Below are 109,985 nucleotides of genomic sequence, written 5' to 3'. Positions count from 1 at the left end.
TTGAAATTTCACTTCGGCGTGCCTATTCTAGGACATCCCCAGCGCCGGGGGACTGTCGGCGCGTCTAAAGGAGGACAATGTCCTGTCAACGCTTTCAAATGCAGTTCCGACTGCTACCCCGCAGGCAGCCCTGATGACTGCTGAACAAAACACAGCCACAAGCGACGCTCTGCTGGCTTCAATCCTTTCCCAACTTGACGACGACAAAGCCGAAGAAGTTGTGCAGATCGATCTGCGCGGCAAAACGGCGATTGGCGACTATATGGTTGTGTGCTCCGGCCGGTCTTCGCGTCAGGTTTCGGCGATCGCTGAAAAACTGGCCCAGATGGTCAAGGACGACTATGGCCGTTCGCCCAAGGTCGAAGGCAAGGAAACAGGTGACTGGGTGCTGATCGACACAGGCGATGTGATCGTTCACGTGTTCCGTCCGGAAGTCCGCGAATTCTACCAGCTGGAGAAGATGTGGATGACCACAGAAGCCCCAGCCGTGATGCCGCATTAAGCTGCCTTTCAGGCAGGGATCATGCGTGTTCACATCTGTGCGGTCGGGCGTTTGCGCGCCGGACCGGAAAAAGACCTCATTGATGATTATCTGAATCGGTTCGATCGAACCGGTCGCGCGCTGGGCCTAGGGCCCGCGCGCGTGATCGAGGTTGAGGATAAGAAAAATGGCGGTATGCCCGCCGAAGCCGCGTTGCTGCGCCGTGCCATTCCTGCGGGGTCGTTGATCTGCGTGATGGACGAACGAGGAAAGGTCGAAACCTCACCGGATTTTGCCAACCGTCTAGGGGGCTGGCGCGATCAGGGGCGGGGGGATCTGTGCTTTGTCATCGGCGGCGCGGATGGCATCGACAAAGAGCTACGCCGCGAGGCGGATCATGCGCTGTCATTCGGCAAGATGGTCTGGCCGCACATGCTGGTGCGCGTCATGCTGGCAGAACAGCTGTATCGCGCCGCCTCGATCCTGTCGGGCGGCCCATACCACCGCGTATAAATCCGCCAGCTCTGGGGTCCGGCAGGGCCCAAATCTTACTTGATCTGGACCTTCTTGATCTCTTTCCCCCAACCGGCCTGCGTATCGCGGGCCTGAATGCCGACCTCTGTCGTGCCTGCGGGCAGCTCAACGCCGGACAGGGAACGGGTTAGCGGTTGTTCGTCCACGTGGGGGTGGATCAATTCGCGGATTGCCAGCTGGTTGCCATCGGCATCCAGAATGCGCCACGCGTCCGAAAAGTGGTCCCAGCCGGTATCATTGTGGCTGATCGTCACGTCGAACTTATAAAGGCCGCCCTCTTTCGACACGCGCACCGAGTTGATGGAGGTCGGGTCCGCCGCAGCGACCTGTGCTGCAACCAGCAGCGGAATGGAAAGGATCAATTTGTACATGAATACACCAATGTCTGAAAACAGACATATAGACTAGCCTTGCTCATTTTCCAATAGAATGCGCCGTGACAGTGACGTGAACTCGCGCCGCCAGATGATGATGACGGTGACCATGGCCGCTACGGTGAGGGGGATCGGGCCGACGATCCAGCCCAGACTGGCCAGCGCAAAATAAAGCGACCGCAACCCCCGATTGAAACTGCGTGCGGCGGTGATGTTGATCTCTGCCGCCTTGGACGCCAGCGGGGGTGCGCGGCGGTCCTCGGGGTCATTTGGGACGGCGGCCATGAGCACCGAACAATAGCCAAACAGCCGGTTTGACCAGACGAATTTCAGAAAGCCGTTGGTCAGAAAGAACAGTGGCAGCAGCATTTTGAATTCCCACACCACGGTGGGCAGCTCGGTCAGGGCAAGGTCTTCGACCACCGTCGACAGACGCTCGCTGTTGCCCAAAAGCGCCAGTGTCCCGCCCAAAGCGATCATGCTGGTAGAGGCGAAGAAAGCCGTGCTTTGCCGCAGGGTGCTGATCATCTGCGAATCAAAGATACGCGGCTGGCGGGTGATCATCTGGGTCATCCATTCGCGCCGGTATTGCGCCATGATCAGCGACACAGAGGGCTTAGCGGGGTTCGGGTGTTCGATGCGCCAGCCAATGGCCAGCCAGGCGCAAAAGATTATCGCCAAAGCGGCATAATCCAGCGGTTGAAACAGGGCGATGCGATCCATCCAAGTCATGCTAAGCTGCATACGCCGACGGGTTCTATGTTGCCAATGTCTTTAATTGGTCATATTATTTTACCAAACTGGAGGTTCGCCATGGAAATGCCCATTCCCAGCCAAGCCGTGATCGCGCGCAAGACGCGCGTGGTTGATCGGCTGCGTCAGGTTTTGCCGGCTGATGCTGTCATCTCGGATGAACGCGAGACGCGGGCCTATGAATGTGATGCGCTGACCGCCTATAAATGTGCGCCGATGGTGGCGGTGTTGCCCTATACCACACAGCAGGTGTCGGATGTGTTGCGCATCTGCCACGAAGAGGGCGTGCCCGTCGTGCCGCGCGGGTCCGGTACGTCGCTGGCGGGGGGCGCGCTGCCCACGGCGGACTGCGTGATCCTTGGCGTGGCGCGTATGAACGAGGTGATCGAAACCGATTACCCCAACCGCATCATCAAGGTGCAAACCGGGCGTACCAACCTGAGCGTCACAGGCGCGGTCGAGGAAGACGGTTTCTTTTACGCGCCCGACCCTTCAAGCCAGCTGGCCTGTGCCATCGCGGGCAATATCGCGATGAATTCGGGCGGGGCGCATTGTCTGAAATACGGGGTGACGACCAACAACCTCATGGGCGTTACGATGGTCTTGATGGATGGCGAGGTGATCGAGGTCGGCGGCGCGCATCTGGATGCGGGCGGGCTGGACCTGCTGGGGCTGATCTGCGGCTCTGAAGGGCAGCTGGGGGTCGTCACCGAAGCCACGCTGCGCATCTTGCACAAACCCGAAGGCGCGCGGCCCGTGTTGATCGGGTTCGACGATAACGAGGTCGCGGGGGAATGTGTCTCTGACATCATCAAGGCGGGTGTCTTGCCCGTCGCCATCGAATTCATGGACCGCCCCTGTATCGAAGCGACGGAGGCCTTCGCCAAGGCTGGTTATCCCATGTGCGAGGCGTTGCTGATCATCGAGGTCGAAGGCTCCGACGCGGAGATTGACCACCAGTTGGGTCTGATTTCCGACATCGCGCGGCGGCACAATCCGGTGGAGCTGCGGCAATCCAAATCCGCAGAGGAAAGCGCCAAGATCTGGCTGGGTCGGAAATCGGCCTTTGGCGCGATGGGGCAGATCAACGACTACATGTGTCTGGATGGCACCATCCCGGTGTCCTCGCTGCCCTTCGTGCTCAAACGCATCAAGGAACTCAGCGATCAGTTCGGGCTGAAGGTCGGCAATGTGTTCCATGCGGGCGACGGAAATATGCACCCGTTGATCCTGTTTGATGCCAACAAACCGGGCGATCTTGAGCTTTGCGAGGAATTCGGGGCCGAGATCCTCAAGCTCTGCGTCGAAGTGGGCGGCTGTCTGACCGGCGAACATGGCGTCGGGATCGAGAAACGCGATCTGATGCATGTGCAATACGCCCCCGACGATCTGGAGGCGCAGATGGCGGTGAAGGATGTGTTCGACCCCGCATGGCTGCTGAACCCCGCCAAGGTCTTTCCGCTGGATGCGTCAGAGACACGCCGCGCCGTGGCGCTCGCGGCGGAATAACCCGCGCCTGATTAACTGCTGATCTTCAACAGATCACACGCACGACGAAGGAGCCGAGACATGGCCATCACATCCGAAGAGGCGCTGGTCGATGCGGTCAAAGGTGCCGCTGGCCCGATCTCGGTTCAGGGGGGCGGCACGCGCGGCCTGCCCGCGACAGGTCAGATCATGCGCGTTGCGGGGCTGCAGGGGATCACGCTGTATGAACCCGGTGCGCTGACGCTGGTCGCGAAACCCGGCACCCCCGTGACCGAAATCGAAGAGGCGCTGGCCGCCGAAAACCAGCGTCTCGCGTTCGAACCGATGGACCATCGCGGGTTGTTGGGCACCAGCGGCACGCCGACGATCGGTGGGGTGATGGCAGGCAATATCAGCGGACCGCGGCGGATCTCGGTCGGGGCGGCGCGGGACTTTCTGCTGGGGGTGCGCTTTGTCGACGGGCGCGGTGCCGTGGTCAAGAACGGCGGGCGCGTGATGAAGAATGTCACCGGCTATGATCTGGTCAAGCTGATGGCGGGGTCTTACGGCACTTTGGGTGTGCTGAGCGAGGTATCGATGAAGGTGCTGCCACGCCCTGAAACGCAGGCGACCTTGGTGCTGCACGGGCTGGACGATGCGGCCGCTGTGGCCGCGATGGCCCGCGCCCTTGGCAGCCCGTTCGAGGTGACAGGTGCCGCCCATGACCCTGCCACCCGCGAAACCGCACTGCGCATCGAAGGGTTCGAGGCATCGGTCAGCTACCGTCTGAGCCAGCTTCAATCGTTGCTCGCCGGCGCGGGGGCAGAGGTCGAGCAACGCGATGCAGCGGCGACGCAGGCGCTTTGGTCCGGCATCCGTGATGTGGCGGCGTTTCACGACGGGCAGGGTGATGTGTGGCGCGTGTCGTGCAACCCCTCTGACGCGCCGGGGATCGCGGCGCGGTCGGGGGCAGAGCGCTGGACCTACGACTGGGCGGGCGGGCTGATCTGGCTGCGCAGCGCCGCGGGCCATGATCTGCGCGCAGCCATCGGGCCGATGGATGGGCATGCAACGCTGGTGCGGGCCGATGTGCAGACCAAGGCGCGCTTGGGCGTGTTCCACCCCGAACCCGCCGGTGTGGCGCGGCTGACAGCGGCCCTGCGGGCGCAATTCGATCCCAAGGGCATCTTCAACGCGGGCCAGCTGGACTGCGCGGCATGAGCTTGCTTGCGGTCTTCCTTGTTGTCTTTATCGGCGGGCCGTTGGTGTTCCGCCTCTTGACCCGTGGCAAGCCTGACCGGCGCAGCCTGCGTGCGCTGGTGCTCCTGGCTTTTCTCTGTGCCGTGGCGGGGATGGCGATACGCTATGGCGTTGCGCAGTATTGGGGCGAAAACCTGCTCGCGTCGATGGGGGCGATTGCCTGTATCTGGCTGGGCTGGATCGCCGTTCTTGCCTTTGTCGCGCAGGTGTTGCGCCGCGCCTATCCCGGCCCCGTCACGCAGCGCTGGACCAATGTGCTGGGGATCTTGGCCACCACGCTGCCCTGGTTCGGCCTGATCTGGGCCAGCACCGTCGCCGCTTAACTCTTTACCTCGTCAGGGTCTCGTGCCCGCAATGCCGGAGCTTTCATGCAAACCACATTCACCGCAGAACAGTTGAAAAACCCCGCGACGGCGCGCAGCAACGAGATTCTGCGCGCCTGTGTGCATTGCGGCTTTTGCACCGCCACATGCCCCACGTATCAGGTGTTGGGTGACGAATTGGATAGCCCGCGCGGACGTATCTATCTGATCAAGGACATGCTCGAGAACGACCGCGATCCGGATGAAAAGACGGTCAAACATATCGACCGCTGCCTGTCCTGTCTGGCGTGTATGACGACCTGCCCCTCGGGCGTGCACTATATGCATCTGGTGGATCACGCCCGCGATTACATCGAAAAACGCTACAAACGGCCCTTCAGCGACCGTGCCCTGCGGTGGATTCTGGCGCGTATCCTGCCCTATCCGGCGCGGTTCCGGCTGGCGCTTCTGGGGGCGAAGATCGGGCGGCCCTTCGCGCGGTTGATGCCCGACGCGCGGTTGCGTGCGATGATCGAGATGGCCCCCAAGACGATCCCGCCGGTCAGCCGCAACGATGACCCGCAGAGCTTCCCGGCGCAGGGGGCACCGCGCAAACGGGTGGCGCTGATGACGGGCTGTGCGCAAAAGGCGCTGAACACCGACATCAACGACGCCACCATCCGCCTGCTGACACGGCAGGGCTGCGAGGTGGTCGTCGCCGAAGGCGCGGGCTGCTGCGGGGCGCTGACCCATCACATGGGCAAAACCAGCGAAAGCCACGCCACCGCGGCGCGCAACATCAAGGCATGGTGCGCCGAGATGGACGGGCAGGGGCTGGACGCCATCGTCATCAACACCTCGGGCTGTGGCACCACGGTGAAAGACTACGGCCATATGTTCCGCAACGGCCCGCTGGCGGCGGATGCGGCGCGGGTGTCGGCGATCGCCAAGGATGTGTCCGAGGTGCTGCACGATCTTGCGGGAGACGCAGACCCAGACGCCATGCCCAACCCCGCCAAGGGGGATATCGCGGGCATCGACGCGCCAAAGGCCCCCACGCCCGCCCATCACGGCCTGACGGTGGCCTATCATGCCGCTTGTTCCCTGCAACACGGCCAGCAGATCAAAAGCTACCCCAAGGATTTGCTGAAACGCGCAGGCTTTACCGTGGTCGAGCCTGCGGATTCACACCTGTGCTGCGGGTCGGCGGGGACGTATAACCTGATGCAGCCCGAAATCTCTAAGCAGTTGAAAGACCGCAAGGTCAGAACCCTGCAGGCCAAGAACCCCGACGTGATCGCGGCAGGCAATATCGGCTGCATGATGCAGATCGGATCGGCGGCGGGCGTGCCCGTGGTGCACACGGTAGAGTTGCTGGATTGGGCGTCGGGTGGGCCGAAGCCTCCGGCGTTGTCGCAAGAAAAAGGCACAAACTTGCAGATTCCTCGCCTCCGCTAAGGGTTTCGCCGCATTTTCGCCTTATCTCGCGGCTAGGAGAGGCTAAAGACCAGACCTCACCGAAGTAGGAGCGATATCCGTGCGCCGTTGGGTAGCCATCTCTATCATGTGCCTGACCGTCGCGACGGCCGGGCTTGCTCAGGATGCGCGGTTGCGCAGGCTGGACACGGGGGTGGATGCCGGCGCGTGGGAGGCCGTGGGCCGTCTGGATATCGGCGGTAAGGGGTTTTGCACCGGCGCGTTGATCGCGCCTCGTCTGGTGCTGACGGCGGCGCATTGTCTGTACGACAGGGAAAGCAAGCAGCGCATTGATCATGGCGAGGTAGAATTCCTTGCCGGTTGGCGCAACGGGCGGGCGGGGGCCTATCGCAATGTGCGCCGTGCGGTGGTGCATCCTGACTATGTCTACGACGGCGTCGTGTCCTCGGACCGTGTGCGCAACGATCTGGCCCTGCTCGAACTTGACCGGCCGATCCGCAATACCACGATCAAACCCTTCGACACCGCCCGCCGTCCGCGCCGTGGCGACCAGTTAGGGGTGGTGAGCTATGCCAAAGACCGGTCAGAGGCACCGTCCCTGCAAGAGGTCTGCAGCGTGCTGGCCCGCCAAGAAGGCGTGCTGGTGACCACATGCTCCGTCGATTTCGGGGCCAGTGGTGCGCCGATCTTTACCTTTGAAAACGGGGTGCCGCAGATTGTGTCTGTCGTATCCGCCAAGGCCCATGTCGAGGACAAGGAAGTGTCCCTTGGTACCGCGCTTGGTGCACCGCTGGCGCGGCTTCAGGCGGATCTGGTGGCAGGCAAGGGGGTGTTCCAAGGCGGAGGTGTTGTCAGCAAGCGCATCACGTCAGAGGATCGCCGCCGCACCACCGGCGCGAAATTCGTCAAACCCTGACCTTGTCATCAGGGGTGATTTTGTCCCCTTGAAACGCGATTTATCCATCCCCACATGCATGTCACCGGAACGCCTGTTGAGGGTTCCGGTAGACAACCCAGGGTCTGTCCATGGTGGAAGGCCTGAATGATTATCGCTCAAACGAGGATGAATACCTATGCGTAGTTTTGATTTTGCACCGCTGCACCGTTCGACTGTCGGCTTTGACCAGATTGCCAATCTGATGGATCGCGTGATGGCCAACGACGCACCGCAGCCAAGCTATCCCCCTTACAACATCGAAAAACTGGACGATGATTCCTATCGTATCAGCATCGCCGTCGCCGGCTTTACCGAAGGCGACCTGAGCGTTGAAGTCCGTGAAAAATCGCTGATCGTCTCGGCGCGCAAAGCTGATGAAGATACGGACAAGACCTATCTGCATCGTGGCATCGCGACCCGCGCGTTCGAACGCCGCTTCCATCTGGCGGATCACGTGCAAGTGACCGGCGCGGCCCATGCCGACGGTATGCTGCACATCGATCTGGAACGTCAGGTGCCCGAAGCGCTTAAACCGCGCCAGATCCAGATCGCACGTGCGCCAAAGGCGATTGAAAAGGATGTGGTTGACGCGAATACCGTCAACTAAGCGACACCTCTGTGACAGACGAAGCCCGGTGCATTTGCGCCGGGCTTTTTTATGCGCGCATGGGGGGCTAGGTCACAGTTGTTGACTTAAAATAGCGCAATGGGCACAGTGCCCCGATCCAGTCGGGGGAGGAACGCCGGATGTCACTGCAGGAAATATTTGCCACACGCGCCAATCGCATGAAGGCGTCGGAAATTCGCGAGCTGCTCAAGCTGTTGGACCAGCCGGATATCATCTCTTTCGCCGGTGGTATTCCTGACCCTGATCTGTTTCCAAAAGCGGCGTTTCAGGACGCTTTTGCCGAGGCGCTGAACGGGCCGATGGCGGCGCAGGGGTTGCAGTATTCCACCAGCGAGGGGCACAAACCTTTGCGCGTCTGGATTGCCGCGCAGATGCAGGCGATCGGTATTCCGGCGACGCCGGACAACATCCTGATCACCTCGGGCTCGCAGCAGGCGCTGGATTATCTGGGCAAGCTGTTCCTGTCGCCGGGGGATACCGCGCTGGTGGGCTGGCCGACCTACCTGGGGGCCTTGGGCGCCTTTAACGCCTACGAGCCGCGCTACGACAAGCTGGACCCGCTGAGCAACCGCAGTGGTGCGGATTATACCGCCGCCGCGAAAGAGGCAGGCGGCGCGGCCAAGTTCGCCTATCTTTCCGTTGATTTTGCCAATCCGACAGGGGCCACCGTCAGCCGCGCCGCGCGCGAGCGGGTGATTGATCTGGCCGAGGAAATGGACATTGCCGTGATCGAAGACGCGGCCTATCAGTCGCTGCGCTTTGACGGCGACGCGATCCCGCCGATCCTCGCGCTTGAGGCCGAACGCCGGAACGGCGATCTGGAAGCCTGCCGGACGATCTATTGCGGCAGCTTTTCGAAAACACTGTCGCCCGGGCTGCGTGTAGGCTGGGTCTGCGCCGCGATGCCGGTGATCTCGCAACTGGTGTTGATGAAACAGGCGGCGGATCTGCACAGTGCCACATTGAACCAGATCGCCGTGGCCTCGGTCGCGGAGCAGCATTTCGACAGCCACATCGACACGATCCGCAACGCCTACCGTGCACGTCGAGACGCTATGCTGGCAGCGCTGCAGGCGCATATGCCCGATGGGGTGAGCTGGACCAAACCCGAAGGCGGCATGTTCATCTGGGTGACACTGCCCGACACGCTGGACGGGGCCGATCTGCTGAAACAATCGCTGGAAAGCGAACGGGTCGCCTTTGTACCGGGGCACGCGTTTTTCGCGGACGGGTCGGGGCGCAATACCTTGCGGCTTAGCTATTCCACCTCGACCGAAGGCAAGATCGCGGAAGGGATCGAACGCTTGGGCCAGTTGATCACCCGCGCGCTGAACGGCTGAAACGAAAACGGGCGGCAGGATGATCCCGCCGCCCGTTTCTAATGCCAGATGATCCGCAGGTCAGACCGACATGCAGATGTACTTCATTTCCAGATAATCCTCGATCCCGTGGTGGCTGCCTTCGCGGCCCAGACCGGACTGCTTGACGCCGCCAAACGGCGCGACCTCGGTCGAGATGATGCCGGTGTTCACACCCACGATGCCATATTCCAGCGCCTCTGCGACCTTGTACACGCGGCTCAGGTCTTTGGCGTAGAAGTAGGACGCAAGACCAAAGATCGTGTCATTGGCCATCTCGATCACGTCGTCTTCGTTGTCGAACTTGAACAGCGGGGCGAGCGGGCCGAAGGTTTCCTCTTTCGAGACTTTCATATCCTGCGTCACACCGGTGATGATGGTCGGCGCGAGGAAGTTGCCCTCCATCTGCTCTTCTTTGCTGCCCAGCAGGATTTCGGCACCTTTCGACACCGCGTCCTCGACATGTTCTTTCACCTTCTCGGAGGCATCGCCGTTGATCAGCGGCCCCAGCTCTACGCCGTCTTCAAAGCCGTCGCCGACCTTCATCTTTTCAACGCGTGCTTTCAGCTTTTCAGCGAAGGCGTCATAAACACCGGCCTGCACATAGATGCGGTTCGCGCAAACACAGGTCTGGCCGTTGTTGCGGAACTTGCACAGGATCGCGCCTTCGACAGCGGCGTCCAGATCGGCGTCGTCAAAGACGATGAACGGCGCGTTGCCCCCCAGCTCCATCGAGCATTTCATGACCTGATCGGCAGCCTGTTTCAGCAAGATGCGGCCCACTTCGGTTGATCCGGTAAAGGTCAGTTTGCGCACGGCGGGGTTTTCGCAGAACTCCTTGCCCACGGCAGAGGAAGACGACGACGGCAGCACGTTGAACACGCCTGCGGGGATGCCCGCGCGTTCGGCCAGCACACCCATCACGATTGCCGACAGCGGTGTTTCCGCAGCGGGGCGCGCCACAAAGGCGCAGCCGGCGGCCAGCGCGGGCGCGGCCTTGCGGGTGATCATCGCGTTGGGGAAGTTCCAGGGCGTGATCGACGCGGCCACGCCGATGGGCTGCTTGATCACGGTGATCCGCTTGTCGCGCTGGTGGCCGGGGATGGTCTCGCCGTAGACGCGCTTGGCCTCTTCGCCGAAGAATTCGATAAAGGACGCGCCATAGGCGATTTCGCCTTTGGCCTCGCCCAGAGGCTTGCCCTGTTCAGCGGTCAGGATGGCCCCCAGATCGTCTTGGTTTTCCATCATCAGGTCGAACCATTTGCGCATGACGCCGGCCCGTTCCTTGCCAGTCCAGCTGGCCCATTCCTTCTGTGCCTTTTCCGCCTGGGCGATGGCACCGGCCACCTGCGCACGGCTGAGGTTGGCGACCTTGGCAATCACATCGCCGCGGGCGGGGTTCACTACATCAAAGGTGCCATCGTCGCCATCCACCCATTCGCCACCGATATAGGCGCGGGTCTCAAGCAGGCTTGGATCCTTGAGCATTGATTTCAGGTCAGTCTTTGCGTCAGTCATTTTGATCTCTCCGCTTTTGTCTGTGGTTACCCAAAGCAACAAACGCTATGATTGTCTAGTTCCAGTTCGTATCGGGACGCTGACGGAGGACCACATGCAGCTAGACGACGCCTATGCCAACGCCGCTTATATCGATAACGCAGAGGCATATCCGCCCCGCTGGAAAGACGCCGCAGCGGCATTCCGCAAGAAGCTGGGGTTTCGTGCGCAAAAGAATATCTCTTACGGGCCGACCGACCGCGAAATCTATGATCTGTTTGAACCCGAAGGCGTGTCGCGGGGCACGGTGATCTTTGTCCACGGTGGCTATTGGAAAGCGTTTGCTCCTGCCGATTGGTCCCATCTGGCGGCTGGCCCCCTGGCGCGCGGCTATGCGGTCGCGATGGTCGGCTATGACCTGTGCCCCGATGTGCGGATCAGCCAGATCACCGGACAGGTCGCCCGCGCCATTTCCGAGATCGCCAAACGCACCCAAGGTGCGCTGGCGCTTGTCGGCCATTCCGCGGGTGGGCAGCAGGTTGCCCGCATGACCGACCCGTTGATCCTGTCCGGCGATGTCCGCGACCGGATCGAGAATATCGTGTCCATCTCGCCCGTGGCAGATCTGATGCCGCTGTTGCAGACCTCTATGAACGACATCCTTCAGCTGGACGAAGCCGAAGCGACGGCAGAAAGCCCCGTGAACATGACGCCGCCCCATGGGGTGAACGTCACGATCTGGGTCGGGGCCGATGAGCGCCCCGCCTTTCTGGAGCAGGCCGAACAATTCTCGCGCGTGTGGGGGGCCAAGCAGTTCGTCGTCGAGGGGCGGCACCACTTTGACATTATCGACCTGCTGGAAGACCCCGACAGCGATATGGTGAAAGCGCTGCTTGGCATAAAGTGAGCCTTGATCGGGCCGCGCAAATCGGCGAGACAGGGGGCGGGTTGGGACGATGGCGTCGTCCTGCATTTCACGGCCCTTGCGTCCTGCACGCCGGGACCTTTCTGAGAAGGAGGGTCTGATATGACCAATACATCCAAAACCGCCCGTCCCGATATGTACCGTTTCCATAACGGCACGAAGTCTCCGCTGCCGTTTGACACCGCTGAATACGAAGCGCGTCTGGAAGAGCTGCGCGAACGGATGGATGCAGCCGGTGCGACGGCGGCGGTCTTCACGTCGATGCACAATATCGCCTATTATTCGGGCTTTCTGTATTGCGCCTTTGGTCGCCCCTATGGGCTGGTGGTGACTGAGACAGACTGTGTGACGATTTCCGCAGGCATCGACGCCGGTCAGCCGTGGCGCCGTAGCTTCTGCGACAACATCACCTATACCGACTGGCAGCGCGACAATTACTGGCGCGCCGTGGCCTCGGTTACGGGCAAGGGCGCGGTGATCGGCTATGAGGGGGATCACCTGACGCTAATGCAGCGCGACAAGCTGGAAGATTTCCTTGAGCCGGTGGTGATGATCGACCTTTTCGAGACGACCATGCGCCAGCGGATGCACAAGTCTCCGGCAGAGATTGCGTTGATCCGTCAGGCCGCTCAGGTTGCTGACGTGGGCGGCTATGCGATCCGCGATGCGGTCAAGGTCGGCGCGCGCGAGATCGACATCGCAATGGCAGGCCGCGATGCGATGGAGCTTGAGATTGCCAAGCGGTTCCCCGACGCCGAATACCGCGACACCTGGGTGTGGTTCCAGTCCGGCATCAACACCGATGGTGCGCATAATCCGGTTACCGCACGGCAGCTGGAGCGCGGCGATATCCTGTCGCTGAACACCTTCCCGATGATCTCGGCCTATTACGTGGCGCTGGAACGCACCATGTTCGCCGGAGAGGTGGACCCCGCAAGCCTGAAAATCTGGGAGGCAAATGTCGCTGCCCATGAATACGGGATGAGCCTGCTGAAGCCCGGTGTCAGCTGCGCCGATGTCACCCACAAGATCAACGCCTTCCTCGAAGAGCGTGACCTGCTGCAATACCGCACCTTCGGCTATGGTCATTCGTTCGGCGTGCTGTCGCATTTCTATGGCCGCGAGGCAGGGCTGGAGCTGCGCGAGGACATCGACACGGTGCTTGAACCCGGCATGGTCATCTCGATGGAGCCGATGCTGACCCTTCCCGAAGGTCAACCCGGCGCGGGCGGCTACCGCGAACACGATATTCTGGTGATCACAGAAGACGGCAACGACAATATCACCGGCTATCCTTATGGCCCTGATTTCAACGTCGTAGGCTGATTGCGCTGCCCCCCTTTACGGGGGGCAAACGCCCTTTTAGCGGTTGGGGGTAACCGCGAGTACAAACAGGGAATATGGCTTGACGTACTCTGTCACGTCGATATCTTGACGCATCGCTGTCGCGGGATGGGGGTGTCAGGCCATATCCGTGCCTATCGCCTGCATCCTTAGTCTTGTTAAAAGTGCTTTCCGCACGCTGTTTCGTGAGTGTTCCCGATGAAAGCATCTTTGATAGAACAAGAAGAAATGCGCCTCGCGTTGCTGCGGGGATATAATATTCTGGATAGCGCCCCCGAAGAAGGGTTCGACGACATCACGCGCCTCGCGGCAGAGATTTGCGAGGTGCCGATCGCGCTGATCTCTTTGGTGGATGAAGACCGCCAGTGGTTCAAATCCAAGGTCGGGCTTGAAATTGACGGTAGCGACATCACCGACAGTATTTGCGCCCATGCCATCGCGGGCGATGACTACCTGGAGGTGACCGACACCACCGCCGATCCGCGCACCGCTGACAATAATTTCGTCACCGGCGAGGATTCGATCCGGTTCTATGCCGGTGCCTTGCTGGAGGATGACAAGAATCTGCCGCTCGGGACGCTCTGCGTGCTGGATAAGAAACCGCATCAGCTGAATGATTTTCAGCGTCGCGCGCTCAAGGTGCTGGCGGGGCAGGCGATGCGGCAGATCGAGCTGCGCAAGGCCCTAGCCGATGCCGAGGTGCTGCGCAAAGAGGTCGACCACCGCGTGAAAAACTCGCTCCAGTCCCTAGAGGCATTGATCCGCATCCAGATCCGCAGCGAAAAATCCCCCGAAGCCCGCGCCGCGCTGGACACCATTCAGGGCCGCCTGTCGACCATCAGCAGCTTGCATGAAGCGTTGTACCTGACTGAAACCGGTGCCGCGGTGGATATCGCAGCCTTCCTGAAGAAGGTCGCCCATTCCACCAGTGAACAATTGCCCGACGGGGTGCAGGTGAACATAGAGGTCGATCAGGCGCATCTGTCGTCCCGCTCTGCGTCATCCGTGGGGATGATCGTGAACGAGGCGATGACCAACGCTGCGAAATACGCCTATGAGGGCCGCAAACGCGGGACACTCGACCTGCGCGGCGAACGCAAGGGCGGCTTCTACCACCTCAGCTGCATTGACGACGGCCCCGGTATTCCCAAAGATCGGACCACGGGCACGGGGCTCGGCATGCGCATCCTGCTTGCCGCCGCGCAGCAATTGGGCGGAGAGCTGGAAACCCCAGAGCGTGAAAGCGGCGGCGAGATCAAGATCGTCTGGCCCGTCACCGACTGACACCCGGCCCGGGACACAAGAGAGGCGCTGGGATTATGCTGGCTTTGTTAAGGTTGATCGTCATCGGGTTCGTCGTTCTAACGATCATCTATATCGCCCTGTCGATCTATTCGCGTCGGGTACGGCGCGGCAAGCTCTACCAGAAGTGGGCGCACGGGCCGCGTCTTGTGGATCGCGACATTTTCGTGCAACGAGGGCTCAAACGATATGACGGGTCGATCCGTCGCAAGCTGATCCTTGGGGTCTATATTGTCCCGGTGGGGCTGGTCATCCTGACCGTCTACCTCACCAACTTTAACTAAGGGGTAACGCCGATGGCGATCATCAAATGGACCTTCTGGGGTGTGATCTGGCTGATCATTGCCGCGTTCTTTCACTATACGCTGCCCCAGGTCGATATCGTGCGGATCACCGACACCTATGAAAAGCGCATCGACTTTGGCGAGAACTCGATCTTCTGGTCGCATGCGGATGTGGGCAACAGCACCGCTTTGGGTAACCGCGATGTTTTCTTCATCCAGACGCGTCGGGCCAAAGGCGACGTCATGGTTTACCGCAACGAGGATACCGGCTGGGGCTGGCCGCCGTATTTCAAATTCGACACGACCAACCTGCAGGCCGAGGCATCTGATCTGAAATCCGCCGCCGGTACGCCGCAGTATGTCGCGGTCAAGCATTACGGCTGGCGCAACGAGTTCCTGTCGATCTTCCCCAACGCGGTGTCCGTGCGCGTGGTGGACGGGCCGGATGCGAGCAAGGGAATCCCGTTCCTGAATATCATCATCCTGATCCTGTTTGCCGCGGTGGTCTATGCGATCTGGGTCCGCTGGCGTCGGTTCAAACGCGCGCGCATCGATCCGACGTTAGAGCGGCTGGAAGATGACATCGCCGAAAAGCAGGGCCGTTTCGCGCGCTGGCGGGCGGGTCGTAAAAACAAATAAGCGCGGCGCAAGATCACGCCGCGCCTTTTGCGCACTGATTGATGTCGTGACGGGTTAGCTGGGGCGCGCCACCATGCGCCCCATGGGCCGACCGCCCAGAATATGCACATGCAGATGCGGGACTTCCTGAACCCCATGCGCGCCGGCATTGGCGATCATACGAAACCCTTCGCCCGCGTCCAATGTAACCCCTTCGGCTTTGCAGACTTCCGAGATGGCGCGCACATAGCCCACGATTTCGGCATCGCTTGCCTCTGCCGCGAAGTGGTCAAAGCTGATGTAGGGGCCCTTGGGGATCACCAGCACATGCGTCGGCGCTTGGGGTTCGATATCGCGAAAGGCAAGCGCGTGGTCGGATTCATAAACGGTGTTGTTCGGGATTTCGCCGCGCAGGATTTTGGCAAAGATGTTCTGGTCGTCGTAGCTGTAAGCCATGGAATGTCCTTAATCGGTGAAAAGATAATGTGTGTCGGCAATGGGCTGCGCCTGTTCCGGAGAGATGCGCAGGAAAGCGGCCAGCGCCTCGGCATTGTCCTGCGCCGAGGCTGTTTCGCGCATCCGGGCGTAGTTTTCAAACTGCGCGTCGCGGATGCGGTCGGATTCAAGGGTCAGGTCGTTCCGGATGGTGGGCAGCAGCCGTTCCAGCGTGTCAGCCGAGGTGCGTTCGCCCGCCAGCCCTACGCGCATGGCGTGGCCGATCAGGTAGTCATCCGAGAACTGGCATTCGATCTCGAGGACCCGTGTCATCGACCGGTCAGAGGCAAAGTCGTTCAGCAGGTCGATATCGCCGGGGTCCATGCAGACGATCAGCCGGTCGGCCTCGTAATAGTCAAACAGCATCCGCATCAGGGACCGCCGGTGGCGGGTGCGCTTGCCCAAACTGTTCTGGATGCCGCCAAGATCGGGCAGGGGGGTGTCCTGTTCGCTGAAAAGATATTCGATCGCGGGCAGGTTGGTGACCTGACGCATCTGCTCTAGCACGCGTTTGGCGACATGCCACTTTTTGCACACGACAATCAGCAGCTCGCGCTCGCGCCCCAGCGTGCTCTCCGTCTCCCAGAAACGGGTAGAGAACCGCCGCCCGATCCGGCCCCGACCGGTCAGGAACTTGAACAGGTTGCGCCCTTCGTTGCTGATCTGCAGTTCGACATCCTTGGCCGAATAGAGCAACCCCAACCGGCGCTTGAGGTCCGTCGCCTCGCTGCTGATCTTGCGTGCGAACAGATAGTCTTGGGCCAGCAGCAGATCGTAGTGGTCGTTATAGAAGGTCACCGGCATGCCGTAGTCGGTAAACATCAGGAACGTCAGCGTGCGCGCACGAATTTCATTGTCGGGCACGATATGGCGCACGATGGTCTGAAAAAACGTCTCGTCCGGAATCCAGGTGGTCTTGAAAAACCGCATCACGTCTTTGCGCTTGCGGGTGAAGGCCATCACCGCCTCTATGGTCTGGCGGCGCAGGCACCACCACTGGCTGCCGATCTGGATTTGCAGGTCCGCAGGAATGTCGCGCGTCAGGCCAAGGCGTTTCTGCAGCTCGAACATGCCGTAGAACCGCTTTTTCTGGGTGCGCTCGTTGAACCAGTGACGGTAGATCAGCCGCTCTTCCTTCCAGCCGGTCTTGATCCAGTCGCTTTCGAAGTAATCAAAACTTTCGATAAAATCGACGTCGTTATCATCAAGGTAGTCGTGGATGTATTCGGCGGATTTGATTGCCATGCAATCGCCCGACAGCATGTAGAAGTGTGTGGCACGCGGAAAGGCATCAATCGCGCTTTCGACGGCGTTCAGCGTCGCCTGTACCAGCGACCATTCTCCCCAACCGCAGCGGATGCGTTTGCTTGCGAAGGTCACATTGGGGTTCTTGCCAAGCGCTTGGGTGATCTGTGCGAAATCGGTCGGGCTGGCCGAGGCGTCAAAATGGATCGACATGTAATCGCCAGACGCCGTCAATCTCTCCGCCTGCTTGATGATTGCAACGGGGTCTTTGTGACACAAAAGGATATAGGCAATTCTGGCCATCGCGAAACACGCATCCCCTCTGCTCTGGACGAGTTTGTTAGATAAAGGCGAACAGCGATTGAATAAACCGCGAATATTTGCTTTTTCTATATTTCAGGCCATTCTGTCGCCATAAATGGCAGCATAAGTGCGAAAAAATTTAGGAGGCAGAGCCGATTATGGGTTTCCCAGGGACATGGATGACAGAAAGCGAAAGCGTGGTCTACCGCGTGGTGCCCAAATGCGCCTGTTCGACGATCGGGCAGATCATGTTCTATTCGGACCATGGAGAATTCTTTGACGGCGACATCCATGACGCGAAATCGGGCATGCACAAATGGGCGCATGACGACTCTCAGCCGTTGATCACGCGCAATGTGGAAAACCACAAATCCTACGCCTTCACCTGCGTGCGCAATCCATATACCCGCATCCTCAGCTCTTTCTTCGACAAGATCTGCGGCATCCAGCGCAATGGCCGGCGGTATCGCGGCAATCTGGTGCCGCTGCTCGTGCAGAAATACGGGATCGAGGTCGGCGGCGATGACGGCAAGCAAGAGTTTGACCAGATCGCCAGCTTCCGCCGTTTCCTGCTGTTTGCCCGCGACACCATCCGCTGGCGTCGCCCGATGGACCCGGACATCCACTGGTCCGCGCAATCGGGGCATGTCAGCACGTTCATCGTGAACGGCGGCACCTATGACAAGATCATCTGGACAGAGAAGTTCAACGACGGCATGCAAAGCGTGCTGGATGCCATCGACACGCCCCATGCGGTGAACCTGTCCGACATTCCGCGGTTTAACGAATCCGAAGGCCACGGCCCCAAGCGCGCCCACCCGGTAGAGGATTACTTCGACGATCTGTCGATGCATCTGATGCGTGAGATCTTCAAAAAGGATTTCGAGCTGTTCAAATACGATTTCGACAATCCGGCAAACAAGATGCCCACGGGCGAGATCGACCTTGCCGAGGTGCACGCCAAGCTGGGCGACTAAGCGGGCAGGGCCGGCGCGCCCCGCCTGACGGTCCATGCGGTTATGCCCGCTGCGGCATCTTGCGCGCAGGGCCGCAACGCCCTACATCCTTGGCATGTCACAGGTTAAATCATCTTCCAAATCCGACCCGAACTACAAGGTCATCGCCGAAAACCGCCGCGCGCGGTTCGATTACGCGATCGACGATGATGTCGAATGCGGCATCATTCTTGAAGGGTCCGAGGTCAAATCCCTGCGCAACGGCGGTGCCAATATCGCCGAAAGCTACGCCGCCGTGGAAGATGGCGAGCTGTGGTTGGTGAACTCCTACGTCGCGCCTTACACGCAGGCCAAGACCTTCACCCACGAGGAACGCCGCCGCCGCAAGCTCTTGGTGTCCAAGAAGGAACTGTCGAACCTGTGGAATGAAACCCAACGCAAAGGCATGACGCTGGTCCCGATGGTGATGTATTTCAATCACCGTGGCATGGCCAAGATCAAGATCGGCATCGCCAAGGGTAAAAAGCTGCACGATAAACGGGAAACCGCCGCCAAGCGCGACTGGTCCCGCCAAAAGCAGCGTCTGCTGAAAGACCACGGCTGACGCCCCGTCCCGCTCTCGGGGTCTGAACGGAACACAATATGCCCAATTCCGGCCTGTGCTGCATGTGCACAGTCGCGGGCTCTTGCTTGCGGGGGCCGTCGCGGGTAGGCATTGAAAAACCTGTTCTAAAAGGGGGTGGACCCATGGCTGACAACCCGAAAACGCTTGTTTCAACCGATTGGCTGGCGCAGCACCTCAAGGATCCCGACCTGCGTCTGCTGGACGCGTCATGGTATCTGCCCGATGCAGGACGCGACCCCAAAGCCGAATATAATCAGGCGCATATCCCCGGTGCCCGCTTTTTCGACATCGACGAAATCTCGGATGGGCGGTCGGATATGCCGCATATGGCCCCGCCTGCTGAAAAGTTCATGTCGCGGATGCGCGCTATGGGTGTGGGCGACGGGCATCAGGTGGTGGTCTATGACGGGGCCGGCTTGCTGTCGGCTGCGCGTGTGTGGTGGCTGTTCCGTCTGATGGGGCAGGAAAATGTCGCCGTGCTGGATGGGGGCCTGCCCAAATGGGTCGCCGAAGGTCGCCCCACCGAAGACATGCCCCCGATCCCCCGCGACCGCCACATGACCGTGCGGTTCCAGAACCAACTGGTGCGTGATGTGACGCAGGTCGCTCAGGCGTCCAAGCTCAAGGCACCGCAGATCGTGGATGCCCGCGCAGCGGCCCGCTTTCGCGGCGACGCGCCCGAACCCCGCGAAGGCCTGCGCGCTGGCCACATCCCCGGGTCGCGCAACCTGCCCTACACAGAGCTGTTGAACGACGACAAAACACTGAAATCCGTAGCCGAGACCAAAGCGGCTTTTGAAGCGGCGGGCATTGACCTGTCGCACCCTGTGATCACGACCTGCGGGTCCGGCATCACCGCGGCGATACTCGCGCTGGCACTGGAACGGATGGGCCATACCGATTGGTCCCTTTACGATGGATCTTGGGCAGAATGGGGGATGTTCCCCACCGTGCCCGTTGCGACCGGAGACGCATAATGTTCGAAACCCTACAGGCGCAGCCCGCCGATAAAATCCTTGCCTTGATGCAGATGTACAAGGATGACCCCCGCGAGACCAAGATCGACCTTGGCGTGGGCGTGTACAAGGATGCCACGGGGCTGACGCCCGTCATGCGCGCGGTCAAGGCGGCTGAACACCAACTGTGGGAAGCCCAGACCAGCAAGGCCTATACCGGTCTGGCGGGCGACCCTGCCTTTGGCGATGCGATGGTGCAGATGGTGCTTGGCGATGCGGTCCCCCGCGCACAGGTCGCCGCCGCCGCGACCCCGGGCGGGACCGGCGCAATCCGTCAGGCGTTCGAGCTGATCCAGATGGCCCGTCCTCAGGCGCGGGTGTTTGTGTCGAACCCGACATGGCCGAACCATCTGTCGATCCTGAAATATCTGGGGATGGAGATGGTCCCCTACCGCTATTTCGACGATGAAACCCGTGGCGTTGATTTTGACGGCATGATCGCCGACCTCAAGACCGCGCAAAAAGGCGATGTGGTCCTGCTGCACGGCTGCTGCCACAACCCGACAGGGGCCAACCTGAACGCCGCCGAATGGGACGCGGTGATCAAAGTGTTGCAAGACACCGGTGCCACCCCGATGATCGATATCGCCTACCAGGGCTTTGGCGACGGGCTTGACGCGGATGCGGCGGCCACGCGCAAGGTCGCGGCGGCGGTGCCGGAATGTCTGATCGCGGCAAGCTGCTCCAAGAACTTCGGGATTTACCGCGAACGCACCGGGATCCTGATGGCGCTGTCGGCAGACACTTCGGCGCAAAAGCTGAACCAGGGCACGCTGGCCTTTCTCAACCGCCAGAACTTCAGCTTCCCGCCCGATCACGGGGCGCGCATCGTCACCACCATCCTGAACGACGACGCCTTGCGCAGCGACTGGATGGCCGAGCTCGAAGACATCCGCAACACCATGCTGGGTCTGCGCAGCCAGCTCGCGGGCGAACTTCAGCGTCTCTCCGGCTCTGACCGCTTCGGTTTCCTTGCCGAACACCGCGGCATGTTCTCGCGCCTCGGAACCTCGTCTGACATGGTCGAGAAGCTGCGCGAAGACCACGGCATCTATATGGTGGGTGACAGCCGCATGAACATCGCGGGGCTGAACGCCGAAACCGTGCCGATCCTCGCCAAGGCGATCATCGAGGTCGGCATCTAACCCGCCGCTTCACCCTTTCAAAAATACTCAAACCGCCGCGCTGGCATCTGGCGCGGCGGTTTTTGTTTGGGCGCATTCTCAGCTCTGCCCAGCATAACACGCGCGCAGCAAAAAGCCCGGGCGCGAACGCCCGGGCCTCTGCCTGCCTGCAGGAGTTTAGACCTTAGCTCTTGGAGAACTCAGGGTAGGCTTCCATGCCCAGTTCGGATACGTCCAGACCAGCGATCTCGGCTTCTTCGCTGACGCGGATGCCGGTGGTGGCTTTCAGGATCATCCACACGATCAGCGACACGATGAAGACAAAGGCACCGATTGAGGCAAAGCCGATGATCTGTGTCACAAAGGATGTGCCGTCGGTGTAGACGGGAACAACCAGCGTGCCCCAGAAGCCTGCGATCAGGTGAACCGGGATCGCACCGACCACGTCATCGATCTTGAGCTTGTCGAGGAAGGGCACCGCGAAGACCACGATCGCACCGCCCACAGCACCGATCCAGAGCGCACCGAAGAGCGTCGGGTCAAGCGGGCCAGCTGTGATAGAGACCAGACCAGCCAGCGCGCCGTTCAGCACCATTGTCAGGTCGGGCTTTTTGTACAGCATCTGGGTCAGGACCAGCGCGGCGATGGCACCGGCAGCAGCAGCCATGTTGGTATTGGCAAAGATCTGCGCAACAGCATCGGCATCGATCATCGACCCCATCGCCAATTGCGAGCCGCCGTTGAAGCCGAACCAACCCAGCCACAGGATGAACGTGCCCAAAGTGGCGAGCGGCAGGTTCGAACCCTGCATCGGGATCACACGACCGTCTTTGTATTTGCCGATACGGGGGCCAAGCACCAGCGCACCTGCCAGAGCCGCAAAGCCGCCCGCGGCGTGGACCAGAGTGGAGCCCGCAAAGTCGCTGAAGCCCGCGTCAGACAACCAGCCTGCGCCCCACTGCCAGCTTGCTTCGATCGGATAGATAAAGCCGGTCAGCACGATGGTGAAGATCAGGAAGGGCCACAGTTTGATACGCTCGGCCAATGTGCCCGAAACGATGGATGCGGTGGTTGCGCAGAACATCAGCTGGAAGAAGAAATCCGACGCGTTGGAATAGCCGCCTGCGTCAATCGCCGTCTTGATGTCCTTGGTTGCAAAAGTGCCGAACACGCCGGGGATGATCCACGCGTCGCCGGGGTACATGATGTTATAGCCGACCAGCCAGTAGAGAATGGCTGCCAGTGCGAAAAGCGCGATGTTCTTGGTCAGCTGGGTGGTCACGTTCTTGGACCGCACCAGACCGGCTTCGAGCATGGCAAAACCCGCGGCCATCCAGAACACCAGAAAGCCGCCGATCAGGAACAGGATCGTGTTGAAAATGAAAGCAGTGTCAGCCGCGGTTGCATACTCGGCCTCCTGCGCGAAACCCAAGGACGGCAGCAGCGTCGCTGCGGCGGCAAGGGGAATAAGAAGTCGTGATGTCATGTCGTCAATTCCTCGGACGTGGGGGTCAGATGGCGTCTTCGCCGGTTTCGCCGGTGCGCACGCGCACGGCTTGTTCAACGTCGAGGACAAAGATTTTGCCGTCGCCGATCTTGCCGGTATGTGCGGTGCGGGTGATCGTCTCGACCATCTGGTCGGCCAGCGCATCTGCGACCACCAGTTCAAGCTTCACCTTGGGTACGAAGTTCACGACATATTCAGCGCCGCGGTAGATTTCGGTATGGCCGGATTGGGCACCGAAGCCCTTGATCTCGGTCACCATCAGGCCACGCACGCCCGCTTCGGTCAGTGCTTCGCGCACCTCCTCGAGCTTGAATGGCTTGATTGTTGCGATAATGAGTTTCACCTATAATCCCTCTTCCAGATGGCAGGTACTTCCTGCGTTATGCCTTGGATAAAAGAGCGGCCGGTGCCCCTTGAAGGAAGAGTGCATCGCGCTTAGTGCCTCTCTGGGTGGGCGCGTTTGCCTGATTATTGGGCGCTGTGGGGAATGTGCCTAGTTATTGGGCGTTAATTAGACGGCGCAGCGGGGCGTCTGCGCTAAACAAACCGCGCTGTGCAGGATAGAGTGCGAAAAAAAAGAATGGTTCAGCGAGCAGCATATGAGTGATTCATCCAAACGGAAGCGGCCCTTGGTTGCCGATAAACGCACCGCGGGCAAAGGCGGCAAACCGCCCCGCAAGCCGGTCGCGAAAAAGGCTCCGGCCAAGCGCAAGCCGGCACGTCGTGCGCCTGCGCGCCCCAAGGGGCCTATTGGCTGGCTGGCCGCGCTGGTGCGGTGGGTCTTCCGTTTGATCTGGACGATCGTCTGGCGGGTGACTGCCGTGGCGGTGCTGATGGTTGCGTTGGCCGTCGGCTATTTCTACACCACGCTGCCGCCGCTCGAGGCGCTGCTGGATGGGCGTGCGCGAGGGTCTGTCACGCTCAAGGATCGCTATGGTGATGTCTTTGCATGGCGCGGGGATCAGTTCGGCGGCGTCGTCACCGCAGACAGCGTATCCCCCGCGCTTAAGAACGCGGTGATCGCGACAGAGGACAAACGCTTCTATCGTCACTTTGGTGTCAGCCCGCGCGGCATCGCTTCGGCGGTCAAGATCAACCTGAGCGAAGGCCGCGGACCCTTGTCCGGTCACGGGGGGTCGACGATCACGCAGCAGGTGGCCAAGCTGCTGTGTTTGGGTGAACCCTATGATGCGTCGTCGGGGCAGACGGAAAAGGAATACGAAGCCGAATGTCGCCGGTCCTCGCTGTCGCGCAAGGGCAAGGAAGCCCTGTTCTCCATGGCGATGGAAGCGAAGTATTCCAAGGATGATATCCTGTCGATCTACCTCAACCGCGCCTATATGGGCGGCGGTGCCTTTGGGGCCGAAGCCGCGGCGCAGCGTTTCTTTGGCAAACCAGCCGCCGCGTTGAAGCCTGCCGAGGGCGCGATGCTGGCGGGTCTGTTGACCGCACCGACCACCCTGTCACCGACCAATAATCTTGATCGGTCGCAAAGCCGTGCGGCAACCGTGATCCGCCTGATGGAGGATCAGGGCTATCTGTCAAAGGCCGAAGCGGATAACGCCATTGCCAACCCCGCAGAGCTGTCAGAAGCCGCAGAGGCCGAGGCGGGCGGCTATTTCGCGGATTGGGTGATGTCGTCGGGGCCGGAGTTCTTTACCCGCAACACGACCGAGGATGTGGTGATCAAGACCACCCTTGACCAAAAGATCCAGCGCGCCGCCGAGGAAGGTCTGAGCTGGGTGTTCGAAAACAAGGTCCGCGAAGGCTCCAAAGCGCAGGCGGCTGTGGTGATCATGTCTGCTGACGGGGCCGTGCGTGGCATGGTCGGTGGGCGCAAGACCAAGGTCGCGGGGGCCTTTAACCGCGCGACACAAGCGATGCGCCAGACCGGCTCTGCCTTCAAACCGTTTATCTATGCAGCGGCGCTGGATCTGGGGTATTCGCCGAACGATCTGATCGAAGACGCGCCCTATTGTCTGAACGTGCCCGGGTCGGGCCAATGGTGCCCGAAGAACTATACCAACAGCTTCAAGGGTAACGTGACGCTCACCACCGCGCTCAAGGATTCGCTGAATATTCCGGCGGTCAAAGTCTCGGAGAGTGTCGGGCGCGATGTGGTCAGCCAGGTGGCAGAGCAGTTCGGCATCAAAAGCGATCTGGCCGTTGGTCCGGCGCTGGCGCTCGGGGCGTCCGAAAGTACGTTGCTTGAAATGACAGGTGCCTATGCCGGCATCCTGAACGGCGGGTCATCCGTTAAACCCTATGGGCTGATTGATCTGACGTTGCAGGGCGACACTGATCCGGTAATGGGCACCGGCGGCGGTATCGGCGAACGGGTCATTCAGGAAGATGCCGCGCTGCAACTGGTCTATATGATGGAAAAGGTCGTGTCCGAAGGCACGGGGCAGCGGGCGCAATTTGGTGGTCGTGAACTGGCCGGTAAAACGGGCACGACACAGGCCAACCGCGACGCGTGGTTCATCGGTTTCTCCGCCGACTACGTGGCCGGTGTCTGGATGGGCTATGACGACAACACGCCGTTGACCGGTGTATCGGGGGGCGGGTTGCCCACCGAGATCTGGCAGCAGGTCATGATGCGCGTTCACGAAGGGCTGCCGAATACGCCGCTGCCGATGATCGTGCCGGAACCGCCAGTGGTGCAAGCCCCGCCGCAGCCTCAGCAACCGGCACAGCCGCAGCGGGTGCCACGTCAGGACAACCCACTGGGCGTCATCGACAGGGTGCTGCGCGATATCTTTGGCGGGTAAACACCCTGCCTCTGCCGCAGCACAATGCTTTGAAAACGAAAGAAGGGAGGCCGGATTATTCCGGCCTCCCTTCCTTTTGTCGCATCCCCGAAGGCGGTACGAGGAGACCCGCCCCCGGGGTTTGACGGTCTGGCTTAGAAGCCCAGAACCAGCGACACACCCAGGGTGTTGTCAGTGGATTTCAGGCCCGCAACCGGATCGGTGTTGTAGTCGGTACGGTAGCTTACGCGTGTCGACAGGTTGTCGGACATCTTGTAGTTGATGCCAGCGTCGTTCGACACGATGGTGTTCACGTCAGAGCCGACAATGTCGGTGTCCATGGTGAAGGATACGATGTCGTTGAACGCGTAGAAGTAGCGCGACGAGGCGATGAAGCCGACTTCGGTTTCGGAGGTGCCGGTTGCGTCTTTAAAGTAGCGTACACCGGGGCCCGCTTGAACGCGCCATGTGTTGTCTTCTTTATTGATCGCGCGGTAACCCGGACCAAAGCCCAAGAATGCGTCTGTTTCGGAACCGTCAACGGCTGCACCGGATGTGTCGGTCAGGTAACCGTCATATTGATAACGGGCCAGGCCGAACGCATAGAACTCGGGTGTGAAGTAGCGGCTGCCTTCATAGGTACCAAAGAACTTCTCTTCGCTCTTGGTGCCGTTTGCTTCGCCGTATTCTACCGCAAAACCAACCAGGTGGTTCCAGTCGCCGACACCGTATGTCAGGCGGCCAGCGCCCGATACTTCGCCGTTGTCTGTGTTGCCGCTGGTGCCCGATGCGGACAGGGCGAAAGACCCGCGCCAGCCTTGGGCAACGCCATTGGCGCCATAACGTTCTGCGTCGGTGCCGCGGGCCAGGTCGGTGTTCACATCATCGGTGATGTCGTCGATCTGGTCGTTCAGCGTTTCAATGCCAAGCGCACGTTGCTGCGCGAAAACGGGAGCAGCAGCCAAGAGTGCGATTACGGAAACCGCGGACGCTTTAAGTACTGTATTCATTGGGGAATCCTTTCCCTTAGAAGTGACCCGCCTCGTTGACTGAGGCGAGAGCATCTCTGCTGAGAATGGATTTAAGACAGGGGGTCAGATAAGTGAAATTCGAATAAATCGTGCATGAAGCAAGTATTACTCGTGTTAACTGCCCTTGAAGCGGAATTAAGGCGTGTTTTGCCCGTTGTCCAAGCTCTCGATCAGAATATTCTGTTGATTTTCAGCCGCTTGAGCGAGGTCCATCAAACTACGCCGTGCGATCGACAGCATCTCGGGGTCCAGATCTTCGCGCCAGACCACCCATGCGGGGTACGCAAAGCGTGGGGAATTTGCCACAACATGCAGTTTTCCAACGTCGAGATACCGTTGCACTGCCCGTGCGGGCAGGTAGGCAGCGGCGCGACGGTTGACGATATAGTCGGCCGCAAGCCCGCCAAGGGCTAATGATCGCCCCGAATTGGTCAGATGGGGCAGGGCGCTGGCGTGCATATGTGTAAACTCCGGCCCCCAGTCGACCGCGACATATTCTTTGCCAAGGTCTTTGACGTCCGTTTCAAAGGACGCGACGAGAATCAGTTCTTCCTCCAGCACGGGTTCGACACGCAAACCGGGGCGCAGCTGCGGAGTGTAAAGCAAGGCGGCCTGAATAACCCCTTCGACCAGAAACCGCGTCAGCCGGTCGGACATGCCCATTTCGGCGTGAATACTAAGTTCGGGCATCATCGCTTGCATCGCGTCGATCCAGCGAAAGCCAAGCTTGTGCCACAGCGCGTGCTGTGCGCCGAAAGAAAAGCTGCGGCTGTATCCTTCGGGGATGGCGATCTGCTGCCGGGCTTCTTCCCATATCTTAAGAAGGCTTAGCGCGTATGAGGTGAATTGTTCGCCTTCCGAGGTCAGCACCGCCCCCGCTTTCGATCGTTTGAACAGCGGGTGGCCCAGGCTGTCCTCAAGCCGTTGCACGCGCAGGCTAACAGCGGATTGCGTGACAAACAGCCGTTCGGAAGCAGCGACAAAAGAGCCGGTGTTGGCGACTTCGATAAAGGTTTTGATCAGGGTGATATCCATGCCCTGATAATGATCCTCCGCAGGCCCGTTGCCAAGCTGCCCTGACCTGAATCGCGCGCCCCTATCCGAAAGAGACCGGAAGGGAGGCGCGTGTTATTTGATGCTTAGTCAACCATGCGCGGGCCGGTGGTGGCGGCGATGCTGGTGGGGCGCGACAGATCGGCACGGCGCTTTTGCAGATAGTCCTGACGTGCCTGGGCATAGCTGTCACCCGATGCGGACATCGGCACTTGCTTGCCATTCACGATGCGGCGGTTTTTCTCGAATGCGCTATCGGCATAGCCGGTGACGGTGCCGACGTAGCTTTCGGGGCTATCAAGCGTATAGGACAGCGGGTTGGTGAACAGGTCCACCACGCGGCCGGCGGTGTCGCGGCGGGTCGATGGGCCGATCAGCGGAAGTTCGATATACGGGCCTTCGCCCACACCCCAGACATACAGCGTTTCGCCAAAGTCGGTATCATGCTCGGGCACTTTGAATTCGCTCGCGACGTCGAACAGGCCGCCCATCCCAAGCGTGCTGTTTACCAAGAAGCGGTAGGTAGACAGGCCAAAGCCCGCGACATCGGCCTGCAAGGCGCTGTTGACGGCAGCTTGCGGCATCGACAGGTTCTCGGAGACGTTATGCACGACCGTCTGGAATTCGATCGGCACCGCCCCCAGCACGCGGTTGGGTTTGCCCGATCCGCCGATCTTCTGATTGAAGGCGTGGACCTTGCGGTTACCGACCTCGTGCGGGTCATTGACCCCTGCGGGCTGGGGGCGCGATGCACCGCTACAGGCGGCAAGACCTGCAACCAAAGTGACACCCACAAGGGCGCGCAGCGATGTGGAGAGGGTCGTGGCCTTGAACATGGTATAAATCCCGAAAACGCGTGAAAAACATGGTTTGTTATGCGCAGCGTCCCCGAAATACGCAACATGAGTTTCCTTGGGCATCTCGCGTTGGTGGCAGGTGTTGCAGTTCCTCCCTCTTGGGTCTTTTCGTTTCGGCATCGCATCGCTATCGTCCCGCCAAAGCCATTCATTCCAAGGAAGTCCCCCATGAGCATCACCAGCCGTCTGAACGATCTTGGCGTCACCCTGCCTGACGCACCTGCCCCTGCGGCGAACTATGTGCCCTTCGTGAAAACCGGCAACACGGTCTATGTTTCGGGCCAGATCTCGAACGGGCCGGACGGGTTCATCACTGGAAAACTGGGCGCGGATATGGATGTCGCCGCGGGTGCCGAAGCCGCCAAGACCTGCGCGATCAGCTTGCTGGCGCAAGTCAAAGCCGCATGTGACGGCGATATCGAACGGCTCAAGCGGGTGGTAAAGCTGACGGCCTTTGTGAACTCCACCGCCGATTTCACCGACCAGCCCAAAGTGGTTAACGGGGCCTCTGACTTCCTTGTCGAAGCTTTGGGGGATGCGGGGCGTCACGCGCGCTCGGCCGTTTCTGCCGCTTCCTTGCCGCTGGGTGTCGCGGTCGAGATCGAAGGCATTTTCGAAATCGAATGACCCTACCACAGGCGTTTTATACGACCCCTATTGCGCATCGCGGTTTTCATCACCGCGATGCCGGTCGGCCCGAAAACAGCTTTGCCGCCTTTCAGGCCGCGATTGATCGGGGCTATGGCATCGAGCTTGATGTGCAACTGTCACGCGATGGTGTGGCGCTGGTGTTTCACGACTATGCGCTGGATCGCCTGACAGGCCAGACCGGTGCCATCCGGCAACGCGATGCGGATGACCTGTGCCAGATTACGCTCACCGGCGGCAACGACACTATTCCCACCCTGCCGCAGGTACTGGAACTGATCGCAGGACGCGTGCCGCTGCTGGTCGAGATCAAGGATCAGGACGGTGCAATGGGGACGGACATCGGACCGCTGGAAGATGCGGTGGCAGAAGCCCTGCGCGACTATGTGGGCGATGTGGCGGTCATGTCGTTCAACCCCAACAGCGTCGCGCGGATGGCAGAGCTGCTGCCGGATGTGCCGCGTGGATTGGTGACCAGCGCCTATCGCTATGTCGAATGGCCGCTGCCCAAAGCCACCTGCGACCGCCTGCGCGAGATCCCCGATTACGACCGCACCGGTGCGTGTTTCATCAGCCACGAGGTCGACGATCTGCCCCGCCCCCGCGTGGCAGAGCTGCGCGAGGCAGGCGCGATGATCTGCTGCTGGACCGTGCGCAGCCTTTCAGTTGAAAACGGCGCACGCGAATTTGCGCATAATATCACCTTCGAAGGCTATGACGCGCCGCTGCAAGGTTGAACCGTCCGGCTTCGGCCACAGATAAGGCCTATGACAACGGGACATCCAGTATGAACGCGCGCGACGTCGAAATCAGAATTGCCTCGCGCATCGCGCAAATCGGTCAGGCGGAATGGGATGCCTGTGCCTGTCCCGAAGCCGCCGGGGGTGCGCGCCCCGCGGACCCTTTCACCACCTTTCGTTTCCTTTCAGCGCTAGAGGAAAGCGGCAGCGTCGGCCCCGGTACGGGGTGGCAGCCGCAATACCTCAGCGCTGCCATTGACGGGCAAATCATCGCGGTCGCGCCGATGTACGCCAAGTCACACAGTCAGGGTGAATACATCTTTGACCACAGCTGGGCCCATGCGTTTGAACGGGCGGGCGGGCGCTATTACCCCAAGCTGCAGATCGCCGTGCCCCATACCCCTGCCACGGGTCGCCGTTTCCTGACCCGTCCGGGGTTTGAAAAGACAGGCACCGCGGCCCTCATTCAGGGGGCGGTTCAGCTGACCGATTCAAACGGGCTGTCGTCCCTGCACATTACCTTTTGTACCCAGGACGAGGCCAGCGCCGCAGAGCAACTGGGCCTGCTGGCCCGCAAAAGCCAGCAGTTCCACTGGCATAATGCGGGCTTTGAGGACTTCGACGGGTTTCTTGCCACGCTCAGCTCGCGCAAGCGCAAGAACATCCGCAAGGAACGCCAGCAGGCACAGGCCTTTGGCGGAGAGATAGAGGTGTTCACCGGTGACGATTTGCAGCCCGAACATTGGGATGCCTTCTGGCAATTCTATCAGGACACTGGCGCGCGCAAATGGGGCACGCCCTATCTGACACGCGCATTCTTCGACATCGCCCAGGACCAGCTACGCGACGACATGGCACTGGTGCTGGCCAAGCGGGATGGTGCATGGGTGGCGGGCGCGCTGAACTTTATCGGTGCCGATGCGCTTTATGGGCGCTATTGGGGCTGCACCGAACATCATCCGTTCTTGCACTTTGAACTGTGCTATTATCAGGCCATCGATATCGCGATCAAACTGGGCCTTTCTACCGTCGAGGCAGGTGCGCAGGGGGAACACAAGCTCGCGCGCGGTTACCTGCCACAGGCGACGTGGTCGCTGCATTGGATGCGGGACGAGGGTTTTATGCGCGCTGTTGAAGACTATCTTGTACAGGAACGGGCAGCCGTTGACGAAGAGATAGACATTTTGACAGATTACGGCCCATTCAAAAGGGTCGAGGTTGAGGAACAGGAATGAGCGAAAGATTAAGCGAAGAGACGCGCAAAACCGTATTGGCCCCCTTGTTCAGCACAGGCTGGGCTATGGTGGAGGACCGGGATGCGATCGTCAAAACCTTCAAGTTCAATGATTTCGCGGATGCGTTCGGCTGGATGACCCGCGCGGCGATCTGGGCCGAGAAATGGAACCACCATCCAGAGTGGGAGAACGTTTATAACAAGGTGACCGTCACCCTGACGACCCATGACGTGGACGGCCTAAGCTCGCTTGATGCCAAGCTGGCGCGCAAAATGGATGGATTGATGGGCGAGGTCAAAGCGGGCTAAGTCACCATTGACCGTCGCATTATCCAATGAAAAACGCAGCCCCGGTGCCCCCGCGGCTGCGTTTTTCATTTTCAGGGTCGTGCCGGATTACATGTTGTCCAGCAGCGCCTCGCCGCCCGACATGTCGCAGACGCCGGGCTGTACCTCGGCCTGGAATAGCGTGACCTTGCCGTCATCCACCAGCATCGCATAGCGTTTGGAGCGCGAGATCAGCCCCGCGGGCTCGGCCGAGAATTCCATGCCGATGGCTTTGGTAAAGGCGCTGTTGGCATCGGCGAGCATGGTGATGCCAGCCGCCGTCGCGCCTGTCGATTCACCCCAAGCGGCCATAACAAAGGGGTCATTGCAGGACACGCAGATGATCTCGTCCACGCCTTTGGCGTCGAACTGGTCCTTGGTGCGCACAAAGCTGGGCACATGGGCGGAATCGCAGGTGGGCGTATAGGCACCGGGCACGGCAAAGACGACGACCTTGCGGCCCTTTAGCTTGTCAGCCATCTGCACAGGCTGCGGGCCGTCCGGCCCCATTTGCACCAGCGTTGCATCGGGCAGCGTGTCGCCTTGGGAAATCGTCATATGCGTGACCTTTCGTGTCATTGCGTTTGTCTTCACGGAAGATATAGGCTTTGCACACAGGCAGGAACACGGTTTTTTCGAAAGGGGCAAGGATGGGTCATGTGGTGGTGATCGGGGCAGGGCAGGCGGGGTCATCCTGTGTGGCCAAGCTGCGCAACTCCGGCTTTGAGGGTAAGATCACGTTGATCGGGGCCGAAACCGTGCCCCCCTACCAGCGCCCGCCCTTGTCCAAGGCCTATCTGCTGGGCGACATGGCGCTTGAGCGGCTCTATCTGCGGCCCGAGAGTTTTTACGCCGACCACGGGATTGACCTGATGCTGGGCACCACGGTCGACAGCATCGATCCGGCGGCGCAGACCTTGCGGGTGAACGGCGGGGATATGGCCTATGACGATCTGGTGCTGACCACCGGATCGTTCCCGCGCCGTCTGCCCGCGCATATCGGTGGCGATCTGGCGGGCGTGCATGTGGTGCGCGACCTGATGGACGTCGATACGATGGGCCCACGCTTTACCAAAGGCGCGCGGGTGCTGATCGTCGGCGGTGGCTATATCGGGCTAGAGGCCGCCTCGGTCGCGGCCAAGCTGGGGTTGCAGGTGACACTGGTAGAGATGGGCGATCGCATCCTGAAACGGGTCGCGGCCCCGCAGACCTCTGACTTTTTCCGCGCGCTGCACGAGGCGCATGGCGTCACCATCCGCGAAGGCGTCGGGCTTGAGCGTTTGACAGGCGACACGCATGTCACCGGCGCTGAACTGTCGGACGGCACGACGCTGGACGTGGATTTCGTGATCGTCGGCGTTGGCATCGGGGCGGCGACGGCGCTGGCCGATGCGGCGGGGATCGTGAATGACAACGGCATTATGACCGACAGCCACGGGCGCACCTCTGCACCGCATGTTTGGGCTGCAGGCGATTGCGCGTCCTTCCCTTATCGCGGCGGGCGCATCCGGCTGGAATCTGTGCCAAACGCCATTGATCAGGCCGAGCTGGTCGCGGAAAACATCATGGGTGCGGATAAGGAATATGTCGCCAAGCCGTGGTTCTGGTCGGACCAGTATGACGTGAAACTGCAGATCGCGGGGCTGAACATGGGCTATGATCGCGTGATCACCCGACGCAGCGACGCCGATAGCGTGGCCTTCTGGTACTATCGCGGGGACGAACTGCTGGCGGTGGACGCGATGAACGATCCGCGCGGCTTTATGATCGGGCGCCGGTTGATCGAGGCGGGCAAATCCCCCGCGCCTGCGCTGATCGAAGACCCGAACACAGACCTGAAGGCGCTGCTGAAGTCATGAGGATCATCGCTGGCAAACACCGTGGCACCCAACTGGCCGACGTGGGCAAGGGCGATGCGGATGCGCATTTGCGCCCCACCTCTGACCGCGTGCGCGAGAGCCTGTTTTCGATGCTGACCCATCACAATGTGATCAACGGCGCGCGGGTGCTTGACCTGTTCGCGGGCACCGGTGCCCTTGGGCTAGAGGCGTTGTCGCGTGGTGCGCGCGAGGTGGTGTTCATCGAGAACGGGCGCGTCGGGCAAAAGCTGATCACCGAGAACATCAAGAAGCTGCGGGCCGAGGGCGCGGCCACGCTGATGCGCTCCGACGCGACGGCCCTTGGGGGTTGGATCGCGGCACCGTTCGATCTGGTCTTTCTCGATCCGCCTTATGGCAAGGGGATGGGCCAGACCGCCCTGGTCAAGGCGCGCGCGGGCGGCTGGCTGACACCCGATGCCATGATCGTCTGCGAGGAAAACGCCCCGCTTGATCCGCCCCAAGGGTTCACGCGCGAGGACAAGCGCAAGTATGGCGACACCTGGATCACCCTGCTGCGCCAAGACTAGCCCAGTGGCCATAAACAGTTGCCGCTTTGCATTCGCTGCGCTGCGGCCTATGTGCTAACAAAGACGTAAAGGAAAGTAGACCGCCATGAGCCTGAGCATGACCAGCACCTTCATCAAGCCGATGCACCCCGAGGGGCGCAAGTTCGTGGCGATCTTTGCCGCGATCACGCTGGTGCTTTTTATCATCGCTGAACCACTAGGGTGGCTCGGTGTCGGCGCAACCGTCTGGTGCTACTACTTTTTCCGTGACCCTGAGCGGGTGACACCCAAGGGCGATAACCTTGTCATCAGCCCTGCCGATGGCATCGTATCGCTGATCGAACCTGCCGTGCCCCCCGCAGAGTTGGGAATGCCCGACACGCCGCTGACACGGGTCAGCGTGTTCATGAACGTATTTAACTGCCACGTGAATCGCGCCCCCGTCGCGGGCGAGATCACCGAAATCGCTTACCGCCCCGGCAAGTTTTTCAACGCCTCGCTGGACAAGGCGAGCGAGGATAACGAACGCAACAGCCTGCGCATCAAGATGGCCGACGGTCGCGAGGTCGCCGCCGTCCAGATCGCCGGTCTGGTAGCGCGTCGTATCGTGTGTTTCACCAAGAAGGGCGCGCATACGCAGGCGGGTCAACGCTTTGGTCTGATCCGCTTTGGATCGCGCGTCGATGTCTACCTGCCCGAGGGAGTCACCCCGCGCGTCAGCATCGGCCAGACGATGGTCGCAGGCGAAACCGTGCTGGCAGAGCTTTCCTGAGATGACCGATCATCCCCCCGTCGCGCCGGATAAGACGAAAACCGAATTCTCGTTGCTACAGCTGTTGCCCAACATGCTGACGATTGCCGCGATCTGTGCCGGTATTTCCGCGATCCGTTTCGCCGCCGAGGGGAATATCGCGCTGGCTGTGGCGCTGATCACGCTGGCGAGTATCCTTGACGGGATGGACGGGCGCACCGCGCGCTATCTGGGTTTCAACAGCAAGATCGGGGCCGAGCTCGACAGTCTTGCGGATTTTGTGAACTTCGGCGTTGCCCCGCCTTTGGTGGTGTATTTCTGGGGGCTGCAGGATTCCTATCGCGCGGGCTGGCTGGCGGTTCTGGTCTTTGCGATCTGTTGCGTCATGCGGCTGGCGCGGTTCAACGTCGATTCCCGGACCAAAGACCCGCTGGACGATGGCGGCTATTTCACCGGTGTGCCGTCGCCTGCAGGTGCAATGCTGGTGATGCTGCCGATCTATCTGCCCTATGCCTTCGGCCCCGGTGCCGCGCTGCCCGACGTGGTATCCAGCCTTTATATCGTGCTGGTCGGCTGGGTCATGGTCAGCCGCATCCCCACGTGGTCGTTCAAATCGGTCAGCTTCTCGCGCGCCAACGTGACCTATTTCCTGATCTTCTTTACCGGCTTTATCGCCTGCCTGGTCAGCTTCCCCTGGGCCACATTGGTGATCTGCTGCTTTGCCTATGCAGGCAGCGTGCTGTGGGCCGTGATCGAGCTGAAGCTGGCCAAGCGCCGGGGCTGAGGATCAGCCCTGGCTATAGGTCGGGTGGAACATACCGGCGGGGGATTCGGTAAAGATCTCGTATCCGGTTTCGGTCACGCCGATAGAGTGTTCAAACTGCGCTGACAGGGATTTGTCGCGGGTGACCGCTGTCCAGTCATCGGCCAAGACCTTGGTCTCTGCGCGGCCCAGATTGACCATCGGTTCAATGGTAAAGAACATGCCGGGTTCCAGCACGGCACCGGTGCCGGGGCGGCCATAGTGCAGCACGTTTGGCGGTGCGTGGAACACGCGGCCCAACCCGTGACCGCAGAAATCTGTCACAACGCTCATCCGGTGGGATTCCGCGAAGGTCTGGATCGCGTGGCCGATGTCGCCAAAGGTATTGCCGGGCTTCACGACCTCGATCCCGCGCATCAGCGCGTCATGGGTCACGTTGATCAACCGCTCTGCCTTGCGCGACAGCTTGCCCGCGACATACATGCGCGAGTTATCTCCGTACCAGCCATCGACAATTACGGTGACGTCGATGTTCAGGATGTCGCCATCCTTCAGCTTTTTGTCACCGGGGATGCCGTGGCAGACGACATGGTTCAGCGAGATACAGCTGGCGTGTTGATAGCCCTTATACCCGATGGTGGCAGACTTCGCGCCGGCGTCTTCGATCATCTGCGTGATCACACCGTCAATGGCACCTGTGGTTTGTCCGACAAACACATGTTCGGCGATGTCATCAAGGATTTGCGCCGCCAGCTTGCCCGCCGCGTGCATCCCCGCGAAATCCGAGGGGTCGTAAATGCGAATGCCATCTTTGGTCTGGCGTCCTCGGTGTTCGTTCATCACCGCTGTCTCCGTCATATGAATTTGGTGTTGTCTAACCCGCTTGGCCCCCAAGAGCCAGTGCAGGCGGGTCGATTAGGGGGATTGCGCCCGCAACGCTGACCCCAAGGGGGCTGATATGGGTGCCGATGACATGGGTTTCCAGCCCCGCAGCACGGGCGTCGGCAAAAGCGGCGGCATAGGCAGGATCGATATCGGCCGCCACGCTAAAGGCGCTGCAATCGGTCCGCTGCACCAGATACAGCAGCACGGCGCGGTGCCCGTCCCGTGCCATCTGCGCCAGCTCACCCAGATGCTTTGCGCCGCGTTTGGTCACGCTGTCGGGGAATTCGACCAGCCCCTCGCGCCGCGACAGGGTGGCGGATTTCACCTCGACATAGGCGTCGGGCAGGCCGGGCTCGGCCAGCAGAAAGTCGATGCGCGAGTTTTCACCGTATTTCACCTCGGGTCGCACGGTCGTGTAGCCCGCGAGCGGGGCGATCTGCCGATCCATTAACGCGGCCTTGATCGCACGGTTCGGCAGCGCGGTATCGACGCCGGTGAAATGCCCGTTCTCGTGGTCAACCAGCCGCCAGCCGTAGTTCAGCTTGCGCTTGGGGTCATCATTGGGCTCAAGCCAGATTTTCATGCCCGCTGTGGCCAGTCCCATCATCGACCCGGGGTTGGCGCAATGAGCCGTCACCTCGGTGCCGTCCTCAAGCTGGCAATCGGCCAGAAACCGTTTGTAGCGGCGGATCAGGCGGGCGGGGACAAGTTCGGTTTGAAAGCGCATGGGGGGTGACCTATACCTCAATCAACGGCCCCTCAAGGAGACAGCCATGCCCAACCCCACTGCTGCGATGATCGTCATCGGCGATGAGATCCTGTCGGGGCGCACCCGCGATTCAAACATGCACCATCTGGCGGGGCAGTTGACCAGCGTCGGGATCGACCTGAAAGAAGTCCGTGTGGTGGGGGATGAAAACGGCACGATCATTGCCGCCGTGCAGGAACTGTCGCGCGTCTATGACAGCGTGTTCACCAGCGGCGGCATCGGGCCGACCCATGATGACATCACCGCCGATTGCATCGCCGCTGCGTTCAACAAGCATATCGACGTGCGCGAGGATGCCCGCAGCATTCTGGCCGACCACTACGCCAAAAGCGCGACAGAGCTGAACGCCGCCCGTCTGCGCATGGCGCGTATCCCCGATGATGCCACGCTGATCGACAATCCCGTGTCGGCGGCACCGGGGTTCAAGCTGGAAAACGTCTATGTCATGGCCGGCGTCCCCGCCGTGTTCGAGGCGATGGTCGCCAGCGTTCTGCCAACCCTGACCGGTGGGGCTCCCCTGATCAGCGCCACCCATCGCATCGAACGGGGAGAGGGCGACATCGCCGGACCGTTGGGAGAGTTGGCGCATAGCTATCCCAACCTCTCTATCGGGTCCTACCCCTTCCAGAAAGATGGCAAATACGGCGCGCATATCGTGATCCGTGGCAATGATCAGGCCGAGGTCGACGCGGCGATGGCAAAGCTCGCGCAGGTGTTCCCGTGACCGATCTGGCGCAGCTATATCAGGTCATCGACCACACATGGCCCGCCGCGAAAATCTGGACCGAAACCGGCTGGACCCTGCGGGACGGGCAGGGCGGGGGCAAACGCGTCTCTGCCGCGACGATGGCCGAACCCAATGCGGATATCGGTCAGGCCGAGGCCGCGATGCACGCCATGGACCAGCGCCCGATCTTCATGATCCGCGACGGCGACGACACGCTGGATACAGAACTGGCCGCGCGCGGGTATGACATCGTCGATCCGGTGAATGTCTATATCGCGCCGGTCGGCAAGCTGACCGATGTGCCGATGCCGCGGGTGACCGCTTTCCAGATATGGGAGCCGCTGGCCATCATGACAGAGATTTGGGCCAAGGGCGGCGTGGGCCCTGAACGGATCAACGTGATGCACCGCGCCGCGACCAAAACCGCGATCCTGACCCGCTGGAACGAGATGCCCGGTGGCGTCGCCTTTGCCGCGCTGCATGAGGGCGTGTGCATGGTCCATGCGGTCGAGGTGCTGGAACACCAGCGCGGGCAGGGTGTGGCCAAATGGCTGATGCGCAGCGCCGGTTTCTGGGCGCAGGCGCAGGGGGCGACGCAGGTGGCGGTTCTTTGCACAAAGGCGAACGCGGCCGCGAACCGCCTGTATCAAGGACTGGGCTTTGATCTGGTAGGGCACTATCATTACCGTCAATCCCCTGACTGAAGGAGCCGCCCCATGGCGCATGATGCCCCCACTGCCCTGAACCTGCCGATGGTCGATCCGCTGCCCGAGGACACGCAGAAATACTTTGATGTCTGTCAGGAAAAGCTGGGGATGGTGCCGAATGTGCTGCAAGCCTATGCCTTTGACATCGACAAGCTGAATGCCTTTACCGCGATGTACAACGACCTGATGCTGGGCGCGTCGAACCTTTCAAAGCTGGAACGCGAAATGATTGCGGTCGTCGTGTCGTCCGTGAACAAATGCTACTATTGTCTGACGGCCCATGGCGCGGCGGTGCGGCAACTGTCGGGCAATCCGATCCTTGGGGAACAGATGGTGATGAATTGGCGCGTGGCTGATCTGGATGCACGCCAAACCGGGATGCTGGCTTTTGCCGAACACCTGACCGTCGCAAGCGCTAAAACCACCGAGGCGGACCGTCAGGCGCTGCGCGATGTGGGCTTTTCCGACCGCGACATCTTTGACATCGCGTCGGTCACGGGGTTCTTCAATATGACCAACCGCGTCGCCAGCGCGACCGAAATGAAACCGAACGACGCTTACCACGCGCAATTCAGATGATCCTCTGGCGTGCCGGGCTGATCTGGCTTTTACTGGCGGGCACGGCCCATGCGCTGGACCTGTCGCTGCCCGCTGCGGCGCGGCAGACCGTGACCCGCGATACCGACCCTGACAGCTATCTTGCCCCGACCTCTGCCTTTGAGAACGGCGGCTTTGCCAGCGTCAAGGTCGAGGGCGCAGTTGCGCGCTCTGCCTGGCGGTTAGAGGCTCCGGGCCTCACGCCCCTACAGATTATGCGGCCCCTGCGCACCCAGCTAGAGGACGCAGGCTACAGGATCGTTCTGGATTGCAGCGCCGAGGTCTGCGGCGGTTTCGATTTCCGCTTTGCGATCGAAACACTGCCCGCGCCGAACATGTATGTCGATCTGCGCCAGTACCAGTTTGTCACCGCCGTCAAAGGGTCGCTGCAATCACCTGACGCCGTTGCGACCCTTCTGGTCAGCACAACCGATACCTCTGCCTATCTGCAGATCGTTGAGGCGGATGCGCAAGGCCAGGCGTCCAGCCCGTCGGTGCCAGAGGTGGCGGAAGACACCCAGACCTTGGCCCCCGATACCCCCGCGCAAAGCCAATCAGAGATGGCTGCGGCGTTGCAGAATACCGGCCATGTGGTGCTGGCGGCGCTTGATTTCGGCACCGGCACCGCGGCCTTGGGGCAGGGGGAGTTTGATGCGCTGGCCAATCTGGCGGCGGTGCTGAAAGACCAGCCCGATCTGCGGATTGTTCTGGTGGGCCACACCGATAGCGTCGGCGGGCTGCAAAATAATATTGCCCTGTCGCGAAGCCGCGCGGCGGCGGTGCGGCGACGGCTGATCACGGCGCATGGCATCTCGGGCGACAGGATCGAGGCGCAGGGCATGGGCTATCTGTCGCCAATCGCGTCCAACCAGACCAAAGCGGGGCGCGACGCCAATCGACGGGTCGAGGCCGTGCTTTTACCCGCGCCCTGACCCCGAACAGAAAAATCCCCGCATCCCTGAAAAGGGAGCGGGGGCAGCCACATGTGGGCTCAGTTCACCGAGGGCAGTTGGTGATCTCGTGTTACCAGTCCGTTGGACCTTTTTCGGCAAAGGTATGGGCTAGAAAATCAATGAAGGCGCGCACCTTGGGCTGGGTGAACCGGCCCGGAGGATAGACGGCGTAGATGCCTTGGGTCTCAAGCGGGAGATCAGGGATCGCGTCTTCGACCAGCCCTTTTTCCATCGCGTCGGCATAAAGAAAGCTCGGCAGGTAGGCGATGCCAAGGCCAGAGATGGCGGCGTTCAGCAGCGATTGCCCATCGTTCACCGACAGCCAGCCAGCGGTGCGCACCTGACGCTTTTCGCCCGACGGCGAGGTCAGCTTCCACATATTGCCGCTGGACTGGTTGGAATAATGCAACAGCTTGTGATCGTTCAGATCGTCGATCTTTTCGGGGCGGCCGTATTTCTCGAAATAGGCGGGGGAGGCGATCATGCGTTTGGTCGTCTCGGTCAGCTTGCGGGCCCGCAGGGTGCTGTCTTCCAGCTCACCGATACGGACGGCCATGTCGAAACCTTCGCTGATCAGTTCGACGTAGCGGTTGTTCAGCACCATGTTGACGGTGATATCGGGGAAATCGGCCAGAAACTCGGACAGGGCGGGTGACAGATGGTTCACGCCAAAGTCCGTTGCGACCGAGATCCGCAAAAGGCCCGAGGGCGCGGATTGCATAGAGGTCACAAGCGCATCGGCTTCGCCCGCGTCATTCAGCACGCGGCGGGCGCGGTCGTAATAGGCAAGCCCGATTTCGGTCGGGCTGACACGGCGGGTCGTGCGGTTCAGCAACCGCGCCCCAAGCCGCGCTTCAAGCGAGGATACGTGTTTGGATACGGCGGATTTGGAGATACCCATCTTCTTGGCCGCATCGGTAAAGCCACCCTGGTCCACGACCGTGGCGAATGCTTCCATCTCTGTCAGGCGGTCCATACCCGTCCCCTTTCATCATCTGCGTCTGGAAAGGGTATGGCGGCCAAATCAGGCAGGATCACGGCAGCGGTGAGACAGTGGAGAGGTATTTATAGGGATCGTTCGCGGCGGGGAAACAGGGCGCGCCGTGCAGTGGCTAAATCCAGCGGACCAGTTTCAGGACCAGAAACATAAGCAGCGCCAGCCCCGCCATGCCGAGACAGAGGATGGTAAACGCCCAAGGATGGTCCACCCCCGGCATCCCGGCGACGTTGACGCCGAACAGACCGGTCAGAAACCCCAGCGGCAGAAAGATCGCCGCGGCGACCGACAGCACATAGCCGTGGCGCGCTTGGCGCTGCGCGATATTGGCGTCGTGCTCTTCCTGAACCGACACCAGCCGGTCGCGCAGCTCGTCCAGCTCTTCTACCGCGATCAGCGCGCTGTTGGCCTGCTCGCGCAGCTCAAGCTGGCTTTCGTCGGGGATCAGCGGGATGTCAAAGGCGGCCAGCTTGGCCAGCGCCTCGCGTTGGGGGTCAAGATAGCGGCGCAGCCGGATCACGCTGCGCCGGATTTCGGGCAGCTCATGGGGCATCGGGGTGTTCTTGTCCTCCAGGTCATCCTCGAAGAACTCCGCCTGTTCATCCAGTGTTGCAACGTGTTCCTGCACCCGCAGGGTCAGGCGACCCACGAGCGCTTCGAGGAACTCGGCAGGGCTGGGAGGGGCCTTTTGCGCTTCGGCCTCGCGGCGGATGGCGTCTATGGCAAAGACCTTCTTGCGGCGCACGGTGATCAGCAGGTCGGAATCCACATACATCCGCACCGATACCATTTCATCGGCATCCTGCCCTTCGTTCATATTGATGCCGCGCAGGTTCAGGATCAGCCCGCCTTCAAAGCGGTCACAGCGCGGGCGGGTCTGTTTCTGGATCAGCGATCCGGCGGGGATTTCGTGCAAGTGTTCGCGGACCCAGGGTTCAAGCATCGGGTCGGCCAGATCAAAGTGCCACCAGCGGTAGATGCCCGGCCCCGTAAGATGCGTGTCGGTGGGCACTTGGGTCGTGCCATCGGCAAAGATATCGAAAACGCAAATCGGCATGGCCACACCCTGAAACATCTATTGATCCGGGCATTTTGACAGACCGGCGCGGAGGCGCAAGATGTGCTGCCCTTGTGGCGCGGGCGAAAGACGGGGCAGGCCACGACAGCCTGCCCCATTCTGGTCGACATACCTTACAGCGCAGCGGCCAGACGGGTGCCTTGGTCAATCGCGCGTTTCGCATCCAGTTCAGCCGCGACATCCGCGCCGCCGATAACATGGCACGGGATGCCCTTGACCTCTAGCGCGTCGGCTAGCGACCGGTCCGACAGTTGACCGGCACAAAGCACGATCGTATCCGCCGCGATCACCTGCGGCTTTTCACGCGCTTCGCCAAAGCTGATGTGCAGGCCCTCTGCGTCGATCTTCTCGTAGTTGACGCCCGCGATCATCTGCACGTTCTTCATGGTCAGGGACGCGCGGTGGATCCAGCCGGTCGTCTTGCCCAAGCCCTTGCCGACCTTGGTGGTCTTGCGCTGCAGCATGGTCACTTCGCGCGCGGGGGCGTGCGGCTGCGGACCTTCGGGCGCGAGGCCAGAGCGGTGATCGGCGGGGTCGGTGACGCCCCATTCCTTCATCCATTCGGGCAGGTTGGTGGTGGTGCTGTCCCCGTCATGCACCAGATGTTCAGACACATCGAAACCGATGCCGCCCGCGCCGATGACGGCGACACGCTGACCAGCGGTGACGGTGCCGTTCAGGATGTCGATATAGCTGACCACATTGCCCGCATCCTGACCGGGGATTTGCGGGTCGCGGGGAATAACGCCGGTGGCGATAATCACCTCGTCATAATCGCCCAGATCATTGGCCGAGACTTCGGTATTCAGCTTGACGGTGACGTCGTATTTCTTGACCATCTCCCGATACCAGTCGACGAGGCCCCAGAACTCCTCTTTGCCGGCGACCTGCTTGGCAAGGTTCAACTGGCCGCCGATCTCGGCTGCGCGGTCAAAGACGGTGACCTTATGGCCGCGCTCTGCCGCGGTGATGGCGGCAGAGAGCCCCGCAGGGCCCGCGCCCACCACGGCGATTGTCTTGGCCGCGTCAACAGGATCGACGCGCAGTTCAGTCTCGTAGCAGGCGCGCGGGTTGACCAGACAGCTCGAGATTTTGCCGCCAAAAGTATGGTCCAGACAGGCTTGGTTGCAGGCGATACAGGGCGCGATCTCGGCCGATTTTCCGGCGGCGGCCTTGGCGACGAAATCGGCATCGGCCAGCATGGGCCGCGCCATCGACACCATGTCGGCGCAGCCGTCCACCAGCACCTCTTCGGCGACCTCGGGCGTGTTGATCCGGTTGGAGGTGATCAGCGGGATGTTCACCTGACCCATCAGCTTTTTCGTGACCCATGCAAAGGCCGCGCGCGGGACCGAGGTCTGGATCGTCGGGATGCGCGCCTCGTGCCAGCCGATGCCGGTGTTGATGATCGTGGCCCCTGCCGCCTCTACCGCCTTGGCAAGCTGCACGACCTCTTCAAAGGTAGAGCCGTTGGGGATCAGGTCGATCATCGACAAACGGTAGATGAGGATGAAATCGGGGCCCACGGCCTCGCGCACGCGGCGCACGACCTCGACTGGCAGCCTCATGCGGTTCTCGTACGACCCGCCCCATTCGTCGGTCCGTTTGTTGGTGTGGGTGACGAGGAACTGGTTCAGGAAATACCCTTCGGAGCCCATCACCTCTACCCCGTCATAGCCTGCCTGTTTGGCACGCAGGGCGCAGGCGGCGATATCGCTGATCTGCTTTTCGATGCCTTCCGCATCCAGTTCTTTCGGGGCGAACATCGAAATGGGGGATTTGATCGCCGAGGGGGCCACGCAGTCGGGGCTAAAGGCATAACGACCCGCGTGCAGGATTTGCATCGCGATCTTGCCGCCTGCTTCATGCACGCGGTCGGTGACGATGCTGTGTTTGTCCACGTCCTTTTGCGACAGCATCATCGCGGCACCATGCGCGACCGACCCTTCGGGGTTCGGCCCGATGCCACCTGTCACCATCAGCCCCACATCGCCACGCGCGCGGGTAGCGTAGAATTCGGCCACGCGGTTCCAGTCCTGTGTTTCTTCAAGCCCGGTGTGCATAGACCCCATCAACACGCGGTTCTTCAACGTCGTGAACCCCAGATCAAGCGGGGCAAGCAGGTGCGGATAGTCGGACATTTGGCAAACCTTTCGAGGGCTGAATGTAGGGTACTGGACCGTTCTGTGCGGCAGTTCACCCCAAGCCTGCGGTTCTGTCACGCACAACGCTGCGTAAGCCAATATACATGGGCGCGGGATTCGTGCTAACGCCGGTATGACTTCTCTTGCCGCGAAAGGCCCCCGATATGACGCCAGAAGAAATCGCCCGACTGCCCTATCGCCCCTGTGTCGGGGTCATGCTGGTCAACGCCGACGGGCATGTGTTTGTCGGGCAACGTCGGGACCGGGATCAGGACGCATGGCAGATGCCGCAAGGTGGCGTCGAAAAGGGCGAACACGCCGAAGTCGCCGCCCTGCGCGAACTGGAGGAAGAGACAGGCATCCCGCCAAGTTCTGTCACGGTGGTGGCACAGACCGAGGGCTGGTTGCCCTATGACCTGCCGATCGAACTGGTGCCCAACATCTGGAAAGGCCGGTTCCGCGGGCAAGAGCAGAAATGGTTCCTGCTGCGCTTTCACGGGTCGGATGACGAGATCAACCTGGACACCGAACACCCCGAATTCTCGGACTGGCGCTGGTTGCCGGTGCGCGAACTGGTCGACAACATCGTCCCGTTCAAGCGTGAGGTCTATACCGCTGTGGTCAACGCCTTTGTCGAGCATTTCGCCGACGCCTGACAAAGGGGCGGGCCGCGTTCACCGTCTGCCCGATTGCGTAGCGGATATGGGCCAATGTGCATGATCGGAAACCGATTGTGCTGATTTGACCGACCGCGCGGGCGTCGCGTGTCTTTTTCGGCTGTCGCGAACTTGACGGGGCGGGGGCGGATAGGAAACAGGTGGCTATCGGCGCGCGACGTCGGACCGCTTTGCCACAGGAAAAATCCCGATGAAGACATATGCCCTGACCGTGACCTGCCCCTCTGCGCGCGGGGTTGTTGCGGCGATTGCGAATTATCTGGCCGATCAAGGCTGCAACATCTCGGACAGTGCGCAGTTCGACGATAAGGAAACCGGCGGTTTCTTCATGCGCGTCAGCTTTGAAAGCGAAGCCGAAGTTGATCTGGCGACCCTGTCAGACGGCTTTGCCGATGCGGCGCGGCCCTTTGACATGGCCTATGAGTTCCACGACGAGGCGGTGAAGATGAAGGTCGTCATCATGGTCTCGCGCTTCGGGCATTGTCTGAACGATTTGCTGTACCGCTGGCGTATCGGCGCGTTGCCGATCGATATTGTCGCGGTGGTGTCCAACCATATGGACTATCAAAAGGTCGTCGTGAACAACGACATTCCGTTCCACTGCATCAAGGTCACGCCGGAAAACAAAGCCGACGCCGAGGCGCGGATCATGGCTGTGGTCGAAGACGCGGGGGCCGAGCTGATCGTGCTGGCGCGCTACATGCAGATCCTGTCGGACGAGATGTGCCAGAAGATGTCGGGACGGATCATCAATATCCACCATTCTTTCCTGCCCAGCTTCAAGGGGGCGAACCCGTATAAGCAAGCGTTCCAGCGCGGGGTCAAGCTGATCGGGGCAACATCGCATTACGTGACCGCCGATCTGGATGAAGGGCCGATCATCGAACAGGACATCGTGCGCGTCACCCATGCGCAATCCGCCGAAGACTATGTCTCGCTCGGGCGGGATGTCGAAAGTCAGGTATTGGCGCGGGCCATTCACGCGCATATCCACCGGCGCGTGTTTGTGAATGGCAACAAGACGGTGGTCTTCCCTGCCTCGCCGGGGTCTTACGCCTCTGAACGGATGGGGTGAGCCACGGGGGCGCTAGCCGATGGTCGGCACATGCGCCCCTGCGTCCTTGTCCAGCAGATCGATCAGCCGCGGATCATCCGCGACCTCGACCTGCCGCTTGAACGGGGTAAACCCGCTGCGGATGTAAAAGGACAGCGCCTGCGGACTGTCGAGCGTGCAGGTATGTAGATGAAACCGCGAGATCGGCCGCGCCCAAGCCGCGCGGATCGCGTGGTTCATCAGGTAGCGCCCGGCACCCGACCCGATCAGCGCGGGGGTCAGTCCGAAATAGGCCAGCTCGCACGTGCCATCAGCCGTGAACTTAAGCTCGAGCAGCGCCTCGTCGCTACCGTCCTTGGTCAGCGTGAAAAACTGCGTGTCCGCATTCGACAACAGCGCCTGCAATTCGGCGTCGGTTTTTGTGAGCCGCCCGAACCACAGCCAATCCTGTCCGACCCGCCGAAAGATATCACGGTACCAGTCCAGTGTCGGGGTCAATGCGCGCAGGGTCACGCCCTCGGGGGCGGGGACATCCCGCAGGGGGGCGGCCTCGCGCATCTCAAGATGTGTGACAACCATCGCCAGTTTGCCAAGCGGTACGTCGTGATATCCGTCGGTCAGCATCAGACCAGCCCTTTTTCCTTGAACAGCTCCATCATCGAGGTCTGCGGGCGCGGGCCGATGTGGCTGATAACCTCGGCTGCACAGATGTTGCCCATCTTGCCGCATGTCTCGAGGTCGCGGCCCGTGGCCATGCCATAGAGGAACCCCGCCGCGAATTGATCGCCGGCACCTGTGGCATCCACGGGGGTCACCTTGGTCACCGGTACGTCGACACGTTCGCCCTTGCGGATCAGCGTCACGCCGTCGCCGGACCGGGTGCAGACGACCGTGTCACAGATCGCCGCCGTGCGGGTCAGCGCGTCTTCCAGATCGTCGGTTTCCCACAGGGCGCGGATCTCGGCCTCGTTGCCGATGACGTAACCCAGATCGTTTTCGATCAGCGCGAGGAAGTCATCCCGATGGCGTTCCACGCAGAAGGGGTCGGAAATCGCGATCCCCGCCATGCCGCCGCCCGCCGTCGCCGCGCGCGCCGCTTCGCGGAAGGCGGTTTTGCCGGCGTCGTGGTCAAAAAGGTAGCCTTCGAGGAACATCAGCTTGGCGCTGGAGGCCACCGCCTGCGGAACGTCGTCCGAGGTAAGCCCCGTGGAGATCCCAAGATAGGTGTTCAAAGAGCGTTCCCCGTCCGGGGTCACAAAGATCATGCAGCGCGAGGTCGGGTTCTCGCCCCCGGTCACAGGCGCGTTGACAAAATCAATGCCGATGTCTGTCATCGCCTTGGCATAGAATTGCCCCAGATCATCGTCATTCACCCGCCCGATAAAGGCCGTGGGCAAGCCAAGCGCGCCGATGCCCGCAATGGTATTGGCGACCGACCCGCCGGGGGTCTGCAGACGGTCTTGCATTGTCGCATACAGGTTTTCGGCGCGGTCACGCTCGATCAGCTGCATAATGCCTTTTTCGATGCCGTTATCTTGCAGAAACGCGTCATCCGCATGCGAGATCACATCGACAACAGCGTTGCCGATGCCAACCACTTCGTATTGGGTCATTCGGTTTTTTCCTCATAGGGGCAAAGGTCACGGATGATGCAGGTTCTGCATAGGGGTTTGCGTGCTTTGCAATGGTATCGCCCGTGCAGGATCATCCAGTGGTGGGCATGGTGTTGGAAATCGACAGGGATATTATCCTCGATCGCGCGTTCTACGGTATCGACGGTTTTGCCGGGGGCGATGCGTGTGCGATTGCCGACGCGAAAGATATGCGTGTCCACCGCCTGCGCCGGATAGTGCCACCACATGTTCAGCACAACATTCGCCGTCTTGCGGCCCACGCCGGGCAATGATTGCAGCGCCGCGCGGCTGTTGGGTACGACCCCGTCATAGTCATCCACCAGAATCTGGCTCAGCTTCATCACGTTCTTGGCCTTCTGGCGGAACAGGCCGATCGTCTTGATATGTTCGGTCAGCCCTTCCAGCCCGAGGTCCAGCATCTGCTGCGGGTGCTCGACGATCTCGAACAGGGATTTGGTAGCCTTGTTTACCCCCGCATCCGTGGCCTGCGCGCTCAGCGCGACAGCGACCAGCAACGTATAGACGTTGGTGTGATCCAGCTCGCCTTTCGGTTCCGCCTCGGCGTCCTGAAAGCGGGTGAAAATCTCGCGGATCGTGTGATAATCAAGGGTTTTGGCCATGCGCCAAGGGTATGCGTGGTTTCGCCTCTCAGGGCAAGCCGCGCGCGGCGGATTTTACGGGCGTCGCTGCGGCAGGGGCTGCGTCATTTGGCGCATGTTTCGGGTCGCGCGGGGGCGGGGCCTGCCGTAGTCTGCCCCTATGACACATGCACAGCACACGCCCGAAACCACCGCCCCCGAAGATGCCGCCACCGCAGAGGGCAGCGCCTATCACTACGGTGTGATGCGGCGGGCGATTGATCTGATTGATGCCGCCGCCGACCCGCTGGCGCTGGATCAGATCGCGGGCGAAATGGGGATGAGCCCGGCGCATTTCCAGCGGCTCTTCTCGCAGTGGGTGGGGGTGTCGCCGAAACGCTATCAGCAATATCTGATGCTGGATCACGCCAAATCGCTGCTGCGCGACCGCTTTACCACGCTCGACACGGCGCACGAGCTGGGGTTGTCCGGCTCTGGCCGGCTGCACGACATGTTCCTGCGGTGGGAGGCCATGAGCCCCGGTGATTTCGCCCGCAAGGGGGACGGGCTTGTGATCTCGTGGGGGTGGTTCGACAGCCCTTTTGGCCCGGCACTGGTTATGGGCACGCCACGGGGGATCTGCGGGCTGGCTTTCTCGGCCGAGATGGGCACCGACGCCGCGATGGAGGATTTGTGCCGTCGCTGGCCGGGGGCGACATTCCGCGAGGATCCGGCGGTGCTGCGCGACTGGGTGCAGATTGCCTTTGGCCTACAGGGAGACGGGACCGACAAGGCCCCGATGTATCTGATCGGCGCGCCCTTCCAGATCAAAGTATGGGAGGCTTTGCTGGCGATCCCGTCGGGACATGTGACCACCTATTCCGAAATCGCCCAGACCATCGGCACGCCTAAAGCGGTCCGCGCTGTGGGCACGGCGGTGGGGCGTAACCCGATCAGCTGGTTGATCCCCTGCCATCGCGCCTTGCGCAAATCCGGTGGGCTAGGGGGCTATCACTGGGGGCTGCCGGTCAAACGCGCCATGCTGGCCTTTGAATCCGCCCGCGTCGACGCGTGAGGGTATCGGCGGGTTGCTGCCTATGGGTTTGAAGCTGCCGGTTCAACGGGAACAAAGGCTGGTGTAAAGCGTTATGTGACGATTGCCTCGCCCGAACGGGGCCACAACTTAAAGGCAGAATAAGATATGACACTTTCGAAAACCTCCATTGCTGTAGCTCTGACAAGCGTTCTGGCGCTGGCTGCTTGTGAACCCGGTCCGATTGGCGGCAACCCCAACGACCCGAACGCCAACACTCGTAACGGTGCGCTGATCGGTGCAGGTACCGGTGCTGTGATCGGTGCGCTGTCCAAAGGCGACGGCAACCGTGCGCAAGGTGCCTTGGCCGGTGCGGTCGCTGGCGGTGCATTGGGTGCTGGCTATGGCTATTCGCTGGACAAGCAAGAGGCCGACCTGCGCCGTCAGCTGGATTCCGACGTGATCATCACCAACACAGGTGACCGTCTGATCGTGACCCTGCCGCAGGACATCCTGTTCGCGACAGACAGCACGCAGGTTCAGGCCGGTATGCAAAACGATCTGGCCGCACTGGCGCGGAACGTGAACGTCTACAGCAACTCCACGCTGCAAATCGTCGGTCACACCGATAGCGATGGCGAAGCGTCTTATAACCAGCAGCTGTCCGAAGGCCGTGCGCGCGCCGTTGCGAACGTACTGGTGTCGAACGGCGTTCCCGGCAGCCGCATCCAATCCGTGGGCCGTGGCGAAAGCCAGCCGGTGGCAAGCAACCTGAACGCAGCGGGCAAAGCGCAAAACCGCCGCGTTGAAATCGTGATCCTGCCAAACGCTGCCTAAGCCTTGGCGACATGAACGTGAAAGGGCCTCGGCATCTGCCGGGGCCCTTTTACGTTTAAGAGGTGCCTTAGGGGGCTGACGGGCCGCCGCGGCGCTAGAGGTTGTCTTCGACGCGGAACCCATCAGGGATGGTATCGCGCCCGTCCAGCATCAGCTCGGCCATGACCTCGGCCACTTTGGGGGCCATGCCGAACCCGATCTTGAACCCGCCATTGGCCACGAACTGCCCCGGAGCGTCGGGCAAGGGCCCCAGCATCGGGGCACGGCTGCGGCTGCGCGGGCGCACCCCGGCCCAGCGGGTGATCACCGGCGCATCTTGCAACACGGGCACCGCGGCACGTGCGGCGGCGATCACGTCATCAAGCTGCGCGTCCGTCTCGGTGGGCGAGGTATACGCGCGCTCTGTCGTTGATCCGATGGCGGTGGTGCCGTCGCTATGCGGGATGATATGCACACCGCCCGCAAAAAGCTGTGGCAAGCCGCGCGCGTCATAGTCCAGCAGCGCGGCCTGACCCTTGACGCCTGCGCCGACCAGACGGCTGTGATTGGCGGTCATATGCGTCAGCCCCGCGACGCCCGTCGCCCACAGCACCTGTCCGCGATCTTCGCCTTCCGCCTGCACCGTCACGCCTTTGGCCGCCAGTGCCCGCACCAGCGCGTCGCAGGCGTGGCGGGGGTGGATCAGACCGCTTAGCGTGTCGTGGATCAGCCAGCCGGTGGGGCTGTCGGGCTGCCACGGGGTGTCACTCGCGCGGATCACGGACCATGTGGCCTGACCCTGCCACAGCGCCTTGGCGGTTTCGGCCCGCTGCTGTGCCAGTGCCAATGCCGCATCATCGGCCACGGGTTGCAGGCGCCCCTTGCGGGCATAGCCCGCGTTCCCCCCACCCGCTTGTTCAACCGCTTGCCAGAACCCTTCGGCCATAAGCAGGCTGTCGCGTTGAAAGGCTTTCTTGGCGTTCCAGTTTTCAGGCACATGCGGGGCCAGCGCGCCGACGATGCCGCCGCTGCTGCCTGCGGCGGGCCCATTCGGATCGATCACCTGCACAACCGCGCCGCGTTGCACGCAGGCCCATGCCACGGATAGCCCGAATATCCCCGCGCCGCGTATCGTGATTTCGGCCATTGCCAATCCTTGCCCTTTTTGCGCAGTGTTCGGCATCGCCCATAGCACAAGGCCATCCCATGGAGAACCAGACAGCTGATATCGAATGGAAAGACAGCGGTGTGCCCGTGTCCTCCAAGTTCGACGACCCGTACTTCAGTCTCGACAACGGGGTAGAGGAAACGCAGCATGTCTTTATCGACGGGAATGACCTGACCAACCGCTTCCGCGACGGGTTCCGCATCGGAGAGTTGGGTTTCGGCACGGGGCTGAACTTTCTCGTGGCTTGGGACGCGTGGGCGCGGCACGGCGCGAAGGGCACGCTGCATTTCACCTCCTTCGAAGCCTTCCCGATGTCCTCCGAGGATATGGCCCAAGCGCATCGTTCCTTTCCTGACTTCGATGGCAAGCGCGACGCGCTACTGGACGCTTGGTCGCCCGAGGGTGGAGAGATGCGCTTTGGCGATGTGGTGCTGACCGTGGTGATTGGCGATGCGCGACGTGCGGTGCCCGCGTGGGACGGGCTGGCGGATGCGTGGTTTCTTGACGGGTTTTCCCCCGCCAAAAACCCCGAGCTGTGGGAGCCGGAGCTGCTGCACGATGTAGCACGGCACACGGCACCGTTTGGCACGGCCGCGACCTATACCGCCGCTGGCGCGGTCCGTCGCGCGCTGGAAAGCGCGGGCTTCGCGGTCGAGCGCACGACCGGCTATGGACGCAAGCGACACATGACGCGGGCTGTGCGCGTATGAGCATGGCCACCAACCGCGCGGCGGCTGCGGCGCAGTCGAACAATATCCCGCTTGGCATCACCTTAATGGTGATCACGACCTTTGTGTTTGCGGTGCAGGACGGGCTGTCGCGGCATCTGGCGTCTGAATACAACGTGATGATGGTGGTGATGATCCGCTACTGGTTTTTCGCGGCCTTTGTGATCGCGCTGGCCAAACGCCATGCGGGCGGGTTGCGGGCGGCGGCGCGGACGAGCCAGCCGGTGCTCCAGATATTCCGCGGGCTACTGCTGGCGGCCGAGATCTGCGTGATGATCGTCGCCTTCACGATCCTTGGCCTTGTGGAAAGCCACGCGGTCTTTACCTGTTATCCGCTGCTGGTTGCCGCCCTGTCCGGCCCCGTTCTGGGGGAGAGTGTCGGCTGGCGCAGATGGGCGGCGATCGGGGTCGGTTTTATCGGGGTGTTGATCATTCTGCAGCCGGGGATGAGCGTCTTTGACCCCGCCGCCGTGATCCCGCTGGTGGCGGCCGCGATGTTCGCGGTCTACGGGTTGCTGACCCGCTATGTCGGGCGCAAGGACAAGACCGCCACCAGCTTTTTCTGGACCGGCGTCACGGGGTCAGTGGCGATGACAGCCACGGGGCTGTGGTATTGGGAGCCGATGATCGCCAGTGACTGGCTGATCATGGGGTGCCTGTGCATCACCGGTGTCACGGGTCACTGGCTGTTGATCCGCTGCTACGAAGTGGCCGAGGCGAGCGCGGTGCAGCCCTTTGCCTATTTGCAACTGGTCTTTGCCGCGATCATCGGCATCAGCGCCTTTGGCGAAACCGTGCGCCCCAATGTCGCCATCGGGGCGGCGCTGATCGTCGCGGCGGGGCTATTCACCTTTTGGCGCGAACGGCAAAAGGGTCGTGCCCGTTAGTTCCTCGGTAAAGGGTTGGGGCAGGGGGTTTTTGCCCATGCGCGCGCGGTAAACGGGCAGGCTTTCGGTCACCCGCATCACATAGTTCTGCGTCTCGCGAAAAGGGATCATCTCTATCCAGTCGACGATATCGATGTCGCCCTCGCGCGGATCGCCATAGGTGTCCATCCAGCGCGTCGGACGCGAGGGGCCCGCGTTATACGCGGCCGAGACCATGACCACATTCCCGTTAAACCGGCCCGCCATCTGCGACAGGTATTCGGACCCCAGCAAAGCATTGTATTCCGGGTCGGCGGTCAGCCGGTCGGTGGTGTGCAGCGCGCTGATCTCCAGATCGCGCGCGACATCCTTGGCCGTGGCGGGCATCAGCTGCATCAGACCGCGTGCGCCCACATGGCTTTGGACCACGGGATCGAATTCGCTTTCGCGGCGGGCGATGGCCAACACCATCTCGGGGGCCATGTTCAGGTCCAGCTTGATCGCATCATGCAGCGCGTAATAGGGGCCGGCGATGGTGATGCCCCGTTGCGCCACACGTTTGCCGATCATCACGGCCAGATGCGGCTGGCCCACGTCAATCGCGGCCTGTCCCAGAAGGGCAGCGTCTTCGGTGATCAGCTGCTCTGCCAGATGGGTCCAGAACCGTTCGGCGGTCGACAGCTCGCCCGAGGCTTGCAGCAACAGCCCCGCCTGAAACAGCGGTGCCTGTGCCAGCGCCGATGTGCGCCAGTCCTGTTCAGGGGGCGCGCCTGCAAGGCTTGTGTCGAAGGGCAGATTGCCCCGCTCTGCCGCAAGCAGACCGTAGAAAGAGGATTGGAACTTCGCGCCTTGGGCATAGGCTTTGGCCGCGCCCTCGGCATCGCCCATGGCCTGATACGCGCGGCCCTGCCAATAGCCCGCACGCCCTTGACTGATGGGGGATTCGACCGCGCCGTCATGGGCCTGAAAGTGACCAAGCGCCAGCTTGGGGTCTTTGAGGAACCGCAGGGCGATATAGCCCGACAGCCATTCAAGGTCCGCGAAATGTGACCCTTCGGACAGGAAGTGTTTCGACGCCATCTGATAGGCCCGCGCCGGATCGCCATTGCGCATTTCATCCCGCGCCAGCGCGCGGCGGCGGTTGGCCCATGCGGCGGGCTGACCAAGGGCCGCAGCGCTGACCGATTGCGACAGCATCAGATCCTTGGCGCTGTCGCCGTAGCCTTTGCGGATACGCCATTCGAAGCGGTCGGCCTGTAGCCCCGGATCACCGGCCTTGCTGGCGGGCAGCGCGTCGATCAGGGCGTTTACGTCGCCGTCCAGATTTTGCAAGGCGATGCGGGTTTCGGCCAGCGCCTTGTCGGCATCACTGACCAGATCGAACATCTGGCGGGCTTCGGCGTGTTCCCGTTGCCATAGCATCTCGTCCAGACGGGCGGCGTGGTGCGGTTTCAGCAAAGGCCCATGGGCGTCAATGAACTTTGCCTGATCATTCCCGCTCATGGGCAGGGTACGCCACGCCAGCACCAGCCGCGCCTGCGCCTCGCCCAGACGATCCGCACGCAGCAGCGCTGCGGCATGGGCCAGCACACCCTCGGGCGTCTGCGGGCCCTGACCGGTAAAGAACTCCAGTATCGCCTTGTCACCCTCGCGGATCACGGCCTCTTCGGACTGTCTGCGCAGATAGGCCTCGCCCGGCCAATCAGGGCGGCGGCGAAGGAAATCTGTCACCTCGTCATAGGTGCCCCGTCCGGCGCGCAGACGGTGCCATTCGATCACATCTACCGCAACGGCCCCGTCACGGCGCGCGATCAGGGCGGCATTCTCCCAGCTGCCCGCGCGCATGGCGTCCATCGCCCATCCCAGCGGACGCGGCCTTTCGGCATGGGCCGGAAGGGCGAGGGCAAAAACCATCGTCAGCGTCGCCAAGGCGCGTCTCATCACTTGCATTTCCTACTGGTCAAAGGCTACAGCCTTGCAACATACGGCGCGGCGCGGGGGTTTCAACTCAACTTGCCGCTATCAGCAATTGGGCGCTTGCCCAGCAACGCAAGAATAGGAGCGTGCATATGCTACAAGGTTCACTACCTGCACTCGTCACGCCGTTCACGGACGGCGCGCTGGATTTGGCCACGCTCAAGAAGCTGGTGGAATGGCACATCGCGGAAGGATCGAACGGGCTGGTGCCTGTCGGAACCACCGGTGAATCGCCCACCCTGACCCATGCCGAGCATGAAACCGTTGTCGCAGAAGTCGTCAAAGCCGCCGCGGGTCGTATCCCCGTCGTTGCAGGTGCCGGTTCGAACAACACGACTGAAAGCATCCGTCTGGCCAAACACGCCGAAAGCGTCGGTGCCGATGCGGTTCTGGTGGTCACGCCCTATTACAACAAGCCGACCCAAGCCGGTCTGATCGCGCATTTCACCGCGATCCACGAGGCCTGCGGTCTGCCGATCATCATCTACAATATCCCCGGCCGTTCGGTCGTTGATATGCTGCCCGAAACCATGGCGGAGCTGGCCAAGCTGCCGCGCATCATCGGTGTCAAGGATGCCACCGGCGATCTGGCGCGGGTCTGTGACCAGCGGATGCTGTGCGGGCCGGATTTTGTCCAGCTCTCGGGCGAGGACGCCACAGCGCACGGGTTCAACGCCCAAGGCGGCGTTGGCTGTATCTCTGTCACCGCGAATGTCGCGCCCAAGCTGCTAAGCCAGATGCAGGCGTTCTGCCTTGCAGGGGACTATGCCGCGGCGCTGAAAATCCAGGACAAGCTGATGCCGCTGCACAACGCGATCTTCACCGAGCCGGGCCTGGTGGGTGTGAAATACGCGATGGCGCGTCTGGGGTTGTGCTCGGACGAGGTGCGCCTGCCGCTGGTGCCGCTGACCGATGCCACCAAAGCGCTCGTGGATCACGGGTTGAAGCACGCGGGTCTGCTTGACTGATCGCGCGGTAAAATCACGGTTAAGACGGGGCGGCATCTAGCCGCCCTTTTTTTTCAAAGACCCAGCCAATCGGTCAGCGCATAAAAAAGGCCCCGGCGAAACGCCGAGGCCTAATGTGAATATCTGCCTTCGGGAGCAGAAAACGCTTATGGGCAAGCAGCCGTGTAACGCTGACCTGCGGAGTTCTGGTAGACACACTGGCCGTTTTTGCCGCGGCCCAGGTATGCACCTGCAGCAGCGCCAGCCAAGCCACCCAGAACGGCGCCTTTGGTTTTGTCATCGTCGCCCGACACGACAGCACCCAGAGCCGCACCAGCAGCAGCGCCGGTTACAGAAGATTGAGTCTGCGTTTCGCAAGCGGCGAGTGCGCCAACCATAGGCAGGACCAAAAGTAGCTTTTTCATGATATACTCCATACTAGCTTCAGTACTTAACGCTATGTGACGGGTTTGGTTCCAGTAAGATTATTTTGATCGGCAACAAAGTGCCGGAGCGGCAGCCTATTTGCTGCCGAACACCCGACCCATTGCCCCATCCACAGCCGCGATGATCTGATCAATATCGTCCTTCTTCGCGATCAATGCAGGGCTGAAGCAGAGCGTGTTGTTCTTGCCCGGCACCGACCGGTTGGTCGCCCCGATGATCACGCCCTGCGCCATACAGTCTGCGACGACCGCCTGAATCTGCGCTTCGACAACGGGAACGCGGGTGCTGCGGTCTTGGACCAGCTCTGCGCCAAGGAACAGACCCTTGCCGCGCACCTGACCGATCACGTCATATTTGTCCGACAGCTCTTCAAGCTCTTCGAGCATGTATTGCCCCATGTCGCGGGTGTTTTGCAGCAGGTTTTCGCGCTCGATAATCGCCATGTTTTCAATCGCGGCGGTGGGGCCCGCGGTGCAGCCCCCGAAGGTAGAGATATCGCGGAAGTAGTTCAGCGGGTCGCTAGCGTCGTCCTTGAACAGGTTAAAGACCTCTTCTGTCGTCACAAGACAGGCAATCGCCGCATAGCCAGAGGCCACACCCTTGGCCATCGTAACCATATCGGGCTGGATGCCGAAATGCTGGTAGCCGAACCATTCGCCGGTACGCCCGATGCCGCAGACGACTTCGTCGATGTGCAGCAGCACGTCATACTTGCGACAAATCTCTTGCACCCGTTCCCAGTAGCCGTCCGGAGGCGTGATAACACCACCGCCCGCCGTGACGGGTTCAAGACACAGCCCGCCCACGGTGTCGGGCCCTTCGGCGAGGATGATCTTCTCGATCTGATCCGCGGCCCAAACGCCGTAGTTATCCTCTGGCGCGCCGTCTTGCTCGAACTTGCGATACTCCAGACAGTGGGGCACGCGGACGAACCCGTCGGTGAAGGGGCCGTATTGCGCATTGCGTTCTTCCTGACCGCCCGCAGACAGACAAGCGATGGTCGTGCCGTGGTAGTCGCGGTCGCGATACAGGATTTTGTGCTTCTTGCCGCCATAGCGTTTGTGGGCGATCTGGCGGATCATCTTGAAGGCTTTCTCGTTCGCCTCGGAGCCGGAGTTGCAATAGTATAGGCGGCTCATGCCCGGCATCTTGTCGATCAGCTTTTCCGCAAAATGCGACCCCGGAATAGACCCGGCAGACCCCGCAAAATAATTCAGCTTGATCAGCTGGTCGCGCACGGCGTTGGCAATGCTTTCACGGCCATAGCCGACGTTGACGGTCCAGACACCACCGGACACCGCGTCCAGATGCTCTTTGCCCTTTTGGTCCCAGACACGCATGCCTTTGCCTTCGACAATGATCCGTGGGTCCGTGGTTTCATAGGCTTTGTGCTGGCTGAGGTGGTGCCAGATGTGCGCGCGATCTGCCTCGACCACACGGGAGATATCGTTTTCGCTAAATGTACCATCCATGTGCGTGACCTTTCCGAGGTTGGGATTGGGGGCGGGTGGCAAAGCACCCTGTTTTCAAGGCCCCATCGCAAACGCGCCTCGCGTCTGTTTCGGCCCATGTGCAGTGATTGTTAGGAGCAACTTCCCCCTCTGAAAAGGAAAAACCTGCCACATAGGGGGGCGGGACGGGGAAGATAGACGCAAAAAGGGCCGGAATTGATTAAAATTCCGGCCCCTAAGCGATTGATTGATCTGTATTTCCCCGTTTTCAGACCGGGGGTAGGTCTTGCCGCTTATTTCGGGCGAAAGCTCGACTTGCCGCGTTTGGGGGCTGCATCGCCGCCACCGGCTTTGCCCGAGGGTTTGCCGCCCTTGGGTTTCGCGCCCAGTTTACCCGGTGGGACAAAGCGCTTCGACGGGTCAGCGGCGCGGGCCTTGAACGGTTTATCCGCTGGTTTGCCGTCGCCACGGGGGCGGTCCGCCCCACGATCCGCTGGCTTTTCCTTTTTCCAGACGGCTTTGGCTTTGGGCTTGCCGCCGGGTTTGTCAAAGCTGTCAGGCTTGCCGGCAGATTTGGGTTTAGGCGTGGCACCGGGCTTCATCGGAGACCGTTCGGTCTTGTGCGACTTGGGCGGGCGTTCGCCTTTGGGGGCTTTGGGCTTGTCAAACTTCGGCTTGTCGCCGCGCGGTTTGTCGAACCCTTTATCGGGGCGCGGGCCGCGAGGTTTGTCGTAGGTAACCGATGCTTCTTCGGTGCTGGCCGCACGTGGTTTGCGCGGTGCACGTGGTGCGTCGGGGTCATAGGGTGCGCGGTCGGGGCGTGGGCCACGATCGGGACGCGGGCCATTGTCAGAACGGGGGCCGCCACGGTTCGGTTTGGGGCCACGGCCGCCGGGCTTGGGCCCGCGCGACAGATCGGGGGCCTTGTCCAGTTTGGTCACAACCGCGCCGTCTTCGACCTTCATGTCGGGGCCAAGCGCGTTGGTGAATTTATCTGCCGAGGTCGCGAGGATCTCGACAAAGGTATGGCTGGGCTGCACGCGGATCGCGCCCACGTCATCCTTAGTCAGATCGCCCATGCGACAGATCATCGGCAGGATGGTGCGGGGTTCGGCGTCATCATTGCGCCCGATCGAGATCGAGAACCAGACCGACGGGCCAAAGTCGCCACGGGGGCGTTCGTCGGCAGGGGTGCCGGGCTCTGCCAGCTGCTCGGGCGCGGACTGGCGTGCACGGTACAGGTTCACAAAGGCCGTCGCCAGTTGCTCGGCGCTGAACTGTTCGACCAGATTGGCAACAAAGCCCGCTGCATCATCGGGGATCGGGTCAGACCATGCGGAATCAGCCAGCAAACGCTTTTCGTCTTCGGCGTTCACTTCTTCAGCAGAGGGCGGGTTGGCCCATTCGACCTTCAGCTTGGCACCGCCCAGCAGACGGTTTGCCTTGCTGCGCATCTTGGCGGGAACGATCAGCGCAGACACACCCTTGCGACCGGCACGACCGGTACGCCCCGAGCGGTGCAGCAACGTGTCAGAGTTCGACGGCAGATCGGCATGCACCACCAGTTCGAGGTTGGGCAGGTCGATCCCGCGTGCGGCAACATCTGTCGCGATACAGACGCGCGCGCGCCCGTCGCGCAGCGCTTGCAGCGCGTTGGTGCGTTCGGATTGCGTGAGCTCGCCCGACAGCGCCACGACTGAAAAGCCTCGGTTGGTGAAGCGGGTGGTCAGGCGTGCGACGGCGGCGCGGGTGTTGCAGAAGACGATGGCGTTTTTCGCCTCGTAAAAGCGCAGCACGTTGATGATCGCGTTTTCAGTGTCGCGCGGGTGCACGTTCAGCGCACGGTATTCGATGTCGGCGTGTTGTTTCTTTTCGCCCACGGTTTCGACGCGCTGCGCATCACGCTGGTAGGATTTGGCCAGCTTGGCGATCGCCGCAGGCACGGTGGCCGAGAACAACAGTGTGCGGCGCTCTTCCGGCGCTTCGGAGAGGATGAATTCCAGCTCTTCGCGGAAACCCAGATCAAGCATCTCGTCCGCTTCATCCAGCACCACGGCACGAATGTCGGACAGGTTGATGTTGTTGCGTTTGATGTGGTCGCACAGGCGGCCCGGTGTCGCGACGACGATATGCGCGCCACGGTCCAGCGCACGACGTTCGGTGCGTGTGTCCATGCCGCCAACGCAGGTGGTCACGACCGCACCGGCCTTGCCATAAAGCCACGTCAGCTCGCGGCTGACCTGCATGGCCAATTCGCGCGTCGGTGCGATGATCAGCGCCAGGGGCGCGCCAGCGTGTCCGAATTTTTCATCGTCGCCCAAAAGGGTCGGTGCGATGGCCAGACCAAAGGCCACTGTCTTGCCGGACCCCGTTTGGGCTGACACCAGAAGGTCGGCCTCGACCAGATCTGGGTTGGTAACCGCCTCTTGGACGGGGGTAAGCGAATCATAGCCTTGGGTGGCAAGCGCGTCTGCGATGGTTTGGATCAAGGGATTGTCCTGTCTGAGAAAATGTCGCGCTACAAATACGCGCGTCGCGGCAAAAGCGGATACGCCAGCCACGTGTTGCGCCCGTCCCTAGTCGGTTGTGACGCAAATGTACATCTCTTTGTCAGATGCGCAGGGCAAGGCAGCTATGCTTGCCCGTCGCACTTTCAGGCGCTGACGGCATCCCCCCAAGCGGACATCACCTCTGTCACGCCGGTGTTTTCGTCGCCTGCGCGCCCGACAGCAGAGGGGCAGGCGAAGTGATAGGGGAAGATCGTGCGCGGCGCGGTCACCACATTGTCCAGCGTGTCTTGCAGCGTCGCGATCACCTGCGGCGGCAGCGCCTGATCCACGATGGTCACATCGGCAAGGCTCATATCCGTGCGCGGCGCATGAAAGGCGGCTTCCAGATCCATCCCGTAGTCCAGCAGCAGTGAGGTCAGTTCGACCACAGCGGGCATGATCTTGCGCCCGCCAGACGCCCCAAGCGCGAATTGCGCACCGTCGGCACGCTCCAACAGGGTGGGGCACATATTCGCAAGGCAGCGTTTATCCGGCCCAAGCGAGTTCGGCTTGCCCTGTTCAGGGTCGAACCACATGATGCCATTGTTCATCAGGATGCCCGATTGCGGCAGCATCATCCGCGAGCCAAAGATCGACAGCAGCGTTTGAGTGACGGCGACCATATTGCCCGCCGCGTCAACGACGCTGAAATGTGTGGTGCAGGACGGATCGGGTTCATGTTCGATATCGCCCATCGTGTCATAGCGTTCCTGGTTGGCCTGCCGGATGGCACGGTCATAAGCGATGAACGCTTCGGCGTCGGGGGCGTCTGTGCCGGGCTGCCAAGCGGTCAGCAGATCAAGGGCACGGCGCATGGTCGGGCCGGCGGTCAGGGTCGGTGTGGCGATGACCTCGTGCCCGCGGTAGGCATAGTGCATCGCGTCGACCAATGTCGCCTGATACTGCGCCAGATCCTCGGCCGTATGGTGCCCGCCGGCGGCTTGCAGATCGGCCACGATGGACTGCGCCAAAGGCCCCTCGTAAAACGCGCGCGGTCCGTCCTTGGCGACGGTGCGCAGCGACGCGGCAAGACGGCTAAGGTCGCATTTCGTCTCGCCCAAGGCGGTCCAGCCAGAGTATTTGGGAAAGCCGTCTTCGTCCAGAAACGTCTCGGCCGAGGCGGGGAAGGGGGCGAGGTCTTTGGCCGAACCACCAAGGATCAGCTGCGTGTACCAGTCCACAGGCAGACCATCATCGGCAAGCTTGATCGCAGGGGCCAGCAGATCGGCCCAAGGTTTCGTGGCAAAGCTTTCATGCGCCAGACCCATGCCAGCGACCTGACCGGGAATGGCAATCGCCTTGGCCCCGAAAACATTGCGGTCTTCCAGCACCGAAGGCCAGGGGAACAGATCGCCCGCCTTGCCGCCCACGATGGGGTAGTCCGCAACATCCAGCCCCTTGGGGGATTTCATCCCGAATTCGATGACCTTGGCCGTCTTTTCGCCCGCCATGCGCACGACCATAAAGCCGCCGCCGCCCATACCGCTCATCCAGGGTTCAGCCGCGCCAAGCGCAAAAGAGGTGGCAATTGCCGCATCCACCGCATTGCCGCCCTGCGCCATGACATCCGCCCCGACCTGCGCGGCAACACGGCTTTGCGAGGCGACGATCCCCTTGCGGCTGCGGGTCGCGGGTTTGGTGATTTGCCAAGAGGCATTCTGCTGCTGGGTCATTGGGGGCATCCTGATGTTTAGATGTGCCTACCCAACGCCAGTGTCAGCAGATTTGCAACCTTGAGGGGCGCTGCGGCCCCATTGGTCAGTTGCTTTGTGTCGGTGCCGCTGAAAATGCGAACACGGGGGGCTGTGTCATCTCGTTCGACGGCGCGGATTTCGCGTCGGGATAGATGAAGCCGTTGATCGGATAGACGCTGCCGTAGGACCCGGCCTGGCTTTCAAGGCGCACATCGGACCAGTCGTTCAACGGAGATACGTCTTGTACGCTCATCCCAAGCGAGATCTTGTTGCGCTTCCAATTGGCGTGATCGACCTTGATCTCGCGCGGGGAAACGACTTCGGAGACGACGGCAACATGGCCCATAGGGTTCCGGCTGGTGCCTTTGAACGCCATGACCGACCCGACGACGGGTTCTTTGCCGCGCTCGTACAGGCCGTTGGCTTGCGCCCACCACGTATTGGCATTGCCGCGGATTTGAACGCCGCTGGCATTGCGTGCGAAGGGCACGCACCAGACGCGCTGACCTTTGGATTGCAAAACGCGTACCTCGCGGATTGCCATGGCGTGCAGGTCGGGGTTGATACCCGCCTGACCAATGGTCTGAATTTCAGACGGGCCGCGGGCGCAGGCTGCTGTCATCAGCAGGGCCACACACAAAAAAGGAATTCCGACTTTCGATGACCACTGGCGTTTCACGCTCATTTATCTGTCCTGCTGCCCGTTTCACTCACCTTACTGTCCCAGTAAAGTCCGGCAGACATTCCGCGATTCTCGGCCAAAAACAAAGCGTCAGGATTTTTGTGGGCAAAATTCCGCCGCTATTATTGCAAATTGTTAATTTTCGGGAACCGGGCGGAGGCCGCCGATTTCGACAATCAGGTCCAGCAGCTCTGCCACACCCTTATCGTGTTTCATCTCGGCAAAGAGATAGGGCAGATCGCCGCGCATCCGTTTGGCGTCGCGGTCCATCACCTCTAGCGACGCACCCACATGCGGGGCGAGGTCGGTTTTATTGATGATCAGGATATCCGACTTGGTGATCGCTGGCCCGCCCTTGCGCGGGATCTCTTCGCCCGCAGCAACGTCGATCACATAAAGCGTCACATCCGCCAGTTCGGGGCTGAAGGTCGCCGACAGGTTATCGCCACCGGATTCGATGAGCACGCAGTCCAGGTCGGGGTGACGGTCGCGCATTCGGGCGACGGCGGCAAGGTTGATCGAGGCATCCTCGCGGATTGCGGTATGGGGGCAGCCGCCGGTTTCGACCCCGATGATCCGGTCCTGCGGCAAGACCTGAAGCCGCATGAGCGCTTCGGCGTCCTCTTGGGTGTAGATATCATTGGTGATCACGCCGATCGACCAGCGGTCGCGCATGGCACGGCACAGGGCGGCGGTCGTTGTCGTCTTGCCCGCGCCAACGGGGCCACCAATGCCAATACGAAGCGGTCCATGGGGGGAGGTCATGTCTGGAACATCCTTGAGTAAAGCGTTTCATGTCGCATCGACGCGATATCGGCCAGAAAACAGGCGCTGCCGATGTCGTTGATGGTTTGGGTCAGGGCCAGCGTCACCGTGTCGTGGCACAGCGGGGCAAGGGCGGTGATCACCCGCTGCCCGTCCGTTTGCCCCAAGGGCACCGCGCGGATCGCGGCAGACACCAGTGCGCTGACAAAGGCGTGCAGGAACAGCTGAGCGCCTTGCTCTTGGGGCAGCCCCTGCGCCGCGCAGGCCGCGCCAAAGGCGACGGGCAGCGTCAGGTCGGGGAGGTCATGCCCCCAGACGTCATTGACCACTCGCACAAAGGCCGCGCCCTGTTGGGTCATCTCGGTCAGCCGCTCTGACGAGGGGGCCAGCGCGCGCGCCACCGCATCCACCTCGTCCATCCCCTTGCCCGCAAAGCCAGCGTTCAGCAGGATCGCATCGGTCCGGCCTGCACCGTGGGTGATGATGTCCGACAGCCACGCCTGAAGGCTGGACGCATCGTGAATGGTGCCGTCCTGCACGGCCATTTCCAGCCCGTGGCTATAGCTGAACGCGCCGATGGGAAAGCTGGGCGACAGCCATTGCGCGAGCGTGATCAGGGCTTGGGTTTGCATCGTCCGGCGGGCCTAATGTGCGTGGCTATGGGTGCGCCCGTGGCCATAGGCACCGCCTTCGGGAATGAACGGTTCGGACACATCGCGCAGTGTCGCGCCGAGCTTTGTGAGCATGTCGCGGATCACGTGGTCGTTCTGGATCAGCAGGCGGGCGGGTTCAAGCTGGCAGGGGCAGTGCCGGTTGCCGATATGCCATGCCAGCCGCACCAGATCGTCGCCGGTGATTTCCAGCAAGGCTTCCTTCGCCGCGATGACCTCGATGATCTGCCCGCCTTCAAGCTCGAACGCATCGCCGTGGTTTAGCGATTCCGTATGGGCGAGGTCCACGAGGAACCCGCGGTTGTGGCTGGTCAGCAGGCGTTTGCGGCGCAGGAAACGGTCGTCATAGGTCAGCACGCAGCTGTCATCCGCATGGTCCCACTGGCCGTGGCGCTTGATCGTATGGGCGGGGGGAAGGTCGGTCATCTAGGGGCCTCAGAACATGAAATAGCGTTGCGCCATGGGGACGGTCTCAGCGGGCGCGCAGGTCAGCAACTCGCCGTCCGCGCGGACTTCGTAGGTTTCGGGGTTCACCTCTACCTTGGGGGTGGCCGCGTTGTGGATCAGATCGGATTTGCCGATGTTGCGGGTGTTTTGCACGGCGATGGTCTGTTTGCGCAGGCCAAGGCTGTCGCGCAGCCCGTTCGATTGCGCGGCTTCCGAAATAAAGGTCACCGCGCAATGTTGAAGCGCGCTGCCATAGGCCCCGAACATCGGGCGGGTATAGACCGGCTGCGGTGTGGGGATCGACGCATTCGGATCACCCATCTGCGCCACGACGATCATGCCCGACATCAATACCATTTCGGGCTTCACACCAAAAAAGGCGGGGTTCCACAGCACCAGATCGGCTTTTTTGCCCACTTCGATCGAGCCGACCTCGCGGCTGACACCATGAGCAATGGCGGGGTTGATCGTGTATTTCGCGATATAGCGTTTGACGCGGAAGTTGTCGTTGTCGCCGGTTTCTTCCGGCAGGCGCCCGCGCTGCTTGCGCATCTTGTCAGCGGTTTGCCATGTGCGGATCAGCACCTCGCCCACACGCCCCATGGCCTGACTGTCAGAGGCGATGATAGAGAAAGCACCGATGTCATGCAGGATATCCTCGGCGGCAATCGTCTCGCGTCTGATCCGGCTTTCGGCAAAGGCGACGTCTTCGGGGATGGATTTATCAAGGTGGTGACAGACCATGAGCATGTCCAGATGCTCTTCGAGCGTGTTCACCGTGAAGGGGCGCGTCGGGTTGGTCGAGGACGGCAGCACGTGTTCTTCGCCGCAAATCTTGATGATGTCGGGGGCGTGGCCGCCGCCTGCGCCCTCGGTGTGGAAGGCGTGGATGGTCCGGCCTTTCATTGCGCCGAGCGTATGTTCGACAAAGCCGGATTCGTTCAGCGTGTCGGTGTGGATCATCACCTGCACGTCCATATCGTCGGCGACCGATAGGCAGCAATCGATAGCGGCAGGGGTGGTGCCCCAATCCTCGTGCAGCTTCAGCGCACAGGCCCCGCCGTTCACCATCTCGACCAGTGCGCCGGGTTGGCTAGAGTTGCCCTTGCCCGAGAGACCGATGTTCATCACCACACCATCCATCGCCTGCAGCATGCGCCCGATATGCCACGGGCCGGGGGTGCAGGTGGTGGCAAGCGTGCCATGCGCAGGGCCGGTGCCGCCGCCAAAGCAGGTGGTCACGCCGGAATGCAGCGCGTCCTCCATCTGCTGGGGGGCGATAAAGTGGATGTGGCTGTCGAAACCGCCCGCGGTGAGGATGCGTCCCTCGCCTGCGATCACCTCGGTCCCCGGTCCGATGATGATGTCGACGTTGGGTTGGGTGTCGGGGTTGCCCGCCTTGCCAATCGCCGCGATGCGCCCGTCTTTCAGCGCGACATCCGCCTTGTAGATGCCCGAATGATCCACGATCAGCGCGTTGGTAATGACAGTATCCACCGCACCGTTTGCACGCGTGACCTGCGACTGGCCCATCCCGTCGCGGATCACCTTGCCGCCGCCGAACTTCACCTCTTCGCCATAGGTGGTCAGATCGCGTTCCACCTCGATGATCAGATCGGTGTCGGCCAGTCGCAGCCGGTCACCCGTGGTGGGGCCATACATCGCTGCATATTCAGAGCGGGGGAGTGTGGTGGTCATAGGTCTCTCTTTCCTCGAAGCGCCTTAGAGCGCGCCCATCACTTCAGCGTTGAACCCGTACACTTTTCGGTCGCCCGCGAGCGGGATCAGCTGCACCTCGCGGCGTTGACCGGGTTCAAAGCGCACGGCGGTACCGGCGGCGATGTCCAGCCGGTGACCACGCGCGGCGGCGCGGTCAAAGTCGAGCGCGGGGTTGGTTTCGGCAAAGTGGTAGTGGCTGCCGACCTGCACGGGCCGGTCACCGGTATTGGCAACCATAAGGGTGATGGCTGTGCGATCGGCGTTCAGGGTGATGTCCCCCGCGGCGCACAGCACCTCTCCGGGGATCATTTGCGCGCCTTGCGAGGGGCCTTGACCCGCCCGCGCAGGGCGATGGCCGCGGCGGTTGCGATGACGGCGAGGCCCATGAAGACAGGCATCCATTCGGCCCCGTGAGGGGCGATATGCACACCGGGGTGGGCAAGGGCAGGGCCGGCCATCAGGGCGGCGGGCAGGATCATCAGATGTTTCATAGCAGGGGCCTTTCTTGCGAATGGGGGCTAGCGGATAGGGTTGTGCACGGTGACCAGCTTGGTCCCGTCGGGGAAGGTGGCTTCGACCTGCACGTCGTGGATCATCTCGGCGATGCCCTCCATACAGTCGTCGCGGGTGATGACTCGGGCACCGGCCTGCATCATCTCGGCCACGCTGCGGCCATCGCGCGCGCCTTCGACGACGGTGTCGGTGATCAGGGCAATCGCCTCGGGGTGGTTCAGCTTGACGCCACGGGCCAGACGCTTGCGCGCGACTTCGGCCGCCATGGCGATCAGCAGTTTGTCTTTTTCACGGGGGGTCAGCTGCATGTCAAAGCATCCATGTTTTAGGAGGGGCCGCGCCGTGCAGGCGGGCGATGATCGGCACCAGAGACTGGCGCAGGATGTAACTGTCGGGCGCGAGGAGCCGCGCATAAAGCACGCCGTCGCGGATCAGGCTGGCACCGGCGCTGGCAGGCAGCAGCGCGCGCAGGGGGGCAAGCAGCGCTTCGGCATCGGGGGCGGCGTAGATCACGCTGGCCATGGCGCAGTTGCCGCCCGCCGTGGCGGTGCCTGCAAGCTGTGCGTGGATATCGCCGGACAGACGCACGGCATCTGCAAAGATAGGCTGCCCGTCGCGGCGGATCGTGATGTTCTCGGCAAAGCGCGCGTCGCGCAGCGTTTCGCCCATGGAGACGCGGCCAAATACCAACGGCTCTACGCCGAAGAAACAGGCATCGCCCGACAGGTCCACCTCCAGATTGCGGCGCAGGGCGGAGCCGTTGAACAGGATCGTTTCCTGCGGCAGCCAATCGACCCGTGCCCCCGCTTCGGCATCCAGCCGCGTGGTCATCTGCGCCATCGGGCCGGGTTGCGCCAGATAGACGCGCTCGGCCGCTTGGCTGGTCAGGGTCAGCCGGCTGCCCGCACCCGCCGTGGCAGTGATCGACAGTTCATCGCCGCCCGTCATCCCGCCCGAGGTATTGAGGAAAACCCCCGTCAGCCCGCCCGCCGCCGCGCGCGGAAACAGCGCCTTGAAGCAGCCTTGCTGGTAGAGATCGCCAATCACGGACGCGCCGCCATACGTCTTGCTGCTGATGCGCAACGCCCCGCGGGCGCGGGGTTGCATCGGCACGGCAACGGCCTGATCGGTATGGGCGGCGATGTTGATGGGGGACCTCGTCCAGCTGAAAATAACTCCCATCTGGATAGCGTGATTCCCGTCGGGTGCGATCCGAAACGGGCATTTTTGGCGCAATTTCAGGCTGTATTTCGACGGCTGCCTATTATTTGAGCATATCCCGTCAGGGGCTTTGACCCGCAGCTGTGCCGCGGGTCAAGGCAGGTGTTTACAGGTCTACCCGTAGAAATACTTGGGCAGATAGGTCGCGATCTCGGGGATCAGAATGATCAGCAAGACCCCGATCAGCGTCACGATCACGTAAGGCGTCACAGAGGCATAGATATCGCCCATTGTGACATCCGGCGGGGCCACCCCTTTGAGGTAAAAAAGGTTAAAGCCGAAGGGCGGGGTCATATACCCGACCTCCATCATGATGATGAAGAGGATGCCGAACCAGATCGGATCAAAGCCATAGCTCTGCACAACGGGCAGGAATACAGGCAGGGTGATCAGCATGATCCCCACCGGATCCAGCACCATGCCAAGGATGAAGAGCACCGCCAGCATAAACACCAGCGACCCCCAACGCCCACCGGGCACAAGGTTCATCATGTCCTGAATGAGGCTTTGTGCTCCAAGCGCGGTATAGGCCGTGCTGAAGGCGTGGGCCGCGAAAAGGATCCACATGATCAGCGCGGTCAGTTTCAGCGTCGCGACAGAGGCGTCGCGGATCACGGCCCATGACAGTTGCCGGTTGACGCCCGTAGCGACCATTGCGCCAAAGACGCCGATGGCGGCGGCTTCGGTCGGCGTCGCGTAGCCGCCGAAGATGGCCCCCAGCACGATCACCACGATCAGGATCGGCAGGATCACCGCCTTGAGAGACCGCAGCTTCTGCCCCCAGTTCGCGCGTTCCTCTTTCGGGAGGGCGGGGCCCAGTTCCGGCTGCATCCAGCACCGCCCGCCGATATAGACGGAGACGAGGAAGAACAGCAGCAGCCCCGGTCCGATACCGGCCGCGAACAGACGCCCGACCGACACTTCGGTCAGCAGAGAATACAGCACCATCAGGATCGACGGCGGGATCAGGATGCCCCAGCCTCCGCCCGCGTTGATCGCCCCAAGCGCGAGCTTCTTGTCATAGCCGCGTTCCAGCATCTTGGGCAGCGCAATGGTCCCCATCGTGACAACCGCCGCACCCGAGATGCCCGACATGGCGGCAAAGATCACGCAGATCAGCACCGTGCCGATAGCCAGACCGCCGCGCAGCCCGCCCCACCATTCGTGCATCATATCGTAAAGATCATTCGCGACCCCCGATTTTTCAAGCAGGATCGCCATGAATACAAACAGCGGAATTGCCATCAGCGTCGGGGATTGCATCGTTTCCCACATTTTGGAGGCAAGCAGATAGAACCCCAGATCGCCCATTTCCGCATAGAGGAAGATGACCGATATCCCCCCAAGGGCAAAGGCCAGCGGCGTGCCGAGCATCACAAACAACAGCAGCGCGCCAAAGAACAGCATGGTCAAGATTTCAACGCTCATGACTGGCCTCCTGCGGCTTGGGCGGCTTGGGTGTCGCCGGTGGCCGGTTGTCCAAAGATCGCGGGATCATTGGGCAGCCCCATCAGGGTGCGCACATCGGCCCAAAGGCGTACGAAGCCCTGCAACAGCAGCAGCAAGGCGGCGACGGGGATCAGCGATTTTGTCGGCCACAGCGGGGCCTTCCAGACAGAGTTAGACCGCTCCATATCCGCGATGGCCTCGGACGCGATGTCATAGCCTTGCCACAGCAGCACGCCAACAAATATCAGGAACAGCGGCCATGTCACGATGTCCACCAAGGCTTTGCGTTTGGGGGAAAACTGGCCGTAGATGATATCGACGTTCACGTGGCCTCGTTCGGTCAGCAGATAGCCGCCCCCGATGATCGCATAGACACCAAAGATCAGCGTTGCCAGCTCGGCAGTCCAGATCGCGGGCTGCCCGATCAGATAGCGCATGACCACATCGGCCAGCAGCAGGGCAAAGATGATCAGCACGCAAAAGCTGATCCAATAGCCGATCATGCGGTTCAATTGCGTGATGAAGCGCGCAAGTTTAAACAAAACGTTTCTCCCTCAAGACATAAAAGAAGCCGCCCGAAATGCAGGGACATGTCAGGCGGCTACATTGATTTTCACTGTGGCATCACCGGGGTTTAACCCCCGGATCAGGCCCCTAGAGGTAGCCGAGGTCGGTCATCAAGGTTTTGTAGATATCCGCCGCCTTCGCCGCGCGTTCGCCTTTCTGCGCCTCTGTGTCGAGGATCTTGGCCGAGGCATCGGCAAGGATCGCCAGAACGTCGTCGGGCAGTTCGGACACCTCGATATCGTTCTCGGCGATGCCCGAAGAAATCGCGATAGCTTCGGCGTGCTGGTATTCGGCCGACCGCTGGAAGAACCGCGTTTCCATCGTGTCGAGCAGGGCAGTGCGCAGATCGTCCTCCAGCCCGTCGACGGCCTCCATATTCAGGATAAAGGCGTCGGTGGTCTGACCAAGCGCGGGTTTGTAGTGGTATTTGCAGACCTCCCAGAGGGACATGGATTTCGCCCCGACGGCAGCGCCCCAATGCGCGCCATCCACAACGCCCGAGCTGAGCGATTGATAGAGCTCGGACCCGGGGATGTATTGCGGCGCGGCACCGGCGGATTGCAGGTAATCCAGCATCGTGCCCGACGACCGCAGCTTGAGCCCTTTGAAGTCTTCGGCGGATTCGATCTTCTTCGACACGACGATTTCGACGGGCAGGACCTTTTCTGTCTTCATCATCACGCCATCGGCGTTCAGGTCTTCGTTCACCAGCGCCTCAAGGCCAAGGTTCTTGACCGCGTGCTCCATTTCCCAAGCCTGACGGAAGGTGCCGGGGATGCCGAACAGGAAGGACGCGGCCTGCGCCTGATCTTGCACATAGGACGGGCTGACCGTCCCCATGGGCACCACGCCCTTGCGCACGATATTGTAGATGTCGGGACCTTTGGCGAATTCGCCAGCACCCAGCAGATCCATTTTGAACGCGCCTTCGGTGCGCGCCTCAAGCACTTCGGCCAGTTTGCCAAGGCTGTCGGTGAAAGAGCTGGACGCTTTGGGCCAATGCGCTTGCACGCGCCAGTTGACCTTGCCCTGCGCGATCCCTTTGCCGACCAGCGCCGGTGTCGCCAGCGCGCCAAGAGCAGCGCCGCGCAGCATGGTGCGACGGTTCATATTGCCTTTTGTCATTCTATTTCCTCCCAGAAACTTCGGTTTCTCTTATTCTGCGCGGCACGGGTTGCGCAGGCTCCCTAACGTCACCTTCACGTATCATTTGGGGTAGGTCAAACGGCTGTTAGCGATAACGGTTAATAATTCTGACATTTGTCAGTTTTGTGAGCACGGATTTGCCCAGCTTTCAACCTGTGGTCCTTTGGCCGCGATCTCAGGTTACGAATTGCTGGCGGTATTGCGATGGGGTCACCCCCTGCACGGTGCGGAAACGGCGCGAGAAATAGGACGGATCGGCAAACCCCAGACGATAGCCAACCTCGGCCACCGACAGGCGTGTAAAGGCCAGCATGCGGCAGGCTTCCTCGACATGGCGGGCTTCGATGTAGGCGGTGGCGGACAGCCCCTTTGCCGCGCGACACAGGCGCGACAGATGTCCGGTGCTGATCCCGAGGGTGCTGGCAAAGTCCTTGGCCGTCCAGCCGGCACTGTCGGGATCGCCGATAAGCTGGTCGAGCCGCGACAGGCGATCATCCTGCGGTGCGTCGTTGCTGCGGTTTTGCGTGGTCCCCCATGCCGCGATGCTGGCCAGAACCGCATGCCCCAGCCCCACGGCAATCTGCGCCCGAAACGGTGCCCCCGTCTGGGCCGCCACGGTTTCCAGCTGGGTCATCAGGGCGATCAGCGGGCCCGCGGCGCGACCAACCGTCGGCTTGGTCAGCGCCTGTGCGACCTCGGCATTGACGGGCCCGATGCTGTGCAGGATCGCAATGGGAAAGGATTGCACCATGCCTTGGGTATTGGGAGCAAAGTCGAAACTATGCACCATGCGGGGCGGGATAAAGACGACCGATCCCTGCGTCAGGGCAAATCGGTCGCCATCTATATTCGCCGTGCCACCCCCCGAAAGGATGTAGAGCACCTGCGCCAGCTGCGCGTGCCGATGCGGCGCGATGTGCCACGCGTGATCCGGCGCGCGGTCCTTAATCCGTTCGCAATGGAGAACATCGGGAAAGCCTTTGGTTTCGCCAAAAAGCGCATAGCTGGGGATCGGTGAAAGCTCTGTCATGCACGGATTGTACCAGCAATTGCGCTAACGATCCATTCATCATGCACGTTCCGTACAATAGGTTAACCCGAAAATCGGGCAGGGAGCAGCTATATGAAAACGGAAGTCGTCATTATCGGCGGCGGGCCATCGGGCTTGCTGCTGTCGCAATTGCTGAACGACGCAGGCGTCAGCACTGTCGTGCTTGAAAGGACCACCCGGGAACACGTGCTGTCACGTATCCGCGCGGGCGTGCTTGAGGACGGCACAATGAACCTGCTGCGCCATGCCGGTGTCGGTGCGCGGATGGACCAGCAAGGCTTGCCGCACAAAGGCTGCTACCTGACCGACAACGACCTGATGGTGCATATCGATTTCCACAAGCTGATCGGCAAGAAGGTCATGGTCTATGGCCAGACAGAGGTCACCCGCGATCTGTACGACGCACAGGACCGGATGGGCACCACGATCATTCACGAGGTCGAGGATGTGGTGATCGATGGTGCGGACAGCAATGCGCCCACGGTATCCTTCACCAAAGACGGCCAGCGACGCGAGATCAGCTGCACTTACGTCGCGGGCTGTGATGCGTTCCATGGCGTCAGCCGCGCGACGATCCCCGCCGCCAAACGTCGGGAGTTTGAACGGGTCTACCCTTTTGGCTGGCTCGGGATTCTGTCGCGTACGAAACCGGTGAACGATGAATTAATCTATGCCAGTTCGGCGCAGGGCTTCGCCCTTGCCTCCATGCGTAGCGCAAGCCTGAGCCGCTATTACATTCAGGTGTCGTCGACCGAAAAGGTCGAGGATTGGAGCGATGACCGCTTCTGGGAGGCACTGAAGCAACGTTTGCCGCGACCTGTATCAGAGGCGCTCGTGACCGGCCCGTCGATCGAGAAATCCATCGCGCCGCTGCGCTCTTTCGTGAGCGAGCCTTTGCGGTGGGGAAACCTGTTTCTGGTGGGGGACGCCGCGCATATCGTACCGCCCACCGGTGCCAAGGGGCTGAACCTCGCGGTGTCCGATGTCTTCTATCTGCATGACGCGCTGATCGCCGCGTTGAAGCGAGGGGATCACAGCGGGGTTGACGGTTATTCCGCCCATGCGCTGTCGCGGATCTGGAAGGCGATGCGGTTCAGCTGGCAGATGACCACGATGCTGCATCAGTTCGAGGGCGAAGACAGTTTCGCCCCACAGATGCGGCGGGCGTCGCTGGCGCATCTGGCGCAAAGCGAAACAGCGCGGCGCGATCTGGCAGAGAACTATACGGGGCTGCCGTTCTAAAGATCGCGGCCGCCCAAACTAGGGTGTCGAAATGAAAGCAGGGCGGCCCTTGATCCCGGATCAAGGGCCGCCCCGTTTGGTGCTATGGTATTCGGCTGCGTTTAGCCGCGGATCATCACCTTGCCGGGGCGGCCCGGTGTCAGCGAGGCTTTCAGCGCACCCGAAAGATCATCCAGCCCGAACTGCCCACCGTCTTCCAGCACCAATTCGCCTTTGGCGACCAGCGTGACCAGTTCAGTGATCAGGCGCTTGCGCTCTTCGGGGTCCATATCGCCGCTCACGCGGGAGCCCCAGAAGCCTTTGACGGTGATGTGCTTCATGATCAGCGCGCCAGAGTTCAGCGGCATCGGCGCACCGGTCGCGGTCCCGAACACGACAAGCTCTCCGTCCAGTCCCAGCAGATCGACCAGATCAGCCGAGATATCGCCCCCTACGGAATCGATCGCGGATGCGGCCCCTTTTTCGCCGATGATCTCGCGTGCTTTATCCTGCCAGCCCTCTTCCGAGGTCGACAGCACGTTGTCGATGCCCAGATCCGTCAGCTCTTTCACAGCATCTTCGCGCCGCACGAGGTTCAGCAGGTTGATGCCGCGGCTTTTGGCGAGCGTGGTCATGATCTTGCCGACGGCCCCGTTCGCAGCGGTCTGGACGATCCAGTCGCCTTTCTGCGCCTTGAGCGTTTCCAGCAGAGAGATGGCGCTGAAGGGCATCGCGATCAACTGTGCGCCAGCAACGTCCGAGATCACGTCGGGCAGGGGCAGAACACCCGTGGCGGGGGCGACGAAGTATTCAGCCCAGGTGCCATGCACGCCCGCGATCGACACACGCTGGCCGATCATCGCGTCGTCCACGCCTTCACCGACAGCCTCGACGGTGCCAAGCGCTTCGCTGCCGGCAATCGCGCCGGGAAGCTCGGGCTTGTAGCCGTAGTTCCCGCGGATCGTCCAAAGGTCGTGGTTGTGGATTGGCGACAGGGTCATCTTGACCAGAACCTCGCCCGCCCCTGCGGTCGGGGTGTCGACATCGGTCGCTTCGATGACGTCGATGGGTTCGCCAAAGCTGTTGTGCACTGCTGCTTTCATGGGGGTCTCGCTTTCTTTGGTTTATCGTATGGTTAGAAAATCGGTGGTTTCTGACAAAGCCTGCTGCAACGGGAGCTGATCCTGCGACAGTTTCGACAGGATCGCGGCCCCCAGAAACTTGGCATAGAGCATCTGCGCTGCTGCCCGCGGATCATCGACCGGCGGGACAGAGCCTTCTTCGGCCCCGACAACCAGCAGCTGCGCAATGCGGCTGACCAACTGCGCCACGCCATCATCCAAGATGCGCCGCATGTCGTCGGACAGATCGGCAACCTCGGCCCCAAGCTTCACAACGAGGCACTGGTTGGCGATGCCTTCGGAATGGGCATGGGCAAGCCACGCCGACCAGAAGGACAACAGCTTGTCACGGGCAGAACCCGACCCGCTGCACAGCGCATCCATGCGCGCCAGATAATCGTCGACATAGTCGTGCAGCAAAGCCTGACCAAAGGCATCCTTGGACGGAAAGTAATAATAGAACGACCCCTTGGGGACATCGCTTTCCCTCAGGATGCGCGCCAGTCCGACAGCGCCAAACCCGTGCTTGCTGATCAGCGCACGTCCGGCGGTCAGGATCTTTTGCCGCGTTTGATCTGATTTCTTTTGCTCTGTCATACGGGGGAGGTAAGAAGTAATAGACCGGTCGTCTAGTGGTGCGGCCAATTTAATTTTGTGCGCGGCTGCTCCTTGCCGTACAGCTTGGGGTGGAGCGGCGTTTCAAGGGGCAGGGTGCGCAATGGGAAAGGTGACGGACCGAGCGGTCATATGGGTGTTTTGCGTCTCAGGCGTGCTTTGTCTCGGGACCATCGCATTCCTTGCGGTGCAGCACTGGGTCGAAAGCATCCCCTACACCGACACATGGGCCTATTTCCGCAACTAGCACCCGATCCGGCACAAGCTGCTCGTGGCGTTCGGATGGGTCTTCGCCGCCGTCAGTGTGACCGCGGGCTTTGTATATGTAGGTCGGCTTGCGATGCGTCGAAAACGCTGACGCGCGTCAGTCAGCCCCGCGTGGTGGGTGCCATATATGCTGGAATGTTCGGTGAAGGTTTGGTGGAGCCTAGTGGGATCGAACCGCTGACTCAGAGTGTCCGCTTCGCTGACGCGCGTCAGTCAGCCTCGCGTGGTGCGCGACGTGTATGCTGGAATGTAGGGGGGGATTTGGTGGAGCCTAGCGGGATCGAACCGCTGACTCAGAGTGTCCGCTTCGCGGACGCGCGTCAGTCAGCCTCGCGTGGTGCGCGACGTCTATGCTGGAATGTAGGGTGGTGTTTGGTGGAGCCTAGCGGGATCGAACCGCTGACTCAGAGTGCCCGCCTCGCGGGCGCGCGTCAGTCAGCCCCGCGTGGTGCGTGACGTGTATGCTGGAATGTAGGGGGGGATTTGGTGGAGCCTAGCGGGATCGAACCGCTGACCTCCTGCATGCCATGCAGGCGCTCTCCCAGCTGAGCTAAGGCCCCATCGTGGATCAGAGATCCGGGAAGTGTATCAACCATTCAAGGCCGATGCGCCGCTGAATAGGCGGTCGCGAAGGCGGGATCAAGAGGAAAATCTATCCCGCCCTCGCAAAATTCAATCAATCTTCGTCGTCGGATGCAACGTCGGCGATTTCTTCGAGTGGAACGGTATCATCATCGTCGTCGTCATCGTCCAGGATGTCGTCGTCCAGATCCACATCTACATCGTCGTCATCTACCAATGTCTCGTCATCATCCACATCGCCCTTCTTGGCTTTGGCGGTGACGGCATCTTCGGCGTCTGCTGCGATCATGCGGGATTTGGAGTTATCCACCTCGACCACTTCGCCGGAGTAAGGGCTGATGATCGGATCTTTGTTCAGGTCGTAGAACCGCTTGCCCGTTGTGGGGCACAGGCGCTTGGTTCCCCATTCTTCATTGGGCATCGAAGTCCCCTTTTTGAAAGTGTTGTTGCGTATAGATGATTCAGGCCAAGTGCCATATGAGATAGGCACTGTCAAAGGCAATCGCCACCCCATCGCGACCCGGAACCCTGAAATGCCTGATCCTGTCCTGCCCGGAAACCCGCCTATCCCGCTGATCCTGCGCCGCTCTGCGCGGGCGCGGCGGATATCATTGCGGATATCGCAGCTGGATGGGCGGGTGACGCTTACCATGCCGAAGCGCTTGAAAGAGGCAGAGGGAATCGCCTTTGCCCGCGAGAAAGAGGCGTGGATTCGCCAACATCTGGAAGCGCGTGGCGCTGATGTTCTGGTGGGCATCGGGGCAGAGTTTCCCTTGGGCGGTCGGATGCTGCGGGTTGAGGCCGGTCAGGGCAGACGGGTGGTGCTGGGGACCGATACGATTTCCGTGCCCGGTCCGGCGGCGCGTGTGCCGACCCGGCTCGCCGCGCATTTGAAAGAGCTCGCGCGGGACCGGCTGACTGGGGCCTGCGACGATTATAGTGCGCTGCTGGGGCGGCCGTACAGCAAGCTAACCTTGCGGGATACGCGGTCGCGGTGGGGGTCTTGCACCTCGGACGGGGGGCTGATGTTTTCGTGGCGCTTGATCCTGACGCCGCCCGATGTGCTGGATTACGTCGCCGCCCACGAGGTCGCGCATCTGGCGCAGATGAACCATTCGCCCGCCTTCTGGGCCGAGGTCGAACGGATTTACGGACCCTATCAAGAGGCGCGTGGCTGGCTGCGCACCCACGGCAGCGACCTGCACCGGTTCAAGTTTACTGCGCAGACATAGGTCTCGCCCGCGTTTGCGACATTGACGCAGCGGCGATTCGTGATCACAACGGCGATATGAACCTGAACCCTCGCCCCCTTGATGCGCATCCTTTGGCCCATGACCGTGTCTATCGGCAGTTGCGGACCCGCATCATGCACGGCGATCTGGCCCCGGGGCAGGCGCTGACCCTGCGGGGAATCGGCAAGGAATACGAGGTGTCGATGACCCCCGCCCGCGAGGCCGTGCGGCGGCTGGCGGCGGAAGGGGCGTTGACCATGTCGGCCTCTGGCCGGATATCGACGCCGGAGCTGAGCAACGAACGGATCGAGGAACTGGCCGCCCTGCGTGCCCTGATCGAGGTGGAGCTTGCGAGCCGCGCCCTGCCACGGGCCCACCTTGCGCTGATCGACCGGATGCAGGCGATCAACAATGCCATCTCGGATGCGGTGATCCACCGTGACGCGGTGAGCTATATTCGCACCAATCTGGAGTTTCATCGCACGCTGTACCTGCGGGCGCAGGCCCCTGCGATGCTGGCGATGGCGGAAACGGTCTGGCTGCAGATGGGCCCGACGATGCGGGCGCTTTATGGGCGGCTCAGACGGACAGAGCCGCCGCATTTTCACAAGCTGATTATCGCGGCGCTGCGCGCGGGCGACGAACCCGGTCTGCGGCTGGCAGTGCGTACCGACGTCACCCAAGGTCTGCGGATGCTGGCGACGTGATGCGCCAGCGGGCGGCGTAGATTACGCCGCCAGCCCCTTGGCCCCGAGGTCGAGGAATTTCTTGCGGCGATCTGCCACCAGCGCCTTCGGGTCTTTGCCTGACAGGTCATCCAGCATCGCGGCAATCGCCTTGCGCACCGATGCAATTGCCTCTTTCCGATCCCGGTGCGCGCCGCCACGGGGTTCGGGGATGATGCGGTCGTTGACGCCCAGCTGTTTCAGATCTTGCGCGGTCAGGCGCAGCGCTTCGGCGGCCTCGCGCATTTTCTCGGCATCTTTCCACAGGATCGATGCGCAGCCCTCGGGCGAGATCACGGAATAGACGGAATGTTCCAGCATGGCGACGCGGTTCGCCGTGGCAAAGGCAACCGCCCCGCCTGACCCACCTTCACCGATGATGACAGAAACGAGCGGCACACCGATCTGCAGGCATTTCTCGGTCGCGCGGGCGATGGCTTCGGATTGGCCACGCTCTTCCGCGCCTTTACCGGGGTAGGCACCGGGGGTGTCTACCAGCGTGATCACGGGCAGCCCGAACTTGTCGGCCAGCTCCATGAGGCGCACGGCTTTGCGGTAGCCTTCGGGACGGGCCATGCCGAAATTGCGTTCGATACGGGATTTGGTGTCGTTGCCCTTTTCGTGGCCGATCACGACGACAGGCGTGTCGTTGAACCGTGCCAGACCGCCCATGACTGCAAGATCATCGGCAAAATTCCGGTCCCCCGCCAGCGGGGTGTATTCGGTAAAAAGGGCCTCGATATAGTCTTTGCAATGGGGCCGGTCGGGGTGACGTGCCACCTGACATTTGCGCCACGGCGTCAACGACTTGTACAGATCGTCAAGCATTTGGTGGGCTTTTTCGTCCAGCGTTTTGGCTTCGGCGCTCACGTCCATCCCTTCGGAGGACCGCGCCAGAGCGCGCAGCTCTTCCGCTTTGCCTTCCACTTCGGCCAGTGGTTTTTCGAAATCCAGATACTGTGTCATCACCTGCTCCGCGCTTTGTTCAGGGCTATATGGCGTTGATTTGCGGTCTTTGCAACGTGACCTGTCAGCTGGCCGGCCAAAGGGCGGGCAGCAGCGACGCCACAAGCAGCGCGGCCATGGTCACGTTAAACACCCGCAAACGCCGGGGATTGGTTAGAAAACGGGCCATCTGCCCGCCAAGAAGGGTCCAAAGGGTGACCGACGGCAGCGCCATCACCGCCACGACAAGCGCCGTGATCACCAGCGGCAATATGCCGGCAGAGGGCACGTAGATCGTGATGATGCTCAGCCCGAAGGCCCAGGCCTTGGGGTTGACCCATTGAAACCCCGCCGCTTGCAGAAAGCTCAGCGGTTTGGCGTTCGGGTCTGCGCTTTGCACCGGGGCGGCGGTGGCGATCTTATAGGCAAGGTAGATCAGATAGATCAGGCTCAGGATCTTGAGCACCGAATAGATGACGGGAAAGGCGTCAAACACGCGGATCAGGCCAAAGCCCACCAGCAGCAACATGACCATAAAACCAAGGGTGATGCCCATCATATGCGGGACCGTGCGCGCAAAGCCGAAGTTCGCGCCCGATGCCATCAGCATCAGGTTGTTCGGCCCCGGCGTGATAGAGGTGATCAGCGCGAAAAGCGCGAGCGCAGAGAGGACATCGATGGTCATGCTGCCTTGATGCCCCAAGCCGCGGGGCATGCCAAGCCCGCTTTGCAGCGGGGGAGATGGCGCGGCGCGAGGGTCGCCTCGCGCCGCTGTTCAGTATCGCGGGGTTAGCGCGAGGCGATCATCTCGGACTGTCGCACGATGACTTCGGCCTGTTTGATGCTGGCGATATCGACCAAACGGCCCTTGTAGACGGTCGCACCCTCGCCGTTGGCCTTGGCTGTTTCCATCGCGGCCAGAATCTCGCGCGCTTCGGCGACGGCCTCGTCGGAGGGGGTGAACACCTCGTTCGCGACGGCGATCTGCTTGGGGTGGATGGCCCATTTGCCGACCATGCCCAGGGTCGCCGACCGGCGCGCCTGCGCGCGGTAGCCTTCGTCGTCCGAGAAATCACCGAATGGACCGTCGACCGGCAGCACGCCGTGGGTCCGGCAGGCGGCGACAATGGCGGTCTGCGCCCAATGCCACGGATCGGACCAATGCTTTGCCCCGTCGCGCAGCATGTAATAGTTTTCTTGCGTGCCACCGATGCCGGTCGTCTGCATCCCCATCGAGGCGGCAAAGTCGGCGGCACCAAGGCTCATCGCTTGCAGGCGCGGGCTGGCGGCGGCGATCTCTTCGACGTGGGCGATGCCTGCGGCCGATTCGATAATCACCTCGAACGAGATTTTCTTGGTGCGGCCCTTCGCGGTTTCGATCGCCGTAACCAGCGCGTCGACAGTATATACGTCAGCGGCGCAGCCGACCTTGGGGATCATGATCTGATCCAGACGCTCGCCCGCCTGCTCCAGCAGGTCGACGACATCGCGGTACCAGTAAGGTGTATCCAGCCCGTTGATCCGCACGGACAGTGTTTTGTCGCCCCAGTCTACATCGCTGATCGCCTTGATGATATTCGCGCGGGCACTGTCCTTGTCTGTGGGGGCAACGCTGTCTTCCAGATCAAGGTTGATCACATCGGCGTCAGAGCTTGCCATTTTTTCGAAGATTGCCGGGCGCGAACCGGGGCCGAACAATTGGCAGCGGTTGGGACGTGCAGGTGCTGTAGGCTGGATGCGAAAGCTCATATGCGGAATCCTTGAGTAATAAAGTTACGACTTGCTTGCCTTGGGTGGTATTAAATTGCGCTGCGCCCTGCAAGGGTGATCTCGCACCTGCAGCATCGGCGGCTGAAATTCTGTGCACAGTTCTTGCTCGCATCGGCAGATACTCGCAAAATTTCTGCGCCATCTCTTGCGCCTACCACTCATTTGCAACCTTATCGCGCCGAAAGGCTGCGAAACTGAGCCAAAGCCAAATTGCAGGAGCATGTGATCATGATCAAAACACCTTATCTTCTTTTTCTGGGCGACGCGCCGGATCACCTTGCGGTTAAAGTGGCGCAGGGCATCAAGGACTGGCGTCCTGAAAATGCCGTCGGTCAGCTGCGGCTGGACGGGTGCAAGGCGGATCTGGGTCTGACCGATATGACGCTTGCGCAAGCGAAAGAGGCAGGCGCGCAGACCTTGGTGATTGGCGTCGCCAACCGCGGGGGCACCATCAGCGCCACATGGCGCGCCGTGCTGGTCGACGCGCTGGAGGCCGGTTTCGATCTGGCATCCGGCTTGCATAACCTGCTGCGCAACGAGCCAGAGCTCGTGGCCGCCGCCGAGAAACACGGGCGCAGCTTGCATGATGTGCGTATCCCGTCGGTGCAGTACCCGATTGCGAATGGCGTCAAACGCAGCGGCAAGCGCGTGCTGGCGGTCGGCACCGATTGTTCGGTCGGCAAGATGTATACCGCGCTGGCGCTGGACGCGGCGATGAAAGAGAAGGGGCTGAAAAGCAGCTTCCGCGCGACGGGCCAGACCGGTATCCTGATCACCGGCGAAGGCGTGCCTTTGGACGCCGTGATCGCGGATTTCATGGCCGGCTCGATCGAGTATCTGACCCCCGACAATGAAGATGATCACTGGGATATCATCGAAGGGCAGGGCAGCCTGTTCCACGTGTCCTATTCCGGCGTCACCATGGCGCTGATCCACGGCGGCCAACCCGATGCGTTGATCCTGTGCCACGAGCCGACCCGCAAGACCATGCGCGGTCTGCCTGACTACACGCTGCCCACTTTGGAAGAAGTGCGCGATGTTGCACTGACGCTGGCAAAGGTTGCCAACGCAGGCTGTCAGGTGGTCGGTATCTCGATCAACACCCAGCATCTGTCGGAGGCAGAGGCAGACGCCTATCTGGCCGAGGTCGAACAACGCTTGGGCTTGCCAGCCGTGGACCCGTTCCGCCAAGGTGCCGCGAGATTGGCGGAGGCTTTGGCAGCCGTCTGATCGGCCCTTCGGGGAGAGTTTAAGTGGCAAAATGAAGGAGCGGATATGCGTATTGAGGTAAGCCGAGATGTCTTTCGGCTGGCGCAGGTCTTTACCATTTCGCGTGGATCGCGGACCGAGGCGCAGGTGCTCACGGTGCGGATCACCGATGGCGGTGTGACGGGGTGGGGCGAATGTGTGCCCTATGCCCGTTATGGCGAGACGCTGGAGTCGGTCACGGCAGAGATCGAAGCGCTGCGCGGGCCGCTGACGCGTGATGCGCTATATGACCTGCTGCCCGCCGGTGCCGCGCGCAATGCAGTGGATTGTGCCCTGTGGGATCTGCAAGCCAAGCAGGCGGGTAAACCTGTGTGGGAACTGGCGGGGCTGGTGCGACCGGGGCCCGAGATCACGGCCTTTACCCTGTCGTTGGATAAACCCGAAAAGATGCGCGAACAGGCGGCCTTGCATGCGCATCGCCCGCTGTTGAAGATCAAGCTGGGCACGCCGGATGATATGCCTCGCCTTGAGGCTGTGCGCGCCGGTGCGCCTGATGCGCAGATCATTATCGACGCGAATGAGGGCTGGTCGGCCGCGGTATACGCCGATCTTGCCCCGCATCTGGTGCGGCTGGGTGTGTCATTGGTTGAACAGCCTTTGCCCGCAGGGGATGACGATGCGCTCGTCGGGATGGAGCGGCCCGTGCCGGTCTGTGCTGATGAAAGCTGTCATGACCGTGCGAGCCTTGCTGCGCTGAAGGGCAAATACGATGTGGTCAACATCAAGCTGGACAAGACCGGTGGTCTGACAGAGGCGCTGGCGCTGCGCGATGCCGCTGTCGCGCAGGGCTATGAGGTCATGGTGGGGTGCATGGTCGGGTCGTCGCTCGCGATGGCGCCGGCGGTGCTGGTGGCGCAGGGGGCAAAGATCGTGGACCTTGACGGCCCGCTGCTTCTGGCCGAAGACCGCGACAACGCTTTGACATTTGACGCCGCCGGGGTGCATCCGCCTGCGGCCAAGCTTTGGGGATAAGACATGCGGACTGTATATGTGAACGGTGAATACCTGCCCGAGACCGAAGCCAAGGTTTCGATCTTTGATCGCGGGTTTCTGATGGCGGACGGGGTCTATGAGGTCACCAGCGTGCTGGACGGCAAGCTGATCGACTTTGACGGCCATGCCATCCGGCTCAGCCGGTCGTTGAACGAGCTACAGATGCGCAACCCGATCTCGAAGGAGGACCTGCTGGAGGTCCACCGCGAACTGGTGCGCGTGAACGAGATCGACGAGGGGCTGATCTATTTGCAGATCACCCGCGGGTCGGACGGGGACCGCGACTTTGCCTTCCCCGATCCCGAGACGACAGAGCCGACGATTGTCTTGTTTACCCAGTCCAAACCCGGTCTGGCCGACAGCCCCGCCGCCAAGAAAGGTGCCAAGATCATCAGCATCGAAGACATCCGCTGGGGCCGTCGCGATATCAAGACGGTGCAGCTGCTGTATCCGTCGATGGGCAAGATGATGGCCAAGAAAGCGGGCTGCGATGATGCCTGGATGGTCGAGGACGGCTTTGTCACCGAAGGCACCAGCAACAACGCCTATATCGTGATGGGCAACAAGATCATCACCCGCGCCCTGAGCAACGAGATTTTGCACGGCATCACCCGCGCTGCGGTTCTGCGTTTCGCCAAAGAGGCGCAGATGGTGGTGGAAGAGCGTAACTTTACCATCCACGAAGCGCAGCAGGCGGATGAGGCGTTTACCACCTCCGCCAGCGCCTTTGTCATGCCCGTGGTCGAGATCGACGGCGTGGCCTTGGGCGATGGAACACCGGGCAAGGTCGCGCCGCGTCTGCGCGAGATCTATCTGGACGAGATGCGCAAGGCGGCGGTCTAACCCGCCTTGCCAAGGGGCTGGCTGCGCGCGGTCAGCCCTTTTCGCCGACGTTCTGTTCGAAGGCGACCTTGAACGCCTCTTTCTGCGCGTCCTTGGCGTCGGTCTGATAGTTGGCTTTCCATGCGTCCATGGTCATGCCGTAGAACAGCTCGCGCGCTTCTTCCTTGCCCATGTCGATCCCGCGCTCGTTTGCGGCTTCTTGATACCAGCGCGACAGGCAGTTGCGGCAAAATCCGGCCAGGTTCATCATGTCGATGTTCTGCACGTCCGTGCGGTCTTGCATCAGGTGCTGTTGCAGCCGGCGAAACGCCGCAGCCTGAAGTTCGATTTCCTGTTGTGTGGGCATTATGCTCTCCTGCGTGTGGGGTGGGGCCAAGCTATGGGTTGGCCGGTGCGGGTTCAAGGCGGCGGGCCGTGAATGAGGCGCTGCCTTCCGCTGCCCGCTGTCATCGTGCTGTCATACTGTGGTGGGCATAGACGGGGCAGGCGATCTTCGCTAAGTGTTAACGCTAACACATGTTAACGCTAACTTATTTACTATCCACTCTGACCGCTGCGCGTGTTAGACCCGTGGCAATGAGCGCAGGGGCTGCCAAAGCCCGCAGATGAAAAGGGACGTCACCAGTATGAAACGCACGCGGAATGTCAAAGTAGTTGCCACCTTGGGTCCGGCCTCGGACACGCACGAGACGATATCGGCACTGTTTCACGCGGGCGCGGATGTGTTCCGGTTGAACATGAGCCACGGCAGCCATGACGAAATCCGGATCAAGCACCAGATCATCCGCCAGATCGAAGAGGAAACGGGATCCACGATCGGTATTCTCGCGGATCTTCAGGGGCCAAAGCTGCGTGTGGGCGTCTTTTCGGGGGACAGCGAATTGCTGGTCGAGGGCGCGTCCTTCCGGCTGGATCTGGACGAGGCAGAGGGCAATGCCCGCCGCGTGAGCCTGCCGCACCCCGAGATTTTCCAGGCGCTTGAACCGGGCGCATCGCTGTTGGTCAATGACGGCAAGATCCGTCTGAAGGTCAAGGAATGCGGCCCCGATTTCGCGGAGTGCGAAGTGATGATCGGCGGCGTGATCTCTAACCGCAAAGGCGTGAACGTGCCGGATGTGGTGCTGCCGCTGGCCGCCCTGTCGGAAAAAGACCGCGCCGATCTGGAATTCGTGTGCGAGCTGGGGGTCGACTGGCTGGCGCTGAGCTTTGTGCAGCGTCCCGAAGATGTGACCGAGGCGCGCGAACTGGCCAAGGGCCGTGCCGCATTGCTGAGCAAGATCGAAAAGCCTTCGGCCGTGGACCGGTTCGAGGACATCCTGGCGGTGAGCGACGGTATCATGGTCGCGCGTGGGGATCTGGGGGTTGAGCTGCCGGTGCAGAACGTACCGCCGATCCAGAAACGACTGGTGCGCAAATGCCGTGCGGCGGCAAAGCCGGTGATCGTGGCGACGCAGATGCTGGAATCGATGATCGAAAGCCCGATCCCCACCCGGGCCGAGGTATCAGATGTCGCGACTGCCATTTATGAAGGGGCCGATGCGGTGATGTTGTCGGCGGAATCCGCGGCCGGTGCCTATCCGGTCGAGGCGGTGCGCACGATGGATAACGTGGCCACCGAGGTAGAGCAGGATCCGACCTACACCCAGATTATCGAATCGTCGCGCAAGGTGGACCGCATGACCGTGGCGGACGGTATCGTTGCCGCCGCACGCGAGATTGCCGAAACCGCGAATATCAAGGCGATCTGTTGCTTTACCCAAAGCGGGACCACGGCGCTGTTGACCGCACGTGAACGCCCGCGGGTGCCGATCATCGCGTTGTCACCCCTGGTCAAGACCGCGCGCCGTCTGGCGCTCACCTGGGGCGTAAATTGCGTTCAGACCGGCACGCTGGAACGCTTCAAGATGGCTGTGGTCAGCGCTGCACGCGTTGCCCGTGACGAAGGCTATGCCGGGCCGGAGGATATGATCGTTGTCACCGCAGGCGTGCCTTTCAACGTCGAGGGCAGCACAAATATCCTGCGCGTCGCACCCTGCGACGAACGATTGATTTTTAATACCGATCCGGAATAACCTCTGGTCAGGTAACAAGAATATATCGAGCAAGGGCAGGAATAATGGATACTGATCTGATTTTGGTGATTGGTCTTGCCCTTGCTGTGCTTTCTATCCCCTCTGTCGTGTCGGCCTTCTCTGATGGACGTGCGCCGCGCGCGTCGGCGTTGACTGTGCTGATCGCGGGCGGGATGATCGTCTATGCCATCAACACCCATCCGGGCGGCTATGCGTTGGAAGACGTGCCAGACGCCGTTTTGCATGTGATTGCGCGCTACAAGTTCTGGTAAGCGCAGGCGTTTCGCGCTTTTGCCCTTGCTTTGGGCCCCTGTCCCTCCTATACGCCAGCTTCGTTCCGCGCGTCCGGCCTTCGTGGCATGCCGAGTCGCGCACTTACCGAACTCAAGTTAAGGAGACGGAAATGCCCAAGATGAAGACGAAATCGAGCGCCAAGAAGCGCTTTAAGATCTCGGCGACCGGCAAGGTCATCGGCGGTCAGGCTGGCAAACAGCATGGTATGATCAAACGGACGAAAAAATTCATCCGTGACGCGCGTGGGACAACAGCTTTGTCTGCACCCGACGCCAAGATCATCAAGGGCTTCATGCCCTACGACCGCTAAGATAGGAGAGCCGATATGTCCCGTACAAAAGGTGGTGTCGTTACCCACGCCCGTCACAAAAAGGTAATCAAAGCAGCCAAAGGTTACTATGGCCGCCGCAAGAACACCTTTAAGGTCGCCCGTCAGGCGGTCGACAAAGCCAACCAATACGCCACGCGCGACCGTAAGAACCGCAAGCGGAACTTCCGCGCATTGTGGATCCAGCGGATCAACGCCGCTGTGCGCAGCCACGACGAAGCACTGACATACAGCCGCTTCATCAATGGTCTGTCCCTGGCTGGTATCGAAGTGGACCGGAAGGTTCTGTCCGACCTGGCCATCAACGAGCCCGAAGCATTCGGTGCCATCGTGAAGCAAGCACAAGACGCACTGGCCGCGTAAGCGCCCTTTGCCGACCCCAAGTTTTAGAACGCCGCCCTGACATCGGGGCGGCGTTTTTCGTTTGTGCGGTGATCAGCCGGGGTCTTGTTGCGGCAGCGGTTTTTGAAACGACACCACAGCGGCCCCGGTCAGCAGGATCGCAGCGGCGGCCAAGAGGCTGGACCCGATATTGCCCGTCAGGTCGCCCAAGGCACCGGCGGCGAAGGGGCCTGCGGTCTGCGCGATGGCAAAGACCACGGTGAACAGGCTCATCGCGGCGGCCCAGCTTTCGGCAGGCAGGTTCTGGCGGATAAAGCTGGTGATCGCGCCGGGGGCCATGAAGACGCAAAGCCCGAAAACCACGGCTGAAATCACCACGGCCCCACCCGCAGGCAGGACGAGCGGCAGCGCCGATCCGATTGCGATGCCGGTCAGGATCATCGCCAGGGGCTTGCCCGAAGCGTGCCGCGCCAATACCCCGCGCCAGACGAAGGGCGAGGCGATCAGCGCCACCCCCATGATGATCCACACCGCCGAGATCAGCAGCGCCGGTGCCTGTTGATCCGTCATCCACGCCGACAGGAACGTCAGATAGACGATGTATCCCATGGCAAAACCGACGTAGCCTGCAAGCTCTCTCCAGATCAGGTGCAGCTTGATGCCGCCGGCCGCCGTGTTGCGCTGTGCAGGCACCGACAGACGCGCCGCGGCCCATAGGGACAGGGGCAGGCAGGCGACGCTGATCGCGCCGATGATATACCAGCCATAGCGCCATGATCCGGTGCCCCAGAACTCTATCATCAGGGGCAGGGACGCGCCTGCCAGCATGATCCCGATACCGCCGCCCGCGCCGAACAGGATCGCGATCGCCAGCGCATTGCGGCGCGCGTCGCCCGGAAACAGTCGCGCGGTCAGCACCCCTGCGGTGGAAAAGGACATCGCCCCGAACACCCCCGCCGCGATCCGCCAGAAGGTCTGCCAGCCCATCGTCGCCTCGTACCCCGTCGCCAGCAGCGTCAGCGTCGTGGTCACCATGCCGAACCCGAACAACCGCGCAGGCGCGATGCGCCCGATCAGCAGCAGCGTCAGCACTGCGCCGATGATATAGCCGATGGCATTCGCCGTGTTCAGCCAGCCCGCTTGCGCATAGGTCCAGTCCAGCTCGGTCTTCATCGCGGGCAGGATCAGCCCGTAGGCAAAGCGCGCGAACCCGTTGGTGACCGTCACCCCCAGCGTCAGGCCAAGCAGCGCCAGCCAGGGCCGTGTGACAGGTCGGGGCAGGGACGGGTTGCCGTCGGGTTGTAAAATCTCTGCCACGCGCGGCACCCCCTTGATGGTTTGCGCCACTATGTGCCCGCGGTTTCAGCATCACAAGACCCGCTTCAAATGGCCCTGCCGCTTGTATTCGGGGCCAATTCTGCTAGCACCAGCCCGAGCAAAAGACATGAGGCCGATATGGACGACCTGAAAGCGAAATATCTGGGCCAGATCGCTGGTGCCGCCGACGAAGCCGCGTTGGAGGACATCCGTCTGGCCGCCGTGGGTAAAAAGGGTGAAGTCGCCCTGAAGATGCGCGAGCTGGGCCGTATGACGCCCGAAGAACGCCAGACAGTCGGCCCCGCGCTGAACGCGCTCAAGGACGAGATCAACTCCGCCATTGCCGCGAAGAAAGCAGCACTTGGGGATGCGGCCCTTGATGAACGTCTGCGCAGCGAATGGCTGGATGTGACATTGCCCACGCGCGCGACGCGTCAGGGCACGATCCACCCCGTCAGCCAGGTGACCGAGGAAGTGACCGCGATCTTCGCCGAGCTGGGGTTTTCAGTCGCCGAAGGGCCGCGCATCGACACTGATTGGTATAACTTCGACGCGCTGAACATCCCCGGCCACCACCCCGCACGCGCCGAGATGGACACGTTCTATATGGCCCGTACCGAGGGCGACGACCGTCCGCCCCACGTGCTGCGCACCCACACCAGCCCCGTGCAGATCCGCACGATGGAGGCCGAAGGCGCGCCCCTGCGCATCATCTGCCCCGGCGGCGTCTACCGTGCCGACTATGACCAGACCCACACGCCGATGTTCCATCAGGTCGAAGGTCTGGCGATCGACAAAGACATCTCTATGGCGAACCTGAAATGGACGCTGGAGGAATTCTTTAGCGCGTTTTTCGAGGTCGAGGGCATCAAGACCCGCTTCCGCGCCTCGCATTTCCCCTTCACCGAGCCGTCGGCAGAGGTCGACATCCAGTGTTCCTGGGTCGACGGGCAGCTGCGCATCGGCGAAGGCGACGGCTGGATGGAGGTGCTGGGCTCCGGCATGGTCCACCCGAAGGTGCTGCAAGCGGGCGGGATCGACCCGAACGAATGGCAGGGCTTTGCCTTTGGCATGGGCATCGACCGTATCGCGATGCTGAAATACGGCATTCCTGATTTGCGGGCGTTCTTTGATTCAGACCTGCGTTGGTTGCGCCATTACGGGTTTGCAAGCTTGGACCAGCCGACGCTGCATGGTGGTTTGAGCCGGTGACCAGTTTCGAAGGGCTTTGGGCGCTGTTTTCTGAAATCCACACGAATGTCGTCGGCTTGGGGTTTACTTTGGCTGCGACCTTTATCGTCTATATGTTCAGGTCGAAGGTGAAGCTTATTTATGGGCGAGCAAACAATTCGCGAAATGTAATCTTTACCCCCCATGATCAAGATGCCGCTCAATCGAATGCGAATGAAATATATGTAGAAAAGTTCTTTCTGCAAAACGTCGGTAAGAAAACCGCGACCGGGGTTGAGTTTGTACTCAGCTCAACTCCAAATGATATTTCGATATTCCAGCCCCGGGAATCTGAGATCAGGATAGTTGAAAAAGGTAATTGTCTAATTAGAATTCCTCAAATAGCGCCAAACGAACTAGTCGTTATTGACTGCCTCTATATCAACCAACGCTCTGCCTGGATCAATTCAGTAAAGTGTGCTGAATGTCTGGCTTCAGAGGTTGAATTTTGGACTGTTAGGCGTTTCCCAAACTTGTTCAACTGGTTAGCGGTTGCGCTATTCATTCTCGGGATAGCTTTTGTCGCGCAAACTCTATTTGCTATTGTTTTTTACTAAACTTGATGTGGATTAAATCCTACATGGTCAGGCAATATCGACGACGATTTAACATAAATATCTTTTTCATATTCGCCTTTTATTGTAGTTTCCTCCTCCTCACCTCCCCCGCCGCCGCCCAAGCCCTCCCGCCCTGCGGCGGGGATACCGTCTGCCCTGTCGGCAACCGCAGCTACAACATCCTGATGCCCGACGATTGGGACGGCGTGACGCCCCTGCCTGTCATGATGCATTTTCACGCTTTTCTGCGGCGCGGGCGCACGGTGATCCATCATCCGCGTATCGGGTCCGAGACAAAGCCCCGTGGCGTGATGCTGGTGGCCCCGTCGGCGCAGCATCGGGCGTGGCGGTTCTGGCAGGATGACACTGCGGATATCGCCTTTGCCGATGCGGTGCTGGCGGATGTGGCGAAACGCTATCCGGTGGATCAAAGCCAGATCTATATCTCGGGGTTCAGTTTCGGGGCGGCGATGGCGTGGCGCTATGCCTGCGCGCGCGGCGACCGGATCGCGGGGCTGATGACCATGTCGGGCACGATCAAACAGGCCAGCACCTGCGCCAACCCGCCGCGTCAGGTCCGCCATGTGCATGGGCTCAACGACCTGTGGATGAGCCTGCCGCGCGGGCCTGAGCATGACACCACCAATGTCGTCGCCCTGTGGCGCAAGGCGTTCCGCTGCGGCAAGGGCCGGCTGGACGGCGCACTGACCCTCGCCCCGGGGGTAGAGTTCGCGCATTTCGCTTGGGACAATTGCGCCGGCGACCGCAGCGTGACGCTGGACATCCATACCGGCGGACATTTCATCCCGACCGGGTGGCTTGGCTACCAGCTGGACGGGTTGATGCCCAAAACACCGGGCTAGGCGCAAAACGCAGCCGCACCGGATTGAAACCGCGCCGATTAAACGCTACGCCCTAGCGCAAGCATTGCATGAGGATCACCGCCATGAAATTCACACTGTCCTGGCTGAAGGAACATCTCGACACCACCGCGTCGATTGATGAAATCACCTATGCGCTAACCGATCTGGGGCTCGAGGTCGAAGGCGTCGAAGACCGTGGCGCGAAGCTGGCGGATTTTACGCTGGGCTATGTGCAATCGGCAGAAAAGCACCCCGACGCAGATCGTTTGCAGATCTGTCAGGTGGATACCGACGAAGGCGTCCAGCAGATCATCTGCGGTGCCCCGAACGCGCGTCAGGGCATCACCGTGGTGGTGGCGAAACCGGGCGTCTATGTGCCGGGCATTGATACCACCATCGGCGTTGGCAAGATCCGTGGCGTCGAAAGCTTTGGCATGATGGCGTCAGAGCGCGAGCTTGAACTATCTGAGGAACATGACGGTATCATTGAGCTGCCCTCGGGCAATGTCGGCGACCGTTTCATCGACTGGCTGGCGGAAAACGACCCCGCCAAGGTCGACCCCGTGATCGAGATCGCGATCACCCCCAACCGACCCGATGCCTTGGGTGTGCGCGGGATTGCGCGTGATCTGGCGGCCCGTGGTCTGGGCACGCTGAAACAGCGCGATGTGCCCGCGGTCGAGGGGCAGTTCCCGTGCCCGATCTCTGTTTCGATCGACGAAGACACGCTGGACCAATGTCCGGTTTTCTACGGTCGTGTGATCCGCGGCGTCAAAAATGGCCCGTCGCCGGCATGGTTGCAGGACAAGCTGCGCGCCATTGGCCTGCGCCCGATCTCGTTCCTCGTCGATGTGACGAACTTCTTCACCTATGACCGCAACCGTCCTTTGCACGTGTTCGACGCGGATAAGGTCGCGGGCAACAGCCTGCGCATCCACCGCGCCAAGGGCGGCGAGACCCTGATGGGGCTGGACGACAAGGAATATACCTTCAGCGAAGGCATGACCCTGATTTCGGACGCCGAAAAGGTCGAAAGCATCGCGGGTGTGATGGGCGGCGCGGAAAGCGGCTGTTCCATGGACACGGTGAATGTCTTTGTCGAAGCGGCCTATTTCGATCCGGTGCGCACCGCCTACACGGGCCGCGCGCTCAAGATCAACTCGGACGCGCGCTATCGTTTTGAACGGGGGATTGACCCCGAATGGACGCCATATGCCATCGAACATGCGACCCAGATGATCCTGGACATCGCAGGCGGTGAGGCGTCCGAAGTTGTCGTTGCGGGCAAGGTGCCGGACTATTCTCGCGCCTACAAGCTGGACGCGGCGCGCGTGCAGTCGCTGGTGGGGATGACCATCTCGGAAAGCGAGCAGCGCAAGACGCTGACGGCGCTTGGCTTCCGTCTGGAAGGCGACATGGCGCATGTCCCAAGCTGGCGCCCCGATGTGCAGGGCGAAGCCGATCTGGTCGAGGAAGTCGCGCGGATTGCGTCACTCACCAAGCTTGAAGGGCGCCCCTTGCCGCGCCTGACGACCGGCGTGCCCAAGCCCGTCCTGTCGCCGATGCAGCGCCGCGAGGCCATCGCGCGTCGCGCCTGTGCCGCCTTGGGCTACAACGAATGCGTGTCCTACAGCTTTATCGATCAGGCGTCTGCTGCGCTGTTTGGTGGCGGCACCGACGGCACCCGTCTGGAAAACCCGATCAGCAATGACATGAGCCATATGCGTCCGTCGCTGCTGCCCGCCTTGCTGCAGGCCGCGGCCCGCAATCTGGCGCGGGGCTTCCCTGACATGGCGCTGTTCGAGGTCGGCCCCGTCTTCACCGGCGGCGAGCCCGGCGATCAGCATCTGCAGATCAGCGGCCTGCTGACCGGCAGCACCGGCCCCAAAGATGTGCATGGCGCATCGCGTCCGGTCGATGTGTTCGACGTCAAGGCGGATATCGAGGCGGTCCTGTCCGCCATCGGTGCCCCCGCCAAGGTGCAGATCAACCGCAATGGCGCTGACTGGTTCCACCCCGGGCGTCACGGACAGATCTGCCTTGGCCCGAAAAAAGTGCTTGGCGTCTTTGGTGAAATTCACCCGCGGGTTCTGGCGGCACTGGATGTCAAAGGGCCCGCGATGGGCTTCACCATCTGGCCAGCCGAGGTGCCCTTGCCGCGCAAGTCCGGTGCCACACGTCCCGCGCTGAACACCAGCGCGCTGCAAGCGGTGGAACGTGACTTTGCCTTTGTAGTGGATGCCGATGTTGACGCGCTGACCTTGGTCAATGCGGCGATGGGGGCGGACAAGGCCCTGATCGACGATGTGCGCGTCTTTGACGAATTCATCGGCGGTGCCTTGGGCGAGGGGAAAAAATCGCTCGCCCTCACGGTACGGATGCAGCCAAGCGACAAGACGCTGAAAGACGCGGATATCGAGGCGGTTGGCGCCAAGGTCATCGACAAGGTGACCAAAGCCAGCGGCGGCGTGCTGCGCGGCTAAAGCGAACGGAGGCGGTATGACACTGCATGTATATCTCTCGGGTGAAATCCACACCGACTGGCGCGATCAGATCATCGATGGCGCGGCAGGGTTGGATGTTGTGTTCACCGGCCCTGTCACCGACCACGCGGCCAGCGACGACTGCGGTGTGGCGATCCTAGGGGTCGAGGAAAACAAGTTCTGGCACGACCGCAAGGGCGCACAGCTGAACGCGATCCGCACCCGCAAGGGCATCGAAGAGGCGGATGTCGTGGTCGTGCGTTTTGGCGATCAGTACAAACAGTGGAACGCGGCTTTTGATGCAGGCTATGCGGCGGCTCTGGGGAAATCTCTGGTGATTCTGCATGGGGCCGACCACGCGCACGCGCTGAAAGAGGTCGACGCCGCAGCTTTGGCTGTCGCCCAAGAGCCCGCGCAGGTCGTGCAAATCCTGCGCTATGTGCTGACGGGCACCCTGCCAGAGTAAGCAGGCGTTGCACCGGATTGCGCGGTTTTCGCCTCTGTAAGGGGGAAAACCGTGCTTATCCGACAAAAATCCATCGTTATTTGGAAAACTTATGCTAACGCATGCACAGTATGTCGTGCGACGTAGCAGACACGGCTTTCAATCATACGAGGGACAGACATGATTCAAGAATTCAAGGATTTCATTGCCAAGGGCAATGTTATGGACCTGGCAGTCGGTATCATTATCGGCGCGGCCTTTACGGCTATTGTGACCTCGCTGGTCAGCGATCTGATCAACCCTGTGATCGGTCTGGTCCTTGGCGGCGTTGATTTCACCAGCATGTATGTGGTGCTGTCTGGGGATGTGCCTGCGGGTACCGGTCTGGACGCGGCGCGCGAAACCGGCGCGGCGATCTTTGCCTATGGCGCATTCATCACGGCCTGCATCAACTTCCTGATCATCGCTTTTGTGGTGTTCATGCTGGTGAAATCCGTCAACCGGCTGAAGTCGCTGGCTGAACGCCCCGATGATGTCGCGCCCGAAGTGGCGACTGGCCCCAGCCAGTTGGACGTGCTGCTGCAAATTCGCGATGAGCTTGCCAAGAAGTAAGCGTTTCAACCGCGTGAAACGAAAAGGCCCGCAGGTGCACTGCGGGCCTTTTGCGTGGTGCGTAGGGGGTGATTAACCGGCGATGGCCTGATCGGCGGTGATCGCCTCCATCCCGAGCGCTTCGGCCACGGCGGCGTAGGTCAGCTGACCTGCGTGCACGTTCAGACCTGCCTTGAGGTGGGGATCGTCGGCGCAGGCTTGCTTCCAGCCTTTATCCGCGAGTGCCAGCATGAATGGCATCGTGGCGTTGCCAAGCGCAATGGTCGATGTCCGCGCCACGGCACCGGGCATGTTGGCAACGCAGTAGTGCATGATGCCGTCCACGTCGTATACGGGGTCTTGGTGGGTGGTCGCTTTCGAGGTTTCAAAGCAGCCACCTTGGTCAATTGCCACGTCCACCAGCGCCGCGCCGGGCTTGAGCTCGGACAGTTGCGCGCGGCTGATCAGTTTGGGGGCGGCGGCCCCGGGGATCAGGACGGCACCGATGATCATATCAGCCTCGCGCGCCAGTTCGATCGTATTGCCCGCCGAGGCGTAAGAGGTGTTGAACACGCCGCCATAGATGTCATCCAGATAGCGCAGACGGGGCAGGGACCGGTCAAGCACGGTGACATCCGCGCCCATACCAGCGGCAATGCGTGCGGCGTGGGTGCCGACAACACCGCCGCCGATCACGACCACACGCGCCGGACCAACGCCGGGGACGCCGCCCATCAGCACGCCGCGACCGCCGTTGGCTTTTTGCAGCGTCCATGCGCCCACCTGCGGGGCCAGACGACCGGCGACTTCGGACATTGGCGCAAGCAGCGGCAAGCCACCATTGCGGTCGGTGACGGTTTCATAGGCGATACAAGTCGCACCGGAGGCGAGAAGATCCTTGGTCTGTTCGGGATCGGGGGCGAGGTGCAGATAGGTGAACAGGATCTGCCCTTCGCGCAGCATCTTGCGCTCGACCGCTTGGGGTTCCTTGACCTTGACGATCATGTCGGCGCTCTCGAAGACCTCTTGCGCGGTGGCAAGGATCGTCGCGCCTGCGTCGGTATAGGCGGCGTCATCAAAACCAGCGCCGATGCCGGCACCTGCTTCGATAACAACCTCATGTCCCTTATTCACCGCCTCGTAAGCGGCATTCGGGGTCATGCCGACGCGGAATTCCTGTGGCTTGATTTCTTTGGGGCAACCGATTTTCATGAGTTCATCCTATTGAGGGTGCATTTGAATTACGGTACGCCCCTCGATACGCAATTGGGCACGGATTATGGGCCGTTATCCCCCTTGCTCTTCGAATACTCTGCTGCATATTGGTCATTTCACGCGAAAGTATTGCGCCACATGAGTCTAGACGACATCGATCGCCGCATCCTTACTGCCCTGCAACGCAACGGGCGGATGTCGAACTCTGACCTGTCGGAAAAGGTACATCTTTCGCCGTCGGCCTGTCACCGGCGCGTGCAGCGGCTGGAAGCCGAAGGGTATATCCGCGATTACGTCGCCCTGCTGAACCCGCGCAAGATGGGTGTCCCCACGACGGTGTTTGTCGAGATCACCCTACAAGGTCAAGCGGACGAGGTGCTGGACGCCTTTGAAAAGGCGGTTGCGCGTATTCCCGATGTGCTGGAATGCCACCTGATGGCGGGGGCCGCGGATTACCTGCTTAAGGTCGTGGCCGAAAATACCGAGGATTTCGCCCGCATCCATCGCCAGCATTTGGCGCGGTTGCCCGGTGTGGGGCAGATGCAATCCAGCTTTGCGCTGCGCACGGTGTGCAACACCACAGCGCTGCCAGTCGGTTAAATCGCGGAGGGAAACAGCGCCATCCAGATGCCGGCGAACATCGCGATGCCGCCGATATTGACCCAAGCGTGCCACGTCGCATAGCGAAAGCGCATGGCGCGGCGCACATAAAAGCCGACGCCGATCACATAGGCAAATGCCCCGCCGATGATGCACCAGAGTGTTGCCAGCGGCACCCCTGTCAGGTCCGGCAGTGCACAAAGGCCAATGGCGCCCAGCCCCAGATAGGATGCGGTGGACCATTTGCCCTGAACCTGCGGGTCGGTGATTTTTTTGTACATCGCCACCAGCGCCAGCCCCCATGACACACAAAGCAGCGTGATCGTCCATGTCGTGCCGGCCTGCACGAAGAACGGCGTAAACGTGCCCGCGATACTGGGATAGATCGCCGCATGATCAATCCGCCGCATGAGTTTGCGCGCGTCATGCCATGGCGCGAAGTGGTAGGCGCAGGATGCAAGGTTTGATGCCAGCGCGCAAAGCACATAGACCACCACCGCGACCGTCACCGCCGTTTGCAGCGATGTGGCCGATTTCATCACCAACGCACCGCCAGCCCCCAGAATCAGCGCAAGCCCCACAAGGTGGACGATCAGATCAGCCCGCCGGTGGATCGGGGCAACGCTGGGGTAGGTGGGCTGGGTCATGGTCTGTCCTGTCTCTGGCCGCTTTGCGATACGCTCTGCGGTCGGGTCCTGTCTACTGTACCCATGCGTCACCACGCGCGCAGCGGCAGACAAAAGAAAACCCCCGGCACCGAAAGGTAACGGGGGTTCGTATTCTTATGCGTCGCTTGGATGATTTACATCATGCCTTCGCGCTGCAATTTCTTCCGTGCCAGTTTGCGGCTACGGCGGATCGCTTCTGCTTTCTCGCGTGCTTTTTTCTCGGAAGGTTTCTCGAAATGCTGCTTAAGCTTCATTTCACGAAACACACCCTCGCGCTGAAGTTTTTTCTTCAGGGCGCGCAGCGCTTGATCGACGTTGTTATCGCGAACACTAACCTGCATGTGGTTTTCACCACCTTTCTAGTTTGAAGTTGCAAGGATTTGCAGGAACTGGCCATATAGCAACCGAAACCTATATTGTCTAGAGCAAAGCCAATCACCCCTTCAGGAGGCCGCTATGACGAACACGTCCCAGACACCGAAAGAACAGCTGCTGGATGCCGCGCTGATGCATGTCGCGTTTGACGGCTGGTCAGAGGCGACGTTCAAGGCTGCGGTCAGCGATACCGGCATGGACCCGACCGTCGCGCGTGCTGTCTGTCCGCGCGGTGCCGTTGACCTGGCCGTCGCCTATCACAAGCGTGGCGATCAGCAGATGATCGATCGGATGAAGGCCGAAAACATGACCGAGATGAAATTCTCGGCCAAGGTTGCCGCTATGGTCCGCTTCCGTCTTGAGGCCGCCACGGACAAAGAGGCGGTACGTCGTGGGACAACCCTGTTTGCCCTGCCACAATATGCGCCCGAGGGGGCCAAACTGGTCTGGGGGACGGCGGATGCCATATGGACTGCCTTGGGGGATACGTCCGAAGACGTGAACTGGTACACCAAACGCGCCACGCTGAGCGCGGTCTATTCCTCGACCGTGCTGTTCTGGCTGGGCGATACGAGCGAGGGCCACGCAGAGACATGGGCCTTCCTTGATCGGCGGATCGAGAATGTGATGCAGATCGAAAAGGTCAAGGCGCAGGTGAACAGCAGCCCGACGCTCAGCATGTTGATGGCCGGGCCCAACTGGTTGCTTTCCCATGTGAAAGCCCCCTCGCGCCTGAACCGTAGCGATCTTCCCGGTAGCTGGGGCAGCCCGCGTCCCTAGGCTGGCTTTCCTCGCCAGACCAGACCTGCTAGGTGCTGCGGCGTCCGCATCCGGCGCGGGCGCGGCTTACTGGTACTCACGCATATGCACCCGTTTCTGATCGATCTGGACAAGGTTTCCTACACCCCCGAAGGAACCTCGGTGCTATGTGATGTGACACTGCAGGCATCCGAGCGGCGGATTGGTATTGTCGGACGTAACGGGTCCGGCAAGACATCTCTGGCACGGGTGCTGGCTGGGCTGGTGGCCCCGTCGTCGGGCAAGCTGCGGATCAACGGGGTGGATGTGGTCAAGGATCGCAAGGCGGCCTTGCGGCAGGTCGGCATCCTGTTCCAGAACCCCGATCACCAGATTATCTTCCCCACGGTGGAAGAAGAGATCAGCTTTGGCCTGACCCAGCTGAAACACACCCCAAAAGAGGCCGCAGAGAGAACGGCGGATATCCTCGCCCGCTTTAACCGCAGCCATTGGGCAAAGGCGGCGATCCATCAGCTATCTCAGGGGCAGCGGCAGCTGGTCTGTCTGATGTCGATCCTTGCCATGCAGCCGCGCCTGATCATCCTCGATGAACCTTTTGCGGGGCTTGATATCCCGACGATGATGCACCTCACGCGCGTGCTGCACGCAGTAGAGGCGCATCTGGTGCACATCACCCATGACCCCGCGCATCTGGCGACCTATAACCGGATGATCTGGATCGATCAGGGTCGGATCGTGCAGGACGGCGCGGTGCCTCAGGTGACCCAAGCCTTTGTGGCACAGATGCAAGAGATCGGGGAAAGCGATGATTTCACTCACCTCCCCGGTTGAGACCCGCGCCCACGGTTGGCCTGCGGGGGCAAAGCTGGCAGCGCTTTGCGTGGCGACGATGGGGCTATTCAGCCTGACCCACCCCGCGCTGCAGGCGGCGGCCTTGGCGGTGACCCTGCTGCTTTATGCGCTGCCGGGATGGCGGTTTTTCAAGGTGGGGCTGGCGCGCTTGCGGGTGCTGCTGCCCTTCGTTGTGCTGATCATGGTCTGGCATATCGTGACCCATGACATCATGGCGGGTGCGACCGTGACGTTGCGGATGATGACAGCGGTGGCGCTGGCGAATCTGGTGACCATGACGACCAAGCTGGCACAGATGGTGGCTGTGGTGACATGGCTGACAACGCCGCTGCGCCGCCTTGGAATCCAGACCCGCGCAATCGAACTGGGCATCGCCCTCGTCATCCGCTTTACCCCCGTTCTGGCGCAAAAGGGCCAGTTGTTGGCGCAGTCATGGCGCGCGCGATCCACCAAGCGGGTCGGCTGGCGGATGATCATCCCGTTTACCGTGCTGGCGATTGACGACGCCGAACATGTGGCCGAGGCCCTGCGTGCCCGTGGCGGGCTTTGATGTGAGGCCCTCCGCGGCCTGACGCCTGTCAGTTCGCATTGTGTGTGCCGAAAACCGTGCCTATGGTGCGGCAAATCAGATTTACGGAGGAGACGTAGTCGATGACAGAAACCATGCGTGCGATAGAGATCACCAAGGCCGGCGGACCCGAAGTGCTGCAACCCACCGACCGACCCATGCCGCAGCCGGCCCACGGGCAAGTGGTGATCAAAGTGGCCTATGCCGGTGTGAACCGCCCCGATGCGCTGCAACGCGCGGGCATGTATGCGCCGCCCCCCACTGCCAGCGATCTGCCCGGGCTTGAAGCCTCGGGCGTGGTGTCCGCCGTGGGTGAAGGCGTCAGCGGTTTGGCTGTCGGCGACAAGGTCTGCGCGCTGTTGCCCGGTGGCGGCTATGCGGAATATGTCGCGACGCCTGCGGCCCATTGTCTGCCGGTGCCCAAGGGCATGGACATGAAGGAAGCCGCCTGCTTGCCCGAAACATTCTTCACCGTCTGGTCCAACGTGTTCATGCGCGGTGGCCTGAAAGCGGGCGAACGGTTCTTGGTGCATGGCGGGTCGTCGGGCATCGGGACGACTGCGATCCAGCTGGCGCGCGAATTCGGCGCACGGGTTTTTGCCACGGCAGGGACCGATAGCAAATGCGACGCCTGCGCCAAACTCGGGGCCGAGGCCGCGATCAACTACCGTGACTCGGATTTCGTTGATGTGCTGAAAGCCGAGGGCGGGGCAGACCTGATCCTTGATATGGTCGGCGGCGACTACATCCCGCGCAACCTGCAAGCGCTGGCCGAAGACGGCCGTCTTGTGCAGATCGCCTTCCTCAGCGGGCCCAAGGTAGAGGTGAACTTTGCCACGCTGATGACACGCCGTCTGACGATGACCGGTAGCACCCTGCGTCCGCAAAGCGATCTGGCCAAGGCCAAGATCGCCGAAGAACTGCGCGAGAAGGTCTGGCCACTGCTGGACGCGGGCAAGATCGCACCGGTGATGGACAGCGAATACGCGTTCGAGGACGCGAGCGAGGCGCATGCCCGCATGGAGACAAGCGGCCATATCGGCAAGATCGTGTTGAAGGTTGACGCCAACGCCTAAGCGGCTGGCAATAATATGAGGCAAGGGGCGCTCTGATATCAGGGCGCCCTTTGTCGTTCAGGGGGCGTTACGCCGACAGGCGCGCCTCCCACGCATCTAGGGTTTCGGCCCATGCCGCGGGCACTTTGGCGACCTGATCACGGGCTTTATCCACGTCGCCCTGTTTGCAGTCCTGTTCGATGGTGGCAAGCAGCGCGTGCATACGCTCTGCGCCGAACATGCCGCACAACCCGGCAAGGTCGTGGGTCTTGCGTTGCAGATCGTCGCGGTCCTCGGCAGAGGCTAGGGGCGGCAATTGCCCCTCTACACGTTGGCGCAGATTGCCAATGCGATCGGCAAGCTTTTCAGGGCCAAGCAGTTCGAACAATTCGTTCACCTGATTGGCGTTCAGCACCGGATGCTGCGGTTCGGCGTGCGTCGCTTCAGTCGCATCAGAGGCACCTTCAGCGGCGGGCATCACAAGCTCGCTTAGCGCGGTTTTCAGACGGCGCGTGTTGATGGGTTTTTGCAGAAAGCCGGTCATCCCGCCCGCGGTAAAGGCCGCGCGTTCGTTGGGCAGGGCGTGGGCGGTCACAGCCATGATCGGGGTATCGGCATTGGGCCCGCCCCCTTGAAGGATCACCTGCGTGGCCTGTAGCCCGCTCATCCCCGGCATCGAAATATCCATCAGGATCGCGTCAAACCTCTGTTCGACCGCACGATCGATGCCTTCGGGGCCGCTGCTGGCAAGGGTGACCTCGTGACCCAGACGGCCCAGCATTGCCTTAAGCAGATCGCGGTTGATCTCGTTATCGTCGACGACCAGCAGGTTCATCGCGGGGGTGTCTTCGGTATCAAGCTGCGGTTGGGCGACGGGCTGCGGGGCTTCTGTCTGCACGAAGTCTGCTGGCAGTCGCACGATAAACCGCGCGCCTTTGCCAACCTCCGAGACGCAGGTGATCGTGCCGCCCAGACGGTGCACCAGCCGCCGCACGATACCCAGCCCCAGACCGGTGCCCCCTGTGCGCCGCTCGTAGCGGCTGTCGAGCGATACGTAATCCTCGAAAATCCGCTTGAGGTCATCGGGCGGGATACCGGGGCCATTGTCTGCCACTTCGATATGCAGCATCGGCGCATTGTCCGTTTCCATGTCATAGGTCGCGCTAAGCACAATATCGTCGTCGGGGCTGAATTTGATCGCGTTGCTGATGAGGTTGACCAGAATCTGCTGCACCGCGCGCGGGTCTGTCAGGATGGGTGTGTCGGTCAGCCCGTCCTGATCCAGATGCAGCCGCGTGTCCGATGTCTTGGCCAGTGGCGTCATGGTGTTGACCATGCCGGCGGTCAGCGCGACCATATCACTGGCTTGCAACTCGTTGTCGTTGGTTTCGGCCTCACTGCGTTCGATGGCTAGCACGTCGTCGATATGGCCCAGCAGGATGTCACCGGATTTCAGCGCGGCTTCGACGTATTTACGCTGTTCGGCGTCCAGCTTGTCGTCGTGCAGCAAGTGGATGGCAGAGAGGATGCCGTTCAGCGGCGTGCGCATCTCGTGGCTCATCATCGCGAAAAAACGCGATTTTTCCTGATAGGCATCCAGTGCCTCGTCGCGGGCGCGGATGATCTCCTGCTCTTTTTGCAGTTTGTCGGTGATGTCGCGGATATATGTGACGAAAACCGGCGCGTCGTTTGACCGCGCCAGCGACACGGAAAGTTCGACAGGGAAGATGCGGCCCGTGCCGTCGATCATCTCTGTCTCGTGACGGCCGGTTTCAGCCAGCCGCGTTTTGCCGGTCTCGTTGAAATGGGCGAGGTTATCCCGTTGGCGATGGCGCAGTTTAGGGGGGACCAGCAGTTCGATGTAGCTGCGCCCAAGCGCATGATCGCGCGAGATGCTAAAGACCTCTTCGGCAGAGCCGTTGAAATCGATAATCTCGCCATCCACCGACAGCACCATCACCGCATCAAGCGAGGCGCGTAGCATGGTTTCAAGCTGCGAGTGGTTGCGTTCGACCTCGCGCGAGGCACGATTGAGCGTGATCGTCTGGCGCGACAGCCGGAGGATCGCCCCCAGCAGCGCAATGGTCACGGTCACCACGATCACCAGCAAGATCTCGATCAGCTGCGCGATCTCTTTGCGCTCGGCCTCCGCCGCTTTGGCGGCAAAGGAGATGGAGGCAAGCCCGATGTTGCGCGGCATATCCTCGACCGTGGCCAGCGCTTCCGATAGGGCGGGCACACCTGCGGCGAGCGCCTCATTGCTGCCGTCGATCAGGGGGATCTGTGTGTCCAGAACCGCTTGTATCTTCTGGATTTCGCGGGTCAGGTCGCCGCTTTGCTGTACGCGTTCGGCGACTTCGGTGCGGCTGTAGAAGATGTCGAACCGTTTGCGCAGGTTCGCCAGATCGTTTTCGTCCCCGGACCGCGCCTGTTCAACGGCACCATCCAGTTTGAGAAAGTCGATTTCAAGCTGCGAGAACACCCATTCGGCATGATCCTGCTGTGCGCTGCCAAGGGCGCGCACGCGGTCCCAGACGTTGAACGCCAGGTAACCGGCAAGCAGGATGCCGACCATCAGCGCCAGGGCAAGAACGTATCTTACCCTGTTCCGCTGTGGGCCGCGCTGCATCAAATCGGCCATGGTGAACATGCCTTGCGGTTACTTGATCGCCAGCCGGTTCAACTGCCAGATAGAACGGCTATAGATCGTTTCTGTCTGGTACTTTACGTCGCTGTCATAGGGATAGACAATCCATAGCGGACCTTTCCCGCGGCGCGACATCTCTTTGTCGTTGTTGGCATAAGCGATGATCGGCCCGTCGGACACCGCATCCTCCATCGGGATTTCGACCGCATAGTCGTTGATCGCGGTTGCTTCGATCATACCTTCGGACACGTCCAGCGTGTCCATCAGATCCTTGAGCGATACGCCCTGAAAGGTCTGCGCGCCTTCGGTCCAGATGGTTTCGGTCTCGAAGCTGGACGACGGCAGTTCTTTCAGCTGCTCCATCGTATAGGTGTGTTCCATGTCGCCTGCGGTGACGGTCAGAACGGCATCTTCTTGTGCACTCACAGCAGTGGCCAATGCGGCACCGCACAGTGCGGCGGTGATTGTCTTGGTGAAAGCTTGAAACGTCATAACTCGGTATCCTTCCCCTGTGTTTGTACATCAACCTTAGGTTAACGCCGTTTGGAGAGCGACTGAGATTAAGGGTATTCTTACTATACGAAGGTATAGCCGTCAAAAATTCGACACAGTTATCCTATCCTCATGTGTGCTATTATTCGCCCATAAGTTGGTCTACGACTACTTAAGCAGCATTGAGGTGGTGGCGAGGGAAGGAAAGAACTTATGGCATTACGGATACTGATTGCGGACGACCGCGATATGGTCCGCGAAACGATTGCAATGTTTCTGGACGCCGATGGCGGGACAGAGACGGTTGCAGCAAGCGACCTGCCCGAAGCGATGGCCAAGATAGAGGCAGAGGGGCCGTTTGATCTGGTACTGCTCGACTATACGATGCCCGGCATGAAGGGGCTTGAGGCGCTGCCTAAGGTCATGAAAGCCAATGAGGAAAAGCCTGTCGGTCTGATTTCGGGCACGGCAACGCGGTTGATCGCGGAACAGGCGCTGGCCATGGGCGCGATCGGTTTCCTGCCCAAGACGCTGCCTGCGAAATCACTGGTCAACGCGGTCCGCTTTATGGCCGCGGGCGAGATTTACGCGCCCGTCAACTTTATGTCTGGCAAGGACGATCCCGAAGAAACCGACTTTGAAAAGGCCCTGTCAGAGCGGGAGCGTCAGGTTCTGCGCGGCTTGATGGAGGCGAAATCGAACAAGGAAATCGCCCGCGACCTAGAGTTGCAAGAGGTCACGATCAAGCTGCACGTCAAAACGCTGTGCCGCAAGCTGGACGCCCGCAACCGCACCGACGCCGCAATGATCGCACGTAGTGCCGGGTTTATCTGATCGGGGTAAACAGCGCGTCATCCAGCGTGCAATCCTTGATCACGTCGCGCCCGCAAGGCACCGGCTCCAGCGTTTTTGACAGGCATAGACGCACTTCTTGAATGTAGCCGCTTTTGCAGGTGACGGTAACGCCATCGGCCTCCATCGTCGGGTTTGCTTTCAGAAACGCTTCCTCCACCACCGAGGCGGGCAGGCGGATGTCGCCCGTGACCTTGCGAAAGACCGCGGGGCGGGTCACGGCATCATAGGCCTGACGCGACAGATCGAAATATCCGGTGGCAGACAGGCCGGTACAACTGCCGTGTTTCTTCCATTGATGCCACGCCAGACCGGGCGTTCCCATAATGTCAGCCATGGCGGCGGTCATGCCACGGGTGGGGGGGCGTTCGGCGGTGCGGCAGTAGGAGGGAAACCCCCGATGCAGCTGCGGCCAAAGCCCGTGCATGATCCAGCCGTGATCGTGGCGGGCGTCGCATTGCGCGGAATCGCGCGTATCACCTTCCAGCGCGCACCAGTTGGGCGACCAGCTAAGCGCCAGCACGTAATAGTCGAATTCCCCGGCAATTTCGCCCTTGGCCGCCGCGGGGCGGGGCATCGGGGCCAGCAACAGACACAGGCACAGGATCAGCAATCGCATTGGGGTCTTTCCTTATTTTGCCGGTCCGAGTATAAGGCGTTCAAGTTCCCCCACAATGGAAACCGTTCTGCCCCGCAGGACCGCCTATTTCAGGCGACGGGGAAAGTGCGTTTTAAGGAGAGACCGACATGGCAAAACCGATTATGGCCCGCGCCACTGCCGTATGGCTGGTGGACAACACAACCTTGAGCTTCAAACAGATCGCGGATTTCGTGGAAATGCACGAGCTTGAAGTGCAGGGCATCGCGGATGGTGACGTGGCGCAAGGCGTGAAGGGCTTTGACCCGATTGCCAACAACCAGCTGACCGAAGAAGAGATCGAAAAAGGGCAGGCGAACCCGCTGCACAAGCTCAAGCTCAAGTTCAACGCGTCAGCCCAAGGCGAAGAGAAACGTCGCGGCCCGCGCTATACGCCGCTGTCCAAACGTCAGGACCGCCCCGCATCGATCTACTGGCTGGTCAAGTTCCACCCCGAACTCTCCGACGGTCAGGTCAGCAAGCTGGTCGGCACCACCAAGCCAACCATTCAGGCGATCCGCGAGCGGACGCACTGGAACATTGCGAACATCCAACCGATCGATCCCGTGGCTTTGGGGCTGTGCAAACAGTCCGAACTGGACGCCGCTGTCCAGAAAGCCGCTGCCAAGAAAGCCGCCGAAGGTGGCTTGATGACCGATGACGAACGCCGCCGTCTGGTCAGCACCGAACAATCGCTTGGCATGGATACGGAACCGAAGATGCCGACCTCTATCGAAGGTCTGGAAACGTTCACCCTGTCCGGCAACCCTGCGGATGACGAAGAAAAAGACCACGGCGACTATTCTGACGCCGACAGTTTCTTCAAGCTGCCCGAGGGCGGTTCCGACACGGATGAAGACGAGGACAAGTAATTCGGTTCCGCCCTTCTGGCGGCTTCGGAACAAATCCGCTTAACCTTGTGTTGAGCTAGGGGTGCAGGGCAACCGCTCTGCGCCCCTTTTTTTGACGTAGGGGGCATGCATGCTGGCGACGATATTACTCGGTCTGTTTTGGGGCGTTGTCGCACTCGTTTCGGCGATCAGCGTGCTTCCCTTTAGCAAGATACCGCACGGCGCGATCCGGGGAATGGCATTCCCCCGTGAGCAGCTGTTTGTGTTGACCGTGGCGCTGGCTGCCGTGGCGCTGGTGTTTCTTGAACCTGACCATCGCAACCCGGCGCTGGCGATCCTCGCTGTGATTGCGGCGATCCACACGGGCTACATCCTGAAATTCACACCGCTCTGGCCGCGCCAATCGGTGGATGCGACCGAGGCACAGGCCGCTGATGCGGAAAACCGTGTCACCATCCTTGCGTCAAACGTGAAACAATCCAATCGCCAGTATCAGCGATTGGTCGACCTGATCCGCACCGAAGACCCGGATATCGCCGCCGCGCTTGAGGTGGACCCAGACTGGGTCGACGCGCTTTATGACGCGCTGAAAGACCAGTACCCGCATTGGGTGAAAGTGCCCAAGGATAACTCCTATGGCGTGGTCATGATGTCCAAGATGGAGCCGTCAGAGACGCAGGTGCGGGACCTTCTGGTTGATGATGTGCCGTCGATCCGGACCAAGGTCGCGATGCCGTCAGGGCGGATGTGGCGTTTGTATATCGTGCACCCCGAACCCCCCGTGCCCTATCACGATACCAAGGGCCGCGACGGAGAGATCGCGTTGGTCGGCATCGAAGCCAGCAAGGACGATCTGCCCGCGATCGTGACAGGTGATCTGAACGACGTGGCCTGGTCCACCACCACCCGTCGGTTTCAGCGGCTGTCGGGGCTGCTTGATCCACGGGTCGGACGTGGCTTCTATAACACGTTTCACGCGGGTATTGCCGTCATGCGCTGGCCGCTTGATCATCTGTTCCATGATGCAGAGTTCCGCCTGATCCGTATGTCGCGCTTGCCCAATATCGGGTCCGACCACTTCCCGATCCTGTTCTCGCTTGCCCTGACAGGGGAGCCTCAGTCGAATTCCACGCCCGAACAAAGCGACGCCGAAGAGCGCGCGGAGGTGCGGGAAATGGCAGCCGAAGAACGCGAAAAGGACCGCGAAGCCATCGGTACGGATTGGGAAAAATAGCCCCGATCCGTCACCGCTCACCGGTACGCAGCGCTTTGCGTGCCTCCTTGAAAAACGAATTGTCGTATCAAGTATTTTGCCACTTGCGCGAATCTGAAAACAGCGTAAATGCGCGCTTACAGACGCCAACGCACGCGCCTCTGGCCGGTCCGTCTGTCCGCGGATTGACCCCGCGCCTATGCAGCGACGGTAACGTCTCTTGAAACGACATGTTAGGGTACTCCCGCCCTTCCTTGCTCTTTGGAGATGACCATGAACGCCACAGCTACCGCCACCGTCAACACATCCGCAGCATCGAACTATGACGAAGCGGCTGATTACATCTGGAACAACAGCTTCGACAAACCGACTCTCGTCGTCAGCCGCGCCCGTGTGGGTGTACAATATGACGCGCTGCAAGCCGGTCTGGGCGATGCGCGAATCCACTATGCGGTAAAGGCGAACCCCGCACCCGAGATCATTCGTATGCTGGTCGAACGCGGCTCGGGCTTTGATGCGGCGTCGCGTCAGGAGATCGAGCTGTGTCTGTCCCAAGGGGCGGATCCTGCGAAAATCTCTTTCGGCAACACCATCAAACGCGGCGTTGATATCGCCTTTGCCCATTCCATCGGGGTGACCATGTTCGCCGCCGACTGCGAGGCAGAGCTCGACAAAATCGCAGAGCACGCCCCCGGCGCGCGCGTCTATATCCGTCTGATCGTCGAGAATTCCATGGCGGACTGGCCGCTGACCCGCAAGTTCGGCTGCGCGGGCTCGCTGCTGCCAAGCCTGCTGGAGTACACCAAATCCGTGGGTCTCGTGCCTTATGGTCTGTCGTTTCACGTCGGGTCGCAAACCCGTCGCGCCGAATACTGGCACCCCGTTCTGGATCAGGTCGCCCCGCTGTGGCACGCCGCGAAAGAAGCAGGGCACGACCTGCAACTGCTGAACATCGGCGGCGGTTTTCCTGCCTATCACGGTGATCCGGTGGATGCGCCGCGCGGCTATGCCGCCGCAGTCGTTGCTGCCGTCAAAGAACGCTTTGGCGAGATTCCGGTCCTGATGGCAGAGCCGGGCCGCGGCATGGTCGCAGAGGCAGGGCATATCGCGGCCGAAGTGTTGCTAGTGTCGCGCAAATCGGCAGAGGCGGCGCGCCGTTGGGTGTATCTGGATATCGGTCGTTTTTCCGGTCTGGCCGAAACCGAGGGCGAGGCGATCCGCTATCAGTTTGTGACCCCGCATGACGGCAAGCCCGTCGGCCCCTGTGTGCTTGCTGGCCCGTCCTGCGACAGTGCCGATGTGCTTTATGAAAAAAATCCGGTTGACCTTCCACTTGACCTAAGGGACGGTGACAAAGTCATGATCAAGAACTGCGGCGCTTACACAAGCTCGTACAGTTCGGTCGGCTTTAACGGGTTTCCGCCGCTTGATGTATTGGTCCTGTAAGAGGATCATCAACGTCGCGCGGGAAGGGCCGTCTGCTTTGGGAGGAGCAGGCGGCCCATCTATTTTCAGCCCTATGGTTTAACGCGGGGGTTTTACCCGCGGTTTGTGCCGTTTTTACGGGAAACTCTTGACTTCCGCGGCCCCAAACGGTGTACCTGCCCCGAACAATTCTAGCCCTCGAAAGGGACCCGTCATGCACGCATATCGCAGCCATACATGCGCCGATCTGAGCAAGGAAAACGTTGGCGACAAGGTTCGCCTGTCCGGGTGGGTGCACCGTGTGCGCGACCACGGTGGTATCCTGTTTATCGACCTGCGCGACCATTACGGCATGACCCAAGTGCTGTGCGACCCTGATTCCCCCGTCTTTGCCGAGGTGGAAAAGGTGCGGTCCGAATGGTGTATCCGCATCGATGGCGAGGTAAAGGCCCGCGACGCCGATCTGGTCAACACCAAGATCCCCACCGGCGAGATCGAAGTTTTCGTGCGCGACATCGAAGTGCTGGGGCCCGCGAAAGAACTGCCTTTGCAGGTTTTTGGCGATCAGGAATACCCCGAGGAAACCCGCCTGCGCTATCGCTACCTCGATCTGCGTCGCGAAAAAATGCAGGACAACATGGTGCTGCGGTCCGACGTTGTGTCGTCGATCCGCAAGCGCATGTGGGACCAGAACTTCAAAGAATTCCAGACGCCGATCATCACCGCGTCTTCCCCCGAAGGCGCGCGCGACTTCCTTGTGCCGTCGCGTCTGCACCCGGGCAAGTTCTACGCTTTGCCGCAGGCCCCGCAGCAGTTCAAACAGCTGCTGATGGTGTCCGGCTTTGACAAGTATTTCCAGATCGCGCCCTGTTTCCGCGACGAAGACCCGCGCGCTGACCGGTCGCCCACCGATTTCTACCAGCTCGACCTCGAGATGTCCTTTGTCGAACAGCAAGACGTGTTCGACACCATCCAGCCCGTGCTGACCGGCATTTTCGAAGAGTTCGGCGGCGGCAAGGCTGTGGATCAGGAATGGCCGCAAATCTCTTATAAAGATGCGGCGCTGTGGTATGGCTCTGACAAGCCCGACCTGCGCAACCCGATCAAGATGCAGGTCGTGTCCGACCATTTCCGCGACTCCGGCTTTGCGATCTTCGCGAAACTGCTGGAACAGGAAGGCACCGAAATCCGCGCCATCCCCGCGCCCACAGGCGGCAGCCGCAAGTTCTGCGACCGCATGAACGCCTTTGCGCAAAAAGAAGGGCTGCCCGGCATGGGTTATATCTTCTGGCGCGAGAAAACCGCCGACAGCGTGGCACAGGAACTGGGCATCACGGTGAAAGAAGCCCAGGCCAAGCTGAAAGCCGGTGAGGTCGAAGGTGGCATGGAAGCAGCGGGCCCACTGGCCAAGAACATCGGGCCAGAGCGTACCGAGGCGATCCGCCAGCAACTGGGTCTGGACGTGGGCGATGCGGCGTTCTTCCTAGGCGGCAAGCCCAAGTCCTTCGAAGGTGTCGCGGGCCGTGCCCGTAATGTTATCGGTGCCGAATTGGGTCTGACGGATGAAAACCGTTTCGCCTTTGCCTGGATCGTTGATTTCCCGATCTACGAGAAAGACGAAGAAACCGGCAAGATCGACTTTGAACACAACC

The 109,985-nt window shown here is 61.1% G+C and carries 117 protein-coding genes and 1 tRNA gene (1 of these 118 only partly in view); 65 read left to right on the top strand and 53 right to left on the bottom strand.

Annotation, left to right across the window (positions count from 1 at the left end):
• The first annotated feature begins 133 nt into the window (after positions 1–133).
• Together rsfS and rlmH are read left to right on the top strand one after the other, a co-directional pair.
• Positions 134–502 carry a ribosome silencing factor gene (gene rsfS / locus IV89_RS15650; RefSeq protein WP_005851034.1) on the top strand — a complete coding sequence of 123 codons (369 nt, stop codon included), beginning with the start codon at positions 134–136 and terminating at the stop codon, positions 500–502.
• 21 nt (positions 503–523) lie between these two features.
• Positions 524–994, top strand: a complete 471-nt coding sequence (gene rlmH / locus IV89_RS15645) for a 23S rRNA (pseudouridine(1915)-N(3))-methyltransferase RlmH (protein ID WP_009825853.1) — start codon at positions 524–526, stop codon at positions 992–994.
• A 35-nt stretch (positions 995–1,029) separates the two neighbouring features.
• On the opposite strand, the gene IV89_RS15640 is transcribed toward rlmH, so the two are convergent.
• Positions 1,030–1,386 (bottom strand): hypothetical protein, encoded by a 357-nt coding sequence (locus tag IV89_RS15640; RefSeq protein ID WP_005851038.1) that lies wholly within the window; start codon positions 1,384–1,386, stop codon positions 1,030–1,032.
• A 33-nt stretch (positions 1,387–1,419) separates the two neighbouring features.
• Positions 1,420–2,121 (bottom strand): DUF599 domain-containing protein, encoded by a 702-nt coding sequence (locus tag IV89_RS15635; RefSeq protein ID WP_037944882.1) that lies wholly within the window; start codon positions 2,119–2,121, stop codon positions 1,420–1,422.
• An 81-nt stretch (positions 2,122–2,202) separates the two neighbouring features.
• Here IV89_RS15635 and IV89_RS15630 point away from each other — a divergent pair, with 81 nt between their 5' ends.
• The 7 genes from IV89_RS15630 (at position 2,203) to IV89_RS15600 (ending at position 9,513) form a co-directional block, all read left to right on the top strand.
• Positions 2,203–3,651 carry an FAD-linked oxidase C-terminal domain-containing protein gene (locus IV89_RS15630; protein WP_037942998.1) on the top strand — a complete coding sequence of 483 codons (1,449 nt, stop codon included), beginning with the start codon at positions 2,203–2,205 and terminating at the stop codon, positions 3,649–3,651.
• 60 nt (positions 3,652–3,711) lie between these two features.
• Positions 3,712–4,830: an FAD-binding protein gene (locus IV89_RS15625; RefSeq protein ID WP_037943000.1), complete on the top strand. Its 1,119-nt coding sequence runs from the start codon at positions 3,712–3,714 to the stop codon at positions 4,828–4,830.
• Complete coding sequence (locus IV89_RS15620) at positions 4,827–5,192, top strand: hypothetical protein (protein WP_037943001.1); 366 nt, start codon at positions 4,827–4,829, stop codon at positions 5,190–5,192. Before IV89_RS15625 ends, IV89_RS15620 begins: the two co-directional genes overlap by 4 nt.
• A gap of 45 nt (positions 5,193–5,237) precedes the next feature.
• Positions 5,238–6,629, top strand: a complete 1,392-nt coding sequence (glcF, locus tag IV89_RS15615; RefSeq protein ID WP_037943003.1) for a glycolate oxidase subunit GlcF — start codon at positions 5,238–5,240, stop codon at positions 6,627–6,629.
• A 106-nt stretch (positions 6,630–6,735) separates the two neighbouring features.
• Positions 6,736–7,524 carry a trypsin-like serine protease gene (locus tag IV89_RS15610; protein WP_037944884.1) on the top strand — a complete coding sequence of 263 codons (789 nt, stop codon included), beginning with the start codon at positions 6,736–6,738 and terminating at the stop codon, positions 7,522–7,524.
• Positions 7,525–7,681: 157 nt separating this feature from the next.
• Positions 7,682–8,152: an Hsp20 family protein gene (locus IV89_RS15605; protein WP_005851048.1), complete on the top strand. Its 471-nt coding sequence runs from the start codon at positions 7,682–7,684 to the stop codon at positions 8,150–8,152.
• A 140-nt stretch (positions 8,153–8,292) separates the two neighbouring features.
• Positions 8,293–9,513, top strand: coding sequence for a PLP-dependent aminotransferase family protein (locus tag IV89_RS15600; protein ID WP_037943004.1), 1,221 nt, complete (start codon positions 8,293–8,295; stop codon positions 9,511–9,513).
• Positions 9,514–9,573: 60 nt separating this feature from the next.
• Here IV89_RS15600 and IV89_RS15595 read toward each other — a convergent pair whose 3' ends face one another.
• Complete coding sequence (locus IV89_RS15595; RefSeq protein WP_037943006.1) at positions 9,574–11,049, bottom strand: NAD-dependent succinate-semialdehyde dehydrogenase; 1,476 nt, start codon at positions 11,047–11,049, stop codon at positions 9,574–9,576.
• A gap of 94 nt (positions 11,050–11,143) precedes the next feature.
• Here IV89_RS15595 and IV89_RS15590 point away from each other — a divergent pair, with 94 nt between their 5' ends.
• The 5 genes from IV89_RS15590 (at position 11,144) to IV89_RS15570 (ending at position 15,522) form a co-directional block, all read left to right on the top strand.
• Complete coding sequence (locus IV89_RS15590; RefSeq protein ID WP_037943008.1) at positions 11,144–11,935, top strand: alpha/beta hydrolase; 792 nt, start codon at positions 11,144–11,146, stop codon at positions 11,933–11,935.
• Between the two features lie 120 nt (positions 11,936–12,055).
• The gene (locus IV89_RS15585) at positions 12,056–13,279 is read left to right on the top strand and encodes an aminopeptidase P family protein (protein WP_037943009.1); all 1,224 of its coding nucleotides are present in this window, start codon (positions 12,056–12,058) and stop codon (positions 13,277–13,279) included.
• 216 nt (positions 13,280–13,495) lie between these two features.
• Positions 13,496–14,581, top strand: coding sequence for a histidine kinase dimerization/phosphoacceptor domain -containing protein (locus IV89_RS15580; protein ID WP_037943011.1), 1,086 nt, complete (start codon positions 13,496–13,498; stop codon positions 14,579–14,581).
• A 35-nt stretch (positions 14,582–14,616) separates the two neighbouring features.
• Entirely contained in the window at positions 14,617–14,883 is a 267-nt protein-coding gene (locus IV89_RS15575; protein ID WP_037943013.1) for a hypothetical protein, read from the top strand.
• Between the two features lie 12 nt (positions 14,884–14,895).
• Entirely contained in the window at positions 14,896–15,522 is a 627-nt protein-coding gene (locus IV89_RS15570) for a DUF1523 family protein (RefSeq protein WP_005851059.1), read from the top strand.
• A gap of 54 nt (positions 15,523–15,576) precedes the next feature.
• Here the strand turns inward: IV89_RS15570 and IV89_RS15565 are convergent, their stop codons facing one another.
• Together IV89_RS15565 and IV89_RS15560 are read right to left on the bottom strand one after the other, a co-directional pair.
• Entirely contained in the window at positions 15,577–15,957 is a 381-nt protein-coding gene (locus IV89_RS15565; protein ID WP_005851062.1) for a histidine triad nucleotide-binding protein, read from the bottom strand.
• A gap of 9 nt (positions 15,958–15,966) precedes the next feature.
• Complete coding sequence (locus tag IV89_RS15560) at positions 15,967–17,544, bottom strand: DUF5928 domain-containing protein (RefSeq protein WP_037943015.1); 1,578 nt, start codon at positions 17,542–17,544, stop codon at positions 15,967–15,969.
• A gap of 158 nt (positions 17,545–17,702) precedes the next feature.
• On the opposite strand from IV89_RS15560, the gene IV89_RS15555 reads away from it, so the two are divergent.
• The 4 genes from IV89_RS15555 (at position 17,703) to IV89_RS15540 (ending at position 21,286) form a co-directional block, all read left to right on the top strand.
• Entirely contained in the window at positions 17,703–18,521 is an 819-nt protein-coding gene (locus IV89_RS15555; RefSeq protein WP_037943017.1) for a sulfotransferase family protein, read from the top strand.
• Between the two features lie 94 nt (positions 18,522–18,615).
• Positions 18,616–19,104, top strand: a complete 489-nt coding sequence (gene smpB / locus IV89_RS15550) for an SsrA-binding protein SmpB (RefSeq protein WP_009825868.1) — start codon at positions 18,616–18,618, stop codon at positions 19,102–19,104.
• A 143-nt stretch (positions 19,105–19,247) separates the two neighbouring features.
• Positions 19,248–20,102, top strand: a complete 855-nt coding sequence (gene sseA, locus IV89_RS15545; protein WP_009825869.1) for a 3-mercaptopyruvate sulfurtransferase — start codon at positions 19,248–19,250, stop codon at positions 20,100–20,102.
• Positions 20,102–21,286, top strand: a complete 1,185-nt coding sequence (locus IV89_RS15540) for an amino acid aminotransferase (RefSeq protein WP_037943020.1) — start codon at positions 20,102–20,104, stop codon at positions 21,284–21,286. Before sseA ends, IV89_RS15540 begins: the two co-directional genes overlap by 1 nt.
• A gap of 163 nt (positions 21,287–21,449) precedes the next feature.
• Here the strand turns inward: IV89_RS15540 and IV89_RS15535 are convergent, their stop codons facing one another.
• On the bottom strand, positions 21,450–22,751 hold the full coding sequence (locus IV89_RS15535) for an ammonium transporter (RefSeq protein WP_005851078.1): 1,302 nt from the start codon (positions 22,749–22,751) through the stop codon (positions 21,450–21,452).
• A gap of 25 nt (positions 22,752–22,776) precedes the next feature.
• The gene (locus IV89_RS15530; RefSeq protein WP_005851080.1) at positions 22,777–23,115 is read right to left on the bottom strand and encodes a P-II family nitrogen regulator; all 339 of its coding nucleotides are present in this window, start codon (positions 23,113–23,115) and stop codon (positions 22,777–22,779) included.
• A 256-nt stretch (positions 23,116–23,371) separates the two neighbouring features.
• On the opposite strand from IV89_RS15530, the gene IV89_RS15525 reads away from it, so the two are divergent.
• Complete coding sequence (locus IV89_RS15525; protein ID WP_180828601.1) at positions 23,372–25,543, top strand: PBP1A family penicillin-binding protein; 2,172 nt, start codon at positions 23,372–23,374, stop codon at positions 25,541–25,543.
• Positions 25,544–25,677: 134 nt separating this feature from the next.
• Here IV89_RS15525 and IV89_RS15520 read toward each other — a convergent pair whose 3' ends face one another.
• From IV89_RS15520 to IV89_RS15510, 3 genes are all read right to left on the bottom strand, one after another.
• Positions 25,678–26,532: a DUF481 domain-containing protein gene (locus IV89_RS15520; RefSeq protein ID WP_005851082.1), complete on the bottom strand. Its 855-nt coding sequence runs from the start codon at positions 26,530–26,532 to the stop codon at positions 25,678–25,680.
• Positions 26,533–26,688: 156 nt separating this feature from the next.
• Positions 26,689–27,588 (bottom strand): LysR family transcriptional regulator, encoded by a 900-nt coding sequence (locus tag IV89_RS15515; protein WP_005851083.1) that lies wholly within the window; start codon positions 27,586–27,588, stop codon positions 26,689–26,691.
• A gap of 104 nt (positions 27,589–27,692) precedes the next feature.
• On the bottom strand, positions 27,693–28,442 hold the full coding sequence (locus IV89_RS15510) for a VacJ family lipoprotein (protein WP_037944886.1): 750 nt from the start codon (positions 28,440–28,442) through the stop codon (positions 27,693–27,695).
• Between the two features lie 189 nt (positions 28,443–28,631).
• Between IV89_RS15510 and IV89_RS15505 the strand changes: the two genes are divergently transcribed.
• Genes IV89_RS15505 through IV89_RS15490 form a run of 4 tightly spaced genes read left to right on the top strand, consistent with a single transcriptional unit; the run spans position 28,632 to position 31,394 of the window.
• Complete coding sequence (locus tag IV89_RS15505; protein ID WP_009825875.1) at positions 28,632–29,090, top strand: RidA family protein; 459 nt, start codon at positions 28,632–28,634, stop codon at positions 29,088–29,090.
• Positions 29,087–29,848, top strand: a complete 762-nt coding sequence (locus IV89_RS15500) for a glycerophosphodiester phosphodiesterase family protein (protein WP_037943022.1) — start codon at positions 29,087–29,089, stop codon at positions 29,846–29,848. Before IV89_RS15505 ends, IV89_RS15500 begins: the two co-directional genes overlap by 4 nt.
• A gap of 50 nt (positions 29,849–29,898) precedes the next feature.
• Positions 29,899–31,086, top strand: coding sequence for a GNAT family N-acetyltransferase (locus IV89_RS15495; RefSeq protein WP_037943024.1), 1,188 nt, complete (start codon positions 29,899–29,901; stop codon positions 31,084–31,086).
• Positions 31,083–31,394, top strand: a complete 312-nt coding sequence (locus IV89_RS15490; RefSeq protein ID WP_037943025.1) for a 4a-hydroxytetrahydrobiopterin dehydratase — start codon at positions 31,083–31,085, stop codon at positions 31,392–31,394. The genes IV89_RS15495 and IV89_RS15490 overlap by 4 nt, the downstream gene beginning before the upstream one ends.
• A gap of 87 nt (positions 31,395–31,481) precedes the next feature.
• Here the strand turns inward: IV89_RS15490 and IV89_RS15485 are convergent, their stop codons facing one another.
• The gene (locus IV89_RS15485) at positions 31,482–31,970 is read right to left on the bottom strand and encodes a peroxiredoxin (RefSeq protein WP_005851093.1); all 489 of its coding nucleotides are present in this window, start codon (positions 31,968–31,970) and stop codon (positions 31,482–31,484) included.
• Between the two features lie 92 nt (positions 31,971–32,062).
• Between IV89_RS15485 and IV89_RS15480 the strand changes: the two genes are divergently transcribed.
• The 4 genes from IV89_RS15480 (at position 32,063) to pssA (ending at position 35,333) form a co-directional block, all read left to right on the top strand.
• Positions 32,063–33,271, top strand: a complete 1,209-nt coding sequence (locus IV89_RS15480; RefSeq protein WP_037943027.1) for an FAD-dependent oxidoreductase — start codon at positions 32,063–32,065, stop codon at positions 33,269–33,271.
• Positions 33,268–33,819 (top strand): 16S rRNA (guanine(966)-N(2))-methyltransferase RsmD, encoded by a 552-nt coding sequence (gene rsmD / locus IV89_RS15475; protein ID WP_037943028.1) that lies wholly within the window; start codon positions 33,268–33,270, stop codon positions 33,817–33,819. The genes IV89_RS15480 and rsmD overlap by 4 nt, the downstream gene beginning before the upstream one ends.
• Positions 33,820–33,910: 91 nt before the next feature.
• Positions 33,911–34,570 carry a phosphatidylserine decarboxylase gene (locus IV89_RS15470; protein ID WP_174226618.1) on the top strand — a complete coding sequence of 220 codons (660 nt, stop codon included), beginning with the start codon at positions 33,911–33,913 and terminating at the stop codon, positions 34,568–34,570.
• Position 34,571: 1 nt separating this feature from the next.
• A complete protein-coding gene (pssA, locus tag IV89_RS15465) occupies positions 34,572–35,333 on the top strand; it encodes a CDP-diacylglycerol--serine O-phosphatidyltransferase (protein ID WP_037943030.1) in 762 nt (253 codons plus the stop codon).
• A gap of 3 nt (positions 35,334–35,336) precedes the next feature.
• Here the strand turns inward: pssA and map are convergent, their stop codons facing one another.
• Positions 35,337–36,152, bottom strand: a complete 816-nt coding sequence (gene map / locus IV89_RS15460; RefSeq protein WP_037944888.1) for a type I methionyl aminopeptidase — start codon at positions 36,150–36,152, stop codon at positions 35,337–35,339.
• A gap of 34 nt (positions 36,153–36,186) precedes the next feature.
• Complete coding sequence (sfsA, locus tag IV89_RS15455) at positions 36,187–36,924, bottom strand: DNA/RNA nuclease SfsA (RefSeq protein WP_037943032.1); 738 nt, start codon at positions 36,922–36,924, stop codon at positions 36,187–36,189.
• A 46-nt stretch (positions 36,925–36,970) separates the two neighbouring features.
• Between sfsA and IV89_RS15450 the strand changes: the two genes are divergently transcribed.
• From IV89_RS15450 to IV89_RS15435, 4 genes are read left to right on the top strand one after another with little or no spacing between them, the layout of a single operon-like run.
• The gene (locus IV89_RS15450; RefSeq protein WP_037943033.1) at positions 36,971–37,690 is read left to right on the top strand and encodes a molybdopterin-binding protein; all 720 of its coding nucleotides are present in this window, start codon (positions 36,971–36,973) and stop codon (positions 37,688–37,690) included.
• Positions 37,687–38,397, top strand: coding sequence for a GNAT family N-acetyltransferase (locus tag IV89_RS15445; protein ID WP_037943034.1), 711 nt, complete (start codon positions 37,687–37,689; stop codon positions 38,395–38,397). The genes IV89_RS15450 and IV89_RS15445 overlap by 4 nt, the downstream gene beginning before the upstream one ends.
• Positions 38,398–38,409: 12 nt before the next feature.
• On the top strand, positions 38,410–38,979 hold the full coding sequence (locus IV89_RS15440; RefSeq protein ID WP_037943036.1) for a peroxidase-related enzyme: 570 nt from the start codon (positions 38,410–38,412) through the stop codon (positions 38,977–38,979).
• The gene (locus tag IV89_RS15435) at positions 38,976–39,929 is read left to right on the top strand and encodes an OmpA family protein (RefSeq protein ID WP_037943038.1); all 954 of its coding nucleotides are present in this window, start codon (positions 38,976–38,978) and stop codon (positions 39,927–39,929) included. Before IV89_RS15440 ends, IV89_RS15435 begins: the two co-directional genes overlap by 4 nt.
• 91 nt (positions 39,930–40,020) lie before the next feature.
• Here IV89_RS15435 and IV89_RS15430 read toward each other — a convergent pair whose 3' ends face one another.
• The 3 genes from IV89_RS15430 to IV89_RS15420 all read right to left on the bottom strand — a co-directional run bounded on the left by IV89_RS15430 (position 40,021) and on the right by IV89_RS15420 (position 44,166).
• Positions 40,021–40,926 carry a LysR family transcriptional regulator gene (locus tag IV89_RS15430; protein ID WP_005851116.1) on the bottom strand — a complete coding sequence of 302 codons (906 nt, stop codon included), beginning with the start codon at positions 40,924–40,926 and terminating at the stop codon, positions 40,021–40,023.
• A gap of 136 nt (positions 40,927–41,062) precedes the next feature.
• Positions 41,063–42,022 carry a zinc transporter ZntB gene (locus IV89_RS15425; protein WP_107277665.1) on the bottom strand — a complete coding sequence of 320 codons (960 nt, stop codon included), beginning with the start codon at positions 42,020–42,022 and terminating at the stop codon, positions 41,063–41,065.
• 116 nt (positions 42,023–42,138) lie between these two features.
• Positions 42,139–44,166 (bottom strand): NADPH-dependent 2,4-dienoyl-CoA reductase, encoded by a 2,028-nt coding sequence (locus tag IV89_RS15420; RefSeq protein ID WP_037943040.1) that lies wholly within the window; start codon positions 44,164–44,166, stop codon positions 42,139–42,141.
• Positions 44,167–44,333: 167 nt separating this feature from the next.
• Here IV89_RS15420 and IV89_RS15415 point away from each other — a divergent pair, with 167 nt between their 5' ends.
• Entirely contained in the window at positions 44,334–44,825 is a 492-nt protein-coding gene (locus IV89_RS15415) for an RNA pyrophosphohydrolase (RefSeq protein WP_005851121.1), read from the top strand.
• A 211-nt stretch (positions 44,826–45,036) separates the two neighbouring features.
• Positions 45,037–45,921, top strand: a complete 885-nt coding sequence (gene purU, locus IV89_RS15410; protein WP_005851123.1) for a formyltetrahydrofolate deformylase — start codon at positions 45,037–45,039, stop codon at positions 45,919–45,921.
• Positions 45,922–45,933: 12 nt separating this feature from the next.
• Here the strand turns inward: purU and IV89_RS15405 are convergent, their stop codons facing one another.
• Genes IV89_RS15405 through nth form a run of 3 tightly spaced genes read right to left on the bottom strand, consistent with a single transcriptional unit; the run spans position 45,934 to position 48,154 of the window.
• Complete coding sequence (locus tag IV89_RS15405) at positions 45,934–46,524, bottom strand: GNAT family N-acetyltransferase (protein WP_037943042.1); 591 nt, start codon at positions 46,522–46,524, stop codon at positions 45,934–45,936.
• On the bottom strand, positions 46,524–47,513 hold the full coding sequence (locus IV89_RS15400; protein ID WP_037943043.1) for an adenosine kinase: 990 nt from the start codon (positions 47,511–47,513) through the stop codon (positions 46,524–46,526). The genes IV89_RS15405 and IV89_RS15400 overlap by 1 nt, the downstream gene beginning before the upstream one ends.
• On the bottom strand, positions 47,510–48,154 hold the full coding sequence (gene nth, locus IV89_RS15395; protein ID WP_037943046.1) for an endonuclease III: 645 nt from the start codon (positions 48,152–48,154) through the stop codon (positions 47,510–47,512). The genes IV89_RS15400 and nth overlap by 4 nt, the downstream gene beginning before the upstream one ends.
• Before the next feature lie 139 nt (positions 48,155–48,293).
• On the opposite strand from nth, the gene IV89_RS15390 reads away from it, so the two are divergent.
• Both IV89_RS15390 and IV89_RS15385 read left to right on the top strand, forming a co-directional pair.
• The gene (locus tag IV89_RS15390) at positions 48,294–49,187 is read left to right on the top strand and encodes a bifunctional helix-turn-helix domain-containing protein/methylated-DNA--[protein]-cysteine S-methyltransferase (protein WP_037943047.1); all 894 of its coding nucleotides are present in this window, start codon (positions 48,294–48,296) and stop codon (positions 49,185–49,187) included.
• A gap of 126 nt (positions 49,188–49,313) precedes the next feature.
• Positions 49,314–49,982 carry an OmpA family protein gene (locus IV89_RS15385; RefSeq protein ID WP_005851133.1) on the top strand — a complete coding sequence of 223 codons (669 nt, stop codon included), beginning with the start codon at positions 49,314–49,316 and terminating at the stop codon, positions 49,980–49,982.
• Positions 49,983–50,076: 94 nt separating this feature from the next.
• Here the strand turns inward: IV89_RS15385 and IV89_RS15380 are convergent, their stop codons facing one another.
• Positions 50,077–51,108: an FAD-binding oxidoreductase gene (locus tag IV89_RS15380; RefSeq protein ID WP_037943050.1), complete on the bottom strand. Its 1,032-nt coding sequence runs from the start codon at positions 51,106–51,108 to the stop codon at positions 50,077–50,079.
• A 59-nt stretch (positions 51,109–51,167) separates the two neighbouring features.
• On the opposite strand from IV89_RS15380, the gene mnmD reads away from it, so the two are divergent.
• Positions 51,168–51,839, top strand: coding sequence for a tRNA (5-methylaminomethyl-2-thiouridine)(34)-methyltransferase MnmD (gene mnmD / locus IV89_RS15375; protein WP_037943053.1), 672 nt, complete (start codon positions 51,168–51,170; stop codon positions 51,837–51,839).
• Positions 51,836–52,744: a DMT family transporter gene (locus tag IV89_RS15370; RefSeq protein ID WP_051577598.1), complete on the top strand. Its 909-nt coding sequence runs from the start codon at positions 51,836–51,838 to the stop codon at positions 52,742–52,744. Before mnmD ends, IV89_RS15370 begins: the two co-directional genes overlap by 4 nt.
• Here IV89_RS15370 and IV89_RS15365 read toward each other — a convergent pair.
• Positions 52,700–54,673 carry a transglycosylase SLT domain-containing protein gene (locus IV89_RS15365; RefSeq protein WP_081858765.1) on the bottom strand — a complete coding sequence of 658 codons (1,974 nt, stop codon included), beginning with the start codon at positions 54,671–54,673 and terminating at the stop codon, positions 52,700–52,702. The genes IV89_RS15370 and IV89_RS15365 overlap by 45 nt on opposite strands.
• Before the next feature lie 119 nt (positions 54,674–54,792).
• Here IV89_RS15365 and dapA point away from each other — a divergent pair, with 119 nt between their 5' ends.
• A complete protein-coding gene (gene dapA / locus IV89_RS15360; RefSeq protein ID WP_037943059.1) occupies positions 54,793–55,668 on the top strand; it encodes a 4-hydroxy-tetrahydrodipicolinate synthase in 876 nt (291 codons plus the stop codon).
• Between the two features lie 146 nt (positions 55,669–55,814).
• Here the strand turns inward: dapA and IV89_RS15355 are convergent, their stop codons facing one another.
• From IV89_RS15355 to IV89_RS15275, 17 genes are all read right to left on the bottom strand, one after another.
• On the bottom strand, positions 55,815–56,072 hold the full coding sequence (locus tag IV89_RS15355) for a glycine zipper 2TM domain-containing protein (protein WP_037944890.1): 258 nt from the start codon (positions 56,070–56,072) through the stop codon (positions 55,815–55,817).
• A 96-nt stretch (positions 56,073–56,168) separates the two neighbouring features.
• Positions 56,169–57,566, bottom strand: a complete 1,398-nt coding sequence (locus tag IV89_RS15350) for an aminotransferase class III-fold pyridoxal phosphate-dependent enzyme (RefSeq protein ID WP_037943060.1) — start codon at positions 57,564–57,566, stop codon at positions 56,169–56,171.
• 272 nt (positions 57,567–57,838) lie between these two features.
• The gene (locus IV89_RS15345) at positions 57,839–60,034 is read right to left on the bottom strand and encodes a DEAD/DEAH box helicase (RefSeq protein ID WP_005851151.1); all 2,196 of its coding nucleotides are present in this window, start codon (positions 60,032–60,034) and stop codon (positions 57,839–57,841) included.
• A gap of 164 nt (positions 60,035–60,198) precedes the next feature.
• Positions 60,199–61,767: a gamma-glutamyltransferase gene (locus IV89_RS15340; RefSeq protein WP_037943061.1), complete on the bottom strand. Its 1,569-nt coding sequence runs from the start codon at positions 61,765–61,767 to the stop codon at positions 60,199–60,201.
• Between the two features lie 85 nt (positions 61,768–61,852).
• The gene (locus tag IV89_RS15335; protein ID WP_235183743.1) at positions 61,853–62,410 is read right to left on the bottom strand and encodes a CHAP domain-containing protein; all 558 of its coding nucleotides are present in this window, start codon (positions 62,408–62,410) and stop codon (positions 61,853–61,855) included.
• A 195-nt stretch (positions 62,411–62,605) separates the two neighbouring features.
• Positions 62,606–63,235, bottom strand: a complete 630-nt coding sequence (ureG, locus tag IV89_RS15330; protein WP_037943062.1) for an urease accessory protein UreG — start codon at positions 63,233–63,235, stop codon at positions 62,606–62,608.
• Positions 63,232–63,867, bottom strand: a complete 636-nt coding sequence (locus IV89_RS15325) for an urease accessory protein UreF (RefSeq protein WP_037943064.1) — start codon at positions 63,865–63,867, stop codon at positions 63,232–63,234. The genes ureG and IV89_RS15325 overlap by 4 nt, the downstream gene beginning before the upstream one ends.
• Before the next feature lie 12 nt (positions 63,868–63,879).
• Positions 63,880–64,332 carry an urease accessory protein UreE gene (locus tag IV89_RS15320; RefSeq protein WP_005851160.1) on the bottom strand — a complete coding sequence of 151 codons (453 nt, stop codon included), beginning with the start codon at positions 64,330–64,332 and terminating at the stop codon, positions 63,880–63,882.
• Between the two features lie 9 nt (positions 64,333–64,341).
• Positions 64,342–66,051, bottom strand: coding sequence for an urease subunit alpha (ureC, locus tag IV89_RS15315; RefSeq protein WP_037943066.1), 1,710 nt, complete (start codon positions 66,049–66,051; stop codon positions 64,342–64,344).
• A 24-nt stretch (positions 66,052–66,075) separates the two neighbouring features.
• The gene (locus IV89_RS15310) at positions 66,076–66,381 is read right to left on the bottom strand and encodes an urease subunit beta (RefSeq protein WP_009825907.1); all 306 of its coding nucleotides are present in this window, start codon (positions 66,379–66,381) and stop codon (positions 66,076–66,078) included.
• Positions 66,378–66,563 (bottom strand): hypothetical protein, encoded by a 186-nt coding sequence (locus tag IV89_RS15305; RefSeq protein ID WP_005851166.1) that lies wholly within the window; start codon positions 66,561–66,563, stop codon positions 66,378–66,380. Before IV89_RS15305 ends, IV89_RS15310 begins: the two co-directional genes overlap by 4 nt.
• Positions 66,564–66,590: 27 nt before the next feature.
• Positions 66,591–66,893 (bottom strand): urease subunit gamma, encoded by a 303-nt coding sequence (locus tag IV89_RS15300; protein ID WP_037943068.1) that lies wholly within the window; start codon positions 66,891–66,893, stop codon positions 66,591–66,593.
• A 1-nt stretch (position 66,894) separates the two neighbouring features.
• The gene (locus tag IV89_RS15295) at positions 66,895–67,767 is read right to left on the bottom strand and encodes an urease accessory protein UreD (protein WP_037943071.1); all 873 of its coding nucleotides are present in this window, start codon (positions 67,765–67,767) and stop codon (positions 66,895–66,897) included.
• Positions 67,768–67,920: 153 nt separating this feature from the next.
• Complete coding sequence (locus IV89_RS15290) at positions 67,921–69,234, bottom strand: TRAP transporter large permease subunit (protein ID WP_005851171.1); 1,314 nt, start codon at positions 69,232–69,234, stop codon at positions 67,921–67,923.
• Entirely contained in the window at positions 69,231–69,797 is a 567-nt protein-coding gene (locus tag IV89_RS15285; protein ID WP_037943073.1) for a TRAP transporter small permease subunit, read from the bottom strand. Before IV89_RS15285 ends, IV89_RS15290 begins: the two co-directional genes overlap by 4 nt.
• Positions 69,798–69,909: 112 nt before the next feature.
• Positions 69,910–70,947: a TRAP transporter substrate-binding protein gene (locus tag IV89_RS15280; protein ID WP_037943075.1), complete on the bottom strand. Its 1,038-nt coding sequence runs from the start codon at positions 70,945–70,947 to the stop codon at positions 69,910–69,912.
• Positions 70,948–71,143: 196 nt separating this feature from the next.
• Complete coding sequence (locus tag IV89_RS15275) at positions 71,144–71,998, bottom strand: helix-turn-helix domain-containing protein (protein ID WP_005851175.1); 855 nt, start codon at positions 71,996–71,998, stop codon at positions 71,144–71,146.
• Positions 71,999–72,091: 93 nt separating this feature from the next.
• Here IV89_RS15275 and pobA point away from each other — a divergent pair, with 93 nt between their 5' ends.
• The gene (gene pobA / locus IV89_RS15270; protein WP_037943077.1) at positions 72,092–73,261 is read left to right on the top strand and encodes a 4-hydroxybenzoate 3-monooxygenase; all 1,170 of its coding nucleotides are present in this window, start codon (positions 72,092–72,094) and stop codon (positions 73,259–73,261) included.
• 101 nt (positions 73,262–73,362) lie between these two features.
• On the opposite strand, the gene IV89_RS15265 is transcribed toward pobA, so the two are convergent.
• Complete coding sequence (locus tag IV89_RS15265) at positions 73,363–74,343, bottom strand: zinc-binding dehydrogenase (protein WP_037943078.1); 981 nt, start codon at positions 74,341–74,343, stop codon at positions 73,363–73,365.
• Positions 74,344–74,364: 21 nt separating this feature from the next.
• Positions 74,365–74,958 carry a TetR/AcrR family transcriptional regulator gene (locus IV89_RS15260; protein ID WP_037943080.1) on the bottom strand — a complete coding sequence of 198 codons (594 nt, stop codon included), beginning with the start codon at positions 74,956–74,958 and terminating at the stop codon, positions 74,365–74,367.
• 121 nt (positions 74,959–75,079) lie between these two features.
• On the opposite strand from IV89_RS15260, the gene IV89_RS15255 reads away from it, so the two are divergent.
• Positions 75,080–75,223 (top strand): hypothetical protein, encoded by a 144-nt coding sequence (locus IV89_RS15255; protein WP_235183744.1) that lies wholly within the window; start codon positions 75,080–75,082, stop codon positions 75,221–75,223.
• Between the two features lie 504 nt (positions 75,224–75,727).
• Here IV89_RS15255 and IV89_RS15250 read toward each other — a convergent pair.
• Both IV89_RS15250 and IV89_RS15245 read right to left on the bottom strand, forming a co-directional pair.
• Positions 75,728–75,803 (bottom strand) — tRNA-Ala (locus tag IV89_RS15250).
• A 116-nt stretch (positions 75,804–75,919) separates the two neighbouring features.
• Positions 75,920–76,246, bottom strand: coding sequence for a TIGR02300 family protein (locus IV89_RS15245; protein ID WP_005851186.1), 327 nt, complete (start codon positions 76,244–76,246; stop codon positions 75,920–75,922).
• 112 nt (positions 76,247–76,358) lie between these two features.
• Here IV89_RS15245 and IV89_RS15240 point away from each other — a divergent pair, with 112 nt between their 5' ends.
• Positions 76,359–77,057 carry a SprT family zinc-dependent metalloprotease gene (locus tag IV89_RS15240; RefSeq protein WP_037943083.1) on the top strand — a complete coding sequence of 233 codons (699 nt, stop codon included), beginning with the start codon at positions 76,359–76,361 and terminating at the stop codon, positions 77,055–77,057.
• Positions 77,058–77,113: 56 nt separating this feature from the next.
• Positions 77,114–77,764, top strand: a complete 651-nt coding sequence (locus IV89_RS15235; RefSeq protein WP_005851189.1) for a GntR family transcriptional regulator — start codon at positions 77,114–77,116, stop codon at positions 77,762–77,764.
• 21 nt (positions 77,765–77,785) lie between these two features.
• Here the strand turns inward: IV89_RS15235 and IV89_RS15230 are convergent, their stop codons facing one another.
• The 3 genes from IV89_RS15230 to IV89_RS15220 form a co-directional block, all read right to left on the bottom strand.
• A complete protein-coding gene (locus tag IV89_RS15230) occupies positions 77,786–78,748 on the bottom strand; it encodes an acetyl-CoA carboxylase carboxyltransferase subunit alpha (protein ID WP_005851191.1) in 963 nt (320 codons plus the stop codon).
• Positions 78,749–78,812: 64 nt separating this feature from the next.
• Positions 78,813–79,442 (bottom strand): LysE family translocator, encoded by a 630-nt coding sequence (locus IV89_RS15225; RefSeq protein WP_037943085.1) that lies wholly within the window; start codon positions 79,440–79,442, stop codon positions 78,813–78,815.
• A 74-nt stretch (positions 79,443–79,516) separates the two neighbouring features.
• Positions 79,517–80,476, bottom strand: coding sequence for an L-malyl-CoA/beta-methylmalyl-CoA lyase (locus IV89_RS15220; RefSeq protein ID WP_037943086.1), 960 nt, complete (start codon positions 80,474–80,476; stop codon positions 79,517–79,519).
• A 249-nt stretch (positions 80,477–80,725) separates the two neighbouring features.
• Between IV89_RS15220 and dgcN the strand changes: the two genes are divergently transcribed.
• The 3 genes from dgcN to IV89_RS15205 are packed head-to-tail and all read left to right on the top strand — an operon-like array spanning position 80,726 to position 83,602.
• Complete coding sequence (gene dgcN / locus IV89_RS15215) at positions 80,726–81,727, top strand: N-acetyltransferase DgcN (protein WP_037943088.1); 1,002 nt, start codon at positions 80,726–80,728, stop codon at positions 81,725–81,727.
• A gap of 45 nt (positions 81,728–81,772) precedes the next feature.
• Positions 81,773–82,738 carry an N-acetyl-D-Glu racemase DgcA gene (dgcA, locus tag IV89_RS15210; protein WP_037943090.1) on the top strand — a complete coding sequence of 322 codons (966 nt, stop codon included), beginning with the start codon at positions 81,773–81,775 and terminating at the stop codon, positions 82,736–82,738.
• Between the two features lie 3 nt (positions 82,739–82,741).
• Positions 82,742–83,602, top strand: coding sequence for a D-amino-acid transaminase (locus tag IV89_RS15205; protein WP_005851201.1), 861 nt, complete (start codon positions 82,742–82,744; stop codon positions 83,600–83,602).
• Positions 83,603–83,633: 31 nt separating this feature from the next.
• Here IV89_RS15205 and IV89_RS15200 read toward each other — a convergent pair whose 3' ends face one another.
• Positions 83,634–83,948 carry a DUF1244 domain-containing protein gene (locus IV89_RS15200; protein WP_009825922.1) on the bottom strand — a complete coding sequence of 105 codons (315 nt, stop codon included), beginning with the start codon at positions 83,946–83,948 and terminating at the stop codon, positions 83,634–83,636.
• A gap of 280 nt (positions 83,949–84,228) precedes the next feature.
• Between IV89_RS15200 and pyk the strand changes: the two genes are divergently transcribed.
• The 4 genes from pyk (at position 84,229) to rplT (ending at position 86,659) form a co-directional block, all read left to right on the top strand.
• Entirely contained in the window at positions 84,229–85,674 is a 1,446-nt protein-coding gene (gene pyk, locus IV89_RS15195; RefSeq protein WP_037943093.1) for a pyruvate kinase, read from the top strand.
• Between the two features lie 44 nt (positions 85,675–85,718).
• Positions 85,719–85,946 (top strand): hypothetical protein, encoded by a 228-nt coding sequence (locus IV89_RS15190; RefSeq protein ID WP_005851207.1) that lies wholly within the window; start codon positions 85,719–85,721, stop codon positions 85,944–85,946.
• A gap of 131 nt (positions 85,947–86,077) precedes the next feature.
• Positions 86,078–86,278, top strand: coding sequence for a 50S ribosomal protein L35 (rpmI, locus tag IV89_RS15185; RefSeq protein ID WP_005851209.1), 201 nt, complete (start codon positions 86,078–86,080; stop codon positions 86,276–86,278).
• Positions 86,279–86,293: 15 nt separating this feature from the next.
• A complete protein-coding gene (rplT, locus tag IV89_RS15180; protein ID WP_005851211.1) occupies positions 86,294–86,659 on the top strand; it encodes a 50S ribosomal protein L20 in 366 nt (121 codons plus the stop codon).
• Positions 86,660–86,731: 72 nt separating this feature from the next.
• Here rplT and IV89_RS15175 read toward each other — a convergent pair whose 3' ends face one another.
• Positions 86,732–87,955 carry a YbfB/YjiJ family MFS transporter gene (locus IV89_RS15175; RefSeq protein ID WP_235183745.1) on the bottom strand — a complete coding sequence of 408 codons (1,224 nt, stop codon included), beginning with the start codon at positions 87,953–87,955 and terminating at the stop codon, positions 86,732–86,734.
• Positions 87,956–88,093: 138 nt separating this feature from the next.
• Here IV89_RS15175 and pheS point away from each other — a divergent pair, with 138 nt between their 5' ends.
• From pheS to mscL, 6 genes are all read left to right on the top strand, one after another.
• Entirely contained in the window at positions 88,094–89,167 is a 1,074-nt protein-coding gene (gene pheS / locus IV89_RS15170; protein WP_037944891.1) for a phenylalanine--tRNA ligase subunit alpha, read from the top strand.
• Positions 89,164–89,742 (top strand): hypothetical protein, encoded by a 579-nt coding sequence (locus IV89_RS15165; RefSeq protein WP_037943097.1) that lies wholly within the window; start codon positions 89,164–89,166, stop codon positions 89,740–89,742. Before pheS ends, IV89_RS15165 begins: the two co-directional genes overlap by 4 nt.
• Positions 89,743–89,927: 185 nt before the next feature.
• Positions 89,928–90,605, top strand: coding sequence for a polyhydroxybutyrate depolymerase (locus tag IV89_RS15160; protein ID WP_235183746.1), 678 nt, complete (start codon positions 89,928–89,930; stop codon positions 90,603–90,605).
• Between the two features lie 83 nt (positions 90,606–90,688).
• Entirely contained in the window at positions 90,689–93,088 is a 2,400-nt protein-coding gene (pheT, locus tag IV89_RS15155; RefSeq protein WP_037943099.1) for a phenylalanine--tRNA ligase subunit beta, read from the top strand.
• 16 nt (positions 93,089–93,104) lie between these two features.
• Positions 93,105–93,554, top strand: a complete 450-nt coding sequence (locus IV89_RS15150; protein ID WP_037943100.1) for a YtoQ family protein — start codon at positions 93,105–93,107, stop codon at positions 93,552–93,554.
• Between the two features lie 159 nt (positions 93,555–93,713).
• The gene (gene mscL / locus IV89_RS15145) at positions 93,714–94,145 is read left to right on the top strand and encodes a large conductance mechanosensitive channel protein MscL (protein WP_005851224.1); all 432 of its coding nucleotides are present in this window, start codon (positions 93,714–93,716) and stop codon (positions 94,143–94,145) included.
• 72 nt (positions 94,146–94,217) lie between these two features.
• Here mscL and ald read toward each other — a convergent pair whose 3' ends face one another.
• On the bottom strand, positions 94,218–95,336 hold the full coding sequence (gene ald, locus IV89_RS15140; protein ID WP_037943102.1) for an alanine dehydrogenase: 1,119 nt from the start codon (positions 95,334–95,336) through the stop codon (positions 94,218–94,220).
• A gap of 141 nt (positions 95,337–95,477) precedes the next feature.
• Here ald and IV89_RS15135 point away from each other — a divergent pair, with 141 nt between their 5' ends.
• Entirely contained in the window at positions 95,478–95,939 is a 462-nt protein-coding gene (locus IV89_RS15135) for an Lrp/AsnC family transcriptional regulator (RefSeq protein WP_005851227.1), read from the top strand.
• On the opposite strand, the gene IV89_RS15130 is transcribed toward IV89_RS15135, so the two are convergent.
• Positions 95,936–96,586: a hemolysin III family protein gene (locus IV89_RS15130; RefSeq protein ID WP_009825931.1), complete on the bottom strand. Its 651-nt coding sequence runs from the start codon at positions 96,584–96,586 to the stop codon at positions 95,936–95,938. The genes IV89_RS15135 and IV89_RS15130 overlap by 4 nt on opposite strands.
• A gap of 155 nt (positions 96,587–96,741) precedes the next feature.
• Positions 96,742–96,948 carry a 30S ribosomal protein S21 gene (gene rpsU, locus IV89_RS15125; RefSeq protein ID WP_005851231.1) on the bottom strand — a complete coding sequence of 69 codons (207 nt, stop codon included), beginning with the start codon at positions 96,946–96,948 and terminating at the stop codon, positions 96,742–96,744.
• A gap of 115 nt (positions 96,949–97,063) precedes the next feature.
• Here rpsU and IV89_RS15120 point away from each other — a divergent pair, with 115 nt between their 5' ends.
• The 4 genes from IV89_RS15120 to IV89_RS15105 all read left to right on the top strand — a co-directional run bounded on the left by IV89_RS15120 (position 97,064) and on the right by IV89_RS15105 (position 100,237).
• Positions 97,064–97,762 carry a COQ9 family protein gene (locus IV89_RS15120; protein WP_009825932.1) on the top strand — a complete coding sequence of 233 codons (699 nt, stop codon included), beginning with the start codon at positions 97,064–97,066 and terminating at the stop codon, positions 97,760–97,762.
• Positions 97,763–97,846: 84 nt separating this feature from the next.
• Positions 97,847–98,572: an ABC transporter ATP-binding protein gene (locus IV89_RS15115; protein ID WP_037943104.1), complete on the top strand. Its 726-nt coding sequence runs from the start codon at positions 97,847–97,849 to the stop codon at positions 98,570–98,572.
• Entirely contained in the window at positions 98,547–99,143 is a 597-nt protein-coding gene (locus IV89_RS15110) for an energy-coupling factor transporter transmembrane protein EcfT (protein ID WP_037943106.1), read from the top strand. Before IV89_RS15115 ends, IV89_RS15110 begins: the two co-directional genes overlap by 26 nt.
• Before the next feature lie 101 nt (positions 99,144–99,244).
• On the top strand, positions 99,245–100,237 hold the full coding sequence (locus IV89_RS15105) for an NAD(P)H-quinone oxidoreductase (RefSeq protein ID WP_037943108.1): 993 nt from the start codon (positions 99,245–99,247) through the stop codon (positions 100,235–100,237).
• Positions 100,238–100,304: 67 nt separating this feature from the next.
• Here the strand turns inward: IV89_RS15105 and IV89_RS15100 are convergent, their stop codons facing one another.
• Positions 100,305–102,857, bottom strand: coding sequence for an ATP-binding protein (locus tag IV89_RS15100; protein WP_037943110.1), 2,553 nt, complete (start codon positions 102,855–102,857; stop codon positions 100,305–100,307).
• An 18-nt stretch (positions 102,858–102,875) separates the two neighbouring features.
• On the bottom strand, positions 102,876–103,355 hold the full coding sequence (locus IV89_RS15095) for a molybdopterin-dependent oxidoreductase (protein WP_009825937.1): 480 nt from the start codon (positions 103,353–103,355) through the stop codon (positions 102,876–102,878).
• Positions 103,356–103,568: 213 nt separating this feature from the next.
• Between IV89_RS15095 and IV89_RS15090 the strand changes: the two genes are divergently transcribed.
• Positions 103,569–104,189: a response regulator transcription factor gene (locus tag IV89_RS15090; RefSeq protein ID WP_037943112.1), complete on the top strand. Its 621-nt coding sequence runs from the start codon at positions 103,569–103,571 to the stop codon at positions 104,187–104,189.
• On the opposite strand, the gene IV89_RS15085 is transcribed toward IV89_RS15090, so the two are convergent.
• Positions 104,182–104,826 (bottom strand): ribonuclease T2, encoded by a 645-nt coding sequence (locus tag IV89_RS15085; RefSeq protein WP_037943115.1) that lies wholly within the window; start codon positions 104,824–104,826, stop codon positions 104,182–104,184. The two genes, IV89_RS15090 and IV89_RS15085, sit on opposite strands and share 8 nt — an antisense overlap.
• A gap of 128 nt (positions 104,827–104,954) precedes the next feature.
• Between IV89_RS15085 and IV89_RS15080 the strand changes: the two genes are divergently transcribed.
• From IV89_RS15080 to aspS, 4 genes are all read left to right on the top strand, one after another.
• Positions 104,955–105,716, top strand: a complete 762-nt coding sequence (locus IV89_RS15080; protein WP_037943117.1) for a DUF1013 domain-containing protein — start codon at positions 104,955–104,957, stop codon at positions 105,714–105,716.
• Positions 105,717–105,930: 214 nt separating this feature from the next.
• Positions 105,931–106,929: an endonuclease/exonuclease/phosphatase family protein gene (locus IV89_RS15075; RefSeq protein WP_235183747.1), complete on the top strand. Its 999-nt coding sequence runs from the start codon at positions 105,931–105,933 to the stop codon at positions 106,927–106,929.
• Between the two features lie 246 nt (positions 106,930–107,175).
• Positions 107,176–108,354 (top strand): type III PLP-dependent enzyme, encoded by a 1,179-nt coding sequence (locus IV89_RS15070; RefSeq protein WP_005851249.1) that lies wholly within the window; start codon positions 107,176–107,178, stop codon positions 108,352–108,354.
• 193 nt (positions 108,355–108,547) lie between these two features.
• Positions 108,548–109,985, top strand: the 5' portion of a protein-coding gene (aspS, locus tag IV89_RS15065; RefSeq protein ID WP_037943121.1) for an aspartate--tRNA ligase. The gene runs 413 nt beyond the window's last position; only the first 1,438 of its 1,851 coding nucleotides appear in the window; the start codon lies at positions 108,548–108,550; the stop codon falls past the right edge of the window.

Source organism: Sulfitobacter sp. CB2047 (assembly GCF_000735125.2).
Taxonomy (GTDB): Bacteria; Pseudomonadota; Alphaproteobacteria; order Rhodobacterales; family Rhodobacteraceae; genus Sulfitobacter; species Sulfitobacter pontiacus.
Note: the sequence above shows the minus strand (reverse complement) of the source record. Positions and strands in the feature narration are given on the sequence as shown.

What these genes read in the sequence shown, in the direction of transcription:
- rsfS (WP_005851034.1), top strand. Translation starts at nt 134, where the DNA reads ATGACTGCTGAACAAAACACAGCCACAAGCGACGCTCTGCTGGCTTCA.
- rlmH (WP_009825853.1), top strand. Translation starts at nt 524, where the DNA reads ATGCGTGTTCACATCTGTGCGGTCGGGCGTTTGCGCGCCGGACCGGAA.
- IV89_RS15640 (WP_005851038.1), bottom strand. Translation starts at nt 1,386, where the DNA reads ATGTACAAATTGATCCTTTCCATTCCGCTGCTGGTTGCAGCACAGGTC.
- IV89_RS15635 (WP_037944882.1), bottom strand. Translation starts at nt 2,121, where the DNA reads ATGACTTGGATGGATCGCATCGCCCTGTTTCAACCGCTGGATTATGCC.
- IV89_RS15630 (WP_037942998.1), top strand. Translation starts at nt 2,203, where the DNA reads ATGGAAATGCCCATTCCCAGCCAAGCCGTGATCGCGCGCAAGACGCGC.
- IV89_RS15625 (WP_037943000.1), top strand. Translation starts at nt 3,712, where the DNA reads ATGGCCATCACATCCGAAGAGGCGCTGGTCGATGCGGTCAAAGGTGCC.
- IV89_RS15620 (WP_037943001.1), top strand. Translation starts at nt 4,827, where the DNA reads ATGAGCTTGCTTGCGGTCTTCCTTGTTGTCTTTATCGGCGGGCCGTTG.
- glcF (WP_037943003.1), top strand. Translation starts at nt 5,238, where the DNA reads ATGCAAACCACATTCACCGCAGAACAGTTGAAAAACCCCGCGACGGCG.
- IV89_RS15610 (WP_037944884.1), top strand. Translation starts at nt 6,736, where the DNA reads ATGTGCCTGACCGTCGCGACGGCCGGGCTTGCTCAGGATGCGCGGTTG.
- IV89_RS15605 (WP_005851048.1), top strand. Translation starts at nt 7,682, where the DNA reads ATGCGTAGTTTTGATTTTGCACCGCTGCACCGTTCGACTGTCGGCTTT.
- IV89_RS15600 (WP_037943004.1), top strand. Translation starts at nt 8,293, where the DNA reads ATGTCACTGCAGGAAATATTTGCCACACGCGCCAATCGCATGAAGGCG.
- IV89_RS15595 (WP_037943006.1), bottom strand. Translation starts at nt 11,049, where the DNA reads ATGACTGACGCAAAGACTGACCTGAAATCAATGCTCAAGGATCCAAGC.
- IV89_RS15590 (WP_037943008.1), top strand. Translation starts at nt 11,144, where the DNA reads ATGCAGCTAGACGACGCCTATGCCAACGCCGCTTATATCGATAACGCA.
- IV89_RS15585 (WP_037943009.1), top strand. Translation starts at nt 12,056, where the DNA reads ATGACCAATACATCCAAAACCGCCCGTCCCGATATGTACCGTTTCCAT.
- IV89_RS15580 (WP_037943011.1), top strand. Translation starts at nt 13,496, where the DNA reads ATGAAAGCATCTTTGATAGAACAAGAAGAAATGCGCCTCGCGTTGCTG.
- IV89_RS15575 (WP_037943013.1), top strand. Translation starts at nt 14,617, where the DNA reads ATGCTGGCTTTGTTAAGGTTGATCGTCATCGGGTTCGTCGTTCTAACG.
- IV89_RS15570 (WP_005851059.1), top strand. Translation starts at nt 14,896, where the DNA reads ATGGCGATCATCAAATGGACCTTCTGGGGTGTGATCTGGCTGATCATT.
- IV89_RS15565 (WP_005851062.1), bottom strand. Translation starts at nt 15,957, where the DNA reads ATGGCTTACAGCTACGACGACCAGAACATCTTTGCCAAAATCCTGCGC.
- IV89_RS15560 (WP_037943015.1), bottom strand. Translation starts at nt 17,544, where the DNA reads ATGGCCAGAATTGCCTATATCCTTTTGTGTCACAAAGACCCCGTTGCA.
- IV89_RS15555 (WP_037943017.1), top strand. Translation starts at nt 17,703, where the DNA reads ATGGGTTTCCCAGGGACATGGATGACAGAAAGCGAAAGCGTGGTCTAC.
- smpB (WP_009825868.1), top strand. Translation starts at nt 18,616, where the DNA reads ATGTCACAGGTTAAATCATCTTCCAAATCCGACCCGAACTACAAGGTC.
- sseA (WP_009825869.1), top strand. Translation starts at nt 19,248, where the DNA reads ATGGCTGACAACCCGAAAACGCTTGTTTCAACCGATTGGCTGGCGCAG.
- IV89_RS15540 (WP_037943020.1), top strand. Translation starts at nt 20,102, where the DNA reads ATGTTCGAAACCCTACAGGCGCAGCCCGCCGATAAAATCCTTGCCTTG.
- IV89_RS15535 (WP_005851078.1), bottom strand. Translation starts at nt 22,751, where the DNA reads ATGACATCACGACTTCTTATTCCCCTTGCCGCCGCAGCGACGCTGCTG.
- IV89_RS15525 (WP_180828601.1), top strand. Translation starts at nt 23,372, where the DNA reads ATGAGTGATTCATCCAAACGGAAGCGGCCCTTGGTTGCCGATAAACGC.
- IV89_RS15520 (WP_005851082.1), bottom strand. Translation starts at nt 26,532, where the DNA reads ATGAATACAGTACTTAAAGCGTCCGCGGTTTCCGTAATCGCACTCTTG.
- IV89_RS15515 (WP_005851083.1), bottom strand. Translation starts at nt 27,588, where the DNA reads ATGGATATCACCCTGATCAAAACCTTTATCGAAGTCGCCAACACCGGC.
- IV89_RS15510 (WP_037944886.1), bottom strand. Translation starts at nt 28,442, where the DNA reads ATGTTCAAGGCCACGACCCTCTCCACATCGCTGCGCGCCCTTGTGGGT.
- IV89_RS15505 (WP_009825875.1), top strand. Translation starts at nt 28,632, where the DNA reads ATGAGCATCACCAGCCGTCTGAACGATCTTGGCGTCACCCTGCCTGAC.
- IV89_RS15500 (WP_037943022.1), top strand. Translation starts at nt 29,087, where the DNA reads ATGACCCTACCACAGGCGTTTTATACGACCCCTATTGCGCATCGCGGT.
- IV89_RS15495 (WP_037943024.1), top strand. Translation starts at nt 29,899, where the DNA reads ATGAACGCGCGCGACGTCGAAATCAGAATTGCCTCGCGCATCGCGCAA.
- IV89_RS15490 (WP_037943025.1), top strand. Translation starts at nt 31,083, where the DNA reads ATGAGCGAAAGATTAAGCGAAGAGACGCGCAAAACCGTATTGGCCCCC.
- IV89_RS15485 (WP_005851093.1), bottom strand. Translation starts at nt 31,970, where the DNA reads ATGACGATTTCCCAAGGCGACACGCTGCCCGATGCAACGCTGGTGCAA.
- IV89_RS15480 (WP_037943027.1), top strand. Translation starts at nt 32,063, where the DNA reads ATGGGTCATGTGGTGGTGATCGGGGCAGGGCAGGCGGGGTCATCCTGT.
- rsmD (WP_037943028.1), top strand. Translation starts at nt 33,268, where the DNA reads ATGAGGATCATCGCTGGCAAACACCGTGGCACCCAACTGGCCGACGTG.
- pssA (WP_037943030.1), top strand. Translation starts at nt 34,572, where the DNA reads ATGACCGATCATCCCCCCGTCGCGCCGGATAAGACGAAAACCGAATTC.
- map (WP_037944888.1), bottom strand. Translation starts at nt 36,152, where the DNA reads ATGAACGAACACCGAGGACGCCAGACCAAAGATGGCATTCGCATTTAC.
- sfsA (WP_037943032.1), bottom strand. Translation starts at nt 36,924, where the DNA reads ATGCGCTTTCAAACCGAACTTGTCCCCGCCCGCCTGATCCGCCGCTAC.
- IV89_RS15450 (WP_037943033.1), top strand. Translation starts at nt 36,971, where the DNA reads ATGCCCAACCCCACTGCTGCGATGATCGTCATCGGCGATGAGATCCTG.
- IV89_RS15440 (WP_037943036.1), top strand. Translation starts at nt 38,410, where the DNA reads ATGGCGCATGATGCCCCCACTGCCCTGAACCTGCCGATGGTCGATCCG.
- IV89_RS15435 (WP_037943038.1), top strand. Translation starts at nt 38,976, where the DNA reads ATGATCCTCTGGCGTGCCGGGCTGATCTGGCTTTTACTGGCGGGCACG.
- IV89_RS15430 (WP_005851116.1), bottom strand. Translation starts at nt 40,926, where the DNA reads ATGGACCGCCTGACAGAGATGGAAGCATTCGCCACGGTCGTGGACCAG.
- IV89_RS15425 (WP_107277665.1), bottom strand. Translation starts at nt 42,022, where the DNA reads ATGTTTCAGGGTGTGGCCATGCCGATTTGCGTTTTCGATATCTTTGCC.
- IV89_RS15420 (WP_037943040.1), bottom strand. Translation starts at nt 44,166, where the DNA reads ATGTCCGACTATCCGCACCTGCTTGCCCCGCTTGATCTGGGGTTCACG.
- IV89_RS15415 (WP_005851121.1), top strand. Translation starts at nt 44,334, where the DNA reads ATGACGCCAGAAGAAATCGCCCGACTGCCCTATCGCCCCTGTGTCGGG.
- purU (WP_005851123.1), top strand. Translation starts at nt 45,037, where the DNA reads ATGAAGACATATGCCCTGACCGTGACCTGCCCCTCTGCGCGCGGGGTT.
- IV89_RS15405 (WP_037943042.1), bottom strand. Translation starts at nt 46,524, where the DNA reads ATGCTGACCGACGGATATCACGACGTACCGCTTGGCAAACTGGCGATG.
- IV89_RS15400 (WP_037943043.1), bottom strand. Translation starts at nt 47,513, where the DNA reads ATGACCCAATACGAAGTGGTTGGCATCGGCAACGCTGTTGTCGATGTG.
- nth (WP_037943046.1), bottom strand. Translation starts at nt 48,154, where the DNA reads ATGGCCAAAACCCTTGATTATCACACGATCCGCGAGATTTTCACCCGC.
- IV89_RS15390 (WP_037943047.1), top strand. Translation starts at nt 48,294, where the DNA reads ATGACACATGCACAGCACACGCCCGAAACCACCGCCCCCGAAGATGCC.
- IV89_RS15385 (WP_005851133.1), top strand. Translation starts at nt 49,314, where the DNA reads ATGACACTTTCGAAAACCTCCATTGCTGTAGCTCTGACAAGCGTTCTG.
- IV89_RS15380 (WP_037943050.1), bottom strand. Translation starts at nt 51,108, where the DNA reads ATGGCCGAAATCACGATACGCGGCGCGGGGATATTCGGGCTATCCGTG.
- mnmD (WP_037943053.1), top strand. Translation starts at nt 51,168, where the DNA reads ATGGAGAACCAGACAGCTGATATCGAATGGAAAGACAGCGGTGTGCCC.
- IV89_RS15370 (WP_051577598.1), top strand. Translation starts at nt 51,836, where the DNA reads ATGAGCATGGCCACCAACCGCGCGGCGGCTGCGGCGCAGTCGAACAAT.
- IV89_RS15365 (WP_081858765.1), bottom strand. Translation starts at nt 54,673, where the DNA reads ATGCAAGTGATGAGACGCGCCTTGGCGACGCTGACGATGGTTTTTGCC.
- dapA (WP_037943059.1), top strand. Translation starts at nt 54,793, where the DNA reads ATGCTACAAGGTTCACTACCTGCACTCGTCACGCCGTTCACGGACGGC.
- IV89_RS15355 (WP_037944890.1), bottom strand. Translation starts at nt 56,072, where the DNA reads ATGAAAAAGCTACTTTTGGTCCTGCCTATGGTTGGCGCACTCGCCGCT.
- IV89_RS15350 (WP_037943060.1), bottom strand. Translation starts at nt 57,566, where the DNA reads ATGGATGGTACATTTAGCGAAAACGATATCTCCCGTGTGGTCGAGGCA.
- IV89_RS15340 (WP_037943061.1), bottom strand. Translation starts at nt 61,767, where the DNA reads ATGACCCAGCAGCAGAATGCCTCTTGGCAAATCACCAAACCCGCGACC.
- IV89_RS15335 (WP_235183743.1), bottom strand. Translation starts at nt 62,410, where the DNA reads ATGACAGCAGCCTGCGCCCGCGGCCCGTCTGAAATTCAGACCATTGGT.
- ureG (WP_037943062.1), bottom strand. Translation starts at nt 63,235, where the DNA reads ATGACCTCCCCCCATGGACCGCTTCGTATTGGCATTGGTGGCCCCGTT.
- IV89_RS15325 (WP_037943064.1), bottom strand. Translation starts at nt 63,867, where the DNA reads ATGCAAACCCAAGCCCTGATCACGCTCGCGCAATGGCTGTCGCCCAGC.
- IV89_RS15320 (WP_005851160.1), bottom strand. Translation starts at nt 64,332, where the DNA reads ATGACCGACCTTCCCCCCGCCCATACGATCAAGCGCCACGGCCAGTGG.
- ureC (WP_037943066.1), bottom strand. Translation starts at nt 66,051, where the DNA reads ATGACCACCACACTCCCCCGCTCTGAATATGCAGCGATGTATGGCCCC.
- IV89_RS15310 (WP_009825907.1), bottom strand. Translation starts at nt 66,381, where the DNA reads ATGATCCCCGGAGAGGTGCTGTGCGCCGCGGGGGACATCACCCTGAAC.
- IV89_RS15305 (WP_005851166.1), bottom strand. Translation starts at nt 66,563, where the DNA reads ATGAAACATCTGATGATCCTGCCCGCCGCCCTGATGGCCGGCCCTGCC.
- IV89_RS15300 (WP_037943068.1), bottom strand. Translation starts at nt 66,893, where the DNA reads ATGCAGCTGACCCCCCGTGAAAAAGACAAACTGCTGATCGCCATGGCG.
- IV89_RS15295 (WP_037943071.1), bottom strand. Translation starts at nt 67,767, where the DNA reads ATGGGAGTTATTTTCAGCTGGACGAGGTCCCCCATCAACATCGCCGCC.
- IV89_RS15290 (WP_005851171.1), bottom strand. Translation starts at nt 69,234, where the DNA reads ATGAGCGTTGAAATCTTGACCATGCTGTTCTTTGGCGCGCTGCTGTTG.
- IV89_RS15280 (WP_037943075.1), bottom strand. Translation starts at nt 70,947, where the DNA reads ATGACAAAAGGCAATATGAACCGTCGCACCATGCTGCGCGGCGCTGCT.
- IV89_RS15275 (WP_005851175.1), bottom strand. Translation starts at nt 71,998, where the DNA reads ATGACAGAGCTTTCACCGATCCCCAGCTATGCGCTTTTTGGCGAAACC.
- pobA (WP_037943077.1), top strand. Translation starts at nt 72,092, where the DNA reads ATGAAAACGGAAGTCGTCATTATCGGCGGCGGGCCATCGGGCTTGCTG.
- IV89_RS15265 (WP_037943078.1), bottom strand. Translation starts at nt 74,343, where the DNA reads ATGAAAGCAGCAGTGCACAACAGCTTTGGCGAACCCATCGACGTCATC.
- IV89_RS15260 (WP_037943080.1), bottom strand. Translation starts at nt 74,958, where the DNA reads ATGACAGAGCAAAAGAAATCAGATCAAACGCGGCAAAAGATCCTGACC.
- IV89_RS15255 (WP_235183744.1), top strand. Translation starts at nt 75,080, where the DNA reads ATGGGAAAGGTGACGGACCGAGCGGTCATATGGGTGTTTTGCGTCTCA.
- IV89_RS15245 (WP_005851186.1), bottom strand. Translation starts at nt 76,246, where the DNA reads ATGCCCAATGAAGAATGGGGAACCAAGCGCCTGTGCCCCACAACGGGC.
- IV89_RS15240 (WP_037943083.1), top strand. Translation starts at nt 76,359, where the DNA reads ATGCCTGATCCTGTCCTGCCCGGAAACCCGCCTATCCCGCTGATCCTG.
- IV89_RS15235 (WP_005851189.1), top strand. Translation starts at nt 77,114, where the DNA reads ATGAACCTGAACCCTCGCCCCCTTGATGCGCATCCTTTGGCCCATGAC.
- IV89_RS15230 (WP_005851191.1), bottom strand. Translation starts at nt 78,748, where the DNA reads ATGACACAGTATCTGGATTTCGAAAAACCACTGGCCGAAGTGGAAGGC.
- IV89_RS15225 (WP_037943085.1), bottom strand. Translation starts at nt 79,442, where the DNA reads ATGCCCCGCGGCTTGGGGCATCAAGGCAGCATGACCATCGATGTCCTC.
- IV89_RS15220 (WP_037943086.1), bottom strand. Translation starts at nt 80,476, where the DNA reads ATGAGCTTTCGCATCCAGCCTACAGCACCTGCACGTCCCAACCGCTGC.
- dgcN (WP_037943088.1), top strand. Translation starts at nt 80,726, where the DNA reads ATGATCAAAACACCTTATCTTCTTTTTCTGGGCGACGCGCCGGATCAC.
- dgcA (WP_037943090.1), top strand. Translation starts at nt 81,773, where the DNA reads ATGCGTATTGAGGTAAGCCGAGATGTCTTTCGGCTGGCGCAGGTCTTT.
- IV89_RS15205 (WP_005851201.1), top strand. Translation starts at nt 82,742, where the DNA reads ATGCGGACTGTATATGTGAACGGTGAATACCTGCCCGAGACCGAAGCC.
- IV89_RS15200 (WP_009825922.1), bottom strand. Translation starts at nt 83,948, where the DNA reads ATGCCCACACAACAGGAAATCGAACTTCAGGCTGCGGCGTTTCGCCGG.
- pyk (WP_037943093.1), top strand. Translation starts at nt 84,229, where the DNA reads ATGAAACGCACGCGGAATGTCAAAGTAGTTGCCACCTTGGGTCCGGCC.
- IV89_RS15190 (WP_005851207.1), top strand. Translation starts at nt 85,719, where the DNA reads ATGGATACTGATCTGATTTTGGTGATTGGTCTTGCCCTTGCTGTGCTT.
- rpmI (WP_005851209.1), top strand. Translation starts at nt 86,078, where the DNA reads ATGCCCAAGATGAAGACGAAATCGAGCGCCAAGAAGCGCTTTAAGATC.
- rplT (WP_005851211.1), top strand. Translation starts at nt 86,294, where the DNA reads ATGTCCCGTACAAAAGGTGGTGTCGTTACCCACGCCCGTCACAAAAAG.
- pheS (WP_037944891.1), top strand. Translation starts at nt 88,094, where the DNA reads ATGGACGACCTGAAAGCGAAATATCTGGGCCAGATCGCTGGTGCCGCC.
- IV89_RS15160 (WP_235183746.1), top strand. Translation starts at nt 89,928, where the DNA reads ATGCCCGACGATTGGGACGGCGTGACGCCCCTGCCTGTCATGATGCAT.
- pheT (WP_037943099.1), top strand. Translation starts at nt 90,689, where the DNA reads ATGAAATTCACACTGTCCTGGCTGAAGGAACATCTCGACACCACCGCG.
- IV89_RS15150 (WP_037943100.1), top strand. Translation starts at nt 93,105, where the DNA reads ATGACACTGCATGTATATCTCTCGGGTGAAATCCACACCGACTGGCGC.
- mscL (WP_005851224.1), top strand. Translation starts at nt 93,714, where the DNA reads ATGATTCAAGAATTCAAGGATTTCATTGCCAAGGGCAATGTTATGGAC.
- ald (WP_037943102.1), bottom strand. Translation starts at nt 95,336, where the DNA reads ATGAAAATCGGTTGCCCCAAAGAAATCAAGCCACAGGAATTCCGCGTC.
- IV89_RS15135 (WP_005851227.1), top strand. Translation starts at nt 95,478, where the DNA reads ATGAGTCTAGACGACATCGATCGCCGCATCCTTACTGCCCTGCAACGC.
- IV89_RS15130 (WP_009825931.1), bottom strand. Translation starts at nt 96,586, where the DNA reads ATGACCCAGCCCACCTACCCCAGCGTTGCCCCGATCCACCGGCGGGCT.
- rpsU (WP_005851231.1), bottom strand. Translation starts at nt 96,948, where the DNA reads ATGCAGGTTAGTGTTCGCGATAACAACGTCGATCAAGCGCTGCGCGCC.
- IV89_RS15120 (WP_009825932.1), top strand. Translation starts at nt 97,064, where the DNA reads ATGACGAACACGTCCCAGACACCGAAAGAACAGCTGCTGGATGCCGCG.
- IV89_RS15115 (WP_037943104.1), top strand. Translation starts at nt 97,847, where the DNA reads ATGCACCCGTTTCTGATCGATCTGGACAAGGTTTCCTACACCCCCGAA.
- IV89_RS15110 (WP_037943106.1), top strand. Translation starts at nt 98,547, where the DNA reads ATGATTTCACTCACCTCCCCGGTTGAGACCCGCGCCCACGGTTGGCCT.
- IV89_RS15105 (WP_037943108.1), top strand. Translation starts at nt 99,245, where the DNA reads ATGACAGAAACCATGCGTGCGATAGAGATCACCAAGGCCGGCGGACCC.
- IV89_RS15100 (WP_037943110.1), bottom strand. Translation starts at nt 102,857, where the DNA reads ATGGCCGATTTGATGCAGCGCGGCCCACAGCGGAACAGGGTAAGATAC.
- IV89_RS15095 (WP_009825937.1), bottom strand. Translation starts at nt 103,355, where the DNA reads ATGACGTTTCAAGCTTTCACCAAGACAATCACCGCCGCACTGTGCGGT.
- IV89_RS15090 (WP_037943112.1), top strand. Translation starts at nt 103,569, where the DNA reads ATGGCATTACGGATACTGATTGCGGACGACCGCGATATGGTCCGCGAA.
- IV89_RS15085 (WP_037943115.1), bottom strand. Translation starts at nt 104,826, where the DNA reads ATGCGATTGCTGATCCTGTGCCTGTGTCTGTTGCTGGCCCCGATGCCC.
- IV89_RS15080 (WP_037943117.1), top strand. Translation starts at nt 104,955, where the DNA reads ATGGCAAAACCGATTATGGCCCGCGCCACTGCCGTATGGCTGGTGGAC.
- IV89_RS15075 (WP_235183747.1), top strand. Translation starts at nt 105,931, where the DNA reads ATGGCATTCCCCCGTGAGCAGCTGTTTGTGTTGACCGTGGCGCTGGCT.
- IV89_RS15070 (WP_005851249.1), top strand. Translation starts at nt 107,176, where the DNA reads ATGACCATGAACGCCACAGCTACCGCCACCGTCAACACATCCGCAGCA.